Source organism: Corallincola platygyrae, assembly GCF_039544265.1.
In the GTDB taxonomy this organism is placed as follows: domain Bacteria; phylum Pseudomonadota; class Gammaproteobacteria; order Enterobacterales; family Neiellaceae; genus Corallincola; species Corallincola platygyrae.
In genome coordinates, this window is record NZ_BAABLI010000005.1 from 1 (window position 1) to 114447 (window position 114447).

General features: G+C 49.7%; 117 protein-coding genes (1 of these 117 only partly in view). 60 read left to right on the forward strand and 57 right to left on the reverse strand.

The features are described 5' to 3' along the window. The first annotated feature begins 287 nt into the window (after window positions 1-287). From ABEA14_RS02570 to ABEA14_RS02580, 3 genes are all read left to right on the forward strand, one after another. Entirely contained in the window at window positions 288-623 is a 336-nt protein-coding gene (locus tag ABEA14_RS02570; RefSeq protein WP_345338268.1) for a hypothetical protein, read from the forward strand. A gap of 60 nt (window positions 624-683) precedes the next feature. Next, window positions 684-911: a hypothetical protein gene (locus tag ABEA14_RS02575; RefSeq protein WP_345338269.1), complete on the forward strand. Its 228-nt coding sequence runs from the start codon at window positions 684-686 to the stop codon at window positions 909-911. 64 nt (window positions 912-975) lie between these two features. Beyond that, window positions 976-1308: a hypothetical protein gene (locus tag ABEA14_RS02580; RefSeq protein ID WP_345338270.1), complete on the forward strand. Its 333-nt coding sequence runs from the start codon at window positions 976-978 to the stop codon at window positions 1306-1308. Window positions 1309-1521: 213 nt separating this feature from the next. On the opposite strand, the gene ABEA14_RS02585 is transcribed toward ABEA14_RS02580, so the two are convergent. Together ABEA14_RS02585 and ABEA14_RS02590 are read right to left on the reverse strand one after the other, a co-directional pair. Continuing rightward, entirely contained in the window at window positions 1522-2247 is a 726-nt protein-coding gene (locus ABEA14_RS02585; protein ID WP_345338271.1) for a hypothetical protein, read from the reverse strand. A 128-nt stretch (window positions 2248-2375) separates the two neighbouring features. Continuing rightward, on the reverse strand, window positions 2376-3917 hold the full coding sequence (locus ABEA14_RS02590) for an AbgT family transporter (protein ID WP_345338272.1): 1542 nt from the start codon (window positions 3915-3917) through the stop codon (window positions 2376-2378). Window positions 3918-4284: 367 nt separating this feature from the next. Between ABEA14_RS02590 and ABEA14_RS02595 the strand changes: the two genes are divergently transcribed. Genes ABEA14_RS02595 through ABEA14_RS02610 form a run of 4 tightly spaced genes read left to right on the forward strand, consistent with a single transcriptional unit; the run spans window position 4285 to window position 6300 of the window. Continuing rightward, complete coding sequence (locus tag ABEA14_RS02595) at window positions 4285-4980, forward strand: YIP1 family protein (RefSeq protein WP_345338273.1); 696 nt, start codon at window positions 4285-4287, stop codon at window positions 4978-4980. A 25-nt stretch (window positions 4981-5005) separates the two neighbouring features. Further along, window positions 5006-5530 (forward strand): RDD family protein, encoded by a 525-nt coding sequence (locus ABEA14_RS02600; RefSeq protein WP_345338275.1) that lies wholly within the window; start codon window positions 5006-5008, stop codon window positions 5528-5530. Between the two features lie 26 nt (window positions 5531-5556). Beyond that, on the forward strand, window positions 5557-5967 hold the full coding sequence (locus tag ABEA14_RS02605) for a hypothetical protein (protein ID WP_345338276.1): 411 nt from the start codon (window positions 5557-5559) through the stop codon (window positions 5965-5967). Beyond that, window positions 5968-6300, forward strand: a complete 333-nt coding sequence (locus ABEA14_RS02610) for a hypothetical protein (protein WP_345338277.1) — start codon at window positions 5968-5970, stop codon at window positions 6298-6300. Between the two features lie 32 nt (window positions 6301-6332). On the opposite strand, the gene ABEA14_RS02615 is transcribed toward ABEA14_RS02610, so the two are convergent. After that, a protein-coding gene (locus ABEA14_RS02615; protein ID WP_377776180.1) for an IS3 family transposase occupies window positions 6333-7513 on the reverse strand; the annotation gives its coding sequence in 2 pieces (ribosomal slippage) (window positions 6333-7217 and window positions 7220-7513; 1179 coding nt in all). A 150-nt stretch (window positions 7514-7663) separates the two neighbouring features. Here ABEA14_RS02615 and ABEA14_RS02620 point away from each other — a divergent pair. After that, window positions 7664-8005 carry a hypothetical protein gene (locus ABEA14_RS02620; RefSeq protein ID WP_345338279.1) on the forward strand — a complete coding sequence of 114 codons (342 nt, stop codon included), beginning with the start codon at window positions 7664-7666 and terminating at the stop codon, window positions 8003-8005. Window positions 8006-8085: 80 nt separating this feature from the next. On the opposite strand, the gene ABEA14_RS02625 is transcribed toward ABEA14_RS02620, so the two are convergent. Then, a complete protein-coding gene (locus ABEA14_RS02625; RefSeq protein WP_345338280.1) occupies window positions 8086-9252 on the reverse strand; it encodes a PepSY-associated TM helix domain-containing protein in 1167 nt (388 codons plus the stop codon). Between the two features lie 144 nt (window positions 9253-9396). Next, window positions 9397-11526, reverse strand: a complete 2130-nt coding sequence (locus tag ABEA14_RS02630; protein ID WP_345338281.1) for a TonB-dependent siderophore receptor — start codon at window positions 11524-11526, stop codon at window positions 9397-9399. Between the two features lie 252 nt (window positions 11527-11778). Between ABEA14_RS02630 and ABEA14_RS02635 the strand changes: the two genes are divergently transcribed. The 9 genes from ABEA14_RS02635 to ABEA14_RS02675 all read left to right on the forward strand — a co-directional run bounded on the left by ABEA14_RS02635 (window position 11779) and on the right by ABEA14_RS02675 (window position 17902). Next, a complete protein-coding gene (locus ABEA14_RS02635) occupies window positions 11779-12081 on the forward strand; it encodes a hypothetical protein (RefSeq protein ID WP_345338282.1) in 303 nt (100 codons plus the stop codon). Next, a complete protein-coding gene (locus ABEA14_RS02640; RefSeq protein ID WP_345338283.1) occupies window positions 12074-12577 on the forward strand; it encodes a L,D-transpeptidase family protein in 504 nt (167 codons plus the stop codon). The genes ABEA14_RS02635 and ABEA14_RS02640 overlap by 8 nt, the downstream gene beginning before the upstream one ends. 169 nt (window positions 12578-12746) lie before the next feature. After that, on the forward strand, window positions 12747-13073 hold the full coding sequence (locus ABEA14_RS02645; protein WP_345338284.1) for a hypothetical protein: 327 nt from the start codon (window positions 12747-12749) through the stop codon (window positions 13071-13073). A gap of 4 nt (window positions 13074-13077) precedes the next feature. Then, window positions 13078-13569: a GNAT family N-acetyltransferase gene (locus ABEA14_RS02650; RefSeq protein WP_377776181.1), complete on the forward strand. Its 492-nt coding sequence runs from the start codon at window positions 13078-13080 to the stop codon at window positions 13567-13569. 37 nt (window positions 13570-13606) lie between these two features. Continuing rightward, entirely contained in the window at window positions 13607-13945 is a 339-nt protein-coding gene (locus ABEA14_RS02655) for a hypothetical protein (protein ID WP_345338286.1), read from the forward strand. A gap of 49 nt (window positions 13946-13994) precedes the next feature. Then, on the forward strand, window positions 13995-14612 hold the full coding sequence (locus tag ABEA14_RS02660) for a DUF1993 family protein (protein ID WP_345338287.1): 618 nt from the start codon (window positions 13995-13997) through the stop codon (window positions 14610-14612). A gap of 250 nt (window positions 14613-14862) precedes the next feature. Further along, a complete protein-coding gene (locus ABEA14_RS02665) occupies window positions 14863-15360 on the forward strand; it encodes a GNAT family N-acetyltransferase (protein ID WP_345338288.1) in 498 nt (165 codons plus the stop codon). A 920-nt stretch (window positions 15361-16280) separates the two neighbouring features. Further along, window positions 16281-17072: a hypothetical protein gene (locus tag ABEA14_RS02670; protein WP_345338289.1), complete on the forward strand. Its 792-nt coding sequence runs from the start codon at window positions 16281-16283 to the stop codon at window positions 17070-17072. Between the two features lie 101 nt (window positions 17073-17173). Then, window positions 17174-17902, forward strand: coding sequence for a DUF3800 domain-containing protein (locus tag ABEA14_RS02675; RefSeq protein WP_345338290.1), 729 nt, complete (start codon window positions 17174-17176; stop codon window positions 17900-17902). Window positions 17903-18132: 230 nt separating this feature from the next. On the opposite strand, the gene hutW is transcribed toward ABEA14_RS02675, so the two are convergent. The 4 genes from hutW to ABEA14_RS02695 form a co-directional block, all read right to left on the reverse strand. Beyond that, window positions 18133-19596 carry a heme anaerobic degradation radical SAM methyltransferase ChuW/HutW gene (hutW, locus tag ABEA14_RS02680; RefSeq protein WP_345338291.1) on the reverse strand — a complete coding sequence of 488 codons (1464 nt, stop codon included), beginning with the start codon at window positions 19594-19596 and terminating at the stop codon, window positions 18133-18135. 138 nt (window positions 19597-19734) lie between these two features. Further along, entirely contained in the window at window positions 19735-20274 is a 540-nt protein-coding gene (locus ABEA14_RS02685; protein ID WP_345338292.1) for a pyridoxamine 5'-phosphate oxidase family protein, read from the reverse strand. 79 nt (window positions 20275-20353) lie between these two features. Next, the gene (hutX, locus tag ABEA14_RS02690) at window positions 20354-20821 is read right to left on the reverse strand and encodes a heme utilization cystosolic carrier protein HutX (RefSeq protein WP_345338293.1); all 468 of its coding nucleotides are present in this window, start codon (window positions 20819-20821) and stop codon (window positions 20354-20356) included. A gap of 16 nt (window positions 20822-20837) precedes the next feature. Further along, complete coding sequence (locus ABEA14_RS02695) at window positions 20838-22871, reverse strand: TonB-dependent hemoglobin/transferrin/lactoferrin family receptor (protein ID WP_345338294.1); 2034 nt, start codon at window positions 22869-22871, stop codon at window positions 20838-20840. Between the two features lie 218 nt (window positions 22872-23089). Between ABEA14_RS02695 and ABEA14_RS02700 the strand changes: the two genes are divergently transcribed. The 6 genes from ABEA14_RS02700 to ABEA14_RS02725 all read left to right on the forward strand — a co-directional run bounded on the left by ABEA14_RS02700 (window position 23090) and on the right by ABEA14_RS02725 (window position 27801). Then, window positions 23090-23941, forward strand: a complete 852-nt coding sequence (locus ABEA14_RS02700) for an energy transducer TonB (RefSeq protein WP_345338295.1) — start codon at window positions 23090-23092, stop codon at window positions 23939-23941. Window positions 23942-24025: 84 nt separating this feature from the next. Then, a complete protein-coding gene (locus ABEA14_RS02705) occupies window positions 24026-24577 on the forward strand; it encodes a MotA/TolQ/ExbB proton channel family protein (RefSeq protein WP_345338296.1) in 552 nt (183 codons plus the stop codon). Next, a complete protein-coding gene (locus tag ABEA14_RS02710; protein WP_345338297.1) occupies window positions 24574-24990 on the forward strand; it encodes an ExbD/TolR family protein in 417 nt (138 codons plus the stop codon). The genes ABEA14_RS02705 and ABEA14_RS02710 overlap by 4 nt, the downstream gene beginning before the upstream one ends. Next, complete coding sequence (locus ABEA14_RS02715; RefSeq protein WP_345338298.1) at window positions 24987-25979, forward strand: heme/hemin ABC transporter substrate-binding protein; 993 nt, start codon at window positions 24987-24989, stop codon at window positions 25977-25979. Before ABEA14_RS02710 ends, ABEA14_RS02715 begins: the two co-directional genes overlap by 4 nt. Further along, window positions 25976-27013, forward strand: a complete 1038-nt coding sequence (locus tag ABEA14_RS02720; RefSeq protein WP_345338299.1) for a FecCD family ABC transporter permease — start codon at window positions 25976-25978, stop codon at window positions 27011-27013. Before ABEA14_RS02715 ends, ABEA14_RS02720 begins: the two co-directional genes overlap by 4 nt. Window positions 27014-27042: 29 nt before the next feature. Beyond that, a complete protein-coding gene (locus tag ABEA14_RS02725) occupies window positions 27043-27801 on the forward strand; it encodes a heme ABC transporter ATP-binding protein (protein WP_345338300.1) in 759 nt (252 codons plus the stop codon). 91 nt (window positions 27802-27892) lie between these two features. Here the strand turns inward: ABEA14_RS02725 and ABEA14_RS02730 are convergent, their stop codons facing one another. Continuing rightward, window positions 27893-28519: a hypothetical protein gene (locus ABEA14_RS02730; RefSeq protein ID WP_345338301.1), complete on the reverse strand. Its 627-nt coding sequence runs from the start codon at window positions 28517-28519 to the stop codon at window positions 27893-27895. A 520-nt stretch (window positions 28520-29039) separates the two neighbouring features. Here ABEA14_RS02730 and ABEA14_RS02735 point away from each other — a divergent pair. Both ABEA14_RS02735 and ABEA14_RS02740 read left to right on the forward strand, forming a co-directional pair. Then, entirely contained in the window at window positions 29040-29867 is an 828-nt protein-coding gene (locus ABEA14_RS02735; RefSeq protein WP_345338303.1) for an MORN repeat-containing protein, read from the forward strand. 351 nt (window positions 29868-30218) lie between these two features. After that, on the forward strand, window positions 30219-30605 hold the full coding sequence (locus ABEA14_RS02740; protein ID WP_345338304.1) for a hypothetical protein: 387 nt from the start codon (window positions 30219-30221) through the stop codon (window positions 30603-30605). A 39-nt stretch (window positions 30606-30644) separates the two neighbouring features. Here ABEA14_RS02740 and ABEA14_RS02745 read toward each other — a convergent pair whose 3' ends face one another. Then, entirely contained in the window at window positions 30645-31265 is a 621-nt protein-coding gene (locus tag ABEA14_RS02745) for a class I SAM-dependent methyltransferase (RefSeq protein WP_345338305.1), read from the reverse strand. Between the two features lie 204 nt (window positions 31266-31469). Between ABEA14_RS02745 and ABEA14_RS02750 the strand changes: the two genes are divergently transcribed. Continuing rightward, window positions 31470-32363, forward strand: a complete 894-nt coding sequence (locus tag ABEA14_RS02750; protein WP_345338306.1) for a LysR family transcriptional regulator — start codon at window positions 31470-31472, stop codon at window positions 32361-32363. Window positions 32364-32472: 109 nt separating this feature from the next. On the opposite strand, the gene ABEA14_RS02755 is transcribed toward ABEA14_RS02750, so the two are convergent. Further along, window positions 32473-35544, reverse strand: coding sequence for an efflux RND transporter permease subunit (locus tag ABEA14_RS02755; protein WP_345338308.1), 3072 nt, complete (start codon window positions 35542-35544; stop codon window positions 32473-32475). After that, complete coding sequence (locus tag ABEA14_RS02760; protein WP_345338310.1) at window positions 35545-36660, reverse strand: efflux RND transporter periplasmic adaptor subunit; 1116 nt, start codon at window positions 36658-36660, stop codon at window positions 35545-35547. A 189-nt stretch (window positions 36661-36849) separates the two neighbouring features. Here ABEA14_RS02760 and ABEA14_RS02765 point away from each other — a divergent pair, with 189 nt between their 5' ends. After that, a complete protein-coding gene (locus tag ABEA14_RS02765; protein ID WP_345338312.1) occupies window positions 36850-37446 on the forward strand; it encodes a TetR/AcrR family transcriptional regulator in 597 nt (198 codons plus the stop codon). Between the two features lie 102 nt (window positions 37447-37548). On the opposite strand, the gene ABEA14_RS02770 is transcribed toward ABEA14_RS02765, so the two are convergent. The 6 genes from ABEA14_RS02770 to ABEA14_RS02795 form a co-directional block, all read right to left on the reverse strand. Further along, on the reverse strand, window positions 37549-38016 hold the full coding sequence (locus ABEA14_RS02770) for a c-type cytochrome (protein ID WP_345338313.1): 468 nt from the start codon (window positions 38014-38016) through the stop codon (window positions 37549-37551). Between the two features lie 62 nt (window positions 38017-38078). Further along, entirely contained in the window at window positions 38079-38786 is a 708-nt protein-coding gene (locus ABEA14_RS02775) for a DUF2982 domain-containing protein (RefSeq protein ID WP_345338314.1), read from the reverse strand. Window positions 38787-38852: 66 nt separating this feature from the next. After that, window positions 38853-40913 (reverse strand): glycogen debranching protein GlgX, encoded by a 2061-nt coding sequence (glgX, locus tag ABEA14_RS02780; RefSeq protein WP_345338315.1) that lies wholly within the window; start codon window positions 40911-40913, stop codon window positions 38853-38855. A gap of 116 nt (window positions 40914-41029) precedes the next feature. Continuing rightward, the gene (locus tag ABEA14_RS02785) at window positions 41030-41359 is read right to left on the reverse strand and encodes a hypothetical protein (protein ID WP_345338317.1); all 330 of its coding nucleotides are present in this window, start codon (window positions 41357-41359) and stop codon (window positions 41030-41032) included. A 144-nt stretch (window positions 41360-41503) separates the two neighbouring features. Beyond that, the gene (locus ABEA14_RS02790; RefSeq protein WP_345338318.1) at window positions 41504-42121 is read right to left on the reverse strand and encodes a helix-turn-helix transcriptional regulator; all 618 of its coding nucleotides are present in this window, start codon (window positions 42119-42121) and stop codon (window positions 41504-41506) included. 123 nt (window positions 42122-42244) lie between these two features. Further along, complete coding sequence (locus ABEA14_RS02795; protein ID WP_345338319.1) at window positions 42245-43999, reverse strand: SGNH/GDSL hydrolase family protein; 1755 nt, start codon at window positions 43997-43999, stop codon at window positions 42245-42247. A gap of 209 nt (window positions 44000-44208) precedes the next feature. Between ABEA14_RS02795 and ABEA14_RS02800 the strand changes: the two genes are divergently transcribed. The 3 genes from ABEA14_RS02800 to ABEA14_RS02810 are packed head-to-tail and all read left to right on the forward strand — an operon-like array spanning window position 44209 to window position 46624. Beyond that, window positions 44209-46047: a carbamoyltransferase family protein gene (locus tag ABEA14_RS02800; RefSeq protein ID WP_345338321.1), complete on the forward strand. Its 1839-nt coding sequence runs from the start codon at window positions 44209-44211 to the stop codon at window positions 46045-46047. Continuing rightward, window positions 46047-46472 carry an SxtJ family membrane protein gene (locus ABEA14_RS02805; protein WP_345338322.1) on the forward strand — a complete coding sequence of 142 codons (426 nt, stop codon included), beginning with the start codon at window positions 46047-46049 and terminating at the stop codon, window positions 46470-46472. Before ABEA14_RS02800 ends, ABEA14_RS02805 begins: the two co-directional genes overlap by 1 nt. Beyond that, complete coding sequence (locus ABEA14_RS02810) at window positions 46472-46624, forward strand: DUF5989 family protein (protein WP_345338323.1); 153 nt, start codon at window positions 46472-46474, stop codon at window positions 46622-46624. The genes ABEA14_RS02805 and ABEA14_RS02810 overlap by 1 nt, the downstream gene beginning before the upstream one ends. A gap of 33 nt (window positions 46625-46657) precedes the next feature. Here the strand turns inward: ABEA14_RS02810 and ABEA14_RS02815 are convergent, their stop codons facing one another. Beyond that, window positions 46658-47635 (reverse strand): hypothetical protein, encoded by a 978-nt coding sequence (locus tag ABEA14_RS02815; RefSeq protein ID WP_345338324.1) that lies wholly within the window; start codon window positions 47633-47635, stop codon window positions 46658-46660. Window positions 47636-47797: 162 nt separating this feature from the next. Here ABEA14_RS02815 and pdxH point away from each other — a divergent pair, with 162 nt between their 5' ends. Continuing rightward, window positions 47798-48445, forward strand: coding sequence for a pyridoxamine 5'-phosphate oxidase (gene pdxH, locus ABEA14_RS02820; protein WP_345338325.1), 648 nt, complete (start codon window positions 47798-47800; stop codon window positions 48443-48445). A gap of 38 nt (window positions 48446-48483) precedes the next feature. On the opposite strand, the gene ABEA14_RS02825 is transcribed toward pdxH, so the two are convergent. The 7 genes from ABEA14_RS02825 to ABEA14_RS02855 form a co-directional block, all read right to left on the reverse strand. Further along, window positions 48484-49170 (reverse strand): START domain-containing protein, encoded by a 687-nt coding sequence (locus ABEA14_RS02825; RefSeq protein WP_345338326.1) that lies wholly within the window; start codon window positions 49168-49170, stop codon window positions 48484-48486. Between the two features lie 11 nt (window positions 49171-49181). Continuing rightward, complete coding sequence (locus ABEA14_RS02830; protein ID WP_345338327.1) at window positions 49182-49442, reverse strand: hypothetical protein; 261 nt, start codon at window positions 49440-49442, stop codon at window positions 49182-49184. Window positions 49443-49461: 19 nt separating this feature from the next. Continuing rightward, window positions 49462-50286 carry an SDR family NAD(P)-dependent oxidoreductase gene (locus ABEA14_RS02835; RefSeq protein ID WP_345338328.1) on the reverse strand — a complete coding sequence of 275 codons (825 nt, stop codon included), beginning with the start codon at window positions 50284-50286 and terminating at the stop codon, window positions 49462-49464. 108 nt (window positions 50287-50394) lie between these two features. Next, window positions 50395-51219, reverse strand: coding sequence for an HDOD domain-containing protein (locus tag ABEA14_RS02840; protein WP_345338329.1), 825 nt, complete (start codon window positions 51217-51219; stop codon window positions 50395-50397). 199 nt (window positions 51220-51418) lie between these two features. Next, a complete protein-coding gene (locus tag ABEA14_RS02845; RefSeq protein ID WP_345338330.1) occupies window positions 51419-52006 on the reverse strand; it encodes a hypothetical protein in 588 nt (195 codons plus the stop codon). A 181-nt stretch (window positions 52007-52187) separates the two neighbouring features. Beyond that, window positions 52188-52934, reverse strand: coding sequence for an SDR family oxidoreductase (locus ABEA14_RS02850; RefSeq protein WP_345338331.1), 747 nt, complete (start codon window positions 52932-52934; stop codon window positions 52188-52190). After that, the gene (locus ABEA14_RS02855; protein WP_345338332.1) at window positions 52931-53092 is read right to left on the reverse strand and encodes a hypothetical protein; all 162 of its coding nucleotides are present in this window, start codon (window positions 53090-53092) and stop codon (window positions 52931-52933) included. The genes ABEA14_RS02850 and ABEA14_RS02855 overlap by 4 nt, the downstream gene beginning before the upstream one ends. 538 nt (window positions 53093-53630) lie before the next feature. On the opposite strand from ABEA14_RS02855, the gene gntR reads away from it, so the two are divergent. Further along, the gene (gene gntR, locus ABEA14_RS02860; RefSeq protein WP_345338333.1) at window positions 53631-54650 is read left to right on the forward strand and encodes an HTH-type transcriptional regulator GntR; all 1020 of its coding nucleotides are present in this window, start codon (window positions 53631-53633) and stop codon (window positions 54648-54650) included. Between the two features lie 43 nt (window positions 54651-54693). On the opposite strand, the gene ABEA14_RS02865 is transcribed toward gntR, so the two are convergent. The 7 genes from ABEA14_RS02865 to ABEA14_RS02895 form a co-directional block, all read right to left on the reverse strand. Beyond that, on the reverse strand, window positions 54694-55215 hold the full coding sequence (locus tag ABEA14_RS02865) for a gluconokinase (RefSeq protein ID WP_345338334.1): 522 nt from the start codon (window positions 55213-55215) through the stop codon (window positions 54694-54696). Between the two features lie 113 nt (window positions 55216-55328). Then, window positions 55329-56744 (reverse strand): alkaline phosphatase family protein, encoded by a 1416-nt coding sequence (locus tag ABEA14_RS02870; RefSeq protein WP_345338335.1) that lies wholly within the window; start codon window positions 56742-56744, stop codon window positions 55329-55331. Next, window positions 56741-57988 carry a metabolite traffic protein EboE gene (eboE, locus tag ABEA14_RS02875; RefSeq protein ID WP_345338336.1) on the reverse strand — a complete coding sequence of 416 codons (1248 nt, stop codon included), beginning with the start codon at window positions 57986-57988 and terminating at the stop codon, window positions 56741-56743. The genes ABEA14_RS02870 and eboE overlap by 4 nt, the downstream gene beginning before the upstream one ends. Window positions 57989-57990: 2 nt before the next feature. Then, window positions 57991-58899, reverse strand: a complete 909-nt coding sequence (locus ABEA14_RS02880; protein ID WP_345338338.1) for a TatD family hydrolase — start codon at window positions 58897-58899, stop codon at window positions 57991-57993. Window positions 58900-59013: 114 nt separating this feature from the next. Further along, window positions 59014-59907, reverse strand: coding sequence for an EboA domain-containing protein (locus tag ABEA14_RS02885; protein ID WP_345338339.1), 894 nt, complete (start codon window positions 59905-59907; stop codon window positions 59014-59016). After that, window positions 59904-60770, reverse strand: coding sequence for a UbiA family prenyltransferase (locus tag ABEA14_RS02890; protein ID WP_345338340.1), 867 nt, complete (start codon window positions 60768-60770; stop codon window positions 59904-59906). The genes ABEA14_RS02885 and ABEA14_RS02890 overlap by 4 nt, the downstream gene beginning before the upstream one ends. Window positions 60771-60780: 10 nt before the next feature. Then, window positions 60781-62013 carry a 3-dehydroquinate synthase gene (locus tag ABEA14_RS02895; RefSeq protein WP_345338341.1) on the reverse strand — a complete coding sequence of 411 codons (1233 nt, stop codon included), beginning with the start codon at window positions 62011-62013 and terminating at the stop codon, window positions 60781-60783. Window positions 62014-62895: 882 nt separating this feature from the next. On the opposite strand from ABEA14_RS02895, the gene ABEA14_RS02900 reads away from it, so the two are divergent. From ABEA14_RS02900 to ABEA14_RS02940, 9 genes are all read left to right on the forward strand, one after another. Beyond that, window positions 62896-71376: a starch-binding protein gene (locus ABEA14_RS02900; protein WP_345338342.1), complete on the forward strand. Its 8481-nt coding sequence runs from the start codon at window positions 62896-62898 to the stop codon at window positions 71374-71376. 14 nt (window positions 71377-71390) lie between these two features. Continuing rightward, entirely contained in the window at window positions 71391-72713 is a 1323-nt protein-coding gene (locus ABEA14_RS02905) for a DUF1552 domain-containing protein (protein WP_345338343.1), read from the forward strand. A gap of 274 nt (window positions 72714-72987) precedes the next feature. Continuing rightward, a complete protein-coding gene (locus ABEA14_RS02910; RefSeq protein ID WP_345338344.1) occupies window positions 72988-73383 on the forward strand; it encodes a transmembrane 220 family protein in 396 nt (131 codons plus the stop codon). Window positions 73384-73968: 585 nt separating this feature from the next. Further along, on the forward strand, window positions 73969-74241 hold the full coding sequence (locus ABEA14_RS02915) for a hypothetical protein (protein ID WP_345338346.1): 273 nt from the start codon (window positions 73969-73971) through the stop codon (window positions 74239-74241). 676 nt (window positions 74242-74917) lie between these two features. Continuing rightward, on the forward strand, window positions 74918-75418 hold the full coding sequence (locus tag ABEA14_RS02920) for a P-loop nucleotide/nucleoside kinase family protein (protein ID WP_345338347.1): 501 nt from the start codon (window positions 74918-74920) through the stop codon (window positions 75416-75418). 214 nt (window positions 75419-75632) lie between these two features. Then, window positions 75633-76214 carry a hypothetical protein gene (locus ABEA14_RS02925; RefSeq protein WP_345338348.1) on the forward strand — a complete coding sequence of 194 codons (582 nt, stop codon included), beginning with the start codon at window positions 75633-75635 and terminating at the stop codon, window positions 76212-76214. Window positions 76215-76355: 141 nt separating this feature from the next. After that, a complete protein-coding gene (locus tag ABEA14_RS02930) occupies window positions 76356-77546 on the forward strand; it encodes an HD-GYP domain-containing protein (RefSeq protein WP_345338349.1) in 1191 nt (396 codons plus the stop codon). Further along, window positions 77546-78295: a glycerophosphodiester phosphodiesterase family protein gene (locus ABEA14_RS02935; protein WP_345338350.1), complete on the forward strand. Its 750-nt coding sequence runs from the start codon at window positions 77546-77548 to the stop codon at window positions 78293-78295. Before ABEA14_RS02930 ends, ABEA14_RS02935 begins: the two co-directional genes overlap by 1 nt. A 312-nt stretch (window positions 78296-78607) precedes the next feature. Continuing rightward, window positions 78608-79783: a glycerol-3-phosphate dehydrogenase/oxidase gene (locus ABEA14_RS02940; RefSeq protein ID WP_345338351.1), complete on the forward strand. Its 1176-nt coding sequence runs from the start codon at window positions 78608-78610 to the stop codon at window positions 79781-79783. Here the strand turns inward: ABEA14_RS02940 and ABEA14_RS02945 are convergent. Continuing rightward, entirely contained in the window at window positions 79692-81206 is a 1515-nt protein-coding gene (locus ABEA14_RS02945) for an FGGY family carbohydrate kinase (RefSeq protein WP_345338352.1), read from the reverse strand. The genes ABEA14_RS02940 and ABEA14_RS02945 overlap by 92 nt on opposite strands. A gap of 185 nt (window positions 81207-81391) precedes the next feature. On the opposite strand from ABEA14_RS02945, the gene yciA reads away from it, so the two are divergent. From yciA to ABEA14_RS02960, 3 genes are read left to right on the forward strand one after another with little or no spacing between them, the layout of a single operon-like run. Continuing rightward, window positions 81392-81826 carry an acyl-CoA thioester hydrolase YciA gene (gene yciA / locus ABEA14_RS02950; protein ID WP_345338353.1) on the forward strand — a complete coding sequence of 145 codons (435 nt, stop codon included), beginning with the start codon at window positions 81392-81394 and terminating at the stop codon, window positions 81824-81826. A 52-nt stretch (window positions 81827-81878) separates the two neighbouring features. Further along, entirely contained in the window at window positions 81879-83156 is a 1278-nt protein-coding gene (locus ABEA14_RS02955; RefSeq protein WP_345338354.1) for an N-acetylmuramidase domain-containing protein, read from the forward strand. A gap of 29 nt (window positions 83157-83185) precedes the next feature. Continuing rightward, complete coding sequence (locus tag ABEA14_RS02960; protein WP_345338355.1) at window positions 83186-83608, forward strand: 3TM-type holin; 423 nt, start codon at window positions 83186-83188, stop codon at window positions 83606-83608. On the opposite strand, the gene ABEA14_RS02965 is transcribed toward ABEA14_RS02960, so the two are convergent. After that, window positions 83591-84439, reverse strand: a complete 849-nt coding sequence (locus ABEA14_RS02965; protein WP_345338356.1) for a BUD32 family EKC/KEOPS complex subunit — start codon at window positions 84437-84439, stop codon at window positions 83591-83593. The genes ABEA14_RS02960 and ABEA14_RS02965 overlap by 18 nt on opposite strands. A 133-nt stretch (window positions 84440-84572) precedes the next feature. Here ABEA14_RS02965 and ABEA14_RS02970 point away from each other — a divergent pair, with 133 nt between their 5' ends. From ABEA14_RS02970 to ABEA14_RS02995, 6 genes are all read left to right on the forward strand, one after another. After that, a complete protein-coding gene (locus ABEA14_RS02970) occupies window positions 84573-85610 on the forward strand; it encodes a DUF2157 domain-containing protein (RefSeq protein ID WP_345338357.1) in 1038 nt (345 codons plus the stop codon). A gap of 135 nt (window positions 85611-85745) precedes the next feature. Continuing rightward, window positions 85746-86090: a DUF2956 domain-containing protein gene (locus ABEA14_RS02975; protein ID WP_345338358.1), complete on the forward strand. Its 345-nt coding sequence runs from the start codon at window positions 85746-85748 to the stop codon at window positions 86088-86090. After that, window positions 86087-86458 (forward strand): hypothetical protein, encoded by a 372-nt coding sequence (locus ABEA14_RS02980; protein ID WP_345338359.1) that lies wholly within the window; start codon window positions 86087-86089, stop codon window positions 86456-86458. Before ABEA14_RS02975 ends, ABEA14_RS02980 begins: the two co-directional genes overlap by 4 nt. After that, window positions 86439-87017, forward strand: a complete 579-nt coding sequence (locus tag ABEA14_RS02985; RefSeq protein ID WP_345338360.1) for a DUF1415 domain-containing protein — start codon at window positions 86439-86441, stop codon at window positions 87015-87017. The genes ABEA14_RS02980 and ABEA14_RS02985 overlap by 20 nt, the downstream gene beginning before the upstream one ends. Window positions 87018-87161: 144 nt before the next feature. Further along, complete coding sequence (locus tag ABEA14_RS02990) at window positions 87162-87422, forward strand: DUF5062 family protein (RefSeq protein ID WP_345338361.1); 261 nt, start codon at window positions 87162-87164, stop codon at window positions 87420-87422. Window positions 87423-87461: 39 nt separating this feature from the next. Next, on the forward strand, window positions 87462-88265 hold the full coding sequence (locus ABEA14_RS02995; RefSeq protein WP_345338362.1) for a DUF4037 domain-containing protein: 804 nt from the start codon (window positions 87462-87464) through the stop codon (window positions 88263-88265). Between the two features lie 7 nt (window positions 88266-88272). Here ABEA14_RS02995 and ABEA14_RS03000 read toward each other — a convergent pair whose 3' ends face one another. Next, the gene (locus ABEA14_RS03000) at window positions 88273-88617 is read right to left on the reverse strand and encodes a cupin domain-containing protein (protein ID WP_345338363.1); all 345 of its coding nucleotides are present in this window, start codon (window positions 88615-88617) and stop codon (window positions 88273-88275) included. Beyond that, window positions 88614-89414 (reverse strand): class D beta-lactamase, encoded by an 801-nt coding sequence (gene blaOXA, locus ABEA14_RS03005; protein ID WP_345338364.1) that lies wholly within the window; start codon window positions 89412-89414, stop codon window positions 88614-88616. Before blaOXA ends, ABEA14_RS03000 begins: the two co-directional genes overlap by 4 nt. A gap of 192 nt (window positions 89415-89606) precedes the next feature. Between blaOXA and ABEA14_RS03010 the strand changes: the two genes are divergently transcribed. The 4 genes from ABEA14_RS03010 (at window position 89607) to ABEA14_RS03025 (ending at window position 91485) form a co-directional block, all read left to right on the forward strand. Then, window positions 89607-90038: a GFA family protein gene (locus ABEA14_RS03010; protein ID WP_345338365.1), complete on the forward strand. Its 432-nt coding sequence runs from the start codon at window positions 89607-89609 to the stop codon at window positions 90036-90038. A 149-nt stretch (window positions 90039-90187) separates the two neighbouring features. Then, complete coding sequence (locus ABEA14_RS03015; RefSeq protein WP_345338366.1) at window positions 90188-90505, forward strand: CPCC family cysteine-rich protein; 318 nt, start codon at window positions 90188-90190, stop codon at window positions 90503-90505. 126 nt (window positions 90506-90631) lie between these two features. Then, on the forward strand, window positions 90632-91045 hold the full coding sequence (locus tag ABEA14_RS03020; protein WP_345338367.1) for a DUF3192 domain-containing protein: 414 nt from the start codon (window positions 90632-90634) through the stop codon (window positions 91043-91045). A 47-nt stretch (window positions 91046-91092) separates the two neighbouring features. Further along, the gene (locus tag ABEA14_RS03025) at window positions 91093-91485 is read left to right on the forward strand and encodes an MmcQ/YjbR family DNA-binding protein (protein WP_345338368.1); all 393 of its coding nucleotides are present in this window, start codon (window positions 91093-91095) and stop codon (window positions 91483-91485) included. Between the two features lie 407 nt (window positions 91486-91892). On the opposite strand, the gene ABEA14_RS03030 is transcribed toward ABEA14_RS03025, so the two are convergent. Continuing rightward, complete coding sequence (locus tag ABEA14_RS03030; RefSeq protein ID WP_345338369.1) at window positions 91893-93761, reverse strand: EAL domain-containing protein; 1869 nt, start codon at window positions 93759-93761, stop codon at window positions 91893-91895. A 478-nt stretch (window positions 93762-94239) separates the two neighbouring features. Between ABEA14_RS03030 and ABEA14_RS03035 the strand changes: the two genes are divergently transcribed. Further along, window positions 94240-95523, forward strand: coding sequence for a glycerophosphodiester phosphodiesterase family protein (locus ABEA14_RS03035; RefSeq protein ID WP_345338370.1), 1284 nt, complete (start codon window positions 94240-94242; stop codon window positions 95521-95523). 86 nt (window positions 95524-95609) lie between these two features. Here the strand turns inward: ABEA14_RS03035 and ABEA14_RS03040 are convergent, their stop codons facing one another. The 3 genes from ABEA14_RS03040 to ABEA14_RS03050 form a co-directional block, all read right to left on the reverse strand. Then, complete coding sequence (locus tag ABEA14_RS03040) at window positions 95610-95804, reverse strand: DUF4250 domain-containing protein (protein WP_345338371.1); 195 nt, start codon at window positions 95802-95804, stop codon at window positions 95610-95612. A 24-nt stretch (window positions 95805-95828) separates the two neighbouring features. Then, complete coding sequence (locus ABEA14_RS03045) at window positions 95829-96038, reverse strand: DUF2061 domain-containing protein (protein ID WP_345338372.1); 210 nt, start codon at window positions 96036-96038, stop codon at window positions 95829-95831. 132 nt (window positions 96039-96170) lie between these two features. After that, window positions 96171-96608 (reverse strand): DUF2141 domain-containing protein, encoded by a 438-nt coding sequence (locus ABEA14_RS03050; protein ID WP_345338373.1) that lies wholly within the window; start codon window positions 96606-96608, stop codon window positions 96171-96173. A gap of 284 nt (window positions 96609-96892) precedes the next feature. Here ABEA14_RS03050 and ABEA14_RS03055 point away from each other — a divergent pair, with 284 nt between their 5' ends. The 4 genes from ABEA14_RS03055 (at window position 96893) to ABEA14_RS03070 (ending at window position 99330) form a co-directional block, all read left to right on the forward strand. After that, entirely contained in the window at window positions 96893-98143 is a 1251-nt protein-coding gene (locus ABEA14_RS03055; protein WP_345338374.1) for a DUF819 family protein, read from the forward strand. Window positions 98144-98206: 63 nt separating this feature from the next. Then, the gene (locus tag ABEA14_RS03060; RefSeq protein ID WP_345338375.1) at window positions 98207-98593 is read left to right on the forward strand and encodes a hypothetical protein; all 387 of its coding nucleotides are present in this window, start codon (window positions 98207-98209) and stop codon (window positions 98591-98593) included. A gap of 10 nt (window positions 98594-98603) precedes the next feature. Further along, window positions 98604-98993: a hypothetical protein gene (locus tag ABEA14_RS03065; protein ID WP_345338376.1), complete on the forward strand. Its 390-nt coding sequence runs from the start codon at window positions 98604-98606 to the stop codon at window positions 98991-98993. 1 nt (window position 98994) lies between these two features. After that, complete coding sequence (locus tag ABEA14_RS03070) at window positions 98995-99330, forward strand: hypothetical protein (RefSeq protein WP_345338377.1); 336 nt, start codon at window positions 98995-98997, stop codon at window positions 99328-99330. Window positions 99331-99335: 5 nt separating this feature from the next. Here the strand turns inward: ABEA14_RS03070 and ABEA14_RS03075 are convergent, their stop codons facing one another. The 13 genes from ABEA14_RS03075 to ABEA14_RS03135 all read right to left on the reverse strand — a co-directional run bounded on the left by ABEA14_RS03075 (window position 99336) and on the right by ABEA14_RS03135 (window position 111707). Then, a complete protein-coding gene (locus ABEA14_RS03075) occupies window positions 99336-99923 on the reverse strand; it encodes a DJ-1 family glyoxalase III (RefSeq protein ID WP_345338378.1) in 588 nt (195 codons plus the stop codon). A 65-nt stretch (window positions 99924-99988) separates the two neighbouring features. Beyond that, window positions 99989-100900 (reverse strand): ketopantoate reductase family protein, encoded by a 912-nt coding sequence (locus tag ABEA14_RS03080; RefSeq protein WP_345338379.1) that lies wholly within the window; start codon window positions 100898-100900, stop codon window positions 99989-99991. Then, window positions 100890-101279, reverse strand: coding sequence for a VanZ family protein (locus ABEA14_RS03085; RefSeq protein WP_345338380.1), 390 nt, complete (start codon window positions 101277-101279; stop codon window positions 100890-100892). Before ABEA14_RS03085 ends, ABEA14_RS03080 begins: the two co-directional genes overlap by 11 nt. 145 nt (window positions 101280-101424) lie before the next feature. Continuing rightward, on the reverse strand, window positions 101425-102567 hold the full coding sequence (locus tag ABEA14_RS03090; RefSeq protein WP_345338381.1) for a trypsin-like serine protease: 1143 nt from the start codon (window positions 102565-102567) through the stop codon (window positions 101425-101427). Between the two features lie 192 nt (window positions 102568-102759). Then, window positions 102760-103263 (reverse strand): 3'-5' exonuclease, encoded by a 504-nt coding sequence (locus ABEA14_RS03095; protein WP_345338382.1) that lies wholly within the window; start codon window positions 103261-103263, stop codon window positions 102760-102762. 95 nt (window positions 103264-103358) lie between these two features. Continuing rightward, entirely contained in the window at window positions 103359-104837 is a 1479-nt protein-coding gene (locus tag ABEA14_RS03100; RefSeq protein WP_345338383.1) for an AmpG family muropeptide MFS transporter, read from the reverse strand. A 2-nt stretch (window positions 104838-104839) separates the two neighbouring features. Next, window positions 104840-105427: a peptidylprolyl isomerase gene (locus ABEA14_RS03105; RefSeq protein ID WP_377776183.1), complete on the reverse strand. Its 588-nt coding sequence runs from the start codon at window positions 105425-105427 to the stop codon at window positions 104840-104842. 2 nt (window positions 105428-105429) lie between these two features. Beyond that, a complete protein-coding gene (locus tag ABEA14_RS03110) occupies window positions 105430-106023 on the reverse strand; it encodes a YajG family lipoprotein (RefSeq protein WP_345338384.1) in 594 nt (197 codons plus the stop codon). Window positions 106024-106053: 30 nt separating this feature from the next. After that, window positions 106054-107208, reverse strand: a complete 1155-nt coding sequence (locus ABEA14_RS03115) for a methyltransferase (protein ID WP_345338385.1) — start codon at window positions 107206-107208, stop codon at window positions 106054-106056. A 162-nt stretch (window positions 107209-107370) separates the two neighbouring features. Then, entirely contained in the window at window positions 107371-108516 is a 1146-nt protein-coding gene (locus tag ABEA14_RS03120) for an ABC transporter ATP-binding protein (protein ID WP_345338386.1), read from the reverse strand. Window positions 108517-108560: 44 nt separating this feature from the next. Next, the gene (locus ABEA14_RS03125; protein WP_345338387.1) at window positions 108561-109451 is read right to left on the reverse strand and encodes a carbohydrate ABC transporter permease; all 891 of its coding nucleotides are present in this window, start codon (window positions 109449-109451) and stop codon (window positions 108561-108563) included. Further along, on the reverse strand, window positions 109444-110376 hold the full coding sequence (locus ABEA14_RS03130) for a carbohydrate ABC transporter permease (protein ID WP_345338388.1): 933 nt from the start codon (window positions 110374-110376) through the stop codon (window positions 109444-109446). The genes ABEA14_RS03125 and ABEA14_RS03130 overlap by 8 nt, the downstream gene beginning before the upstream one ends. Before the next feature lie 65 nt (window positions 110377-110441). Then, window positions 110442-111707, reverse strand: a complete 1266-nt coding sequence (locus ABEA14_RS03135) for an ABC transporter substrate-binding protein (protein ID WP_345338389.1) — start codon at window positions 111705-111707, stop codon at window positions 110442-110444. 356 nt (window positions 111708-112063) lie between these two features. On the opposite strand from ABEA14_RS03135, the gene ABEA14_RS03140 reads away from it, so the two are divergent. Further along, window positions 112064-112315, forward strand: coding sequence for a hypothetical protein (locus ABEA14_RS03140; RefSeq protein WP_345338390.1), 252 nt, complete (start codon window positions 112064-112066; stop codon window positions 112313-112315). A 49-nt stretch (window positions 112316-112364) separates the two neighbouring features. Here the strand turns inward: ABEA14_RS03140 and ABEA14_RS03145 are convergent, their stop codons facing one another. Both ABEA14_RS03145 and ABEA14_RS03150 read right to left on the reverse strand, forming a co-directional pair. Further along, complete coding sequence (locus ABEA14_RS03145) at window positions 112365-113831, reverse strand: ATP-binding protein (protein ID WP_345338391.1); 1467 nt, start codon at window positions 113829-113831, stop codon at window positions 112365-112367. Beyond that, window positions 113821-114447 carry the 3' portion of a response regulator gene (locus ABEA14_RS03150; RefSeq protein ID WP_425557240.1) on the reverse strand. It continues 111 nt past the right edge of the window, so 627 of the gene's 738 nt are visible here — the last part of the coding sequence; its start codon lies off the right edge, out of view — the gene reads right to left on this strand; its stop codon occupies window positions 113821-113823. The genes ABEA14_RS03145 and ABEA14_RS03150 overlap by 11 nt, the downstream gene beginning before the upstream one ends.

Below are 114447 nucleotides of genomic sequence, written 5' to 3' on the forward strand. Positions count from 1 at the left end.
TAGGAGTTAGTTAAAGCAGAAAAGCACCCTTATAGGGTGCCCAAAAGCAAAGCCACCTGCTATGCAGGTGGATTATTTACTTTCTGTTAGTGAGTCAAATTGGTTGGTTAGGAGTCGTTTTAACGCCATGTGATCACCCGCTCAGATGTGATTAATACCATAGATTAGTATCGGTTTTTGTTCGAATAATCCTGCAGTAACGCATGGAAGAGTGAGGTTTAAGCTTGGTCTATTTAAAGCTGTTGGGATTGATATTGCTGCTCTTCACCACGAGTGCGAATGCAATAATGCCGAGGTCATTCGACATTGATGACTTCTTCCACGATGGCAAATTAATTGCCACGGGCGTTGTTATTGATGGTGAAGCTATCTTTGCCGATGATGCATTTGCTCCTTGCGGTGTCACCTTTACTGTTCGGATAGAGGAGCAGATATTGGGGGCAAAAAAGGGAGAGCTAGTTAAGGTTCATCACCTTCCGGAATCACGTTACCCGTCACTGGCTGTGGGCAGTCGCTACTTCTTCTATGCTGAAGACCGCTCTACACATCAGTTTATGGTTATGGGCGATGAGATAGATATTCCACTTGAAGATAATCGTCCGGAAAAGTGTCACGCCAAATAAACTCAGCTTTATATCTATCGAGAGTTTACCCAGAAGATCGAAAGTGACGGAAACTATTCATTGATTGGGAATATGTTGCTCAATGGTCACTCCAGCCTTCATCAGATCAAGCAGACCTCCGATTTACCTCATATCTACATAGGTTGGAATGAGGGACAGTTTGGTTACTACCTGGAAAGCAGGGAGCATCGTATCCAAGCGCTAAAACAGGGGCGGGACACTCGAGGTGGCGCTCTGCTACTAGAACCAGTTATTGAGCTTTTTAGACTGGCATCAGCGAAAGAATAGTCAAGCTACCAATAGAGCGAAACGTACCTAATAAATTTTCCAATAAGAAAAACGAGTGTTGATTATGAAAAAAGTAGTTTGGTTCTCTTTATTGTTACTTCTGTTATCCGGCTGTGCGACTAAGCCTTCTGTAGATATTCAGGGCAAGACGCTTGCTAATGGAACTCTGGTTAACGATACCGTAAACATGCTGTCTTTATATAGCAGTGCGATGGGGTGTGACAGCATTGAAAATATCACCTCTAAAGTCGTAAACGAGCCTTCGGGTGAAATAGGTAACATGTCTTGGAGAGAGCAGTGGGATGTCACCGGGTGTGGGCAAACCAGCCTTTACTCGATCTTGTATCAGGAAGATGGTGCTGGCGGTACTTTCTTTTCTGTAAGCAAAGATTCATAGCGGCATCTTTAAACGTCTGTTGGACTCAAAAAAACAATTCAGTTTGCATGCCTCTGGGCGGAGACCGATACTTGGTCTCTGCCATTTAACCCATGCTATCTATTTCAACAATGGATAGCCGTGAAGATGTGATAGGCCGCATGAGCGGCAGCAAATAGCTATCGATAAAAAAGTGATCAGAAATAAATTTAGAACTTCATAAAACTTTGACTGTTAGCCCTTCTTCATCAACTCTGCAAAACGCGTGGAGGCGAAGTTCAGCCCTGAACTACCACCACCTAACAACCCCCCTGTTATCAGCACATCGGCAAAGCGAAGAAATATTTCCTGGGTATTGTTCAGGCCCTGAATATCAGCCAGTACATCCCCCAGAATACTTAAGCCTAAAAACGCCAGAACAATACCGGAGATAAACACAAAGAAGGTGATATCTCGGTTACACAGAGACTGATGCCTAGCCTTGGCAAACTCGTAGCTGTGTTTCAGGCACAGTAATACTGCGCGGTACTCTTCAGCTGAGGCGCCATCTTTGACTTTGGGTAATAGGTCCAGCATCTGACTATCCAGCACACCTCTGGCAACGCGGATCTCACGGCCATAAACCATGCTCAGTACATCGACTGGCTGTTCGGCGTTATCCAACGTCTCCTTGATGCGGGAGATGCGAAGTGACCAGTCAACGGCCTTACGGTTGCGATAATTACTGACAAACACGGCTGCTGCACGTTCGATCGCCAGCGCTAAAAACAGGTACTTAAGGAAGATATCGCCGCCACTTTCTACCAGGTGCTCATTGACGACCAGTAGTTTGAGATCGCCAAATCCCCAAACACCAGCCGCAACAAAGCCGATGAAAATCAGGCCGCCTGCGAGATAAAGTCGCCAGGCATTATCTGAACTGCCGCTAGGTAAGCTGTTTTTGTTTGTATCGTCTGACATAGGTTTGCCTCCTACGCCTTAAAAGGGGATGCCTGTTTCAGATGTTCACAGGCTGATAGTAAGTTTAGAAGCTGGCGCCAGGATTTGCCTGACGCCATTGTTTTTTGGAGGGTTTATCCGGCAATAGTTTATCCAGCAGGTGTGTACAAGTAACTGGATTGAATGCCGAGTGGAATGCCCAGACCCCAGTAGATCAACAGGAAGATACTCCACAGCACAATAATGCTGATACTGAATGGCAGCATCAGCGACAGCACCGTACCGATACCGGTAGATTTCACATAGCGCTGGCAATAGACCACCACTAATGGAAAGTAGGGCATCAGCGGGGTAATGATGTTGGTAGATGAGTCACCGATACGGTAAGCGATCTGGGTCAGGTCGGGCGAGATATCCAGCTGCATCAGCATGGGGACAAAGATGGGACCCAGCAGCGCCCACTTAGCCGAACTGGAGCCAACAAACAGATTTACAAAACCTGTCAGCAGAATAATGCCAATCACAGTGACCATGGTCGGCAGTGAAAGGGCTTTCAGCACTTCAGCCCCCTCAATTGCCATCAATGCACCCAGGTTAGATTTACCAAAGGCGTCAATAAACAGCGCACAGAAGAATGCCATCACGATGTAGTAGCTCATGCCATGCATCGCTTTGGTCATGCTGTTAATCATATCCTTGGTGCTTTGATAGGTGCCGGACAAGTAGCCGTAAACCGCACCGGGCAACAAGAACAGCAGAAAGATCAAAGGCACGATCGATTGCATAATTGGCGCTTTGAACGATGTTAGTTTGCCTTGCACATCACGCAGCGGGCTGGATTCTGGTACCAATATCGCCACCAGAATAATCACGCCTATCAGCATGGTCAGGCTGGCCCAGCGCAAAGCGCGGCTCTGCTCGGCAGTCAGTTCGGCAAATTTGGGGATATCGTTCGGATCGCCATCCACTTCAACATCTTTCAATCTGGGTTCAATCACTTTGTCTGTCAGATACCAGGCGATAGCTATAATCAGTAGCGAGGACGCCGAGTTAAAGAACCAGTTGTTCAGTGGGTTTACTTGAATCTCAGGGTCAATGATCTGCGCGGCAGTTTGGGTAAAACTCTGCAGTAAGGGGTCGATGGCAGAGGGAATAAAGTTGGCGCAGAAGCCGCCACTGACCCCAGCAAATGCCGCGGCAATACCGGCTAATGGATGTCGCCCCATGGCGTAGAAGATCACCCCAGCCAGAGGTATCACCAGTACATATCCTGCATCAGTGGCTGTATGGGAAACAATGGCCACCAGCACCACCATGGGGGTCAGCAAGCTATTGGGCGTTGAATCCAACATTCGCTTTAAGCCGGCACTGATAAAACCAGAGTGTTCGGCGACACCGACACCCAACATGGCCACCAATACCACACCCAGCGGTGCAAAACCGGTAAAGATAGTTACCATGCGGCTTAAGAAGCTTGCCAGTGAATCTCCCGTCAGCAGATTGTTCACCACGATCGCGTCACCCGTACGGGGATCGATCGCTTCAAAACTGACTTGGGAGAAAATGGCCGACGCCACCCATACGATCGCCAGACAGACTAAAAAGATAATGGCCGGATCAGGCAGCTTATTTCCAACTACCTCGATCTTATCTAACGCCCGGGTAGTCCAGGTACTTGAAGCGTTATCCATGCATATAGCTCCGAGACAAAGAGTAAATATCAACTGACACAGCTACTAAGTGTAGAAGCTAAATCTATTAGTTATGAGTGAGTTAGGCATGGATGTGCGAAAGTGAGTGATTGGCCCAGTTCATAAAACTAATCTAAATCAGTATCTGTTGATGGTTAAGCGGGGTATATTTATTGCTCATCGCCGAAAGGAAGTGGCGAGCATTCCAAGAGACTCTCATTCCTTTCTCGTCTGACTAATTGTCAGCGCAGTACGAGACTGTGCCTTTTGCTGCTAGCTCCGGTCTTGCATGATTTTAAACACAGTCATCAAGTAGGTCTCAGCAGGATGGCCTGGGTTATCTGTGCGCTTAAAAAAGGAGTTTGTAATGAGCGAAAACACCACTGAGGTCATAGCGAGCGAAGAGGTCGAGGCATCGACAGGTTTTGCTTACCTGTTTCAGAATATTCACAGACTATTCTTCCAACCAAGTAAGTTCTTCAGCGATATTCAGCGGCTGCAGAGCACTGGTCTGATTTACGTTTCTCTGCTGTTTTTCGGCATGTCAAACATCATCAGTAGAGTCGATTCACAGCTGATCAAATCCGACCTTGGAGCAGCAAGCAACTCTAATGATTTCATGCTTTCAATAGCCTCTGAAGGTTGGTTTAAGTTTTGGGCTTTGGTCACTGTGCTCGGTGCTATATCGGGTTTCTTCACATGGTTAATCGGTGGTTGGTTTTTTAACCTTCGATTGTCATGGAGCGGCGCGAAGGAGTTCGAAAAAGAGGATGGCAGAACGGTTTTCCTATTTTCGAACATGGTCGAGTTTCTACCTCATATTATTTCTGTCGTCATATTTACTCTTGTCTATTCAGACTATTTCACTTATTTCAAAGCCGATGAGCTTTGGTCAGCAATACTTTTCATCTTTCCGTTTTGGTCTGTTGTTGTGTGCTACAAGGGGATACGAGCCAACTTCGATGTGGTGCGCTGGCGGGCTATGATTTGGTTTGTTGTGTTGCCGTTGGTTATCTATCTATTGATCTACGCTGGCCTCGTACTGGCTTACCTGTTCAGTTAGTCAACGCGGATAGGAGTAAATCAGTATGGCGCGAACGGAACCAACATTGCAGCTTGAACAGGTAGGACAGGTAGATCCCCCATCAAAGCCAGAAGAGCCATTATCTGAACAGCAGCCTGAGAACTCAGTGACCTGGGTTTTTGCCAGCGCGACGGCTCGGATCTGGGGTCATACCATAGATGGCCTGTTGACTATGCTGCTGTTTATCACACTGTTATCCCTGTCCAAGTTGGTTGAAGGTGGCTCAGACTATGCCGACTGGGTCGTTATCGGCATACCTATGGCCTACTACCTATTTTGTGACGCCTTGCCACAAGGACAGAGTTTGGGAAAGAAAGTGTTCAACATCTCAGTGGTGAGTGAGAACGGTGGACACTACTGCTCGCTAACACAGTCATTTCTGAGAAACCTTATCGTGCCATTTCTCGGCGTATTTGATGCCGTCTTTATCTTATCTAAAAAGCGTAAACGCCTGGGTGATTACCTGGCACAGACGGTGGTGATCAAGAAAGCAGCTAAAGGGAAAATTGGAGTTAACTCTTCACGATAGGAATTATTGAATAAGGGATGATTAAAATGATTCGCGTCGCTTTGTTTTATATATGTCTCTCGCTGGTGGTTGGGTGCGCCTCTAGGTCGGTCTATGTCCCCCCTGAATCCAGCCAACACCCTCTGACATCGCTGGATCCTGAGTATGGCCTGACGCCACAAAAGCCAGTAAAGCTGGGTGGTTTTATGTTGGGAACCGAGTATGAAGGGCGTCACAAAGAGTATTTTGAAGGTTTATTGGGGCCAAACGGTGAACGTGTGCAATGGCGTAGATTAGGCAGCTGTTGTGCATTTAAGGATAGTTCGCTCGCTTTTGGAGGTGGTTTACTGGATGTCTATGAGCTGAGTTATGAAGGCTTGGCTGAGCCTATTCATCTCTATGTGAACCTTTATTATTTCGAAAAGCCGATGGCACCCGTTGGGTTTACGTTGGAGTAAATGGCAGCTGTGAGTAGGGCGTTGAGGAATAAACAGTACATATCAGCTGAGCGAGTAGGCAACGGCACAGCCCTATTTGTGGGGCTATCGATAGTGGGTCTATTTCTGATACTGATTATCTATCATGTGACTTTCAGTATTCTTGGCGCAGAGCCCGGCACCAACGTGTCACGTTGGTGGATGGGTGTCTTTATCGTGTTGTTATCGTTTTGGCTGCACTGCGACAAGCGGGGCCAATACCGTTTTCCAACAGCGGGGTCGGTTTTGCTTTGGATGTGGCCATATACCTTGCCAGTTTATTTGTTCAGAACGCGTGGTGCGAAAGGCATCTGATGTTCACCCGATAAAATAGACACCCTTCTCATCTACCGCGTCACTGCTTCGTATTCGATTGGACTCATGTAATTTAAGCTCGAGTGCAATCTTATTCTGTTATAAAAATGCTGGATGTAGCCAGCGACTTTGTCACGTAAATCACACTCACTTTTAAACAGTACACCTTTAACCAGTTCACCTTTGAGCGAGTGGAAGAATGACTCCATTTCTGCATTATCCGTACAGTATCCCGGCCTGTTCATGCTAGGCCGTATTCCGTGCTTCTTCAGTTCTTGTTGGATCTCTGCTGCACCGTATTCAGAGCCTCGGTCAGTATGGAAGATTAAACCCGCCTCTGGCCTTCGGTTGCGTATCGCCATTCGCAACGATGACAGTGTCAGTGCAGCGGATTTCTCAGCCCCAAGTGACCAACCCACCACTCGCCTGGAGTAAAGGTCGATAACAACAGCCAGGTAAAGCCAGCGTTGCCCCTGCCTGACGTAAGTCAGATCCGCCGCCCAATGCTCATTACTCTTTGTCGGCTTTGGCAGCTCTCTGCGTATATTTGGATGTCGAAGAAAGAAGCGGTGTAATCCAGCAAAGCGTCGGTATACCCTTGCACAACGCGCCCTAAGCCCATTTTCACGCATCAATCGGGCTACTCGCTTGCGGCTGGTAGAAATACCCTCTCGCTTAAGCGCCGCATGTATTCTCGGGCTTCCGTAAACTCCTCGGTTAGTTTCAAAGAGCTGCTTGATTCGGTGCTCCAGTACGCGGTCAACTAGGTAACGATGACTGACATCTCGTTGCTTCCATGCGTAATAGCCCGCGCGCGATACATTGAGAAAGCGACACATAAGGGCGATTGGATACCGCCTCCGATAGGTGTCTATGAATCGGAACCTCGTCGGTTTTCTTCCGCTTCGAATCGTTGCCACTTTTTTAGCAGGTCGTTCTCCAGCCTGAGTCTGGCATTCTCTTTTTCGAGTGCAGCGATACGTTCGTTTTCACTGACTGAAGCTGGCTTCTTGATAAGCTTTTTACGACGATCGGACATGATTTTCCCTTCCCGATATTCCTTTCTCCAGCGGGACAACATGAAAGGATGAATACCCAATGACTCAGCAACTCCCTTCACTGTAGCGCCTTTATAGTGAGTCAGTTTGACTGCTGTCGCTTTAAATTCTGTCGTGTATTGCTTCGTCTTCTTTGCGTTCTTGTAGGCTGGCATAAACACCTCCGTCTTGTTTGACTTTGGTGTCTACTGAATCGGATCAACTACAATCGCCCTCTATGTTGGATTGTTATTGCTGATGATCATGCCAGCTATTACAGGGGATACCACAGCGCTTTGGCTCAACCAATAGGACGCTCGAAGGACATGGAAAAGAAGTTAACAGGGAACCAGACGACCGATTATTTTATCTTTATGAGTGTCGCCGTTCTTTTTACGGGTTATGCCTTAGTCGGCGCTTTGGATGGCGCGTTCTTACTCTATTTTTGTGGCAGATTCGAATGTGTCAGCGGTAGAGCGGAAGGAATATTTGCCTGGGCATTGTTTGTCGTGTCCCTGTTGCCATCGGCATACCTGACCTTGGTTTGGAGCGGGCTGAAATTTCGAAATCGATTGGCAGAGCTTAGAAAGTATCAAACAGATGTCATTATCTGGAGCGTGATAAGTTTCGGTGTGCCTTTGGCCGCGGTTGTTCTGCAGAACAGATAAGTATCGAGTGCCAGTGTTTCTTGCTAGTAACTGTATTCAGTTTTAAGAAAAGCCGCCCAAGGGCGGCTTTTTCGTTTCTATCAAACTGACTCCAATACTGCTTTTTTCTTTTCTCTGACGCGCTTTGGTTTTGCGCGCTTTTCTTTCACGCGTTTAGGCTTCACGCGCTTTGGTTTTGCCGTATAGCGCCTGCGCATCAGGTACAACGTGAGTCCGGTAATGGCCAGTATCACAGGTGCCAGCCCCAACACGCACCAAAGGACTCGGGTGATTAGTCCGCCAAAGTAGCCGAAATGCAGTTTGCGAAAACTATCAACAAACACATGTAAGTTACTAGCTTCACGTATGTCGGTTTTGCTAAGAAGCTCGCCACTGTTCTTATCGAACGCCACGGTGCTGCCATATTCGCTGTTAAAGGGGTTAGTACTGTCGACTTTGCCGTAGAAGGTGATATCTCGATCGGGTTCGTGTGGCATGGCCAGGTAACCCGCTTTGTAGCTTGGGATCTCCTGCTCAGCCCGCAGCATCAAAGCTTCAAATGAGATGTCCGGGCTATGCAGCGGCGCTTGAATATAGACGTGTTCATCACCCCCATGCTCAGTGACTTCGTGGATGATGCCCATCAGGGTCCAGTAGCCGCCGGTAAAGGCGATGATGATCATCACAGGTGAGCTCAGGATACCGATAAATTTATGAATATCGCTGTAGAGAATGCGCTTTGCTGCTTTGAACCTGAGAGTAAACAACTTCGCCCAAAATCGCCGATAGAGAATGATGCCGCTGATCCCGAGAAACAGCATAATCACTGAAGCGATAAGGGCGACTGTTGCTCCTTTCAGGTGGAGCAGGAAGGTGTAATGCAGTTCCAGTAACCAGTCTGTCAGGTAATGGTCCATGGGTTGTGGCTGGGATAGCAGGTGACCACGGTATTGGTCGATATAAACCTTGAACCACTCATCTGTGTTTCGTTTGATCAGATACCCCGCATCGGAACGCTGTTTGTCATCGAAGATCTCCCAGCCACCCAATTCGTAGTCAGGGTTAGCGTTGAGCGTGGTTTGCATCAGCGCATCCAGGCTGACGCGTGGTGTGTCTGGTGCGGTATCGACCCGCATATGCTCAGGTCTGAGTAAAGAGTCTATTTCGACCTTAAACACCAGAATACTGCCGGTTACCGAGATAACAATAATCGGTAGCAGGGCGATCAGGGCTGCATAGGAGTGCCATTTAAACAGGGTCTTTCTCATGGTGCTATCTCGGATTGTTAGTGCTGTTTTTACCTATCGGACCCACCTCGGGTGGTCCAGATACGACTAAGGCACTGACCCGCTCACGCCTGTCAGTGCCATTGTTTATTGCTTTTCTTTCCGGTTAGAACGCCCAGCCAAGTACTAGAACGCCCAACTCAGTGTTGCGCTGTAGTTTGCCGGGGCACCGTAGTAGCCCTGTGCCCAGTAAAGGCTGGTCAGATATTTTTCATCGGTGACGTTGTAGGCGTTAACACTCAGACTGACGTCTTCGTTGAACTCATATCTCGCCATAAGATCGACAATGGCGTAGGCATCTTGCTCAGTGACAATCTCTTCTCCGGCATTATCAAAGTCATCGCCAACAACGCCCTGTACCCGCGAAATATCATCTTGCCAGCGCATATTCATGCCCGTAGTCAGGCCTTCCAAGAATGGAACCTCATACACGGCAGACAGCTTCAACATACGGCTGGGGGTGTAGGCGGCTACCTGGTCATCCCCATTGATATCGAAATCTGTGTAGCCGATGCTGACGTTCAGGCCTTCGTAGATCTCGCCCGCGATATCCAGCTCATAACCATCACTGCTGATACCGTCAGCCCCTATGTAACGCTGTTGATCCGGCGGCAGGTTTTCAGTGCTTGGGTCGAGGATCGCCAGGTTTTTCTGCTGCACATCAAAGTAGGCCACGCTGGCGAGTAATCGACCATCAAACAGCTCGGCTTTTAGGCCGATTTCAGCACTTTCGCCGGTGACCGGATCCAGTGTTTCGTTGTCGATGTTCAGCTCAGTTTGTGACTGGAAGGTCTCGGTATAGCTGGCGTAGGCAACAACTTCTGGTACAACCCGATAAACCACACCTAAATACGGAATAAACTCGGCATCGCCAGTATCGCGGACCACGCCGTAAGACTCGCCATCCACATCCCAGTCGTTGTAGCGGCCGCCGACAATGGCGTGGAAGCCATCAAACAGGTTAAAGCGCCCGGTGACGTACGCAGCCTTCTGCTCCTGGGTGACGTCTCCGCCTGTTTCACCATCCGCAAATACCGGTTTAGGCGTGTTGCCATCCCATTCATGTAGATCTGGCATCGGAGGGAATCCCGCACCTGTGGTGTAGTCGTATAGTGACCTGTCTGTGTAATCCAGTTTGGCGTAGTTCACCCCGGCGACCAGTTGGTGGTCGCGACCGAACATCTCGATATCACCCCTTAGGTAAAGGTCGAACAGGTGGTGCTCATCGTCATGCACATATTGGCTGCCATACCCTGTCAGGCCTAGGCCAGTCTCTCTATCTGGTGTACCAAACACATAGAAAAGTTCGCTGTCCTCATCGGTGTCTTTGTATGAGTAGGTGGAACGGATCTGCCAGTTTTCACTAAGCTGATGATCCAACTCGACAACCGTGTTGTTGCGAATGACCTGCCAGTTAGACCAGTCCGCAGAAGTGCTGGTTGAACGGCCGTAGTCAGTGGGGGAACCGTCGGTGTAGTAGAGGGGCAGGGCGCCCCAGAGATTACCTTCAGCATCGTTATTGCTATAGCTATGGCTGAGTGTCACCGTGGTGTACTCGGTTAGATGGCCTTCCAAAAAGATGTAAACCACCTGTTTGTCGGTTTCATAGCGGTCGAGATAACTCTCCTTGCTTTCGGTCAGAACCACAGCGCGGGCGGCAAAGTTTTCGTTGAAGTGTTTGGTGCCATCCAATTCCAGGCGGCCACTGTTCCTGCTGCCATAGGTGCCATTGACGACCAACTGGTCATCAGCGGTAGGGCGCTTACGAATAAAGTTGATGGTGGCGGACGGGTTACCGACGCCCGTCATCAAACCATTGGCACCGCGGATAACTTCGATACGGTCATAGATGGCGGTGTCTTCGCCAGCGTGCGCGTTACCTGAGGCCAGCGGTAATCCGACGCCGTCGATCTGGAAGTTAGTGACGTCAAACCCGCGTGCGGTGTAGTAGGTGCGGTCGGTTTCGATGCGCTCAACATTGATACCCGTGGCCGTGTCTAATGCGGCATTAATGTCGGTCAGTTGGAAGTCTTGCAGTTGCTGGTTCGTGATCACCGAAACTGACTGCGGGATCTCCGCAATCGGCAGCTCCAGCTTAGAAGCACCGCTGGCAGAGTGCGCGTTGTAGCCCTGGATATAACTGCCTTTGACTTCAATGCGTTCAACATCTGCCTCATCAACGGCATCTTCTGCGTGTGTGAGCGGTGTAAAGCCTATCGCCACAGAAATAGCGATGGCCAAGGAGTGCTTCTTCATGATCAAAATCCCTTAATGCGAGAGCCAAAACCGCGGGTGCTGATAGCGATCAGAAAAGGGCTTTCTGTCCCGTGGTTAAATGTGTGTTGTTATTTTCGGCGGCAATACTATGATCATGTAATGCGAATGTAAATGAGATCCATTCGTATTAACGTATTTTCTTCATCAAGATTTCCTAATCGCCGTGATGGCGTGCAATTCGTGACAAAGCAGGTTAGCTTTTAATGATTAAATGTCGCGGAGGAAAGAAGGATGCCTGAAAACGCTGAATCAAAAAGAAAACAGGCAGTGCAGGTGGTGGCAAAGGTCGTTCTTAATGCGACTATTTTAGCAACCTTACTCGCCGCTATTCCGACCTTTATCGACTGGAAAACAAACCCCGGCGGTATCTTTCAAACGGAAATAGGCACCCAATGGACGCCGGTGTTTGAAACCTGGTTTAGCTGGGCCTGGCCGTTCTTCTTTGCATTCTTGCCTATCACACTATTTATGCTGGACTGGCGTACTGAAAAACCAAATAAAGACCATGGCATGGGGCCGGATGAGTATGAGTAAAAAACTACTCTGGCCGCTGCTTGCTTTGGCAGTGGTGACCACTTTACTCACCTTTGATGTCTTGGCCGCTAAAGCTGACCACGTTGTGGTGGTTAAATCTAAGCGCGAGATGACTCTCTACCAGGGGGATAACCCGCTAAAAACCTACCATATTGCGCTGGGTGGAAACCCCAAGGGACATAAACAGCAGGAAGGCGACCAACGCACGCCTGAAGGTACTTACACGCTGGATTACGTTAAGGAAGATTCCGCGTTCTATCGGTCCATGCATGTGAGCTACCCCAACGCAGAAGACAAGGCCAACGCAAAAGCTAAAGGCGTCTCGCCGGGCGGCTTTATCATGGTGCATGGTCAGCGTAACTGGTTGGGATGGTTAGCCCCCATTGCGCAGCGCTTTAACTGGACCAATGGCTGTGTTGCTATTACCAACGACGAGATGGATGAATTCCTGTCGCTGGTACCCGTAGGCACACCGATTACGATCCGTTGGCAGTAATCTGGCAGCGCAGATTTGTCGCGGTCAGAATCCATTTGTTTATTAGCGCAAAGTGTAATAGCGTCTGGATAATGTAACCGTCTCCCCGTGAGGGCATGACCAGCTTGGTGGCTAGACCCTAGGGTCTCAGGGTATCAGGGAATCAGCTAAGACAAAAAGAGGGCAGTGGATGCCAGTTTCTAAGTTCATCACCGTCGGTGCGTTGTTTATAGGTACCTTGGTTGCGTTGGTAGGAAAGCTTTGGATCTTTCTTCCATTCTACGTATTGGCTGTCTTTGCAGCCTGGGGGCAGAGTTACTTCTGGTCTGCGATGGGAGGCGTGGTTACCGTCAGTAGTTTCAGTTACTTCTACTACTTCAACGATCACCCCTTTTTCCTTTTTACTGCTTTAATTGGCGCAGTCTTGACGGGCTTTTACGACCTGTTTTATGGCTCTGGGGTAATTTTCGATTTCATTCGATTCTGGTCTAAAACCGATAGGGATCCCTTCTTCTAGCCTTATGAAAGATATGATTATTCGTGCCGCCGAACCCTCGGATGCTCAAGCAGTGCAGGCCATTTATGCCCAGCCTCATGCATATGCAGGGACATTGCAGCTCCCTTATCCCAGCCAACAGATGTGGCAATGCCGCATGGATAAACCTGCTGAGGGCTATCACAACCTGGTCGCCATAGTCGACGGTAAGCTAGTGGGCCAGTTGGGCTTAAGTACTATCGCCAACCCTCGCCGAAAACATACCGCGAACTTTGGCATGGGTGTGTGCCAGACTGTTTTGCGTCAGGGAGTCGGTTCAGCCCTGTTAAAAGCGGCGCTGGATATGTGTGATAACTGGCTCGCGGTGACGCGAGTTGAGCTGGAGGTTTATACCGACAACGATGCAGCGATCGCGCTGTATAAAAAACATGGCTTTGTGGTTGAGGGCGAGCATAAACAGTCAGCTTTCCGTGACGGCGGTTATGTGGATGTATTTAGTATGGCGCGGGTGAGATAGAAAATGAAAAACACGGTGATTTAGAAGGAGCAGTATCATGATCACAACGGCACTGGCAGTAAGTATTCTGTTTGTTATCTATCGTTTTTTGAAAGCGGACAATGGCTATGAGGTGGATTGGTGGATGGCGTTGGTTTTTGTTTTGGTTCCGGCATTCATTAATTTCTTCTTGTCGATGGGCATCGCCATGTTAGAGCTACCGGCAATGCTGGGATTTATCGGGCTGGTACTCTATTTCCTGGTGCCTTATCTATTCCTAAAAATCGGCTTAGAGTTTCGCTCGGGCGTTGCAGTCAAGTTCGCGCTGTTTGTTCCGGTGGTGGTTATTTCTGTCGATCTTGCTTTCTATGCGCTGGTAAGCTCGCAATTAACTTAGGCTTGGTTGGCCAGCATCCATTGAGGCGGCCAATGCAAGGAAGAATGGCATGTCTACAAACCTTTTGATTGATCCTCTCTCTGCCGCACAACCAACCGTTATCTGCGACCACTTTCTGCAGCAGCTGAATCAGCTGCTGGACAAAGCGCATAAGTCAGTTGATAACGACCAGTCTCTTGATAATGACCAGTCTCTTGATAATGACCAGTCCGTTGATAACAACAAGCATGCAGAAACACAGTTACTAAGCTCTGCACTGCAGCCGGATATGTTTGCCCTGGCTCAGCAAGTCGCTACCTGTAGCCGGTTCGCTTTGAGGATCTGCTTTCCTATGGCGAATAAGAAAGTACCTGAGGTCGACATTGATGAATCGTCTATCACGGGATTGCAGGCCGGTATTGCTGACGTTCGTAAGTTGATAGCCGAGTTGCCGCCAACTGCATTGGATGAGTTATCTCAGCAAACCCTGTCTGAGCAAGCGGGTGTTGCCGATGTTGATCTGCCCGGTGACCAGTTCTGCTATCTGTATGGGTTACCCAACTTCTTTTTCCACCTCAATATGGTCTACGCCATCCTGCGGCTAAAAGACGTGCCAGTAAGCAAAGCCGACTACGATGGTTTTCACTCCTATCCTGAAGGATTTAGTTTTGAATACCAATCCGAATAAACATATGGTCAACCAGGAAGCCTGGGCAAGTTCAATTCAAGGCGCAGTCATGCAGCAATGGTTGTTCCCTTGCAAATGGCAGCAACGTAGAAGTGGGCTTGCCCAGACTTCCCCGTAGGGCGGGCTTTAAATCACTTTATGCAGCGTTAGCTGATTTCGGCGTAGAACAACTATGCCTTCAATCACCTGCCTTGCCTAAAGTGATTTAAACTACCCGCTGGTAGACCATATTCTTATTTGGATTGGTATTATGATTCATATCCGCGAAGCTAGGGCAGAGGACTTTGAGCTGATATGGCCGCTGTTTCAGCAGGTGGCAGCCGCAGGCGAGACTTACGGTTACGATAGAGACATGAGTAAACAGGAGGCATTTCGGGTTTGGATGGCGCTCCCCCGGAAAACCTACCTATGCGAGCAAGATGGCCAGTTCCTTGGGACCTATTATCTGAAGACGAATCAGGCCGGCCCCGGCAGCCATGTTTGCAACTGTGGCTATATGGTGGCAGAAGCCGCCAGAGGTCGTGGTGTCGCCTCAGCCATGTGTGAGCACTCTCAACAGCAGGCTGTGGCGTTGGGTTACAAAGCAATGCAATTTAACTTTGTTGCTGCCAGTAATGAAGGTGCAGTCAGGCTCTGGAGCAAGCTAGGCTACGATACCGTCGGTCGATTGCCGAAAGCGTTCAACCACCCAACGCTGGGCTTGGTCGATGCATTGGTGATGTATAAGTGGTTGGAGTTACCAGTTTAGCCTCAGAGGCAAAGCCGCAACCTATTCTGCCAAGTCGGCGACTCCCACTGAAACATCCCTCGAAACCTAGTGAAGGGGTGAGCTCGCAATATAGAAAAAAACTGCCAGTCCGATGACTATGGTTATGGTCGAACTGCCAAGGCCCAGTTTGGTCGTTCGGTTCCATGGTATGTTCGAAGCTCTTGAACGTCGTTTTTCTCGCACAATTAGCGCTATCAAGGGAATGCAAGCCACGATTAGGCAAGCCGTCATCACCCATAGAAAAAAGAGACCAATAAGAGGTTGGACACCGAGGTAGTAAAAGATCGCAACCGTCCATCCGATCAGGGTTGAGATAGATAGTGCTTTACAGTAAACGGTTATGTTTTCCATTGATTCCTTTCTTCTTTGCCTTTGCCTTTCTCTTGCATTGCCAGGCGCTCACTCACAGCGCGAGTGGTTTAAATTCCATTTAGTTTGATGTGTTCTCAAGTTTCATGCGGATCAGCCACAACTTGATTTGACAGTCTACATCAATCGAAAGAGGCGAAAGCTGACCGGCCGCGTGGCGCGAAAAACCGTCAAACCAAATCTATCGCATCTCTGCAGCAATATGTTGAAGTTGTCATCCCCGTAGCAGAAAAACTTGATTCAGGTTCATAAAGTGTGGCTAAAACAGTGTCTTAAGATGTTTTGGCAGGCTATATTGAATCCAATCGCCGAAAGGAAGTGGCGCTCTCCGTTAGTAAGTCTCTTGCCCCTTCCGTTTCGGATACGAATTTAAGTCTTGTGGTGCTGTTCGCTGATGCCCGCATCAAGTGGTGCGGTAGCCTGCGCTAAAGAGTGGGTGCATAACAAGAAAAGCCATTGGGATAAGTTGAACAGCTCGGCTTCGCCGCAAACTTACTCCTTGTTTTGGTGATTAGAAGAAAAGGAAGATCATGCCATCTGAGCTAAAAAAACTGGAAAGAAGGAAGAAAGCTCAAAAGCACTTAGATGAGATATCTGGGCGTGAAGAGCATGTATTGGTTGTTCACTACTCGTGCGAAAGTTTTTATGACCGGCCAGAAGGTCAAACTCCAAGGGTTACGTCAATTGCGGCAAGAAATTACGCAAGTGGTCAAACAGCTTCCTTCTCTATTCATAAAATTGCCGAGTTAAAGGGAGTCCCTTTCGCCGATATAGATAGTGAATATGACAAGCTAGAAAAAGATATGCTCAAAGAGTTCTATGAGTTTATGGATAAACACAAGAGCTATGATTGGGTTCATTGGAATATGCGTGATATCAATTACGGCTTTCCTGCGCTTGAGCATCGTTGTCGAGTATTGAAAGGCAAGCCTGTTGAGCTTGATGAGTCACGGAAGTTCGATCTATCTCGAGCATTGGTTTCTATTTTTGGAAACAAATACATCGGTCACCCTAGACTTGTACAGTTAATGGAAGCTAATCATATAACTGCACGAGATTTGCTCGATGGTCCAGGTGAAGCCGCAGCATTTGAAAATAAAGAGTTTGTTAAGCTGCATCAATCAACCTTAAGAAAGGTCGATGTGCTTGCTAACATTCTTGGAAGAGTTATTGATGGAAGCATAAAAACTAATGCAACGTGGCGAGATAAGCATGGAATTCATCCCAAAATTATATTGGAGTTCATCGCTAAGCATTGGGCGCTTTCACTTTTGGCTAGTGTCGTTGGGATAGGCTCTGGTATCTACAGTGTATTCTTCTAACAAGGCAAGGAGCGCTTATTCCACCCCGTAGGTGCTCCCTTCGGACACCCAAAGCTGCGTTTTGTGTGCACGGTGATTTTGGCGTTAGGCATGACTGAATAATGAATGAACTCATTTTTGAAACCGAAAAGGGGCAATTTCCGCTTAGCGAACAAACTTTCGTGGTTGTGCTCGATGATACTGGGCACGAGCAGTTTCAAGACCCCAATTACCGAGTATTCGGTTTGGGGGGATGTGCCTTTTTGGCAAAAGACTATCTGAGGCTTATAGAGAAGCCGTGGAACTACATGTGCGAACATTACTTTGCTGAGGAGGAACGACCATTACATGCGACAGATATTCGATTCAGTAGTGAGCAGATGGGGGCTCTAAAACACTTCTTTGAGAAATTCGAATTTTTCAGGATTGCAACGACCACTAGTTACAAGGTGGATAGTGAAGTTGATGAAAGACTCATCGATATAGTCGGGGCCAGTTTACTTCAAAGAATAGTTGATGTAGCAAAATGGGCTGACTTTGACCGCATGTTCATTATCTTTGAATCATCGGATCGCATAGAAAGTAAAGTAATGAGAAGCTTATCGGGTAAGAAAGTGACAAAGGGCGCACGGGAGATTGAAATAGAGCTCGCTGTGATGCCCAAGTCAACAAGCTTTCCAGCTCTTGAGGTTGCAGATTTCATTGCCCACACAGCAGGTACTCAAACACGTTCGAGAAACGAAGGCGAAGCCAAAATCAGGGCTGATTTTGACATCATTTTTCGAAGTATTGATGGGCGGTTGGTTAGCTTTATGGAGATAACCAAGGCTTGCGAGGCTGGAAATGCCTAACAAACAAAACAATCAAGCATTGGTCGCTGTCCAGCCCGGGGGGCAACTGCCACTGCGCGACGGCGCTGCACTTGCAGTTTATCGGGGTGTTAAACGCCCTGAAGTACCTCGACTTTAACCCCCAAGGCGCGTTCTTAAAAAAGCACTTTGGGCTATACCCATTTTTCCGCTGAACAACATTGCCACTGAACCTATGACCACATCCTATTAAGCCTCACTAAGACGTCACATCACACTGCTATTGGATTCTCATTTAGATAAGCCAATAACCCATTGGCCATATTCACTGACCAAAACTGTCCTGCCAGTGTGAGGGTCACTTTATCGCTTTCCAGCGTGGCCAGGCCGTTCTCCTGCCAGGCAGCAAACAGCGGGATTGCATGTTCGAACTTCTTATTACCCAGCAATTCTGACGAGATAATACCGCGGTCACATGCACCAACAATGGCGGCGTCCTGAAGGTGACTTGGGCTCTTTGCCATCATCATGCCGATTGGCCATTCACCCGCTTCAAGCCTTTGCTGCCAAGGCTCAATATCTCGGGGCTGCATATAACCAAAACCACCAATATTGCCGCCGGCACCCGCGCCAACGGCAAGGATCTCTGCGCCGGATTTGGCCAGGCTGTTGTAGCGACTGCGCTCTTTATCTGAGCTCGCCCAGTGGCAGTAGCTTAAACGATGAAAACCGGCAGTGTTTAGAAACTCTGCGCCCTGACGGTAGAGCAGGGCACGTTCTGGCGATTCCATCAGTGGTGCCAGGCGGCCCGCTTCCAGGTCTCGTTGGATCGCCGTACCTTGAAAGCCAATCAGTTGATAAAGGTCGACCCCATCAACGCCACTTGCCACGGTATCTTCCAGGTCTTGTTGCCAGCTTTGTGTCGTTTGGTGCGGCAGGCCGTACATCAGGTCGATGGCAATGGTGGAGCTTGGCTCGCTGGTGAGGTCTTTAAGTTGTGCCAGCAAGGTTTCACGGTTGTCGAGGCGTTTAGCGGCTTTGCGTACATGGGTATCAAAGCTCTGCACACCAAATGAAAAGCGGTTAAAGCCACCGTCCAGTGCGCGTTGAAACTTGTGGGCGTTGAATTTATTCAGGCGACCTTCGAGGGTGATCTCGCAATCCTCTCTCAGAGGCAGTTGGCTGCGCAGTGCCTGACCTAACTCAAAAATCTGGTCGGCCGTCAGATCCGTGGGCGTACCGCCACCAATATAGATGGCATCAAATGGCTGGCTTTGGGTCCAGGGTTGTTTGGCTTTAAGGCTTAGCTCCTGCAGCAACTGCTCGAAGTAGGACGCCATCATTTTGGGGGAGGACGCGTACTGGAAGAAGTTACAGAAACTGCATCTGACTCGGCAAAATGGGATGTGCAGATAAAGTGCTCTAGGCAGTGCTTGCTCGCTTTGTTCAACTTGAGCTGCTGGTTGTTGCAATAACTCAGTCAGCTTTTGTTGTGCTTGGGCCGGTGGCAAAGGTGGCTGACCGCCACGGCCTGCGTGCGGGCCGGTCTTGGTTTTAAAGGCGTACTGCAGGGGAGATGGCGAGCTGATGCCTGTCATCGCCTCGGTGAGCACCAAAGCTGATGTTGATTGCGATTGGGCTGATTGAGATTGGGCTGAGTGAGTTCGGGCTGATTGAGATTGTGCCGCTTGAAGTTCAGTCAGCGCGAGTTGCGAGGAGGATTGCTGGTTGGTCATGGTGTTTACGAATGCCGATAGTTAAAGCTAAATGAGATAGCGGCCGCTTGGTTTATTGCTAGCTGCAATACGCTGCAAGCTGACCGCTGCTATAACAGCCTTAACTTCCTTGGCTAGTTTGACGTGAAGGGCAGCCGATTAGGCTGCCGTTTCGTCTGCTTCCGTGCGCTTTTTATGGCCATCACGCATATGGGCGATGGTCTCTCCCGTGAGTGTTTGTCCCTCAAATGCGAACGCTCTGCCAAAGCCTTTGACGTAGCGACCACCCAGAGGAACCAACTTGAACAACTTGAAGTCGCCCAACTGGCTCAATTGAACGATACGTTCGCCGTGGCGGTTACTGAGCACGTCTCGTCCGGCGTGCCAGGCTTCTGAGTCATACTCAAGCAGTTCGGCGTTCACCTGATAAGTGACGCGCAATCGAGCGAACAGCTCTGCGGCGCTATCTTCGTCCTCAATAATCAGCACGCTGGCTCTAGGGTTAGCCTGCAGGTTGACCGCATGCACGGCGATCTCGCTGAGCAACACGTAAATGCAGTCTTCGCTGGTCGCAAACGGTGCGTAGGACGCATAGGTCTCACCGTCTTTGGTCAGAGAAGAGAGAAACAGGCTCTTTCTGCTCTCCAGCAGGGAGAGGATCTCTGGGCCTATGCGGCCGGCGATACGTTCACTTGACATAAATTCTCCTTTGCCGTCAGGGAGTGTCTCCCATCAGGGGGTAGTCTTTGCGGGCGCTCTTTCGGGCGTTATTCCGGTTTTAGTACGGGAGCTCGCCGCTTTGTTTTATTTGTTGAAACTGTTCAAGTTGTTCTGGGTGGATGACATGTTTGTCATCGCGTCCCAGGTACACCTTAAAGATGGGGTGGCCTTTGCGGTCTTCGAATAAAAACGCAAAGCTGTCCATCCCTCTATGTTGTTTTTCCATCAGAGTGATCTGCTGAACCGCTTGCAACTTCAAGTGGCCGTGCAGCCCCGGCAGGTCGCCATTAAGGTTGTAATAGCCATGCCCTAGCTCTCCAGGCGGAAACACACCTTTAAACTCGAACACACAACCTGCCACTATGATGATGGTGGTGGTGTTACGCCAGGTGCTAAGCAGGGTCAGCAGGTCCTGAGCCTGTTCACCGGGTAACACCCGAGGACTGCCGTTGGCAGTCGGTTGTTCGGGTGTACCGTTTTCCGGTGATGACGTTGCTGCAACTGTATTGGTTTGAATATCGCTCATATGCTCAATCTAGGGTCTAGAAACTGTATTTAGTGGAAAGAATGACTTCACGACCTGCTTCATCCAACTCGTTCCATGCCTGACGGTAATCTTTGTCAGTGACGTTGTTGATAGTCAGGTCAACCTTCCATGCATCCCAACGTTTTGGCTGCCAGCTGGCATAGATATCGCCAACTGTGTAACCGTCGTAAGTAGTACCGTCAGTGTTGTATTCGTAGTTGGTGTTGTCCTGATCTTTGGCATGGATCAGGCGACCACCCACCGTGATTTGGTCCGCAAGGAAACCGTAGCTCAGATCTGCGGTGAGTGTATCTGCCGGGATATTGGTGAGGTCATCACCTGTGTTGTCGTCTTCACCTCGGGTAATGCCATATGACAGTACCGCTTTGAAGCTGTTGATGCGGTAGTCGGCACTGATCTCGAAGCCTTCGATGGTGGCTTCATCCACATTGGTCCAGAAGGTCTTACCTGGATCCATTACGGGGCCAAAGCTTGGATCCGTGACGATCTGTTCGATGAAGTCATCCACCTTGTTTTGGAAAACAGAGGTGGTGATAAACAAGCTGTCGCCTTCACCCAACACATTGGCAAAGTTCAGTTTTGCCATTAGCTCGGTGTTGGCGGCTTTTTCTGGTGCCAGATCTGGGTTTGGTTCGAAGGTGTTACAGAAGCCGGGGAACATGCAGAAGTGAGTTCCGGTGGAGTACAGTTCTTCAGAACTCGGCGCGCGGAATGCTCGGTCGTGACGCAGGGTCAGTTCCAGCCATTCGGTGGTTTGCCAGATCAAGGCGGCAGATGGGCTGAACTCGTAATCTGAACGGTCCTGGTCCAGGTTCTTTGCTTCAGTTGAGAAGTAGTCGTAACGGCCACCCACTTCCAACTGCCAGCTGTTGGCGAATGGAATATTGGCTTGAACAAAGCCACCCCATACGTCGGTATCCGCTTCTGGCGGTGTTGGACGATCATCGCCTTCGCGATCCGCGCTGAACTCTTCACGGTAACCGTCGATGCCATAGAGCACTGCTATTTCGCCAAAGCCTTCAACATCAAACAGCGACACGTTGTTGATGTTCAGGCCGTAGACGTCCAGCTCTGTGCTGTCACTGCGGCCATCGCTGACACGGCTTTCATCCATCTCAACACTGTTCCAATACGTCATGATCTGAGCGTTCAGCAGCGGAGAGTCGGTATCTATACGATAATCAACCGATGCGTTAAGGGTGTCCTGATCGCGGTCGATCAAGAAGTTACTAGTGCCGTTAAAGTCTGCGGAACCGTTAGATGGCACGTTGCCTGATACATTGGCTGCGCGCAGATTAAAACCAACTGACTGAGCATCGTCGATCTGCCATTCGGTTTTGGCCATGACACCCTGATCGCGAGAGCCAGAGCCTGCCAGCGACTCGCCACTGCCCAGCTCTATATCGTTGCTGTCGCGGTAGTAACCACTCAGCAACCAATCCAGACTATCAGTGCGACCGGCCAGAGCGCCCGTGGTAGTGGACTGGTCATTGTTCCAGTTAAAGCCTTGTTTGATAAAGCCGCCCAGGTCCTGGTCGGCATCTAGTAGATCGGCCGCATTTACTGTGTTCTGTGCAACAACACCACCAACAGCGCCTGAGCCCCAAAGGCTACTGGAAGGGCCTTTTACTGCTTCTACACTTTGCAGTAGTTCGGGATCGAGGAAGTAAGAGGGGCGGTGTCCTGATTCAAATACCTGACGCACACCATCCACCGTTTGCAGGATCTTATTACCACTTAAACCACGAATATTCACGCTCTGGTTGTTTGGGCGTGGGCCGCCTGAAACAACGATGTTGGGTTCGCCCTTAAGTACCTGGGCAACGGATTGAGGCTGGATCTGATCGATCTGTTCTTTCTCTACCACGGCGATAGGGCGCGAAACCTCTTCTACTTTCTGTTCCATACGTGTGGCTGTGACGACGACGGGTTTTACTTCAAACACTTCACCGTCTGACTTGGCTTGGTCTGCATACACGGACGTGCTGAACATGGCACTGATAAGCACGGCTAAGGATGTTGGTTTCATACTGCTCCCTAAAGTAACTGGTTGATAAGCCAGGTTTAGTTTGTTGTTGGTTTAATAAATTGGATGGTGATTCTGACGGCCTTTCTGAGACCGCCAGGGGCTTACGGGAGGGCAATCTAGCATTTATTAATCGCAATGCAAATAAAAATCGATCTCATTTACATCTAGGTGTTTTGGTTTTAGTATGTGCTCATCAATTGGTATTCATCAGCTAAACCATGACGCGATATATACGAAAAAACTGGCACCTGATGACCATGCGCTGCGGCGTGATGGTCGTGTTGCTATTGTCATTGTGGTTAATCGCGCCTGACGTTTTACCTAAGCAGATGGCCAGTGCGCCAGCCGGTCAGCAAGGGGCTATTGCTATGCAGGTGAGTTTTGTGGCGCCTGCTTCGGCAAAACCTGTTTCGGCTAAACCGGCAAAGCCAGAATCTGAACCAGAATCAGTGCCAAACCCAACACGAAAGCCAAAGACGGAACAGCCACTCGCTGAAACAAAAGCGGTTTCACAGCCTAAGCCTGTTTCTAAATCTAAGCCTGTCTCCAAACCAAAGCCCACGCCCAAGGCAGACAGGGAAGCAATAAAGCCGGAACCCATAGTAGAAAGTGAGGTGGCCGAGACTGTCCCCGCTCCAGCTCCAGCACCAACCCCTGCGCCGACTCCTGAGCCAGTAGAAGAGGTGGCTGATGCGACAGCATCGGATTTACCTGAGAGTGCGACAGCATCGGATTTGCCTGAGAGTGCGCCGGCACAGCAGGTGAGTCAGGGAGCCGGGGCACACCAGGCTGAGCAGTTCAGCGAACCCTTGTTTGCAGCGCCGCCTAAACCGCCAAGGTATCCAAGGCTCGCTCGTAAGCGTGGTCGCGAAGGTACTGTTTGGGTGGATATCTGGCTGGATGCCGACGGAAAACAATCGCGTTTGGAGATATCTCGCAGCTCGGGTTGGGACAGCTTGGATAAGTCTGCGTTGGCAGCAGTAACAGATTGGCAGTTTCTACCCCACAAGAAAAATGGCATTGGGCATCCGTCGCGTCTGCGTATCCCGGTCGCTTTTTCACTGAATTAACACGCGCGCTATTCGCCAGAAAAGAAAGCTACAAGAGAATGCCACAAGAGAAATTCAGAAGAGACTTTAGAAGAGAAACATAGAATGAGCACCTTCTCCACGTTACAACAAGCCCTTGGCCCGGTGGCAATGCCACTTATGGGTTGTGCGCTGCTGGCAGCGATGATCCTGATAGAGCGCCTTTTGGTGTTGGGGTATCACACGGGTAAACGCACGCTGTCCCACGGTGGGTTGGCGTTACTTCAATCTCATAGCAAGCAGCCCAAAGCCCTCCGAGAGGAGATTCTGGCACTGTGGCTGGTGGGTAAAAAACAGAAGCTCGCCAGTGGAATTCGGCTACTGCAGATTGTTGCTTTAGTGGCGCCTTTACTGGGGCTGCTAGGGACCGTCATGGGCCTGATTCAGGTATTCGACACCATTGGTGTGCACCAGGGGCCGATTGAGCCTTCGATGCTGGCGGGTGGTTTGGGGATCGCCATGAAAACCACTGCGGCGGGTCTGATCATTGCGGTGCCCGCGGTTCTGGGCGTGCATGGGTATCAGCTATGGGTTGATAAGTTGGTGGCAATCGCTGAGCACCAGATCAACGTGAATAACCTCAAGATTGACGGTGTCGGCACCGAGGTGTGGGCATGATCCAGACCCAAGAGCGCGCATCGCTTTCTACCTCGATTGAGCTAACGCCGCTAATCGATATCGTTTTTATTGTTGTGGTGTTTTTATTGCTCACGGCCAACAGCCGGTTGTTGTCGCTGCCGGTGGATATCCCGAGTAGTGATTCGGTGATAAGTGAGAGTGTGGTACCCAGCAAACCCTTAACCATCACATTGAAAGAAACCGCGCCGTTCTTCGCGATAGACCAACAAACCTACGAGCATTGGGATGCGTTTAAGCTGGCGCTTGTTCAGCGGCTCAAAGACAAAGAGCAGCCTATCAATATTGCGGCAGACCGCGAAAGCCAGGTTGAGCCGTTATTGAAGTTGATGGCCCTGCTCAACCAACACCAAGTTCAAAACACTCACATTTTAATGGAAGAGAGTCGTCCATGAGTTTGCTTATCCACTCGCTATTAGCTTCATGCACTTATTTGCGCAGATCAGCCGCCGTATTCATCACCCTTCTCGCGGTCACCGCCAGTCTAGGTGCGCATGCCAATGATGATGCAAGTGCTGCCCACCGCTTGGTAAGCACAGACGCCAGCGCCACAGAGTTGTTGCTTGCATTGGGGATGCAAGAGCAGCTTGTCGCCATTGATGTCACCAGCAAACTACCTTCTGGCAGCAAAAAGTTGCCCAGTGTGGGTTATCACCGTGCGCTGTCGGCCGAGGGGTTACTGGGCTTAAAACCAACCATGGTGGTGGGTAGCGAGCATATGGGACCTGTTGCTGTGGTGGATGCACTTAACAAGGCTGAAGTCACACTGGTACAACTGCCCATTGCAGATAGTGCGGCGGACCTGAAGCGCAATATAGATCAGTTGGCGTCTGCTTTGGCCTTAGAGTCAAAAGGGCAGAATCTGATCGCCAAGCTAGACGCCAAGCTTGCAGAACTGGCAGCAAAGCCATTGAGCCAAGAGCGCATCGCTTTTCTATTAGCGATGGACCCAAGCAAGCTTCGACTCGCCGGAGCAGGGACGGCAGGCAATGCACTGATTGATATGTTGGACGCGACCAACGTGGCGGATTACAACAACTACCGCAATGTGTCTGCCGAGTCGTTATTGAGCATGCAGCCCACAATGATCCTGGTGGTTGGCCGTGACAGTGATGCTGCTGTTGCGGAATTGGTGAAAGCCAATCCTTTGCTGAAACATACTCCTGCTGGCCAGAATGATCGCATCATGGCGGTAGAGGGTGGCAGCTTGGTGGCAGGCCTGAGTGTGTCGGCGGTGGACGAAGCGTTAAGAATTAATCAGACGATGCACACCGGTCAGGCTATGCACATCAGTCAGGCTGTCCGAATCAGCCATGCAACTAACACTCACGACCAAGCGACTAGCGCTCACGATGGAGTGGCTGGCAGTGGAGCAGCGCGTTGAATCGTTGGCCAGTTACGTTTACTGCAGGCTCACTGTCTGGGTTAATCCTACTTGCGGCTGTGTTTTCCTTAGTTAGCGGCGCCATGTCGCTCCCTGCTATGGAAAGCCTGAAAACACTGTTTGATGCAAGCGTCGGGCAATTGTTTGGATCACAACATAGCCAGCTTGAAGCCTATGAAAAAGTCGTTGTTCTTGAACTGCGCTTGCCGCGATTGATGTTGGCGATTTTTGTCGGGGCGATTTTGGCGCAGTGTGGCGCGGTGATGCAGGGAGTGTTTCGAAACCCGTTGGCTGATCCCGGCATTATCGGTGTGTCATCTGGCGCTGCCGTCGGTGCTATTCTGGCGATTGTTCTGTTTCCTGATGCATGGGGCGCGTGGACCGTGCCGATTTCAGCTTTTGCAATGGGCTTGGCGACCACGGCTTTGGTTTATGGCCTGGCGCAATCCAGTCAGGGCACCTCTGTATTGATACTACTGTTAGCTGGTGTCGCGGTGGCGGCGTTTTCTGGCGCAGCCATTGGGTTTCTTAGTTACTTCGCCGACGACCAAAGTCTTCGCGAGCTGAGTGTGTGGCAGATGGGCAGCCTCGCGGGCGCAGGGCAGGCCAACCTTTGGTTAGCCTTTGTGACGATGCTGGCGTTGGCATTTGCATTTCAACGCCGCGCTTCTGCTCTGAATGCGTTATTGCTGGGGGAATCGGAAGCCCGCCATTTGGGGATCCCCGTTGAGCATATGAAGCTGGAGTTAATCATCCTGACAGCGGTTGGTGTAGGCGTCACGGTGGCGTGTGCCGGCATCATTGGTTTTATCGGTCTGGTGGTGCCGCATTTGGTGAGACTCACCACGGGCCCGAACCACAAATACCTGTTGCCTTTATCTGCGCTACTCGGCGCGCTGTTGCTCATGGTCGCCGACCTTATCGCTCGAACGCTGGTGCAGCCCGCGGAGCTTCCGGTCGGGCTTCTAACAGCATTACTCGGTGCGCCTTTCTTCCTGGTGTTACTGATCCAGCAGCGTAAGCAGTGGCGTTAAGCGCAGACATAGAGCGAGGAAAACAACGGATGCTGACATTAAAAACCGTGCAATGTGAGGTTGCTGGTAAGCGTTTGCTCAACCTGGACGCGCTTGAACTGAAAGCAGGTGAGTTTCTGGCCTTGCTTGGGCCAAATGGTGCAGGTAAGTCGACGTTGCTGAAGTCTATTAGCGGCGATATGCCTGCTACGGGAAAGATCAGCTTTTATGGCCGTGCGCTGGGAGAATGGCCTAGCCTGGCCCGCGCGCGCCATCTGGGCGTGTTACCCCAAGCCAGCCAATTGAGCTTTCCGTTTACCGCCAGAGAAGTGGTTGCGCTGGGACTGACGCCCCTTAGCCTGAGCCGAAAACAGGCGGATATCACTGTTCGTGACAAGATGGAGCTCACCGACTGCTGGAGTTTTGCCGATCGTGCCTATCCAACACTTTCCGGTGGTGAGCGGCAGCGGGTGCAATTGGCGCGGGTGTTATTGCAACTAAGTCAGGCAGAGCATTCACCCCTGTTGCTGCTGGATGAACCAACATCGGCGCAGGACCTTGGCCAGCAACACGCGATTCTGGCGCTGGCAAAGTCGCTGGCTCATGACCATGGCTTTGGTGTTATTGCCGTACTGCATGACCTGAATCAGGTACTGCAATATTGCGACCGTGCCTGTGTGCTGACAGATGGTCAGTTACATCAGCAGGGCAATCCTGAACAGATACTGACTCAGGATATGATCCACGACTATTGGCATTATCGCCCAGAGCGAGTACACCTTGCGGATGGCCGAATTGCGGTGATCTAAGGAGTGTGGCCGCCAAACTATTTGAGTTCGGCGGCTGGTAGAGAGCACTTGCTACTAGGAGGCGATAGACAAATTGGCCCTTGATTAGTTATTACACAAGCTTAAATAGATTGTTCTCTTGTTCCGCTGAACTTTTGAGCATGCGATTGAGAATTGAGCTGTGTTCATCAGCCGTCAGCACTTCCTCTGCAAGTAGGAAATCCAGGTGTTTCGCGTAAATTTCCTGTTTTTGCTGAGGGGTCAGAGAATCGGGGTAGTGAATCGATTCAATGCGTTTACTTAGTTCGGCGATAAAGCTCTCTACCGCATTTTTACCACCGCCACGTTTATTTAGAGAAAAGGCTTGGCCACCCGTTGCCTTGTTTAAAAACACATAAAGGCTTTGGTAGCTTCTGACGATGCCAATAACACAATAAACCCCTATTAAACCAATGAAAAATGTTAAGGCAGCGTGGGCGCCACTGTTTGTTCCACCTTGAGATTGCAACCAAAGGAAATAGCCCGAACCACTGAAAGAGAGAATCGCAAAAATCAAAGCCAGCCAGCTAAAGTTTGTGTATTCAACGGGTTTTGAGTTTAAGGCTGATAAGGGGTACGAAGCTCGATGGGAGCGACCAAGATTCTTGTGGGTAATAATGACTTCTTGGTTACTGTTGAGTTCAGCGATCCTTTTGCTGAACAGGCTGATTCGTTGCTCCAAAAGTAAGTCTGTGTACATATCCAATCCATGTTTATTCAAATGACTGCTGCATCCAAGCTCTAAATATAGCTTTGAGCACGTTTGATTTAACCCGAATATAATCAGATGGCGAATTTTTAAGCAAGCATTTACCTCACAATACCAAAAAAATACTTAGAATAGACAGGTGAATCATCCGTGAATTTTGTTCGATACGATTTTCTAGAAACTTACAATGCCACACCAGCTTCTTACTTGCATTTGAGTTTCAACAAAGGAGAGCTCTTTTAGCCGCTTGTGTTTTCCATATGCAGCATACAAGAAAATTGGTTTGAGAAAGTGTTAAGATTTGCCATACAATTCAACCAATAAGTTGCTTACCGTTAGGCTAAATTGTTGCTAGAAGAGAGCCTGTGAGGTTTTTGGTAATGGCCGATAAATCTCTAGTTTTGAATGAGAGAGTAGAAGCTGTAGAGTCAACTAGTATTGGTGAAATGATCGGTGTTCGCCTAACTAAAGACGGAAAAATTAGAAGTTACAATGAGGTTCGTAAAAGCCTATGAAATGGCGATTTAATTTATTCTTCAAAGCTGCCATAGTAGTTTTATTTGGCTGCTCTAGTAATTTAGCGCTGGGGAAGGAAAAATGCGTACTCACCGTCGCTGAGGTCGGGCTATCTCACCCTGATTTAAATGGGATCACCACTGCTGGGATTTATGAAGGAGAAACATGCAATGGAAGTCCAGCCGGGCAAGGAGTATTTTCAAACAATTCTGGTCTAATCTTCAGAGGTTTCTTTGAAGATGCTCTGTTGACTGGAAATGCCGAAGTTATTGATGAAAATACTGATACAAAGTATTTAGGTGATTTCATCAATGGAAAGCCACACGGTAGAGTTGAGATTGTTTATGGGGGGTATAAGAGTTATCAATATTATCGAGATGGTAAAAAGATTGGTAAACCATTCCGCTCACAGTCTATTGATGGATACGAAGGAGAGGTTAATGACATAGGTATGCCTCACGGAAATGGAAGAATAAAATATCTCTCGAGCAATATTTCTTATGTAGGTGAATGGTACGAGGGTTTTCCTCATGGAAAAGGCATTATGTCGTGGGAAAGTGGCAAGGCTATTTATGAGGGTGAGTTCAAAAAAGGTGTTCAAAACGGTGAAGGATACTTTTTAATAAAAGGTTTATATGAATATAGAGGAAGCTGGGCCGAGGGTAAAAAAGAAGGTTTAGGTACTATTGTATGGTTTGATGATAGTTATTCTTACACCGGTCCTTTTTATAAAGGATTTCCTCACGGTGAAGGTGTGTGTAAAAGCGAAAATGATAATAAAAATAAAAAATGTGAATTTAGAATGGGAAAGGAGCAGTATTAATAAAAAATAGGGAAGACAAAGGCTACTTTACTTTGACTGGTGTTGACTTGCTTTCTTCCTTTGTGAGTAATTAACAAGCAAGGGTACCCATCTTAGGCTGATTAAACAGGGTTATCTATCGAGCCGTGGGCTGAGGCTCAGGTGGCAGCGCGGGGGAAGCACATCGTTGAGAGGCTCTCTCTGCGAGTACAGAATTGCTGTTCGGGAGCGAACGCGTCTTAACTCCCTGACTTGCCCCCGGAATCATTCTCAAAACATAAAATAAGAGTTACTTTCGTAACTATGGCTAAGTGGTGGGCCCAGCCCTATCTCATTACGTATCAAGAGTACTTAATCGGCTTGGAATTTTAGATGAAAGAGCATGGTCGCTATCAAATCGAACTGCAGGATCGTGTTGTAATCGTTCGCTTCTTCGATGCCTGGAACGAGGAAACCTCCAGGCGTATGTGTGCTGAGTTTTTGCAAGTGGCATCTACAATCGCTGATAAACCATGGGCTTGTCTGGTGGATTTAGTGCATTGGGGCCTAGGCGGGCCGGAAGTGATGGCACCGATTATAGAAGTAAATAATTGGTGCACTGAAAACAATCAGGCAATGGAAGCTGTGGTGTGTACGGTAAAGCTTCAGGAAGTACTTCTGCGAGAGTTACAAAAAGCTCTTCCGAAAACTGAATCTCAGTTTTTTGAAACCGAATCTGAAGCCAGAGCCTGGTTAAGAGATGCAGGCTATCGCGTTTAGGCTGCCCCTCTATCAGTCGATCAATATACGTCTTTTATGTCACTCTTTTCTGGCCACAATAAATGCCGTTCGTCCGTCATTAGGACGCCAAAGGTGCTCAATAGTGAATCCGGCATCTATGACAGACTGCGTTAGCTGTTCGGGAGTGAAGTGTTTTAATGTTGGGGGAAACAAACCAAGTGCTCTTCCCAGTGGCCAGATTAGCTTTAACCAGCGCATTGATGTGCCCAGACACACGGTGCTGGAGACAAACAGCCCACCACTTTTCAGACGTTGAGCGATCTTTTTGATGACAGCGTCTTTGTCATCCATTAAGTGTAAAACGCTAAGAGTCAGCACCATATCAAACTGTTGCTGCGTTTCGAATTGGTCGATAGATGCTTGTTCGAAACTGACATTTTCAATGCCTTGCTGCTGGGCTTTTTGCTTTGCAATGGCGAGCATCTCAGAGGAGATATCGACAGCGCGAATATGTTTAACATAGGGGGCATGCAGCAACGCGGTGCTTCCGGTGCCACAACCCAACTCCAGCAACTGCATATGCGGTTCGAAGTACTGCCGGGTGATCTCCAGCTTTTTCTCGTAGGCAGCTTCATCACCGATTGGCTTCTTCGCGTAACGTGCAGCGATACCATTCCAAAACTTTGCTGTGGTATTCATCCTTTCTCCTTTTGCCAATGAGCGATTTTTTGCCAATGAGCAACTTTTTGCGACAGAGACCAGCATTAGTCACACGCCAGCCTTACTCATGCCGTTGTCCGCAATCCCCTGATGAGGTCAGAAAGCATGATATCAATGCAAAAATGCAGATAATATGGGGATAAAGGCATCTTAAGTATGCGTATTTGTATAAGTGGGTGACCGATGCAATTTGACTGGAATCGGGCCAGGGCATTCCTGGTAACCGCGGAAGAGGGGTCGCTTTCCGCGGCAGCAAAAGTACTGAATATGACGCAACCTACGTTAAGCAGACAGGTCGCTGCGCTTGAGCAGGAGCTTGGTATTTCTTTGTTTGAACGGGTCGGGCGAGGTTTGGAGCTAACCCCAAGTGGTGAGCAATTGCTCGAGCACGTTCAAGCCATGGGAGAGGCGGCGAGTGCATTGTCTTTGGGTGCAAGAGGCCGCACCCAAACGCTGGAAGGGGATATCTGCATTTCTGCGACGGAGACGATGGCGGCATTTGTGCTCCCCACTGTGATTCAAACGCTAAGAGAGAAAGCGCCCGCAGTTAACATCAAAATAGTAGCGTCGAATATGGCCAGCGACCTTAGACGGCGAGAAGCGGATATCGCCATACGAGGGTTTCGTCCCACAGAGCCCAACCTGATTGCAAAGAAGCTGGGTCAGATTCAGGTTAACTTTTATGCCACTGCTGAGTACCTGGAGAAGCTGGGTAATCCTCAGAAGCCCGAGTTGTTTCATGATGCCGACTTTATTGGCTTCGACCAAAATGCGCCTTACGTCGAGCGGTTAAATGAACTTGGATTTCGTCTGACTGATGCTAATTTCCCCGTCACCACTGAAAACCACCTGGTACATTGGCAGCTTGCTAAACAAGGGATTGGTATTGGGGCGATGGAGCAAACCATAGGTGACGCTGAACCCAGAGTTGTCAGGGTGCTGCCAGATTTGGTGCCTTTTGTTGGCGAGATCTGGTTGGTGGTACATGATGAGCTGAGAAGTAATCGTCGTGTCAGTATGGTGTATGAGTTGTTGGCCAATGAACTTAAAACCACGGGCTTTTTAAAGAATGACTAGGCGCTGTCGCTAGCAGCTGTGGACCCGGTTCTCGAACAAAAAAGCGCGAACCGAGATGAACAAGGTATCGCGCTCCTTCTGACTTTAAATATGTCTGGCTGTGGCTACTTTAGCCCGGCGTTTTCACCCGAAAGATCATCGAGTAGAACAGGGGGATCACCACCAACGTCAGCACAGTTGCAAACAGCAAGCCAAACATAATGGTCACCGCCATGCTCTTGAAGAAGGGATCAACCAGCAGTGGCGCAACACCCAAAATGGTTGTACACGCACCCAGCGCGACGGGTCTGGCGCGGCTAGTCGCCGCTTTGATGACCGCTGCGTACGGCATTACGCCTGCACGGATCTCCTGGTCAGCCTGGTCTACCAACACAATCGCGTTTTTCACCATCATGCCTACCAAGCTTAAAAAGCCCAGGGTCGCCATAAACTCAAATGGCGTTTGGAACAAAATCAGGCCAATGGCAACACCTATCACAGCCAAGGGAACGGTCAGCCAGATAACCAACGCCTGACGAATGCCGTTAAACATCAGCACCACAATCAGCACCATGGCGGCAAAACCGTAAGGAGCAGATATCGCAATCGCTTCGTCCGCTTCCTGCGCATCCTTGTATTCACCATGCCATGCAAGCGAGTAGCCTGGCGGTAGTGGCATCGCCTCAATGGTGGTGCGGATGCTGGCTAAGGCCTCTGCGGTCAGTAATCCAGGCGCAGGATCTGCCTGTGCTTTGATTGTCGGCACGCGGTCAAAACGTCTCAGCATATCGTCCTGCCAGACTACATCGACTGACTCGACTAACTGGCTTACCTGAACAAAGCGTCCGGTTTTGGCACTGTACACCTGCGTATTCTCAATTGCCTGCTGGCGATTGCGCTCATGATCGGGCGCACGGGCAATAATGGGGATCAGGTCTCGGCCTTCACGATACACACCGACGTTTCTGCCCGTCAGGGTTTGCGCAATGGCCTGATTTACATCCTGAGAAGTCAGACCAAAGCGTTGTAACTGATCCGCTGCGTAAACGGGCTGCAGCACTGGTACTTGCTGACGCCAATCATCCTGCACTGCGATCAGATGAGGGTCGGCATCCATTTTAGCTTTTGCCTGTTCGGCCAGTTGACGCAATACGTCACTGTCTGGCCCCCTGAAAGCCGCTTCAATTTTCTTACCACCACCAGGGCCCAACACAAATTTCCACACCATGATGGCAGCATCTTGGTATCGCTCGCTCAGTTCGTTTTGAAGCTCTGCCAGTAGCGGAGTGATGCGGTGGAAATCATCTACGTCTACCAGCAACTGGCCATAGCTCGGATTGGGTGATTCGGGTGAATAGGTCAACATAAAGCGCAGTCCGCCACCGCCAATAAAGCTGGTGATGTTGGTCACGCCGGCTTTATTCATCACATCCTTTTCAATATCCGCGACCACCTGTGCTGTGCGCTGGATGTCAGAGCCCTGAGGCAGATATACATCCACAACAAATTGTGGGCGTTGTGAATCAGGCATAAAGCCTGGAGGGACAAACCGAAGTGAGTAGATAGCGGTGAAAAGTACACCCAAAATTACGGTCAGGGTCAGTTTGCGGTGGTGCAACACCCACTCTAGCAACGCCTGGTAGCGCGCCATTAATGCGCTGGGTTTGTTCGCTTCACCACCACCTGAATTTGCCTGGGATTTTTTGTCGCCTGCCTTAAGAAAATCGTGACAAAGCATGGGCGTAATGGTGATAGCAAACACCCAGCTCAACATCATTGAATAAAGGATCACCCAGAACAGCGAGCCTGCGTATTCTCCCATGTTTGATGGTGACAGGCCGATGGCGCTGAAGGCCAGAATGCCCACCAGGGTTCCGCCGAGCAGCGGCCACTGGGTTGCACTAACAACATCTTTCACCGCTTGCTTGCGGTCGAGATTTGGATTTTCACGCAATTGCACCTGAATGCCGTCAGTAATAACAATGGCATTGTCTACCAGCATGCCCAGCGCGATGATCAATGCTCCCAGTGAAATACGCTGCATAGCGATACTGTCAAACAGCATGATGCAAAGTGTGCCTGCGACGGTGAGCAGCAGAACAAAGCCAATGATCACGCCGGAACGTGCGCCCATAAACAGCAGCAGTACACCAAAAACAATGGCCACTGCCATAATCAGGTTGGTGATAAAGTCTGAAACCGATTCACGTACAGAGTCGGATTGCAGCGAAACTTCATGCAGCTCAATACCCAGAGGGCGCTGCTCTTCCTGCTCGGCAATACGGGCTTTAACTGCGTCACCCATGGTAACCACATTACCGCCCGCGATGTTTGAAATGCCCAGACCCACAGCTCGCTCGCCGTTGTATCGCATCAGCTGGTTGAAAGGCTCCTGGTAACCGCGGGTCACTGTAGCAATATCCCCCAAACGTATTACCGTATTGTCTGACCCGAGTGTCAGGTGCAGGTTTGCCAGTTCGTCCGTTGACTGGAAGTTACTGGCGGGGATAACGGGCACACGCATGTTTTTGGTCGTAATGGCGCCAGCCACCGTGACACGATTTTGCTGTTCCAGTACCTCGAACACCTGTTCCATCGAGATGCCCGATTGCGCCAGCCGCTCTTGTGCGAATTCAACAAAAATGGCTTCCTGTTTTTCGGCCAGGGTGGTGGTTCTGGCTACGCCTTGCACCAACGCCAGTTCTCGGCGCAGCGAGTCAACGTAGTCCTGCAGTTGTTTGTCTGTAAATCCTTCACCGGTAATGGCATAAAACTGAGCGTAAACATCGCCAAAATCATCATTAACGACTGACGGGCCTGCACCAGGAGGCAGCTGGTTTTGCACGTCGCTGATCTTGCGACGCAGCTTGTCCCAGATCTGCTGAAGGTCGTCATCGGTTTTGGCAAAAGACAGGTCCATTTCAACCGTTACTTCAGACACACCCGGACGTGAAACAGACTCGACCTCTTTTAGCTCTTGCAATGATTGCACGGCGCCTTCGATAAGGTCGGTGACTTCATCTGCCACTTCTTGCGCTGTTGCGCCTTGGTATGGGGTAACAATCACAGCCTGCCGAATAACAAACTCTGGGTCCTCAAAGCGTCCTAACTTCTGATAGCTGAGGTAGCCACCCAGCAAAGTCAGCAGTACCAGCACCCAAACGCTGGTGCGCTTGGCAATGGAGTATTGGGTAATGTTCATTTACTGCTCCTGCTGGGTGTTGACTAAGGTCGGGCGAACGTCCATCTCACTGCTCAGGCTGGAAACGCCTGCGATGGCGATCCTTTCCCCTGGCACCAGATTTTGTATGACCGCAATACGATCGCCATGCAGTTCGCCGGTCTCTACAAAACGTTGTTCAATACGGTTATCGTCGCGAATGATCCAGACATACTGTTGACCCAGGTTGTTTGGAGACACGGCTGTAAGGGGGATATAGACGTGGGAATTGTGCGTATCTTCAGCATCACCAGCATTTGCCATCACACGCGCCGTCATGCCGGGTAGCACGGTATGGCCGTCCAAATCGTCGAAACTTAGTGTGACTGTGTATGTTTGGGTGGCCGGATCAGCTTGTGTTGAGTAGGACTTTACGCTCAGTGCAAACTGCTTGTTTGGTATCACCGACAGCTCAGCGAATACATTACCGCTTTCGCTATTGGCGTTCATAAGGTGATCAGGTACCTGGATCGCTATCTCTAACTCATTCAAATCATGCACCATCATCACGGGTTCGTTTGCTTGCAGTTGAATATGTTTGTCGACCATGCGCTGGCCGACAATACCGTCAAAAGGGGCAACCAAACGGGTGTACGCCAGTTGTTGTGTGGCTTCGTTTACTCGATTTTCAGCAAGCTGAAATCGGGTTGTGAGCTGGTCCATATCGCTGCGAGAAATTGCTTGGCTCTGCTCAAACAGGACTTTGGCGCGTTCATATTCGATACGTGAGTTGTTCAGTTCAATCTGTGCTGCTTTAAGTGCAATTTCAGCATCGCTGGATTCCAGTGATGCCAGTAGCTGGCCGGCTTTCACCAGATCACCTTCTTTTAGCAATAGCTCTGTCAGGTGGCCGCTAACACGAAAAGAGAGCTCTGCACGGTTTGCTGCCTGCACTACGCCGGTAAAATTCAGGTCACCCATACTGCCGGCTTGAACGACCTCAGTGAGGACAGGGCGAATGACAGGGGCTGCGGTTTGTTCTGGCTCTGAATTGCAGCCTGTCAGCATGGCGCTCGCCAATATGATGAAAGATAAAGCAAACAAGATCGAAATGGGTTGTTGCTTATCCGTGTGTTTGACTGCTGTTACCTTATTCACGTTGCTCTCTCTGTTTAGCTGTGCCGTTTTAGTGAGCCGCCTAAGTTTTTAATTGAAAGTAAACTGCGCGGTGTACATTGCGTGCATTAAACCACTGTTTGCGCTCAAAGTAAACTGTTGGGTATACATTGTCTTGGCGAGCTGCTAACCTCTGTATCAATGAGCTGATAGATAGAGGTCGAGATCGAAATGAAACTGACGGAGTTAAAGCGGCAATCGATAGTCGCTGCTGCAAAACAGGAGTTTATTGAGAAGGGTTTTGTTGCTGCGAATATGAATCGGATCTGCGAGATAGCAGAGGTATCTAAGCGCACCTTATATCGCCACTTTGAAAGCAAGGAGCTGCTGTTTGAAGCGGTTTTGACGTTGGAACAAAATGCGTTCCAAGCGCAGTCCAACTACCGTTACGAATCCGAAAAGTCCCTCCATGAACAACTGACAGCCATTACCGAAATTGAGGTGGCAAAGCTGTATCGACCTAACGGGATCGCGTTAGCGAGAACCGTGGTGATGGAGCTATTCAGGCAGCCAGAAACCGCTAAATTGCTATCGGAACGTCTGTATAAAACCCACGCGATTAGCCAGTGGTTTAGTGAAGCGATGGAAGCTGGAGTGATTAAATCCATGGACGTTAGCCTGATAGCCAGTAGTTATGAGGCGTTGTTCAACGGCATGTTTTTATGGGCTCAGGTGCTGCATGTGGCGGAGCCGGTCAGCGGCGATGAGTTGTCGACCAAAGTGCAGGCAGTGGTTGAGCCCATCGTGAAAACCTATGGACTGGCGTAGGCTGCGAATCTTTGCTGTGGGTTGATCTGAGCTGACTGGATCAAGAGCTATGATGCCAATAAAAAAGGGCCATTCAGGCCCTTTTTTTAACAAAACAGTGGATTACTTGTTTTTGTAATCGTCGTGGCAGGCTTTACAGGTTTTGCCTGTCGCAGCGATCGCTTTTTTCAGGTCGCCCATATCACCGTTGCCAGCAACTTTCGCCAGATCAGCACTGGCTGTTTGCAGGTCGCCCATTTTCTTTTCAAAGTCGGCCCAGTTATCCCAGATCTCTGGTTTGGCTTTGGTGTCACCTTTGTCGCTACCTTTCACGGCGAACGCTTCCAACGGCAGATGAGCCAGCGCCGCTACCGCGTCAGCACGTTTTTGTGCTGTTTCTGCGTTGTACTCTTTTTTGCCTTTGAGCATCGCAACCAGGTCACCGAAGTTAGCGGCGATAAGTGAAAACGATTTTTGGCGGTACTCGATGGCGGGGGCAGGATCAGCGTACGGGCTTTCTTTCGCTACAGCGGTAACTGACGTCGCCAGGATAGCAGCGGTGGTCGCTGCCATCAGTGTCTGTTTGAACATGGTGAATCTCCCTGAATAACTTTATTTTTATTAGCCCGAATGTTCGGGTTATCGCTGCCTATTTAAGCATCCTGTTGTTGCACTTGCGAGTGGTAACGCCTTAAAAGTGTGACAAATTCTTCCAGCGGACGGTCTAACGCGGTTGCTGGCAGGTAGAGATCAAACCCCAGCATCTGCCTTAAGTGCGCCATGCGATGGCCAAGCATGGCCAGCAAGCCGTTGTAATGCTCGCCCTGTTCATCTGTAAACTCATCAGCTTCAAATAGCAGGTCGGTAGGGCAGGTGCCGTCAGGGCAATCACTCTTGATCGCCTGCATCAGTACCGGGCGCTGTTCCAACAGAATGCTTCGAGCCAGCCGGAGTGAAATATTGCTGAGGATCAGATGGTGACTGCTTAACTTCAGGCCGACATAGTTCAGTGCTTCATAGTTTTCGCTGATGCCCAGCTTAGGCACGTCAATACGCTGGATATCCTCCCATTTGAGCGTCCATTGGCCATGTTTGTGAAAAAACTGCAGGTAGTTGGGGCAGAGACGCAGGCTGACTTTTGGCTCATTACATTTGAGTATACCCAATAGCAGGGTAAACAGAGCGCCACCTAGCATGACATAAAAGGGAAGCTTGGGCAGTCCATCAACCAGGCTGAGCGCGAGTATAACCAGCAGTGCGGCGCTGCCACCAAGCAGTGTCAGTGTGGGCCCGAACCGATTTACAACCGGTTGGATCTCTATGGTATCGAGAGAGTCGAGGCTCTCTAAGCTCTGTTCCATTGTTACAAATCTCACCTGCAAAAAGGGCCCATGACGGGCCCTTTAACGTTAGATCAATAATCAGCCTTAATCTTCATATGCTGCCAGCAGCACAATGGATCGCCCTGGCACGTTATAAACCAGGCAGCTGAGCGCTTCGGCACATTCAGGATCTTCGACGATATCGTTTGGCGAAGGTTGACTGGTATCGACGATCTTATGCCAGCGACCATACTCTGGTGGTGGCAGCTCAAACATCAGGTCTTGGTGCCAGGCGTTGATCGCCAGGTAAAGCAGTTCACCCGTGTTTGGGTCTCTGATTGTCAGTGCCAGAGAGCGGGAGTTTTCCGACCAGTCTGGCGAGTTAGGGTAAACCCCATGCCATTGGATCTTGGTTTTATCCAGTACGTCAGCCAAGGTGTAGTGACGTTGTTGATCCAGAGCTGGGTCCTGTTGGCGCCAGCGCAGCATCTTCTGAGTAAAACGTAACAGGTCGGAATTTTTGTCGACCAATGACCAGTCAAACCAGCTGATCTCATTGTCCTGGCAGTAAGCGTTGTTATTACCGTGCTGGGTTCGGCCTACTTCGTCACCCATGGTGAGCATGGGCGTGCCCAAAGAGGTTAGCAGCACGGTCATGAAGTTTTTCACCTGGCGTTGACGCAAGGCGATGATGTCCGGGTTGTCGGTAGGACCTTCTTCACCACAGTTCCAGCTGCGGTTGTGGTTATCACCGTCGCGGTTACCTTCGTTGTTCGCTTCATTGTGTTTATCGTTGTAACTCACCAGATCGTTCAAAGTGAAACCATCGTGAGCGGTGACGAAGTTAATGGAGCGATGCGGACTACGGTGCTGGTCGTAGTAAAGGTCCGGGCTGCCGATCAGGCGGTCAGCAAAGCGGCTGACATAGCCCTTTTCGCCGCGCAGGAAGCTGCGCACGTGGTCGCGGTATTTACCGTTCCACTCCTGCCAACGACCACCGATAAAGTTACCCACCTGGTACAGGCCCGCAGCATCCCAGGCTTCAGCAATAATCTTGGTACCTGCCAATACAGGGTCTGTGTCGATCGACCAGAGTACCGGTGGATCCTTCAGCACTTCGCCTTTAGGGCCACGAGACATCACTGATGCCAGGTCAAAGCGGAAACCATCAATGTGCATGGTTTGTACCCAGAACTTCAGGCAGTCCCTGATCATGCGGCGCATGATGGAGTTGTGGGCATTGATCGTATTGCCACAACCTGAGTAGTTGGTGAACTCTTTGTTTTCGCCGCTCAGGATGTAATAGGTGTTGTTCTGCAAACCCTTGTAGCTGAGAGTGGGTCCTCGGGCATCCCCCTCGGCAGTATGGTTGAACACCACGTCGAGATAGACCTCGATACCTGCTTTGTGAAGCTCTTTGACCATGTCTCGGAACTCACGGAAAGCACCGGTTGGTGTTTTGTCTGAGCTGTACTCAGAGTGAGGCGCAAAGAAGTTAATCGGTGCATAACCCCAGTAGTTTGAAACGCCTTCAGGGCAATCCTGTGGATCAAACTGCTGCACTGGCAGTAATTCAACGGCAGTGACACCAAGGCTCTTCAGGTATGGGATTTTTTCGATAACACCAGCATAGGTTCCGCGCTTCTCAGGGCTTACACCTGAGTTCGGGTTCGCGGTAAAGCCCTTTACATGCATCTCATAGATGACGGTTTCAGCCAGCGGGCGATTTACCGGGCCAGTGTCTTCCCAGTCGTAGCCACGATGCTCAACAACAACGCCCTTCATACAGTGGGCGACGTTGTCTCCCGGCGCAGCAGCTTTGGCTCGGCTGTAGTTGTCACCCATGGCAACGGCCTGAGCATAGGGATCCAAAAGTACTTTTTGTGGGTCAAACAGTAGTCCACGCGCTGGGTCATAAGGACCATAGACGCGATAGCCATATAGCTGGCCTTCGCCCAGACCTTTAACAAAAATGTGCCAGTAGTCCCCGGTGCGATTAACGTCCGGCTTGAGAGTAATGACTTTGGGGCGTGTATCACTGGTTGACTTGAATAAAAGAAGTTCTACCGCAGTCGCGTTGCGGCTATACAGGCTGAAGTTGACGCCACCATCAATGATGGTAGGGCCGAGAGGAAAGCTTCTGCCGTGATCATGAATCGGACTCATATGACGGGTAGTTCCTGACCTGAACAAAATTACGCGTCAGTGTATGCAAAATAGCTTATAAGCACCATAAAAAGCGGTGACATTTGACGGATTGTCGATTCCCGTCAGCCGTTTAGCTAAGCCTTGTTGGCCCAACTACACAATTGTTGGTCAATCAAACTCAGACTTAGCCACTCTCTAAGCATCGGAGCAATGGAAAGCAGAAGCTGACTTGCTTTGGGGCTGAGCTTGTCTTGGTATGGCCCTTTGGATTTAAACCACGTCGCTTGCCAATAACCTGGTTTTTTGGCGCTTCGCGTGACCAAAATCAGGTGTCCCTGCCGGTCTCGGAAGCCAGCAGCCCCCAGACTATCCATCGCCTTTTCGACCTGAGGTATCCAGTCAGCACGATGACAAAAGTGGATGGCTGTCGGTTTGTTACTGCTTTGTCTCGAGGCGTATTTCATGTCGCCCCCCTGCACCTTTCGGTGTCAACTAACTGACTACTTGGTTATCGGCATGCAAAAAGCTTTCCTCACTGCTTTTTACGAATAAAAAGAAAGAAAAGGATCTTATTACTTTGGGGATATTTGTTACTTTGGGGATATTTGTTACTTTGGGGATATTTGATAGGCGCAGCGGCGAGCGCCTTCCAACAGGTACTCAGTACGTTTTACTGTGGCGTCAGGTCCAATGCAGGTTTGAAACAGGTTGAGTTCTGCGCGACAAAAGCCCTGACATTCAGTCGCGGCGGCGCAGATGGGGCAATGGTCTTCAATCAGCAGCCAGCCGTCTTCGTTTTCAATCACAGATGCCATATAACCTTCGCTGGCACGGTTCTGAGCTAAGACTCGAACACGTTCAGGTAAGGACAAACCTGCCATCGCTTGTTGATAGGTTTGGGTAAGTACATTTTCGCGCTTGTCGATCAGTTGCTGCAGACCTTCGTCACCAAACACGCTCTTTACTGAATCAATTAGCTGCAGAGTGAGGTCAGAGTGGCGATCTGGGAAGCGTTGATGGCCTTTCTCGGTTAAAAACCAGAAACGGTTGGGTCGGCCCTTTTTACTGGCGATATCTTCACTATCAACAAGGCCGTTGCTCTCCAGTTGCTGTAAGTGTTTGCGGGCACCCATCGAGGTCATCTGCAACTGCTCGCCACAGGCTTGTGCAGTCAGCTTGCCCTGAGTTTTCAGAAGGTAGAGGACTTTGTCAGCGGCTGCGTTCATTTAATACTTTAACTTCCTGTGGCAATCGTTCGGCCCGGGGCCAAACAAAAAGGCTGCTTCACGTTAATGATGCAGCCTTCTGAATAAATAAACAACTTAGTTTATCTGTGGAGATAGCCTTGACTATGGCTTCTGTGCAGCTCTTACAGCACGCTCTAAGCCTTGAATTGAAGGGTCGTTACCCAGCTGCTGTTTCAGCATGGTTAACTGCTGTTCAGCAGGGGCGATCTTTTTCAACGCGACTAAGGCATAAACCAGTCCCTTGCGCGCTTCGGTATTCTTTGGCTCTAACTCTAACGCTTTGTTCAGGTACTTGACGGCTCTTGGATACTCCTTCACGCCTAAAAACAGCATACCCGTGGCAAATTGGGGCCCATGTTGTGTAGGAAATGCCTGCGCCAGCATCCGCGCCACAATCAACGCCTGACCGTGGTTCTGCTGCTGACGATAGTGGCCCAACAGGCTCTGCATATTGGCGATCCAATTCTGTTTGCCAGATTGGCGAGCAAGCGCCAATTGAGTCACGGTATCTGTTGGCGTAGGGAAGGGCACCTTATATGGTGTATCTGTGAATGGAAAATCCGCTTTCAGGGTATCGATTTTGTATTTGGCGAGAATTTCATCCACTTCAGTTATAGATACTTCACGCCATGCGATCGCGCTGGGTTGGGCACGAGACCAGTCCGCCATCAAGCCGATGGTGCGCAGGGTGTTGAAGTATGATTCGGTAAGTAGGAAATACCCCCGCTTGTTTGGGTGCAGATGCTCCAGCATCAGGCGGTCACCAATGACACCGTCTTTGGAGTATTGACGCATGTAATTCTGCACATCGGCAACTGGTGTATTAAATTCAGTGGCTAGGTTTCGAATGATGTCATTAAACGCTTCAGGTGCACGGAATCTTAGCTGGTCTCTGTCTTTTGCTTTCAGGTAGGCTTCGCGAGCTTTGTCCTGTTCGCCTTTCAAAATCAAAGCATTACCCAGCGTAAACCAAGCATTGGCGGTATCGAACTGCTCTGCCATTTCGGTCAGACCTTGGATCGCGAGTTTGTCCTCACCCGCTTCAAGTGCAGTTCGGTATGCCTCCCACTTGGTTTGCCATTCGTCACCTTGCGGTTGCGCGCTGACAAAAGGCTTTTGGTCCTTTTCATTGCTGGCCAGGGTCCCCATCACAACGGGGATTCCAGCCTGCTGATACTTACTGAGTATCAGGCGCATATTGCCTTCGAACTGGGTTTTGCCCTGCTCATACAACTCGGAGCCAAAGGGGATCTCTCTGTTGGCTGCGGCTTTTGCCATTAAAGTACCACGCTCGGCCCCCCCCTTGGCGGCAGGAGGTGCAGGGGAGAACCAACTGACTACGCGCTGCATCAGCTGATACAGGCGCAGCTCTTTTAGTTTAAGAAAAAGTAACTTGGCACCATGGCTTTGCGCTGATGTAAGCGCAGATCCTGCGCCCATCACACCAATAAACTCGTTGTGTCCTGCGTATATCAGCACTGCGTCGGGTTGGACTTCAATGATTTCGTCAACCAGATCTAGCAAGGTGTAGCTGTTCACGGCACTCATCGCCGTGGTAATCACTTCAATGTTCTTATCTGGAAAAGTCGCTTCGAGGCGGTCATTGAGCATGCCTGCCAGGCCACCCCAACGCCCGTAAGGGAAACCTGCGGCGCTAGAGCCACCCTGAACAACAATTCGCAATGTGTCGTCTGGCTTCTGCTTTTGGAAATAGATGGTATCAATACTGACATTAGGAGCCTGCTTCGGGTCATTGAAGTAGCGCTTAATGACTTGGTCACTGGGCTGGTAGTAGCCCGGCATACCTTTGGCATCGACAAACAGCGGGTAGGTGTGGCCAAAACCGCTGAGGCGCAATACCAACTCCAACAGCACAAAGAAAACGACTGGAGTGGCAAGGGTAATAAGAAGGAACCATTTTGAGCGAGAATTTGTGGTTTTTTTGCTCATCTCTGACATAGATATAGGTAAGTGTTTTAGGCGCCTCACACTAGCTAAAACTGCCCATTGCTTCAATCTGTGGGCGGCTCTAGACTGCCCGCAATCTCAGAATTGTGAAGCAGCACATGACCCGTATTCTTGGTATTTCTGCGCTCTATCATGACAGTGCTGCCGCACTGGTGGAAGATGGACGCATTATCGCTGCCGCTCAGGAAGAACGGTTTACGCGAAGAAAACATGATCCCAGCTTTCCTGCTCAGGCGATCAACTACTGTCTTGAAACCGCTGGCTGCCAGCTGACGGATCTCGACCATATTGTTTTTTATGACAAGCCGTTGCTGAAGTTTGAGCGCTTGCTTGAAACCTATATGGCATCGGCGCCCCGTGGATTTGCGTCCTTTGTCAGGGCAATGCCTATCTGGCTGAAAGAGAAGCTGTATCTTAAAAGCTTGTTGCGTCGAGAATTGAGTCAGCTTGCAGGCGTCAGTAAACAAGAGTTGCCGAAACTTTTGTTTGCCGAGCACCATCAGTCTCATGCCGCATCCGCATTTTTCCCCAGCCCATTCGACAAAGCCGCGGTGCTCTGTCTCGACGGTGTCGGAGAGTGGGCGACCAGCAGTGCATGGCTGGGAGAAGGCAACTCTCTGCAACCCTTGTGGGAGATTAGCTTTCCCCACTCGCTGGGTTTGCTTTATTCCGCCTTTACCTATTACTGCGGTTTTAAGGTGAATTCGGGCGAATACAAATTGATGGGGTTGGCCCCTTATGGTGAGCCTAAATATGTCGACCTGATTAAAGAGCACCTCATCGATATCAAGCCAGACGGGAGCTTCCGTCTTGATCTGAGTTATTTTAACTACGTGACCGGCAGTACCATGACGTCGGAGAAGTTCCACCAATTGTTTGGTGGTGCGCCTCGGACTGAAGCGGATGAGTTGACCCAGCGTGAAATGGATCTGGCTCGCTCTATTCAGGTGGTGACCGAAGAGGTGGTACTGAAGTTGGCAACCAGCCTGAAAAAGGAAACGGGTGCTGACTACCTATGTTTGGCCGGTGGTGTTGCGTTGAACTGCGTGGCTAATGGCAAGCTGCTGGAAGAGAAAGTCTTTAAACAGATTTGGATCCAACCCGCTGCGGGTGATGCTGGCGGTGCCCTGGGATGTGCACTGTCTGCCTTGTATCAGCATTGCGGTGTTGATCGTAATACAGGAACTTTGGACAGCCAGCAGGGCAGTTATCTGGGACCTGATTACAACGATGAGCAGATCGGTGAAGTGCTGAAAACCCGAGGTTTGCCCGGCGAATTGATGGAAGAAGATGCCTTGTTCAGCAAGGTGGCTGATGAGCTTGCCAGTGAGCATGTGGTTGGCTGGTTCCAGGGGCGGATGGAATTTGGTCCCCGCGCGTTGGGTAACCGCTCTATTCTTGGTGACCCCCGCAGCCGGGAAATGCAGTCGGTTATGAATCTGAAAATCAAATATCGTGAGTCATTCCGACCTTTCGCACCTTCGGTATTGGCAGAGCACGTAAGTGATTACTTCACCATGTCTGATGACAGCCCATACATGCTGTTGGTTGCCAATGTTGCAGACGCTCATCGACTGCCGGAAGGCGAGGATATGCCAGCATTTGGTATTGAGCGACTTAAATATCCTCGCTCTTTGCTGCCAGCCATTACCCATGTCGATTATTCAGCACGAGTACAGACGGTGCACAAAGAAACCAACCCAAGATATCACCGATTGATCAGCGAGTTTTCTCAGCGCAGTGATGTTCCTATGGTGATTAACACCTCGTTTAATGTGCGCGGCGAACCGCCCGTATGTAGTCCGGATGATGCCATTGACTGCTTCCTAGGCACAGAGATGGACACGCTGGTTTTGGGTAACTGGCGACTGGAGAAATCCGCGATGCCCGAAGAAGCGATCGCGAAAGCGAAACAACGGGAGTTTGAACTCGACTAATGACTGACTCAACCCTAAAGCCCCCGATGATCGCCGCCAGTGATAAAGGCGAATTACGTAAATTTGGACTTGGTTTTGCTGCGTTGCTGGCCCTGTTTTTTTGGGCGCTGTTGCCCTGGTGGATTGGCTATGAACGTAGCCTATGGCCTATTTATGCCGGTGGTGTGATTGCAGCGTTGGCCTTCGTGCTGCCGATAACAATCTATCCATTGTTCAGAGTTTGGATCGTGATCGCCCTTATTCTGGGGTGGATTAATACCCGGCTGATTTTGGGCGTGGTATTCTTCCTGCTCATTATGCCGCTGGGCGGCTGGCTCTATTGGCGCGGTAAGCTGCACTTTAAGCAGGGCTTTGACCCGAAGCGTGAATCGTACAAAGAGCGTCGCAAGGCGCTGGATGAAAAACAGATGGAGAACCCTTTCTAATGGTGGAGTTTCTTGGTGATTTATGGCGCTTTATGCGCGTTAGAAAGAAGATGTGGCTGCTGCCCATCGTGGTGATCCTGGCCCTGCTTGGCTCACTGGTAGTAGTGACGCAACAGAGTGCACTGGCAACCTTTATCTATACCTTGTTCTGATAATCAGTGAACAGTTGATGTCAAAGAGGCACCCTAGGGTGCCTCTTTGGGTTCCTGTCCAAACTCTTCAATTTTTCCGCCCAGCTCTTCAACCTCTTCATAAGTATCGATATCTTTCGCCAGTTCCAACGCATCAACCACAGGGAAGAATACTGTCGGCCCCCTGTGGGTAACACGGTGGCGGGCCTTTACTACGATTTTACGGATACGCCTTTCCAACTTGCGCTGCGAAACCGTCCCTGAGGCTAATTCACGCGCGCCAGCAATAGCATTGCTAATAACGGTGGCGGTCAGGTGCGGTAGTTTAAATTTCGTCAGTTGCTTGAAATCTTCCTTGATTAAGAACCAGAGCGCGCCTCGGATCATGGCGCTTTTACGGTACTCAATGCCGCGATTTCGGGTCTGATAGGCCAGCCGGGTCAGAGTGAAAATCAACCTTAACCTCAGGCTGTTGGGGCGAATAATCAGTAGATGACCTGGCAGTACTTGTGTTGGTTGCTCTTCACCGGCTGGGATCACCTGGTACCGGGGCTTCCAATCAGATGAGCCTAACTGCTCTGGTGTTGGTGGAACGCGTACCAGAGGAAAGAAAATATCACTTCGGCCAGTTTCACGATAAAGCTTCACCAGCTCTACCAGGTTTTCCGGAGTAGGCAGCACATCACATGCAAAAAAGGCGATGGCGCGGTCTGGGTGAAAAAGCGCCATCGTCTGCAGGGCATTGTCGACGTTTTCATCTAACTGGCCATCGGTATCAATGATATGGGCTAGGTCTGAGACTGGCTGGTAGATATCACTTGGGCCTGCAATATAGATAGGCCCAAACGCTTTGCTTGCTCTCAACCGCTGGATGATAAGCGAGATAATGGGCTGGCCGTCAATGCGGATCGCCATGCCCTTGTAGGCAGACAGGGCACGTTTGTCCTCGACTTCGTCGGGAAGCTTGGCTGGTCGCTGGTCTTTTCCTCCGAGGATGACCACGGGTATAGGTTGGTATTTTTCTATACTCATATTCGGCAATATGACAAAAATCCGATAACGTCGACTGGTTGATATTGCACCTTGCTGACGATTTCAACAAGTTAGCTCATCAATTAGACGCATTTTTTGTTGGTCTATTCCCTAAAACAGGCCGTAAACTATGGGCAACAGATGTGATTGGAAAACGAGTAAATGGGTGATTTAAGCGATTTGCGTAGAGAATATACGCACGGTGGATTAACTGAGGCTGATTTGCCTGAATCGCCATGGCCGCTGTTTGAAAAGTGGATGGAGCAGGCTTGCGAGGCAAAGCTTGAAGATCCTACTGCTATGGTCGTGGCAACGGTCGACGAGACAGGCCAACCTTACCAACGTATCGTGTTGCTCAAGCGGTTCGATGAAAAGGGCTTTGTTTTCTACACCAACCTTGGCAGTCGCAAAGCCAAGCATTTAGAAACAAATCCCAAAATCAGTTTGTTGTTTCCCTGGCATACGTTAGATCGCCAGGTCGCTGTCGTCGGACGTGTTGAACAGCTCACCAACACAGAGGTATTGAAGTACTTCGTCACCCGCCCCTGGGAAAGCCAAATCGCGGCGTGGGTTTCCAAACAGAGTAGTCGTATCAGTGCCCGTCAGGTTTTGGAATCTAAGTTTATGGAGATTAAAAGTAAATTCTCCAAAGGCGAGGTACCTCTGCCGAGCTTCTGGGGAGGCTATCGAATCGTGCCCGAGTCTATTGAATATTGGCAGGGAGGAGAGCATCGGCTGCATGATCGATTTCTCTATACTCGCGAACAGCCATTCTCAGGTGACTGGCAAGTCGAGCGGTTGGCTCCTTAATCTGTGAGCAGTATCAGGCAGCGATTCCCAATGAAGTGTTAGGGTTCATTGGCCAGTAGTGAATCACATGGCTTTGACTGACGCTCGCGAGTTTTGGGAATCTCAGGGCGAGCGTATCTGTACTCCGGACGCTGCAACTGCTTTCTCAATTTCTTGAAGGTTTCATGCAGCGCTTCTATCCCTACTTGGTTGGTAACGAAATAGGGCAAGTGACTGCCGGGATCGGTGAACCCTTCATACCTCACACGAATAGCATTCGGTTTCAGCGGTGATATCTGCCAGCATGCTTCTGCCTTCAGTAGACGAATGTAGTCTTCCTGTGCCGGGAAAGCGTTAGGGCGGGATTCCGCTGCCAAATAGAGGTTGCCGGACACTGGCTCTTCCCAGTAACGGGAAACCGTTACGAGATCTCTCCGATTGACGGGCCAGGGCGGGTTAAACCGGGTGTGCACCAAATGCCTGTTTGGCGGTTGAAATATAATGACATCGGCACCTTCAGCATGCTCAACCCAGTCTCTGGTCGATTCAGTATGAAGAAGTAAGGTAAGAAATGAACCTCTGGTAGCCTCTAGTTGTAGTTCTGCCCTGAGACGCATATAGGGTGGCTTATCCATAGTCTGGCTATAGATGTTGATACCGTTTTCAGACAGTTGAAGCTGCCACTCTTTTGCCAAAAGAGGAGACGACAGGATCAGAAGCGTCAGTAACAGCAGAGACGTTTTCAAACGCTATATACCTAGGGAGGAGAAACTTTCTGCATTTGGCTGTTTTCATCCGGTTCTTTATAACCAAGCACCTGTGGATGACTGCATGCATTACAGGCATTAGAAAAGGACTTCCACTCTCCAGTGTCCAGGTAACCATCAACAGGGTTGTAATCCATGGTACAGATTTGGGGGCGTGGATCACTGCAGGCTTGCTGATAGGGAGCTTCTTCTGCTTTCTCGCCGCATCCCGCCAGTGCGAGGCCGACAAATGAGGCCAATATTAATCTCATCATTCTCTCCTAAAGACTGTTAACACAGTCCAAAAGTCTTCGACAGAATTCGTTGCCGCAGGCGACGTGGTACTAGCAAGCTCATTAAGGGCAGCAACCTGGCGCCGTATCCAAATCGTATTATTGCGGGCGGATTCTCTGTTTTTAGTAACCGTGTGACCACGTAATCAGCCAAATGTTTAGCCGGAGTGGCATTTCTCTGAGACATTCCTGCCCGTTTTGCGATCCCGGCTCTATATCGATTGTAAAGTGAACCTGCTGGAGCCAGGTGTTGATCTGCCGCTTTGGTAAAACTGGATTGAATGGCTCCGGGTTGCACCGTAACCACTTTGACATTAAAAGGGGCTAATTCCATTCGTAGCGCATCGTCTAAAGCGTGAAAAGCGGCTTTACTGGCGCAATAAGCGCCTGCAAATGGTGTCACAGTAATGCCGGAAACACTGCCTATATTTACCAGCAGCCCGCTGCCTTGTTCTGTCATCCTAAGAGCCGCCAACCGACATAGCCTTAAAGGTGCAACGCAGTTAACAGCAAATTGGTTATGCAACTGCTCATCCGAAAGGTCTAATAAGGCCCCAATCTGCCCGTAGCCTGCATTGTTTACCAGTACATCGATACGTCCGAATTTTTCAATACAGTGCTCAATGGCATGGTGGCAGGCGGCGGTGTCGGTGACATCCAGACTGAGTGGGTAAGCGCCGGATTGCTCCAGGTTTTCAAGGGATTTGATATTACGAGCGGTGGCGACGACGAGACATCCAGCAGCCAGAAAACTATTGGCGAGGGCATGACCTATGCCGCTACTGGCTCCTGTGATCAGAACGACTCGTGGTTGCTGGCGCATAAGCTTCTGCATATCAAAGAATTAGACCCAGCGTATCAATCGGCATTGCCGTCAACAAGTGGGCCTTGAGGAATATGAGAGATTGCTGCGAATTCCAGCCGTCAGCGTTCAGGCTACGCGCGCAGTATCGAGCATACGTAGATCTGTGAGTCGTGCTTTCCAAGCCTCTTGTTGATCCATTGTGAAGCCCATCTGAATGGCTATTTCACTCTGGTTAAGCAGTGCTAAACGGAGGAAGTCATTACGACACATGCCTTGTTCTACAGGGAGGTCTGCCAAGCCTTTGGCGAAGTCTGCTCCCATGCCCCACATGGACAATACTGAACGCAACATGCCGCGGTTATAGAGCAGAGCTGTACGTTCGAGTGGCAGCTCAGAGTTCTGCTCCAATAGCTCCCGCTCATTTGCAGCGATAGTCAGGATCGCAAGAGCACCTGAAAAATACAGCACGCTGGCAGTTAAAACATCCGCAATCGCTACCGGGAAGTGATGTTCCGGTAGTTTGCCGCGACGCTTCCAATAAGCTTCAGATGCGTCTTTTACCAGCTTCCAACTACGTTGCCAGTTCGCCTGCAGCAAGGGCTTGAGAGACGCTGGTACGTGTTGGTCTTGGTGTAACTGGCGGCTAGCATAAAGTAGTGATGTTTTAGATACACGGCGTAGACCAAGGCGCTTAATTGCATCCTCAATACGTGTGCATTCGTTCCAACCAAAACCATACATGGCCGAGTTAGCCATCTGCAGAAGGTAGCCGGCAAAAGCTGGATCCTGCACAACAGCTTGAGATACCTGAGCAATGGACGTGTCGTCATCATTACAAAGGCGACGCACCTCAAGTACGTTCTGTGGCAGAGCCAATAATGAGCCCCCCTGAGGGGCTAATTGACGCTTCAAAGAGGGCAGTAATGCCCTGATAAGATTGTTGGGAGTCATGGTTCGCCTACCGCTTTCATGGCACAGCTCGCAACGGAGTGTAAAATTATCTGACACTTATTGTAGTGCAATTGTCATCCAATGCCCAAGATCAAAACTGTGATCTCTGCTGCCAAAGTCGAATTAAGGTCTTCAAATAGAGAATAAGCCGCTTATGCGGCTTATTCAATTTAGGGGGCTTTAGTTGTGCGCTAGAGAGCTATGCTCTTCTTCGCCAACCGCTCCAGATTAGCATTACAGATGCCAATATCAGCGCAGTAGGAGCCGGGGTATTCACTTGAGGAATAGCGTCAACTACATCGAGCATCAAGTTGTCGAAATAAGCATCTGAACCGTCGGAGCCGTTGATAAAGTTGCCGAAGGAACCAAACTCGGCGACATACATTTCATCAAAACGCCGATTTTGAAGTGCATCATCAGGACCCTCAAGCTCGATGTCTAGATAGATATCAAATAGTTCGTCGGGGTTATTTGCGCCCTCAGTAAACCCTTCTATCACCAACACGAAAGAGCCAAGGAAATCGTCATATTCGAAAAATGGTAAATCCCAGCTTCCTCTAACCATAGGATTGCTGCGAAGCCAGAAATAGTCGGTGTCACCGGAATTAGAAAAAACTGCTTCTACCTCTTCCTGTTCTGAGTCCACAATAATCCAACCTGAAAAATCTGGACCATGATTTGGGAGGCCATCGGCGAGAATACCGTCGAAGCTGAACTGCAATAAAGCAGATTGAGCATGTGCTAAAGGGAAAAGCGTTAGCATTAATACTACAAATGCGCGGATCACGGGAAAGCTCCTTCTAAAAAATAATTTCCAATTGTGTGGCTAGGACTCAGGGTGGACGTTTTCTAACCTATTCCCAATGTAGCAGGAATACCAAAACCCGCCATATAGAAATAAGAATATTTACTCTTTTGATCACACTCTAGCGTTATCAATGAGTTAGCTAATGCTTAAGTAATATCTGTTACCAAGGAATCATTTGACCATCCCAAGCAAACAGCTTCCCGCTGTCTCGAATGGTTAACTTACTGATCACTTTGATCAGGTGGGATGCAGCCTTGTCAGGGCTGAATAATTGACCCTCTGGCACATTTGCTTGAAAGGGCTCTGATAGCGGAGAGTCGGTCGTTCCAGGGTGTAAACCCACACAGACTGTATTGAGGCGTTTTCTTTGCCACTCAATAGAAAGGTTTTTGATGCCCATGTTTAATGCCGCTTTCGACATTCGATAACCGTACCAGCCTCCTAGCCGGTTATCGCTGATACTGCTTACTCTCGCCGATAATACGGCAAATACACTGAGCTGCTGTGACCGCTTAAGCATTGTTTCTGCATGTTTGGCAACTAGCAAAGGCCCAACTGCATTGATTTGCCAGCTGTGCGCCAGGTGGGCACTAGTTAACTGTGATAGGGATTTCTCCGGCTTCAGCAATGCGTTGTGTAGCATCCCTGAGGTAACAAACAGTTGGTCTATCTGCGGCCAAGTATCATTGATATAGGCAAAAGCGCTTTCTATGGTGGACTCATCTTCGAGATCCAGCCGAATGACCTCGGTACCTTCTGGTATCTCGTGAGGGATCTCTCCGGCGTCTTTTGCTCGGGTTGTCAGCATCAGTTTGTTGGTTGGCACCTGCCTGTGAGCGCACCTTAACAAAGCGCATCCTATCGCCCCACTGCCGACAACAAGTGTGTGTGTTTGCGTGTTATTCACTTGGCTTGTTCGTCGATGTCAGAGGAATCAGGTGTTTCACTCATAGGATCTTTGAGCGATCCCTGTCGTTGCTTTTGGCGCTCGCCTTTGACTGCTTGCCGCATTTCGATCATCTCAAACTCGAACTGCTCTTCGCTGGTTTCTTTCGGTATCTTCATGACCCACTCCCACATGTCGGCATCTCTGCGATACAACAAGCAGAACTGATAATCTGGATACGACGCTTGAAGGCGAGAAGATCGCAATACTTATGAGCGAGTAAAGGAGCTGCCGATATCCAACCGGTTACATCCAGTCAGATGAAAGAACTGTGCCATGACAATTGTTCCATCCTTCGAGTGGTCGTTTAGTTGTATCGCAACCAGAGGAAAAAGCATCGTAAGATCAAGGGGATATTAAGCAACAGAGCGCGTTAAATCATTTAGTGACTATTCGCCAACCGCTATGGGGCTTATTTGGTGATTTAGCTCTCAATATGAGCAAATTGAGAAATAATCTGACACTCTATTGGCGCGAAATGCAAGTTGCTTTAAGCTAGAGCTTGCTATGGCAACCCGCTGATTAGAATGGTTTATAAGTAAAAGCTTAGGTAAAAGCTCGGTAAAAGTGGTACGCTTGCATAATATGCATTCTTTATTACTGTTATTGGTCAAATTTAGAGCATTAAGCTGAATCTAGAGAGGAAGAAAGGAATCCATGAGTAGTCAGCGTCGTCGAAAGGGATCTGGGCGCGTAACCCTAGCTGATATCGCCGCCAAAGTTGGGGTCAGCAAAATAACTGTTTCTCGGGCAATCAGAACGCCTGATAAAGTTTCAGAAGCACTACGTTTAAAAATCCAACGCTGTATTGACGAGAACGGCTACATTCCCAACCGTGCCGCCGGAGCATTAGCTTCTTCGCAATCCAAAACTGTCGCATTATTGGTGCCATCTTTCAGCAACGCAGTGTTTACCGAAGTGGTAAAAGGTGTTGATGAGGTAATGCTATCCGAAGGCTACCAAGTGCTTATTGGGCATAGTGGTTATTCCACACTGGAAGAAGAACGCCTGATTGAAACTTTCCTGCAATTTGCCGTCGATGGGGTGATCTTATCGGGCAGCCAACATACAGAGCGTGCTCGCCGCATGTTAGGACAAGCCAATGTCCCGGTGGTAGAGATGATGGAACTGGCTGATAACCCGCTGGGTATCTGTGTCGGTTTTGATCAGGTTGAAGCTGGTCGCTCGGTAACCGAATATTTGATTGAAAAAGGCCATAAACGTATCGGCTTTGCAGGCGCTCGTATGGATCATCGTGCTCAGCAGCGATTACGCGGTTGGCGTGAAGCGATGTGGAAAGCCGGTTTAAGCGATGAATATCTGATCACATCTCAGGCTGCTTCCAGCTACGATATGGGCGCGAATCTACTGGCAGAGTTTGTTCAGCGCTGGCCTGATCTGGATGCCATTTTCTTCTGTAATGATGATTTGGCTGCCGGCGCTATTTTCGAGTGTCAACGCCGAAATATTCGTGTCCCACATGAGTTGTCGGTGATCGGTTTTAATAACTTGCCGATTGCTGCGTCTACCTCACCCTCTCTGACAACAGTGGCTACGCCACGGTATGAAGTGGGGCGAAGATCCGCACAGGAGCTTCTGAAGTTACTACAGGGCGAAGAAGCCGAAGAGTTGAGAATTGATTTGGGCTTTGAGGTCAAGGGCCGAGAAAGCGCCTAGCTTGAGTCTTGAGTCATAGTGCCAAGGTGAGAAGCCAGCGAACCTAGCTGGCTTTTTTGAATTCCCTGACAGCGTCGAGGCAGTCTTCAGTGACCTGTTCAGCTGTTTTGTCGATATCGATGGCAATCGCTTCATTGGCACTGGGCTCTTCCAATACTTCGAACTGGTTGTGAAGCAGTGTCTCGTCAGTAAAGAAGTGACCTTTCCTATTTTTAAATCTGGGTAGAATGGTGGCGTAATCGCCTTTAAGAAACAGTAATCGTAGTTCTGGATTGTTGGAACATAGCAACTTTCGGTATTCGCGCTTTAGTGTTGAGCAGCTAATGATAGCGTTATCTCCACTCTGAATTTTATCGTGAATAAGCTGCCTAAGTGTTTCCAGCCAACCGGCGCGATCATGGTCGGTCAGCGCTTCGCCACGACGCATTTTGGCGATGTTGGTGGGAGAATGAAACACGTCACCGTCGTAGTAGCGCCAACCCAGCTTTTCACTGAGCATTCTTCCTATGGTTGTTTTGCCACAACCGGACACACCCATTAACAGTACAACCTGTCCCTTCTTCAAACGATCACCCTCCTGGCCATTTGATGTTAAAACTAGAGAAGAAAGATATCGCTAACATGGTAAGGTCGCAAGTTAGCAAAGAAACCTTAGTGTAATAGTGTGACTTTTGCCCGTTAGGCTAATACAGGCGATGGTGATGCAGTGGCAATCTTTCCTACCATTGTCAGTTGCTCAATCAGTTCGCGAACCTGAGTCATCTGATAATGGTCTGCTGCAATTGTTTTTGGACCAATCAAAATCGCGCCATGCTCTGAGGAACTGGCCAGCCTGCCATGACTGCCTTTCACCAAGGTGGCATCTGTGGGGATCACGTCCATCAGCATCCGGAAACCCAGTTTCTTCTGGATCAGACGTGACACCACTTTAAGCATGGGCATCTTGATGCTGGGATCGACAAACAGTTCGCACGGGTCGTAGCCCGGCTTGCGGTGAATATCTACGGTATTGGCGAAATCTGGCGCCTTGGCCTCATCCAGCCAGTAGTAATAGGTAAACCATGCGTCTGGCGCGGCAATGGCGATCAACTCTCCTGAGCGCTCATGATCGATATGCAGCGCGGCTTGTTGCTCTCTGTTGAGCACCTGTGCGATGCCCGGTTGTTTTTCTAGTAAACGCTGCAGTTCGTTGAGTTTGCTCGGATCTTTGATATAGATGTGGGCAACCTGATGATCCGCCACGGCGAAGGCGGCTGACGCACCTGGGTCCAAAAGCTCCCAAGATAGGGAGTCTCTGACTTCCAGATAACCGTGTTCACGCAACACTCGATTAATGTGCACAGGTTGGCTCACGGGGTTAATACCGTATTCAGATACCACCAACACCTCGGCACCGCGAGCCTTCAGATGGTCGATAAGATCGCCTGCAACTTGGTCTATGGCTGCGACATCCTGCCAAATATCCGGATGGTCTGGCCCAAGCTTTTGCATGTTGTAATCCAGGTGAGGCAGATAAACGGTCTGCAGATTAGGTTGATGCATATCGAACTCTAATTTTGCTGCCTGCGCGATCCACTCACTGGATTTAATATCCGATTTTGGTCCCCAGAAACTGAAAAAGGGGAACGCGCCCAGTTTCTCTTCGATCTGCTGATGAAGGCCTTTGGGTGAGGAGTAGAGATCTGGGATTTTCCTGCCGTCAGCCGGGTAGTGAGGGCGGGGTGTGATGCTAAAGTCCACATCGGCATACATGTTGTACCACCAGAACAGCTGACTGACCTTGGCGGTTGGGTCTTCGCGTTTTAGCGTGTCCCAGACTTTATCCCCCTGAACCAATCGGTTGCACTGCTTCCAGAATGCCACTTCTGCGATGTCTCGCAAGTACCATCCATTACCGACAATGCCGTGCTGATTGGGTTGCCTACCGGTAAGCATGCTGGCTTGGGCGGTGGTGGTTACCGCTGGGAACACCTCCCCAAGCGGGCAGCAAAAACCTTCGTTTATCAGTCTATTGAGGTTAGGCGTATGTTTGCCAAGCAAGGCGGGCGTTAGACCAACGATGTTGATGATTACCAGTGACTTAGTGGTGGTCATGACGCTTCCTCGGTCTGGTTAGACTCTTCTAATAATTGATGTTCAGCAAACAGTGATTCAAGCCATGCCAGTTCGCTACAGATACCCTCAACCAGCGCTCTATCATTGTTAGGGCGTTCTGACGTCGGCAATACCTGCCAGGTATAGGTTTCAACCTCAATATGCGGGCTTACCTCTGGGTGATTGGCGAGAAATTCACAGAGTTGGGAAATCGTGCCACTGGTGGTATCCAGCAGAGGCGTGAATCCATTCACGGCTTCCGGCTGCCACTGTAGAGGTACATGGAAATGAATGCGCCAGGGCTTTTCTGCATCCAGTTGCTGCTTGCCCTCAAGCAGGTCTGCCAAGTCATCTATTCGCTGTGTTTGCTTGCCACATTCGGTCTTTATTTGCGTAGCGACTTGATGCAGGTATCTTGGCTCTGCAAAGTCAGCTAGGGCGGCCCTGCCTGCTTCAGTGTTTGGTTTGTTTGCTATCAAGGCGCTGGAAACCTGCACTTTACCAATGGCGATACCAGCACGATGGATAGCCTCTAATGACGCAGTTACATCTTCGTGCATGACAGCCTGATGGCAGATGTCATAACAGCATCCCAAATAGCGTCGAATTAAGGTGGTTGGATGTCCGTTGGCACTGCACGCGTCTGCCAGTGGGCCATTAAAGAATGTCACCAGTTGTTCTGTTCGTTCGAGAACGCAGGCCGGCTCCATCTCTATGCAGAACTGTATGTGTTTGCCCGTCAGATGTTCCAGTGTAGCCAGAAACAGGGCGAGTTTTACAAGTTGCTCTGCGGCCGCTTTAGTGTCTGATTCCGTCCAGTTTTGGGCATATCCCAGCGGCAAAGTAGATATGGTGCCATGACGGGTAGCGTCTGGTAGTGAATGCGCCAATACCCAGGCGAGATCCTCACTGTATTTGAGTCGGGCCGCCTCGCACCAGTCGGGCTTGTAGGCTAGCTCTTTCACCCGGCGTTGGTGAAAGTCGCCTGCCGGAAAGCCATTCATGGAGGTCAACTGGATCCCGGTTGTCCGAAGTACCTGTTTCCAGTGCTCAAAGCTGGATTCGCTTTGTCGAAGTTCTGCTGCGGCTTTGGCACTTAGCCAGAGCCCCATCGCCATCTCTGGCAAGCCTCGCTGCTTTTTGACAGCAGCAACGACTGTCTCGATGTTCTTCAACACATCGGGCAGAGCCTCGCCGGGGTGTACATTAGAGCAATAACCCAGTTGTTGGCGGGTGTAGACCATGGTTAGCTGTTCTCTGTGTCTGCTTCTGGTGCCGCCTCTACAATTGGCTCTTGTCCCCTGAGTGCGGAGTTATCCATCCACAGCTGGGTTTGATCGATGGCTGGCTTGGCCACCTGATCAATGCTGATACGACCGCTCTGAGCAAAGAAGTTAATCGGATTTTCAAAAGCCACCAGAGAAATGTCCTGCTCGCTGAAGCCAGCTTCGCGCATTGCCTGTGCTGTTTTTGGAACCTTCAAAGGATCACTGACGCCCCAATCTGCGGCACTGTTAATCACCATCTTTTCCGTGCCGTACTGTTGCAGCAGTTTTACCATGCGAGGTTCCGACATCTTGGTATTGGGGTAGATGGAGTGGCCACGCCAGCATTCGGTTTCCAGTACCAGCGGCAAAGTCTGTTCATTCAGGTGATCGATTAATACCAGGTTTTCATCTATGCCTATCTCTTTGATCAGGGCAATGGTGCGTTCGGTACCCGCCAGTTTGTCTCGGTGTGGGGTATGGATCAGCACTGGCAGATTCATCGATTTGGCGATCTCCATCTGCTCGGCCATAAAGCGTTCTTCGTTTGGCGTAATATCGTCATAGCCGATCTCTCCGACGCCAACCACGCCCTCTTTGGACAGATAGCCTGGCAATAGCTTCATCACCTCTTCGGCAATAGACAGGTCGTTCGACTCCTTCGGATTTAGGCCAATGGTGCAGTAGTGCAGGATCCCAAATTGCTTGGCACGAAAGCGTTCCCAGCCGATCAACATATCGTAATAGTCCACAAAACTACCGACAGATGTGCGTGGTTGACCTTGCCAAAACGCCGGCTCAATAACGCCGATAATGCCCGCATTGGCCATATTCTGATAGTCGTCGGTGGTGCGTGACACCATATGAATGTGAGGGTCGAAGTAGTGCATACAGATAACCTTTGCTGAAACCGAGTCTGGGATAATTGTTATTGTTGTTTTTGGCTTAAGAGAGTTGCTCAGAACACCTTTGTAACCGATTTATATCTGATTTTTCTGCCAATATCAGTGAGGCGCTTCAAACGCCGCTATGCTGATGCCTGACCGTGATACCGCACTTAGGACCACCTTATGCGCCGGGTGATTTGGCTGTGCCAGTAATTCGGTCAGTAGGGCTTTGCAACGCTCAGTTAGCGAGTTGACATCGATCACTCGCCAGATAGAGTCAGGAACCGATCGGCCTGCGTCCTGCCGCTCTTCAACATAACGCTGAGCCATCACAGAAAGATCATCATTAAGGCGTTCTTCCAGCCCCCAGATGTAGCCGATATCTACCCCCTGAAACAGCGACTTAAGTACCAGTTGATTAAATGCGGCATCATCAAAAAACAGTGCAGGGTAGGGGTTAAAAAGCGCGATCGAAATAAACAGTGTCAGACTGTTTACCCGGCAGGCATTCACGGCGAACTCAAGGCTGTCACCTTTGGGATCAAGCATTACTAAGGCCTTTAATAATGCACCTCGCTCACTTTCATCTCCCCGCTTGTATAGCTGCTCTAAGGTATTTTGGCATCGATTTTCCGGCCTGTTTTCAAGGCAGTCTGATTCTTTGGCAAAAAGATTGGGCTCAACACATGCAGACTGCAGTAATACACGGCCAGCATCGGAGAGGGTCCAATGTTGAGGCTGCCACGGCAACACGCTGCTCTCTGACGCAAGCTTGATATGGGTCTGCCATTGCAAAGGAGCTGGGCCCAGCTGGTGGCCTGCTTCGTCCAGTATTGGGATTAGCATACAACTGACTTTTTTAGGGGAATCTGCGGCGCACTTCAGCTTTGTTTGGACATGTGCCAGTGAGCTCGTAAGCCAGTCTTTCTGCGCCGGAGCTAACTGCTGTTTGGTTGCGTCTTGAAGCGATTCGAGTAACGAATGTGCGTCCAACTCTATCTTAGCTGTCATGTCATATAGATCCGCTTAGCCAGAAAGCCTCCTGGTAGCATCAAAAGTAACAAGGCTAATGCCGCCAGAGGTAACCCGGCCGCTATCAGCAACAATGCGTCAAACGGCACTATCCCTTTTAATAGCATGATGACCTGCTGTTTGACGGATTTCGGCGTGAAGTTTTGATACAGATATCGCAGTTTTAGCATCAACATTAGCCAGGCTGACAGGCTCATCAGCAGGAACAGATAGCCGTGAACGGTTTGTCCAAACCAAAGAGCCACCAGAAGGATTTGCGAGACGCTCAATGCCAGCGCGACTTGCCAGAGCTTGTTGGGTGAGCTGGCTTTGGTCTCCTGCTGGCTGAGCAAGGTCACTGCCACAATATAGGCCAACAGAGGCAGAGGCAGCAGCGCCCAGAGCGGGCTAAGTTCGATAACCGACAACCCTAACAGCCAGTTGAGGTAACGACAGCCCCCCATCAACAAGGCAGCGAGCCAGCCCTGGTGCCTGATGGCATCGTAAAGCACAATGTTGATGGCCAGTGCCAGCCCGATGTAAAAGCTCTGTTTGCCGAGCAGGTAACAAAGTCCTAATCCACAGACTAACAATCCAAACCCTACTTTCCACGCATTGGTTTGCTTGATGGCGCCGGAGGGTAATGGACGACTGGGACGCTCGCGACTGTCTTCTTTAAAGTCGAAACAATCGTTGAGTACCATGCCCCCATGAAAAAAACAGAGGCTGGCGCAAACTAGGATAAACAGTTGACCGATGTCGCCATTTGCCTGTGTGGCGATCAGGAAGGCGGCCACGACATTGCTGATAGCGCTGAATCCATTAGGCAGTCGGATCAGCTGCAGCCAGGGTTTGAATTTCATATTTACTACCCTAGTCGTAGGTCGCGTCTTTTGGCTGTTGGCGATGTGGCAACTGTTCTTGTGTCAGCCATTGTGCGCAAGTCTGCATCAGGTCTGCGTCAATCTCCGAAACCTCTTCAGCCTGCGCCAACCCGGTTGGCAAGGTAATGCAAAGCCGTCCGCCAAGATGCTCTCTGAACTCATCGAGTGCGTCAGTCATCTGCATCTCGCCAAGCTCGGGGCAATGAAGCGCGAACCCCAGGGTTTCGATACAGGTCAGAATACGACAACACAATGCTCTATCGATACGGTTGGTTTGCCAGGCATACAGCGAATCCAGCGCGATGCCGATGGCGACTGCTTCACCATGGCGCAAGCGGTGACCGGACAGTGCTTCCAATTTGTGTGCTGACCAATGGCCAAAATCCAGTGGTCGTGCTGAGCCCATCTCAAACGGGTCACCGTTGCCAGTAATATGGGCTAAATGTAATTCGGCGCAGCGTTTTATCATGTGCTGCATCGCATGGGTTTCAAAACTGGCCAGTGGCTCTCGCTGCTGATAGAGGAAGTCAAAGAACTCGGCATCTTTGAGAATGGCGACTTTCAGCGCCTCGGCAATACCTGCCCGCTTATCTCTATCAGACAGGGTAGTGAGGTAATCAAAGTCATTGATAACAGCAAACGGTGGCGCAAAGGTGCCCAGATAGTTCTTACGTTGTTGATGATTGACGGCGTTTTTAACACCAACCCCCGCATCGTTTTGCGCCAGGGTTGTGGTGGGCATTCGGATCAATCGCACGCCTCGGTGCGCGGTAGCTGCCGCATAACCTACCGCATCGAGCACTGCCCCTCCACCAATCACCAAGATATAGCTGTGCCTGTCGATCTGTTCATCAGCGATACGACGATAAAGTGCCTGCAGCATAGCGTCTGGCTCTTGTTTGCAGATCTCACCGCCTCTGACCACTTCAAAAGGCTGCATTTCGAGCTGGTGGCGTTTACCGTAAGTCACCAGTTGTTGAGTCAATTGAGGGTGATGATGCATCACTTCGCTGTCGATAACTGGCAGCAGTTTAGGTGCGTGGGGTTGGCAATGTTCTGTTTTTACCAGATTAGCTTTGACCAGATTAGCGAGCAGGGGATTACGTGGGTTGAGTGCATCACGGGTAAAGCAAACTGGATAATCAAAACGCACCTGAAAGCTGGCTTGCACGGTTTGGGTGTGCGCCTCGAAATGCAGCGGCGTAATCGGTTGATAGGGCATGGGAGACCTCAGCTTCAGCTTTTTAGTTATTGTTATTATGTTTTTGTTGTTTCTGTTTCTGTTTCTGTTTCTGTTTCTGTTTCTTTCGCTCGCGAATCTTGCGGGCCTCTTTTATCTCTTTCAGCGCGCGTTTTTCGAAAATGTACTTCTGACGATTTGAGGCAATTCTGCATAAAAAATCAACGGTAATCTTTTGCAAATAGCCAGTGTCGAGATTTTGACGGTAGCTGGATTTTTGTGAGATGCAAAGGTGTTTTTTGCACTCATTCAAGTGCTCCAATCGGCTTGCTCAATCTAACTTATTGATTTCAAAAACAGTGCATTCATCAGTGAATGTTAAAATTACAATGATATCGGTAACAGATTTGTGAAAATGCTCACAAACTATGCAATGCCCCGTCAAAAGTTGTACAAATATGCCCCTAATTTGTGCACTAATAGTACCGCTAATGTTCGATTTATATTCATTTTTGGATCATAAATCGCGGGCGAAACGGCAAGAAATGATACCAGGGTCTGGCGACCTTTGGTGTAAAGGTTTTGTTCGAATGAAACGCGCTTTGAGCAAGAAGTGAGCCGCGAAGCATAGACATCTATGTGAGTGGCGAATGACGCAGCGCAAAGGGCGTTTCAACGAACCCTTCGGGACGCATTTGTAGACGCTTTATCCGTCGTTGTCGGTCATTTGTTGATGTTCAATCAACTACATGACCTCCGCCTCGGCTAAATCAGCAACAAATTGCGTGAAAACCATGCAGCAAAGGCCAACAGACCCTAGAAGATATCGTTAACATAAGCCGGGCCCGACCAATCTGAGACCCTACAACGCTTGGCCTCTGGGGACCGCTTCCTGGCCGGGCGACCAATGGCGAGGAGGCCGCCGTGTTAAAAAAGACCATAAGGCATAGCCTGGTGGGCGTGGTTGCTGCGGGCGCTTTGGGCATATCAGCCCAAGTCAGTGCAGAGCCGCGAACTGCATTTGTGCATCTGTTTGAATGGCAATGGAGCGATATTGCCATCGAGTGTGAGGAGCAGCTGGGACCAAAAGGGTTCTCTGCGGTTCAAGTCTCACCCCCCAACGAGCATATTCAGGGCGATGCCTGGTGGACTCGATATCAACCTGTCAGTTACAGCATCGATAACAGTCGCAGCGGTACCCGCGCCGAATTTATCGATATGGTAAATCGCTGTAACGCAGTGGACGTTGAGATCTACGTCGACGCGGTGGTTAACCATATGGCCGGTGGCAGTGGCACTGGCACATCGGGTAGCAGCTACTCATTCGGTAGCAACTATCCGGAATACAACTCCCAGCATTTTCACAACAACAACTGTGATGTCACCCAAGAGGACTATGGCACCAATGCCTGGCGGGTGCGTAACTGTAACATTCCCGGATTGCCGGATTTGGCAACCGGACGCGATGATGTGCGAAATACCATCGCCGCCTACATGAATGAGATGATTGGCCTTGGGGTCACCGGCTTCCGTATTGATGCTGCCAAACATATGGAGCCCGCCGATGTGCAGGCGATCCAGAACAAACTCTCAGCCCCTGTTTATATCTTCCAGGAAGTGATCGACCTCGGTGGCGAAGCGATCAGCCGTGATGAATATACCGATATTGCTGATGTGACTGAGTTTCAGTACTCAGCCAAAATTGGCGATACCTTCAAGAATGGGCAACTCAGCTGGCTGAATAACTTCGGCACTGGCTGGGGCTTTATGGCCGATGACAAAGCGGTCGTATTTACTGATAACCACGATAACCAGCGTGGTCATGGTGCCGGTGGCGCTAACGTACTGACCTTCAAAGATGGCGCTCTCTACGATCTGGCCAACGTCTATATGCTGGCCTGGCCATACGGCTATCCCAAAGTCATGTCCAGTTACCAGTTCGGTGACGTTAACAGCAAGGTTGAAACCGACAGAGGGCCGCCGGGAATTCGAGTACATGATGGCAATACCCTGAACTGTTTTGCCGACGACTGGAAGTGTGAGCACCGCTGGCGTCCTATCGCGAACATGGTCTCTTTCCGCAACTTCACCAGTGGTTCTGCAGTGAGCAACTGGTGGGATAATGGCAATAACCGCATCGCATTTGGCCGCAGTGGCAATGGCTTTGTGGTCATTAACCGTGAAGATGGCGTGTTGAGCCAAAGCTTTGCCACCGGCATGGCGGCAGGCACTTATTGTGATGTAGTCAACAGTGACTACGACACCGCAAACGGCAGCTGTGACGGCACAGAGATTGTTGTCGACAGCGCAGGTAACGCGACATTCACAGTCGCGGCCTACAGCTCGGCGGCGATCCACGTTGGCGCCGAAGTCACGGGCGAGTGCACCACTAACTGTGGTGGTGGCTTCAACTGGGACAACGCTTACCTGCGTGGAACCTCTAATGGCTGGGCTACCACAGCCATGACCCAAAACAGTGAAACCGGATTGTGGGAGCTTACAGCGACTTTCGGCGCTGATAACCCACGCTTTAAGATCACTCGATACACAGACTGGACTGAAGCTTATCCGGCAGAAGATTTCCTAATCACCGAAGGGGCGGGGGATTACCTGATCACCTTCAATGACGGTAACCAGGATATTACGGCCACCAAACAAACCGTGATTATTCCAGTTGACCCGATTGAGATTGAAGCAACCAGCATCTGTTACGACAATGCCGCGGGTTTTGCTAATCCAACTATTTATTACTGGGCAGCGTCACCCGCAGGCGTACTGACAGAGGTGAATTGGCCAGGCGTTGCGATGACTGCCAAGGGTGACTACTACTGTCATAACCTTGGTGCTGAATTGCAAAGCCTCAACATTATCTTTAATGACAACGGTGCCAACCAAACCGGTGATCTGGCGTCAGATGGGCAGGGTTGTTACAAAGACGGTGCCTGGGCAACACTGGAATCCTGTGGATTCGAAATCATCGTGCCTCAGGTGGCTCCGGTTGCGAACGCCGGTGCAGATATTCAGGCCACAGTCGGTCAAACAGTGACATTTGATGGCTCCGCCTCCTACGACAGCGATGGCTCCATTGTTTCCTGGTCCTGGAGCAACATGCTCACTGGTGAAACGGCGAACCGTACTTATGACACCGCGGGCAGTTACGTAGTCACTCTGACCGTGACAGACGACAGTGGCTTGGTGGCGACCGACCAAGTGACAGTAACCGTGTCTGCGCCGCAGGAAAACTCTGTTCTCTATTTCAAAAACAGCGCTGGCTTCGCTTCACCAACGGCACACTTCTTTGACTCCGTGCCTGCGGGGGCGGTGGCGACGACCACATGGCCAGGTGCAACGCTGACTAACATCGACGGCACTTGGTATCGCTATGACTTTGGCGTCCATGTTGACTCTCTGGGTGTGGTGTTTAATGACAGTGGTGCGAACCAAACCCCGGACCAGACCTTTACTCACGAAACCCCTTGTTATGAAGACGGTGCCTGGGTCGATATGGCCACTTGTAGCTACGGCCAGGGTAAGGATTACAACCATCCTGCGGGTCGTGCCATCTTCTACTACAACGGGAACGGTTGGGCGACACCAACGGCTTACACCTGGAACGAAGCGCCAGCAGGCTCAGTTGTTTCCAACGGTTGGCCTGGCAAAGCACTGACCGAATATGGCGATAACCTGTTCTATCTCGATATCGGCGACAACGCGGTGTCTACCAGCGTTATCTTTAGCGATGCGGGTAATAATCAGACTCAGGATCTGACCTTCAGTGGCAACAATAACTGTTACAAGGACGGCCAGTGGATCACCGCTGCAGCCTGCGGTGTCACGTCGCCGATTACCGCTGTCAGCGGGGGTGACCGCACGGTCAATATCAATAGCAGTGTGACACTTACAGCTGAGGGTTCGGAAGGCGATATCACTAGCTATGAATGGACGTCGTCTGAGTGGGGCACGCTAGAAGGTTTCTCTGTGACGACTCCAGTGCTTGCAACAGAGGGCGATATTGCGGTGACGCTCACTGTGACGGCCAGTGATGGCAGCACAGCAACAGACAGCTTTACCATTGCTGTGGTGGATAGCGGCTATGGCTATGCTTCTCGCCCACAACTGGCGCAGCCGTTGAACTTCCCAACCACAGGCCAGGTGTCTAGCGGCAACTACGGCTTCGAAAATGCGTTTCCAAATCTTGAAGGCGTGTTTGGTGCGGCCGTTCTGGTACTGCACGATGGCTTCAACGACCTGCTCTATGTGGTAGATAAACCGGGTCGTATCTACGCCTTCCCAAATCGTGGTGATGTCACACAACTAGAAGTCACTACCGTGCTGGATATCCGCAACGTGGTACGCGACTACCATGAGCAGGGGCTGATCGGCATGGCGTTCGATCCTGACTTTGCTAACAACGGCTATTTCTATATCTATTACATCCATGGTCTTAACGACAATGAGAGTGATGGCGGTAACTATGGTGACGCTATCCTTGAGCGTTGGACCATGGCGGACCCAGCAAACCCCGCTGGCGTGGTGGCAGATTCCAAGGTGGAAATACTGCGTGTGCCTCAGTTTGGCCCTGACCACAAAGGTGGCATGCTGCAGTTCCATCCGACCGAGGGTTATCTGTATCTGAGTATCGGTGATGGTGCTTATGGTCATAGTGCGACCCAATCCTTCCCTGAAGATCCGCGCACTAACAACAGCCCGCAGGAAACAGACAACCTGCGCGGCAGCATGATCCGTATCGAAGTGCTGGATTCGCCGGTCGACGGTAAGTACTACGCAATTCCTTCCGACAACCCGTTTGTAGGTGATCCTAATGTACTGGATGAGATCTGGAGTTACGGCCACCGTAACCCATGGCGCTGGGCGTTTGATACCGTAGCACCTTACACTTTGTGGGAAACCGAAGTGGGTCAGCAGGGCTACGAAGAGGTCAATATCATTGAGCCAGGTAAAAACTACGGTTGGCCGATCTGTGAAGGTCCAATTAACCGTGGTGAGCTGGGTGGTGATAACACCAGTAACCTGAGCTGTGAAATCGACTTCGTACCGCCTGTCGGTGGCTTCTACCATACCGGTAGCTCTTCGATCATCGGTGGTTTTGTTTACCGAGGAAACCAGCTGCCGGGCTTGAACGGCCGCTTTATCTTCGGTGATTACAACTCGAAGAAGATCTGGTCTATTGCCCAGGGCGAAGAGAAAGTCACATTATCTGACGCCTTCCCTGAGAACATCGCTTCGTTTGGCACTGGCTTGGACGGCTCTGACATCTTCATTACCACTTACGGTATTGAATTTGGTGATGGCAGCTCCCGCATCTATCGTGTGGTCGATCAAGATGCTCAGCAGGCCATTGTGCCCGCTAAGCTTTCCGACACCGGAATATTCAGTGACGTGGCCCAGCGTATTCCAGCAAGCGGTTTGATCCCTTACGAGTTGAACTCTGATGCCTGGTTTGATGGCGCCATCGCAACTCACTACATGGCGATCCCAAATGATCAGGTGCTCACCTTTGCCGAAGACGGCAACTGGACCTTCCCAGTTGGCTCAGTGTTGATTAAGCACCTTGAAGTGACCACCGATGCTGACGGCAACACACGCCCGGTAAACACGGCGGTACTGTTTAAGCAGGTCAGCGGTTGGGAAGCAGCCAACTATAAGTGGAACGCCAGCCTGACTGACGCCGACCTGGTCACCGAGTTTGAAACCATCAACGTCAATGAGTGGGTGGATGGTGCACTGGTCAGCCGCGAGCGTGTGATCCGCACGGGTAACGAATGTGCCAGCTGTCACGTCGGCAACGGTAGTAAGGATCCACTGTCGATGTTTACCCGCCAGCTCAACGGTGATGCGCAGTACCCAAGCATGGTTGATAACCAGCTGCGTACTTTAGACTTTATCGGCATGTTTGATCAGCCTCTTGGCAATGCCAGCAGCTACCCGGCGTTTGTCGATCCGGCAGACACCACGGCGGATGTCAATGAACGTGCTTATACCTACATGGACACTAACTGTGCCCACTGTCACCAGAGCGAAAGCTTTATGGACCTGCGTTATGAAACGCCTATCGGTGACAAGCAGATTGTGGGTGTCGGCACCAGTGGCGACCTCTACCGTGTCGATCCATTCCACCCTGAAAACAGTGTGGTGTATGTATTCCAGACCACCGATGGCAACCGTATGCCGAAGGGCTCCAAGTACACCAATCCATTGGCTGTGAGCCTGTTTGATCAGTGGATCAGTGCGCAGAATGCCATTGTGACTGGGGTTGAACTTGCGGTTTCTAATCAGGCGCCAGAGCTTAACGAAACGGTGACGCTATCGGTCGCAGATCTTTATGACAATGGCTTTACTGCACCGGTGACAGAAACGGTGATCTGGAACTCCAGTGACCCGGCCATTCTGGATCTGAGTAGCGCAACAGGCAGCTCTGTTCAGGTGGTGGCGCGTGCCGCAGGCGAAGTGACCATCATGGCGACTGTGAACGGCGCATCTGACAGCATGACGTTGCTAGTAGGCTCTGGCCCGGCCAAGCCAACTAACTTCTCAGCACAGGCGTTGTCATCAACAGCGATCAGCCTGAGTTGGACAGACAATGCCGAGGACGAAACCGGCTATCAGCTCTACCGTCGTTTGCAGCCAAATGATAACTGGGAGCTGTTGGTCGACTTAGCTGCAAACAGTGTTAGCCATGTCGATTCGGGCCTGAGTGCCGGTACGGCTTACTACTACCAGCTGGTTGCCAACAACGCTGAAGGCAGTTCGCCAGCGGTATTCAGCAGCGTATCGACACAATCAGGTAACAGTGGTTCATATGACAGCATCGCAGTCGTGCCGGGTGATATCACCTTGTTAGCCGGCGGGACTCAGCAGTTAGTGGCTGTCGGAAATCATGTGGATGGCCGTGACGGCATCACCTATGACGTGACCTGGAGTGTGGATGACACCAGCATTGCAACGGTAGATGCGTCGGGTCTGGTGACTGGCGGTACCACCGCGGGTGTTACCACGCTTCGCATTGTGACTGGTGAAGGTCAGGAAGCGCAGATCCAGATAGAAAACCTGGGTGAGGGTTTCTATGTCTACTTCCAGCAACCGGGCAACTGGGCACAAGCCAGCATGTATACCTGGTACGGTCCACAAGGCAACGAAACTCAGGGCTTGGGCATCTGGCCGGGCACAGAGATGGAAGCCTCACCTGAATACGGTGGCCTCTGGAAACGTATGCTGATCAAAGAGGAGTTCTTTGGTGGTACCAACAGCGTCAACCTTATCTTTAACTGTGGCAGTGATGAGTGTCAGACCGACGACTTGATCCTGACCCGCGGCTCAACCAATGTCTGGTTTGCTGACAACGCTTGGTTGGCGCAGGCGCCAGAGGTAGATGGTGCACCTGCTGGTACCCAGGTACAGGTGCAGAATGGTCGCATCAGTCTGCCAGGCAGCACTGCGAACCTTACCAGTAAGCTGTTTGTTGCGGGCACCGTTGCCGACGTAGTCGCAGACGAAGCTGGCCCGGGACAGCGCTTCGCTGGCTGGGAAGGCACTGGTACCGCCCTGCTACTGGATCCCAACAGCCCATCCACCAAGCTGGTGATCGAAGATGCGCTGTCATTAACCCTGCTCGCGGTGTTCGAAAGCATTGAAGACACCCATAAAGCAGGCCGTGAACAGTACCAGCAGATGTGTGCCGGTTGTCATGGCTCCGAAGGCGGTGGATCACCAAGTCTGATGGATATTGCCAGCCGAATGACGCTGGCAGATCTGACCGATTACATTGAAGTAAGCATGCCGAAAGGTAATGTAGGTGCCTGTGTCGGCGACTGTGCGGCAGACGTGGCCGCTATGGTCTACGAAGAAGCGTACACAGTGCCGGATGAGTTATGTGATGCCACCAGCCTGGCCGATATGGTTCCGCCGGATCGTGGTTTCCGCCTGCTGACCGCTTACGAGTACAACAACTCTGTGCGCGATCTGCTTGGCTTGCAGAACGACGTTAACGTCACTGACTCGGTACCGCAGGATATTGCCGTCAACGGCTTTAAGACTGACGCCAATGCCATCTTCACCAACGAGCACGTGTCTGGTTACATGGATGCGGCGGAGCTGGTGGTCGGCATGGTGGGTAGCCTGAACGACCTAGCGCCGGAATGTAGTGGTAACACTGACTGTATTATCAACAGCTTCGGTAAGCGTGCGTTCCGTCGTCCGCTAAGCGCCACTGAGTTCAACCAGCTTAAATCGCTGCACTCCGCCGAAGGCGACAGTGGTCTGCTGGTGGGTATCTTCTCCTCGCCGCTGATGCTGTATCGCAGTGAAGTGGGACAGGAGATCACGACCGGTGATCGCGCCGGTTACTTTGAGCTGACCGATTACGAAGTGGCGTCTCTGCTTAGTTACACTTACTGGGCGACCACGCCGGACGCTGAACTGATGAGTGCTGCGGACAGCGGCCAGCTCAGCAGCACAGGTCAGATTAAAACTCAGGTAGAGCGCCTGCTGGCAGATGACCGAGCCAAAGTTGCCTTTGACCGCTTTATTGAAGGCTGGCTCAGCACTAACCGCCATATCGATGGCCAGGTCAGTGATGAGATGAAGGTGTTGATGCGCGAAGAAACGCATTATTTTGTCCGCGAGATCGTGTTCGGTGGTGGCACCTATGATGAGCTGATGACAGCAAACTACAGCTACATGAACCAGGAGCTAGCGTCGCACTACGGTCTGCCGTGGCCGGGTGGTGCAGGTTGGCAACAGGTTAACTACAGTGGTAACAATGCTGACCGTGCCGGTCTGTTGGGACATGCCTTTATCCTGGCGGCATCAGCTAACGGTGAGAGCACACACCCTGTAAAACGTGGCTTGTTTGTTCGTCGCAATCTGATGTGTCAGGACTTCCCGCCACCGCCTGTGGGGGCTGAACTGAAACCGATTACTGACCCATCGAAGACCGTTCGTGAGCGTTTTGAAACTCATATTCAGGAACCATGTGCGGCGTGTCACCAGTACATCGACGGCATCGGGTTCGGTCTGGAAAGCTATGATAATCGTGGCTTGTTCCGCACCACCGAAACCACGCCAGACGGCACGGTGAAAGCAGTAGATGCCAGTGGTTACATCGGCAGTCTGTTGTCCGCGGAGACCTTCCTGACGGCATCGGATCCTATCCATAACTTCAGCACCATGACTGAGCTGGCGGACCTCATCGCCACCAGCCGTCACGGTAAAGCCTGTTTCGCTCGTCAGTGGTATCGCGCCACCCGAGGGCAGCGAGAGGAAGTGGAAGACAGCTGTACGCTGCAGGTGTTCGGCGACCAGTTCAAGCAGGACGGCAGTCAGCGCTCCATCCTGGAACTGATGGTTGATATGACCCAAACCCAAAACTACATCCTGCGTAAGTAAGGGAGGAGAGCAAGATGAAAGTATTAAAGAACAAAATGCAGCGTCGTGAATTCCTCCGCTCTCTGGCGATGGCAGGCATGGCCGTGCCTTTCGCCAGCCAGTTTCTGGTGGCAGGTAAGGCCCATGCGGCGGGTAACTCAGCGAAACGCCTGATAGTGGTGTTTTATCCTAACGGTTGTAAGCGGGACAGCTGGCACAGCTACGGTAACGAGCTGAGTCAGGCCAGCATGGCTAATAGCCCGCTACTGCCACTGGCACCCTATGCCGACCGCATGGTGGCATTTAAGAACCTCTCCTTTATTGGACATGGCGGCAGCTCCGGTCACCCGGAAGCTTGCCGTGGCATCTTCTCCGGTGGCCATGACTACTCGCCCACCATTGATGTCGCCATTGGTGAGGCGCTTAACGCTGGCACCCTGAACAACAATATCCATATGGGGCTCTGGTCATCGATGAAGACCGACAAGGAGTACCACCCATTCACGGATAAAAACGGCAATAAGATCATTCCTAATGATGATCCCCAGTCTATCTACGACAAATACTTCGCCGCCCTTGGCGGTGGAGGTGGCGGCGGTACCGATCCGGCAACGGAGACCCGTAAGCGGGTGCTGGATACTCTGCATGAGAACCTAGACCTGCTGCAGGCGTATCCGCTGAACGCCAGACAGACTGCCAAACTGCAGACTCACGAGGAGTCTCTTGCTTATCTGCAAAGCGTACTGAACAGTAACCTCGACCTCAGTGGTCTCAATCGTCCGGCCGTATCCATGACGGGCATCAATGAGGAAGCAGAGTTGGTGACCCAGGCTCAGATGCGCAATATCGCCTATGCGATGGAGTACGATCTGACCCGTGTTGCTACCTTCCAGTTTATGTCGGCGCAGGACGAGTCGCTGAAGATTAACTTTGAAAGCATTCACCCTTACATGGGCGACTTCGCTTTCCCTCCGAAGTTGACTTACAACGAGACTAAGAGCCACGTCAGCTCACATAACGAGAACGATCTGTTTGATGCACAGACCCGTTGGTACAACATGATGGTGAAGTACCTGTGTGATGAACTGGCGGCACGTCAGGATCCGACTGGCGGCGGTACCCTGCTTGATACCACCATGATTTTGATGATGTCAGAGATGGGCGGTGGTAACCACCAGCAGGAGAATGCCGGCGTTTACGTCATTGGTGGTGGTAATGGTGCCATCAATCAGGGCGTGGTCGTCGATGCCGGAAACCGTGGCAGCTCAAACCTGTTCTTAGATCTGGCAAATGCCATGGGACTGGGCTGGGGTAGCTACGGCAACAGTAACGGCGGTATCCCAGGTTTCCTTGCATAGAGAAAAGCGGCATGTAAGGCATGGCGGCCGCTATAGGCCGCCAATTTTTACCTACAGGACGTAGGGTATGTCGCGGGTGCATGGATGCACAGGAGCGACGATGTACAGGACGTACGGTCGAAAATTGCTCCATGCATTTTCGACATTTCCGCCGTCCATGGCGGTCGTATGCCGCGGGCACATGGTACCCAAAACACTGCGTGGGGCATGTTAATGTGCAGGAGCTACGATGCTCTGGAACGATGAAACAGTTTGAAAACGAAAGGGAGTACAAATGATGCGATGGTATGGAGCAATTTGCGCCGCAGTGTTTGCAGCCTTTGCTTTTGTGCAACTGAATGACCCCGATAGCTTGCCTTGGGTGATAGGGTATGGCGCATTGGCATTGCACTTTTTAGCGATGACTTTTGGTTATGCCAAGCGCCCATTGTTCTGGGCCGGTGCCATGCTGTCGCTTGTTATCTGCGCTTGGTACTCCCCAAGTATTGTCGAATTTCTTTTTAACAGCGACGGCATGGGGTTCTCAAACAGCATGAGCTTCAGCTACCCCTATATTGAAGAAACCCGTGAAGCACTGGGCCTGTTTATCGCTGCCATTATGCAGCTGATAGCGATTCGCCTACTGCCCCATGAAAAGATTGACGACAGTGAGTTACACATCCCGGTTTAAACAGCCAGACCGTTGGACCTTTCGCCGCCCAAATGGGCGGCTTTTTTATGTACAGGAAGTACGGTATGCCGCGGGCACATGGATGTGCAGGAGCGGCGATGTTCAGGACGAACGGTATGCCGCGGGCACATGGACGTGCAGGAGCGGCGATACCCACTACGTTCCGCGGGGCACGCTGTGTACAGGAAGTACGGTCGAAAACTGCTCCTGCGTTTTCGACATTTCCGCCATCCATGGCAGTCATATGCCTGGCGCGGGCACATGGTACCAAAAACACTTCGTGGGGCATGCTCTTTCTTGGATCCCTCTCCAGATGGAGAGGGTAGGGTGAGGGGAGCTTTTTGTGGGCAGACAACGTCCTCACCTTCGACATTCCCTGTATTCATGGCAAACAATTCAAATAGTGGTCAAATATACTAACGCACTGGCAAAATTGACCAAGATCAATTTTTAATGGGGAGCAGCTCCAATCAACTAAAATCCAATAAAATTCAACCAAAACATATAGATATGATTTCTTATCTAACTTGGCACACACCTTGTAATAGTCAAAGTGTCTTTTGATTAACTAACTTTGGAATCATCATGAATACTCTGACAACCGGCATCGCAACTGTACTTCTGATTGGCTCAACTTCAGCTATGGCTAACCCAACGGATACCAGTATTTCTGAGTACCTGGCAGGCCAACTTGAACAGCAAGCTGAGACTGTCGTTATCGAACTTGGTGAAGAACTTAGTCGCAGCGCTAGCGAACTACTGGACGAATCTTTAAACGCCATCATGGGAGAAGAGGTAGCTCGTCAGGAAAACCAGGAAAGTGCCGAAGATGGCACAGTATTAATCGCTGGTCGCTAGCGTCTCCTAGCTCAGCAAAAGGAGAAACAAGTACGCGTCTAATAGTCGGTTGTCATACGTAAATGTTTTTCTCTCTGGATGCCCGGTTGGCGAATGCCTCCGGGCTTTTTTATGTTCAGGACGAACGGTATGCCGCGGGCACACGGATGTGCAGGAGCGGCGATGTACAGGACGAACGGTCGAAAACTGCTCCTGCGTTTTCGACATTTCCGCCATCCATGGCGGTCGTACACCCACTACGTTTCACGGGGTGAGCTTTGCCGTGGGCACATGGTACCCAAAACACTTCGTGGGGCATGCTAATGTGCAGGAGCGGCGATACCCACTACGCTTCGCGGGGCTCGTATTCGCTAATCCCTATCCCCATTTAAGAAGGCGTTGTGCGAGCTTAATGGATGGCCCAGATTTAAGAGTGTTTTGTGACCTGAGGAATAAAACTAATAAGATCAGTAGATTAAGATGCAAAGTGCGAACTAACTAAAAGTAACTGAATGGTCGTTTTGGTAAGTACACTAGTATTGGCAACCAAATTTATCAATTTGGTGAATGACTAGAGGTACGGCTTATCTTTCGAGCTGCTTCAGGCGCTTTAAGGCGGTCTTTTTGAATAGTTTCGGTATATCTAACCAATCAGTATTAATCGATTGTTTCTAGAGAACCACTGCAGGGAACCGGCATGGAACAACTTGGCAAACTCACTTTCTTCTGTGGCAAGATGGGCGCAGGAAAATCGACGCTGTCGAAAAAACTGGCTGTCGAGCATCAGGCTGTGCTTATTTCTGAAGATGAGTGGTTGGCCGCACACTACTCTGAGCAGCTTCAGTCCTTTGATGACTACCGAAAATACTCTCACATAATCAAACCCTTCATTAAAGAGCATGTGCAACAGATTCTTCGCGCAGGTACCAGTGTGGTGATGGACTTTCCTGCAAACATGGTCCGGCAAAGGGCTTGGTTTAAGCTGTTATGCGATGAGGTTGGTTGTGAGCATGAGTTGGTCTATCTGAATGTATCCCACGAGCAGTGCCTTGAGCAGATAGCTAAACGGCGTATTGAACAGCCAGAACGGGCTCAGTTTGATACTGAAGAGATTTTTATGCTTGTTACACAGTACTTTGAACCACCGAGTGAAGATGAAGAGTTGAACGTTTCAATTGTGTCAGAACTAAAAGACTAACCCGGTTTAGGGTGATTGAGTTCTCCGCTAATGGTGCCGAAGATGCTCCCAAAACATAGCTTCATTTCAAAAAATATCATCGTGTTCATGGCGCTGGCTTGTATTGTCGGCTACCAGTTATGTGAAGTTTGATGACAGTTAACTATTCGGTTTCAAGCCGAAACCTAGTATGGTTTCGGCCTGTGAGTTCAACCAAGTAAATCTAGATTAGCCGATGAAGTGCTCATCCTGCGGCGGAGACTTTCCCTCCAACCAAATCCAGGTGATTGAAACCAGCCGCTATTGCAAAACCTGTACAGAAAAGCTGTTTGCGCCTCGCAAGGCCTCTTTGGGGCGCAAGGTGTCTAAGTCGATTCAATCGAGCCGTAAGAAGTCAGCACAAACGCCCAGAGCTGGACGGGTGAGTTTTATTATCAATTCGTTTGTTGCCTGGATAGCTGCGCCGTTACTGCTCTCAAAAGTATTGCCCATGTATACAAACAAAGTTTCGCACGTAAATTTTGGATGGATCGCGGGTTATGAACTTACGCTAGATCGCCTGTTAATGGGCTTGATCGCTTTGATCATGAGTTGGTTTTTCACCGTGGCGCGCGTGAAAGATGTCGGATGGCCGATTCTTCTTTCTGCAATCTACTGCCTGCCGGGGCCGAATGCTGCGTTGTTCTTCTGGCCTGGAAACCGCAAGGAAAATGGTTATGGTGGGGTGCCCGCCGAACCATCTAAACTTAAGAAAGCTTTTGCTCTTTTTCTTATTTGCAGTTTAGTTGCATTCGTTATCGTAAAAATGCTGGGGTAATACGGCTCAAGCTTTTCCTTTCTGTTTCTCATATTTGCATTGTTCTTTTTCCGGCGCTTAATTTCTTGATCTCCCGCGCTGATCTTTTCCTGCCTTTGCAACTACGCTTATACCCATGTCGAACATTCGGGAATCTAACTGATGGGTGATAACTCATTGAAGCGTATCGGTATTGAAGAGCTTGAACTGGGTATGTTTGTGGTCAATGTGTTGGCTCAGAAAGGCGGCGTGTCGGTAAAAACTCAGGGGTTAGTAAGAACCCTGTCTTCTGTGGAAAACCTAAAGCGGGCAGGCGTAACCGAGCTGATGGTCGATTTGGCACGCAGTGAAATGGAAACGGATGAAGATCCGACTACCGAAGACACAACAACAGTAGAGTTCGACAATGTGCCGCTGGAAGAAGAAGCGGCGAGAGCGAGCAAACTTTATGAAAAAGCGAAGACCTATCAAAAAGACCTATTGAAAGAGATCGCTGAGGGAAAATCGGTTGATATCGAAAAAGCGGAAGAGATGGCTGATGGCCTGATTGATTCAGTTTTTCGTAATCAGAATGCACTGTCGTTTATGGTGCAGATGAAGGACAAGGATGAATACCTTTACCAGCATGCGGTCAATTGCGCGACGCTGATGACATTGTTTGCTCGTCATATGGACTTCGGCCGGGAGACCATTCAACACCTGGCTGTCGGCATGATGTTTCACGATGTCGGTAAAATTCACATTCCGCGTGAACTGATCGATAAGGCCGGAGAACTTACCGAAAAAGAGTTTGAAATTGCCAAACAGCATGTGGATTTTAGTTGGGAAATTGCCTCATCGATTCCCCATGTCGCTAGTGAAACTCTGGATGTAATTAAGCAGCACCATGAGCGCATGGATGGTTCAGGCTACCCAGATGGCTTAGCGGGAGAGGAGATCTCCATCTATGGTCGCATGGCGGCAATTGTAGATACCTTCAACGCGCTGACATCTGATCGACCATATAAGGACTCCGTAACAGCACTGACCGCTTTTAACATCATGAAGAACGGAACGCCTGGGGAGTATGACCAGGATTTGCTTAACCAGTTTATTCGCTGTGTAGGGGTTTATCCGGTCGGGACTCTGGTGAAGCTGAAAAGCGGTAAGTTAGGCCTGGTGATGCAGGGTAACTTCTCTAATCCACTCAAGCCAATGGTTACAGTGTTCTACAGTACCCGTCAGCGCCACCATATCGAGCCCAAACTGATTAATCTGGCCGATAAGCACTGTACTGAGGAGATTGAAAGCTCAGTCAGGCCACAGCAATTTGACCTCAACCTGATGAAGTTCTTTAAGCAGGTACTGCTTTAATGCTGGCGGATGAGCTTGCCATCATCGCCCATCGTGGTGAATGCAGTGAAGCGCCAGAGAATAGTTTGGCTAGCGTCAAAGAGGCGCTGGCTGGCGCTTGTACTGCCATCGAAATAGATGTGCAGCTAACCCAGGATGGTATTCCCGTGCTTTTTCATGACAGGGATTGTCAGCGCATGTTCCACCCTCCCATGTCAGGCGCTATTGCTGATTATCACTGGGAACAGTTACAAAATCTGGAATTGGAGGAGCATGAAAGACTGCCTGGTGTCAGGGCGCCTTTCACGCAATTGTCCGATGTTGTTACTCTGCTAATAAACCGGCCCGATGTCACTTTGTTTATCGAAGTTAAGCGGGCCGCTCTCGAGCGTTTTAGTTACGCTAAAGTGCATGAGCAAATATCTTTGGCTATTCGCCCGATCCAACTGCAGTGTGTATTGATTAGTTTCTCTTTGCCGTTCCTATCTTTTGCACGTAGCCATAATGGCCATCGTCTTGGTGTGGTATTGGGTGAGTGGGATTGGTTGGAGCGGCCTGAAATCGGGGCCATTTCTCCCGAATATATCTTTTGCAACCTGAAGCGTTTGCCAGAAGGGTTCCTGTTTAACACCGGCAGCCCCACTTGGGTGGTTTATGAGGTGGATACCCCGGAGTTGGCTGCCAGATTGTTTTCTCAGGGGCTGCGGCAATGTGAGAGTTTTTCTCCCAGGCAGCTCAAAGCTGCGATTGCAGGTAAAGGTGCTAATTAGGGTCTGTTGACCTTTACTGTTTGTTTTTGCAGCAATATGTTGGTGATTTAGGCGAGGCAGAGGCTGTGAAGTTGAGTGGCCCTCAATGAATAGTCGATAACGAAGCATAAATCACCAACAAATGCTGCCCCTTCTTTTGAAGGAAATGGGGTTCGTTGAAACACGTTCTGCGCTGCGTCGTTCACTACTTACTTAGAGCGCTAAGCTACGTAGCTCACTTCTTGCTCAAAACGTGTTTCATTCGAACAAAATCCATACACGAAAGGTCAACAGACCCTAGTTAAAGGCGAATATCAGTTGAAGGTGTAGCCTATGAGCAGCAACAGTTACGATCTCGCAATAATCGGTGCCGGTATCAATGGCGTCGGTATTGCTGAGTGTGCTGCCGCCGCAGGATACCGAGTGCTGGTAATAGAGCGTAAAGGTGTAGGCTCCGAAACGTCTTGTCGTTCCAGTAAGCTGATTCACGGTGGATTACGTTATCTTGAATCGGGTCAAATTGGTTTAGTAAAAAAAGCTCTTCGTGCCCGTCGTACGCTTCTCAAAATTGCGCCAGACCTGGTGCATCCTGTTCCTTTCGTTTTTCCCGTTTATCAGCATAGTAAGCGTGCACCCTGGATTTTGGGTACCGGGTTGGCTTTGTATGGCGTGTTGGCTGGGTTGGACCCACTCGCTAAGTTCCGCCGTGTTGCCGAAACAGAGTGGGATCAACTCGATGGCCTGATGTTTGATGATTTGGCGGCAGTGTTTCAATACTGGGATGCGCAGACTGACGATCAACTGCTGACCCGATCGGTGATGGAGAGTGCTCAACGGTGTGGTGCGGAGCTATTGTGTCCCGTGGCGGTTGAGAAGGTGACCTTTAAGCAAAATAGATATCAGATAACGATGGACAGTGGTGAGCAGCTAGAAACATCAGTAGTCGTTAACAGTGCGGGGCCCTGGGTAAACGAAGTGCTTGCCTGCGTGGTGCCAGAAGTGAAGCCTGTACCTATTCATTGGGTACAGGGCGCCCATATCGAGTTGACTGGCCCAGTTCCTAAACAGATCTACTATCTGGAGTCGCCAGGGGATGGTCGTGTTGTATTTGTTATGCCCTGGCAAGATCGCATTATGGTGGGAACGACCGAAACGCAATATGAACAGCTTCCCGAGCATATTGAAGCCACGCCCCAAGAAGTGGACTACCTTCTGAACGTTTATCGTCACTATTTTCCGCTGCACAAAGTGAGTTTAGTAAGTAGTTGGGCAGGATTAAGAGTCCTGCCTGCCATGAATGACAACCCATTCAGCAGGCCTCGGGATACCTGGTTGCAGTCCTCCCCAAATCACCCAAACATGCTCAATGTTTACGGCGGTAAACTCACCACCTATAGAGATACAGCCATCCGAGCCGTTAAATGGTGCCGTAGCCGTTTAGGCCTACGCCCTGAAGTGGCTGACTATCAAACACTGAAGCTTGTTCCGCCGGAAGACGCAATTTCATAGCCTGTTGCCAGGCTTTAAATCTATTCTGCAACGAGGGCATCTCGGAGGGGATAAATCGGGTGAAGGCATCATTGGTGCGCCACTGTTCCGGGCAGCCCGCTAACCACCAAGCACACCCCAGGGCTGACCCTTCATTTTCCTGTTGTCTGACGACCTCTATTCCCGACAGATTCGCGATGGCCTGGCAAAGGTAGTTAACTCGGCTCAGGCCGCCATTAATATCTATGCGGGCCACTTTGGGGCCTACGCCATCTAATCGTTGGACAATCATCTGGATAAGAAAGGCGATGCTTTCGGTGACGGCCGTCAGTTCATTTACTGGATCAGGTTGCAAAGGCTTATCATCGACAGCAACAAACTCGGAGGTAAAGTCTGGTTGCCAAAATGGCGCGCCTAGCCCTCCTACACCGTTGATAAATAATGGGATATCAGGCGATGTTCCGTCTATCTGCTGTAACGTGCTGGCGGGGTTAGATTTCCCATTTTGATGTTTGCTCATCACCTGTTGCAGGGCGCTGGCAGCACCGTTCACCGTCCCTTCCAGCGCTGAAATTGAGTGCTCTGCAACATGTATCAAGCTTCTCAGCAACTTATTGTCATCAGCGTCGGTGAGGCGAGATACAAAAGCGCCAGTGCCGAGGTTTATTGTGATGGTATCTTGCGCGGGTAGCCCTCTGCTGAATAGCGCGCCAGCCTGATCTCCACTGACGTAACTGAGTGGTAATTCAGGTTTGAGGCAGCCAGCAAGCTTAATCGATCCAAAATCACCCTGGTTACTGGTCAGCTCGGGTAGCCATTTGCGGTCGATTTTAAAGGCATCACATAACAGGGAGCTCCATTGCGCGGTTTGTCGCTGCATTAGCAGGGTGCGCGAGCCATTAATAGGATCACAAAGGTAACGGTCACTGTCGGTAAGTTGATTTACCAAATAACTGACGATAGGGGTAAAAACTAACTGGTCTGAGCTTGCCGCAGCCTTTACTTGAGTATGATGTTTAAGGCACCAACGCATTTTTGCGACGCCGTAATGAGGGCTCAAGCGCAAGCCCGTCTCTTCTCGTATCTGTTGAGTGCTCAAACCTGAGTTACGGATCAGTGCGCCTCCGCGCCTGTCCTGCCAACTGTATAGCGGGGTGAGCGGTTTGCCAGAACTGCGATGGGTGGCGAGCAAGCTTGCACGCTGGGTGACCAAACCGGCGGATTTTAGCTGCTGCTGTTGCACCACTGACAGGGCTTGGGTTGCACGTCTGGCGCACTGTTTAATATGTTGAGCAATACTTGAAGGGTCTTGCTCTGTTTCGCCTTTGTCGCCGTAATGGGTGGCGATAGCATGCTGCGCTCTGGCTAGCACCTGACCCTGTTGATCGATAATGAGCGCTCGGACGCTCTGACCTCCCTGGTCGAGAATAAGAAATAGCGGCATTTTTAGATAACTGTTTTTTATTTTAACCAAACAAGCGTAGCGCTTGTTTCAGGGTTTGTGAGGGAGGGAAATGGGCTGTTTACTACATAAGCTCATTAGTGTGTACTTACTTGGTGCGTCAGGTCTGGCTTGCAGCGCGATTTGTTTTTTGAAATTTTTTACAACTTTTTTTGTGGAGTCTTGTTATGAGTGAGCATTGTCCTGTTCCACATGGTGATTTGATATTGCGTACGTTAGCGATGCCAGCAGATACCAACGTAAATGGCGATATTTTTGGTGGCTGGATAATGTCGCAAATGGATATTGCTGGTGGGATCCTGGCAAAAGAGATCGCCCGCTGCCGAACTGTCACAGTTGCAGTGAATTCGATTAAGTTTATTCAGCCGGTAAAAGTAGGGGATATCGTCGGCTGTTACGGTTCTATCGTGAAGATCGGTAATACATCGTTGACTCTCAATCTGGAAGTTTGGATTGAGCCGATACTTCGTGATACCGGAGAAAAGTGTGCGCATATCAAAGTAACGGAAGCCGATTTTACTTATGTCGCCATCGACAATGACGGTAAAAAGAAACTTATCGACAAAACTAACCTGGAAGGTCGGGCAACTTTCGCTAATTGATTAAAAAATAGACTAAACTCAAGCCAATCACGCCAGACACAGGGAGTAAGTGATGATTGGCATCGTCAATACCGCCCGTTTAAACGTTAGAGACAGGCCCAGCTCGCAAGGCCGTAAGCTCGGCATCGTCAAGCAAAACGCCGTGTTGCCCGTGTTGGGAAAACGCGACGGCTGGATCGAAATCACCTATCAACAGCACCCCGGTTTTGTTTCCGGGGAGTACCTCAACCTTATTGAATCTGTGCCCAAGCAAACCGGGCAAGTCACCGCTAGTCGTTTAAATATTCGCTCTCGGCCAGAAGCGCAGGCTCCCGTACTTGGTACCTTGGTAAGGGACGCCGTGATCGAAATTGAGGGAGTACACGGCGACTGGTTGGAGATAGTGTTTAACCAGCAGGCGGGTTATGTCGCTTCTGCCTATATTGAACAGCGGTTGGCTTCGCCAGACACAAAGGCGCGAGTTAATACTAGTGCGTTGAATGTTCGTGCCAACCCCAATGGTAGCGCCAGCTTGCTTGGCCAGTTGCCTCAAGGCCAGATCGTGTCCGTTACTGCCCAACTCAATGGTTGGAGTGAAATTCTATTCGGTCAGGGACGAGGTTACGTTGCCAGCAAGTATCTGTCCCCGATTGCGGATGACAACGCGACTTCTGAACCTAGTGCGGCAATTGTCAGGGCTGATGACAAAACCAAGTTAGCGGTTCGTGCTGCATGGCAAAGTTTTGGCCCGTCGCTGAATGAGTTAGCAACCGAAAATAGCCTGGATGTTGCCACTGTGGTGGCGGTTATCTGTGTTGAGAGTGGTGGTCGAGGGTTTGAGCCCAGCAACCAGGACCGGATGATCATCCGCTTCGAGAACCACAAGTTCTGGAAGTATTGGGGCAAAACCAATGCCGATATCTTTCATGCGCATTTTCAATATGCATCGGGTCAGGTTTGGAAAGGACATAAATGGCGGCCGTCCCGTCACGATGATTGGCGAGGCTTTCACGGTAATCAGGCAAAAGAGTGGCAGGTGTTGGATTTTGCCCGCAGCCTGGACGACAGCGCAGCCCTGATGTCTATCAGCATGGGGGCGCCACAGATTATGGGCTTTAATTTCGCCTCTATGGCCTATCCCTCAGTACAAGCCATGTTCGAGGCGTTTAATACCGATATGAATGCCCAGATCGATGGCATGTTCAGTTTTATGTCGGCCGCGATGCTGGATAGCCTCAGAAGACTCGATTTTGAGCGATTTGCGGGCTACTACAACGGTAGTGGTCAGAAGGCCTTTTATGGCGGAGCCATCCGCCGTCACTACCAAGCTTTTAAGCAGTTAAATCTATAAATCGAACTTTTAATTTTGGGAGTGTGAAAATGAGCATCTTGAGTTTTATCAGCAGTATCTTTGAACCTGCCGTCAAACTGGTGGATGAGCTTCACACCAGTGATGAAGAAAAACTGGCGTTGCGAAAGCAGATCCGTCAGGCCGAAAACGAGTTTTTAAGCAAAGTATTGGATTATGAGACTCAGTTGCTTAATAACCAGGCTGACATAGTTAAAGCCGAAGCGACGGGCCAAAGCTGGTTGCAGCGTAATTGGCGGCCTATCACCATGCTGACATTCTTGGTGCTGGTGGTATTAGATAGCTTTGATCTGTTGGCTTTTAGATTAAGCGAAGAAGCTTGGGTGCTACTGCAGATTGGCTTGGGCGGTTATGTGGCGGGACGATCTGCTGAGAAAATCACCCAGCAGGTGGTCGCTAATCGTAACCGTAAGGATTCAGAAGCCAAAGGGTAGTGCACAGCGATTTAAGCTTTGTTGCACGGGAGAGCGGGTAAGCTGTGCTAACGAGTCGAGTGCGCGACTTAGCCGCTGTCGTCGAGGCTTTTTGCTGGTGCATGCCATAAGATTGGCAGGCCAGACTAGCAAGCGGATGAGCCAGCGCGCACAGCATTCCGTGGCATGCCAGGCTTGTCTTCGGGTGTGTTTTCGCCAAGCACTGAAGGCCGCATGGACATGCTCGCGACGGATATCATCTATGCGGTAACACTCGTTAAGCAGAATGATGGCGTCTCGCGCCATCAGCTGTGGCGAGGCTCGAGGAGGGCTCTCCTCAAAATCCATAAAGGTCACCTTGCCCCAGTTATCGACCGCGATATCCCGCAGTGCTGGCCGCCCATGGACAACCCCTGCTCGATGAAGCTTGGCCAGTGCTTTAAAAATGTCGCGTAGCAGGGCGCGTTTATTGTCGCTTTGTTGCAGTGCTTGTTTTGCGTTTATGCCTGCGTCTCGGGTGACAAAACCGGTCGCATTAAAGCTAGTGATTTTGATAACAGGTAGGTTCTGCATCGATAACGATAGTAATTGTCGTACTTCCTGCTGCAGACGCTGTTCTGGCGCCATCCAGGCATGGCTATTGGCCCAACTCAAAAGTCTTGGTTTGGACAACCACCTCAACAGGTGATGTATCCAACGGCTTTTCTCTTCGCCTGCGTGTTTTAACCAAAACTTTCTCCCATCCACCTCAAATTGACACACAAAGCTATCCGGTAGAGCCGTATTTGCCAGGCGCTGCCTGTAATCCTTGAACCAGGGCAAGTTTTTGATTTGATTGGTGTGATACTTCATTAGATTGAAAAAGCGTTGAGCATAAACATCTGGATACTGCGGTAAGACTCGTGAACTAGCGTCTGGTTCATAAGATCCGCATTGGCTTTGATCCAGATCGATTGAGTTAGGAGTTGATGGGCAGGGGGCTCAGATGAAGTTGACCAAGCAGGTTTTGCAACAGGCGGCGGATAAAGGGGTGATCGACAACAGCCAGGTCGATCCTTTGTGGTCTTTTCTCTCTGCGCAGGCAGATCTGACCCCCAGCTTTAAGATGACCCACCTGTTCTATTATCTCGGCGGTCTTCTTGCCATCGGCTCCATGACCCTGTTTATGACACTTGGGTGGGAGGCGTTTGGTGGCTGGGGTATCTTTTTTATCAGTTTGGTATATATGGCTGCCGGGTTAGCCATGCTGCATGGGCTTTCGAAGCGCCAATATCTTTTGCCTGCTGGAATATGTGGGACCTTTGTTGTGGCGGTGACACCTCTGGCGCTCTATGGATTGCAACAGGCCATAGGATTTTGGCCCGATGATACTGTCTACAGGGACTATCACAGGTTAATTAGTTGGCATTGGTTCTATCTTGAGATGGGAACGTTGGCAGTGGGGGCAGTTATACTCTGGCGTTATCGTTACCCGTTTATGGTCATGCCGATCGCGGTAACGGCCTGGTATCTGTCGATGGACCTGGCTGAGATGTTGATGCAGCGCAGCACGGATTGGGAGTTTCGAGCCTTTGTCTCTATCTGGAGTGGCATCGCCATGGTGCTGATTGCGTTTTGGATCGATTGTCGCCGTGATTTGACCCAACCCAAAGATTTCTCATTCTGGCTCTATCTGTTTGGTGTTATCGCATTCTGGGGGGGCCTCACCAGCCAGCATAGTGACAGTGAACTGAGTAAGTTTCTCTATTGTATGACCAATCTGGGTCTGATCTTTACCGGCGTTTTGATTTTTCGACGCGTGTTTGTTGTGTTTGGCGCTCTTGGCGTGAGTTTCTATATCGGCCACCTTGCCTACGATACGTTTAAAGACAGTTGGCTTTTCCCTATGGCGTTAACTGTTTTGGGCGCGCTGGTGGCTTACCTTGGAATACTATGGCAAAAGCATGAGTTGGCGATAACTAACGCTGCACGGCGCATTTTTCCAGAGTCCTGGTTAAAACGACTGCCACAGCATCAGCTTTAGTTAGGGTCTGTTGACCTTTCGTGTATGGATTTTGTTCTACACCGAAGTTTTTGCATATCGGGATTTACTGTTGGCTGAGAGTAGTTACAGTAGCGGACAGTTTTCATTTCAACCGAGTCTTTAAATCCGTTTTTTATGGCGAAGTACAAGAAAAGCGCACCCTCACCTGAAACAGTGAATGAAGCTGAGTCTATAGCCAAAGCAACCCAGCGTCCGGGCCAGACTAAGGAGCAGACCAAACTTATTGCTCAGGGGATCCAAAAAGGGATCGAGCAATACAAAAAGCAGCATAAGGCTAAACAGCGGGAACGAGACAAACAACAGAAACGCCAAAAAAGAGCTGCTGAGACTGCGAGCTCAGAGGTTGATGAAGTCACCGTATCTAACGGCTCTGCCACCTCTAAGTTACCCTGGCTACTGCTGATCGCTTCCTGGCTGGGATTTGCCGCCTACCTATTGTTCGTTGGAAATCTATCATGAAGAAGAGCACCCGCGCTTTATTTGTTTCAGCCTTTGTGATGCCTGGCCTGGCCCAAGTCCAGATGGGGCACAAGATACGCGGTCTTATTTTTATGTTTGCCACCGCGGGCTTGCTGATCTCTATTTGTATCAATGCGGTGACAATCGCTTTGGAAAAATTGATGCCTATTGCCAGCCGAGGCGTGATGCCTGACCCGGTGTTTATCTACAAGACAGTGCAGGAATCTCTGTATAGTTCTGGTTCACCATGGGTGACCTGGGCACTTTGGGGGCTGTTAGGTTTTTGGCTGATATCTATTGTTGATGCGGCAATACTGGGCCATAAGCTGGATAAGGCAATGAGTGAGAGTGAAAGTGTTACCTCCTGAATCTGGTCAATCGGCAATTGAAGAGGTGCGAAAAGCCACTGAGAGCTGGCTGAAGCAAGTCGTTATTGGTCTCAACCTATGTCCGTTTGCTGCGGCTCCTACACGGCGGGGAGCTGTGCACATTGCTGTTTCTCAGGCAAAGACCGAAGCAGAAATCACAGATGCGCTGTTAGATGAGATGATCAGGCTGGATGAGACCGACCCCTCTGAGCTGGAAACCACACTATTGGTGCTTCCAAATGGCTTGGCAGAGTTTGATGCTTACAATCAATATCTAGATATCGCTGAAGCTTTGTTAACCCAATTTGACCGTGACGGCATCTACCAGATCGCCAGCTTTCATCCGGACTACTGCTTTGCTGGCACCGAGCCGGAGGATGCCGAAAACCTGACCAACCGCAGCCCCTATCCTATACTGCACCTGATCCGAGAGGAGCAGATGGAAAAGGTATTACGCTACTACCCCGATCCCGAGGGGATCCCTGAGCGAAATATCGAAACAGTGTCTTCGCTGTCTGATGAACAAAAACGGAAGCTGTTTGGTTATTTGTTTCGTTAAATTCTCGAACTGTGATCCCGCCCGTCCTGTTTTTTTGACCTGAACACGCCACATCTCTTCAGCTGTTCGCTATGCTGATTAGCCAATTGACTATGGCTATCTGCATGGCCTTAACGACAGGCCAAGGCGTGCAAGGGAACAGCGATGAAAAAACTAAAAAATGAACAACAGCTCCTCAAGCTGGCGTTAAAAGTTGGCGAAAACTACGCTGTGAATCGCGGTTATGCGGAGTTCTCTCCGACCGCTCATGCCAAAGAGAAAGTGGAATGCATTTATCGTCTGCTTGTAGCTGATGGCCTTATACAACCCTTGCCTGAAGATAAGGAAGATGCCCAGTCGTTGCGTCATCGTCTGGCTGTTTGGGTGATGAACAAACTACCCGCCGATCACGCCTTGCTTCAGTAGCCTCATTTATTAACCTCTTTTATTTTGGAACGGAACTCTATGACCTATTCCGACTGTTTTAACGCCCTGATTGCCGACCTTTCTGAACTGCCGCAAATTGATGCGATCCTGCTGGCTGGGTCTCGTGGTGCTGACCGTGCCGATCCCAGCTCAGACTACGATGTTTACGTTTATCTCAATGCTGCCGTGGACGTTGAAACGCGCAAAACCATCACCGACCGTCACTGCAAATATATGGAGCTGAACAACCAGTTCTGGGAAACCGAAGATGACGGCGTGCTCAATGATGGTGTCGAAGTTGAGTTGATTTACCGCGGGTTAGACTGGATTGAGGGCGAGTTGTCTCGTGTCGTTGAGCAGTGTCAGGCAGGAGTGGGTTACACCACATGTTTCTGGGCAAACCTGTTGGACTCAAAAATCCTGTTTGATCGCGATGGCAAAGCCGAAGAGCTACAAAAGCGCTTTACCGTGCCATATCCTGCAGCGCTTAAGCAGGCTATTGTCAGCAAATGTTTTCCACTAATGAAGGCCCAGATCCCAGCGTATTACCATCAATTGGAAAAAGCGCTGAAACGCGGCGATAAAGTGAGCGTGAATCATCGCACTGCAGAGATGTTTGCGGCGTATTTTGACATGCTGTTTGCTGTAAATGAGATCCCCCATCCGGGCGAAAAGCGCATGGTGGCTCTCGCTGGACAAGGCAACCATCTGCCTGAACAGTGGGAGCACGATATTGACCTGTTGTTGAGCCAGGCTGGCTCCATGGATATGGGATTACTCGATACGCTAGGCAATCTGACTGAGCGCTTGGCTGAGGTGCTTAGAGCGCAGAACCTGATCTAAAAGATATTCACTCGTCCAAATGCTCCACTCGGTCGCCATGACTGGGTGGCGTAGAAACCACCAGAAAATTGAGTGGTTCCGTACCAAGGTTGCTGAGTTGATGCGGCGTATTGGCAGGTACATGCTTTCCCTGCTGCGCCTGTAACTCAAATAGTGTGCTGGACACCTCCAGTGTTGCCGTCCCGCTGAGTACAAAAAAGAACTGCTCTGCTTGGCGATGGTAATGGCGGGTTTCAGCCTTGCCGGGTGGAACCAGCTCCTGGATCACGCTCAGTCGCTCAGTTTTGGCCAGGTGCCAACCATCACATTGATCTCCCCATTGATAGTGCTGTGCGTTCTCTTTTGAAATCATGGGCTGCTCTTTGTGATTGAGTTGGGAGAAATAATGCTTTTCAAGGCTAGTGCTTCCATCACTATCTGTTTGCGATAAGGCGCCATCTTTCGCTCTGGCATATCGATGTTCATGGCAAACAGCCAAGTCTGGTTTTGGTTTTCAACGTAACCTACATACCAGCCGTGAGGGTGCTCTATGTTTGCTGCCCACCCGGTTTTTCCATAAACGCGATAATCTTTGCCTTCTGTCACCAGCAACAAGCGTTTGACTGCCTGTATGTGAGTTTTGGAGTAGGGCAGTGTCTCGTTGTAGAAGCTGCGTAGAAAGGTGATTTGTTCGTTTGCTGAGATTGCCAGATCGCCTGTCAGCCAGAAGGTGGTTAACTCAGGCTTCGGCGTTTGGTTGCCGTAGTCGAGTTGCTTCAGGTGGGCCTGGTACTTAGTCATACCGATCCGTGTTGCCAGCTCTTGATAACACCAAACGCATGAAACTGGTAGCGCTGATGCCATGGTATGGTTCTGATTCCAGGGAGCCCAGCCCTTATCCTTGCCATCCCACTTAAGCACTTCGTCGGTGCCTGTGACTGCGCCTTCATCCAATGCAATCAAGCTATTGGGGATCTTAAACGTGGAGGCGGGAAGCAAACGTTGAATGGCCCGCTCCAGATTGTGAGTATGGGTTTGGTCACCATCAAGAGATTGAAGCACCAGCGTACCCGTCACTGCTTTTGAAACAAATAGTTGAGCTAACTCAGCGTCCTCTGCGGTTGCGTTGGTTGCTAACAGATAGCCGAATATAAATAGTAGATAGCGCATGTTTGGCGTGGTTCTCTGTGTTTTTTTAGTAACCAGAGTAAACAGTTGGAGATGAATAGGCGAGATGAATAAGGAAGTTTGTAAAAGGAGACAACATTAGGACTATTCAGTGGCCAATATTTCGTCTAACTTAGAAGCATCTCAAACAGTGACACCACATGGGCTGCATTAGGTGGCCAGCGGAGAGCTAACATGTATGGTCAATGTCTTTGTGGCGCTATCGCTTTTGAAGTAAAGCCTCCCACTAAGTGGAGCGCCCACTGTCACTGTCACCTCTGCCGTCAGGCGCATGGCGCGGCCTTCGTTACCTGGTTTGGCGTCGAATCTCAGCAAGTAAAACTGATGCATGATGACAATATGCTGCATTGGTACGCCTCTTCTGATGCTGGCGAGCGAGGTTTTTGCCGCAACTGTGGCAGCACAATTTTCTTCCGTTCTGAGCGTTGGCCTGGAGAGTTGCATATCGTGTTGGCCAATATGTGTGATCCTATCGACCGGGAAGTGAGCGCCCATGTTTATTTCGATCGCCATGTTTCCTGGATCCGTAACTTCGATAAGTTGAACCAACTTGGCGGAGAGAATGGCACCACGCCCTTGAAATCCATAGACCCGGATCTCAACTAGTTGAAACCCCAGTAAAAGGAGGAGATGAGTCGTTAATTTCAGTGCTCGTAGCTAACTGCACGCACTGTTTAGCATCTATTGGGCTTTTCTCGAATGACCCGCCCATACAGATAGCATCTAACAACACTGTCATATTAAGGAGGCGTAACATGACCGATAAAACCCATGAGGCAACTTGCCAACCGCTCCTATACCAATGTCCCTGTTGTGATCACTTCACCCTTGAGCAGCGTGGCCGCTATGAGATATGTCCTGTTTGCTTCTGGGAAGATGAGCCCCTGCTGGATGATGATGAGGGCTCTGCTGCCAATCACGGCGTATCGCTGACCGATGCCCGAATAAACTTTCTTACCCTGGGAGCCAGTTATCCAGAGATGAAAAAACATGTGATTCCGGAAAACAAACGCCTGCAATATGACCATAAACAGCGACCCGTGATTGTGCCTAAGGCCCGTCTTGCCAGTTAGCCAGCTCGGTTCTATTGAGAGGGCGCTTCGGCGCCCTTTTTAGTTTGAAACACTTTTACTGGCTATTTGCCGATGCAATTGCTGGCGGATTATGTAAGCCTAGGCAATAAATAGGGAGGAGTTACATTGCATAGCGAAGATAAACCCGTGAGCGCGGATAACAAAAAGCTGGGAAAGATAGTCATTATTGGCCTGCTGGTTTACGGTTTGGGTGTTTACACTTGGAATCAGGTGATGAGTAGTTACCCAGAAAACATGGAGTGGGAAGACCGTCAGGAGTTTAACCGCAGCTATATAAACAGCCTCAGTCTGGACAAACCGATCCGTCAGTCAACCATTATTGAAGCGCTGGGCTCGCCTGATATTGCAGAAGCCATCAAGTTTGAAGACTACACCTACCAAGTAGTTTTTTATCGCACCCAACGAGTGACATCTGACGACAAAACTACTAAAGATGAGTGTACGCCGCTGTTATTCAAAGACGGTGAGCTGGTGGCGTTTGGCGAAGGTGCTTACGAACGCTTTACCGAGGCTTTGTAAGAGGCTTATGTGATTCCATTGACCAGGCAAACTTCTCCGAGATTGTTATGCTGAAACTTGATCAACCGGATTGGTTAAGAGCGTTTCTTCTATCCTTGCCTGACTCAGAGGAAAGCTACCCGTTTGGTGCAGATGTCGCGGTATTCAAGGTAAGAAACAAGATGTTTGCGTTGTTTGGCACCGAAAGTATTGAGCTTGAAAATGGCGGCTCAATCGCCAGAGCCCGTTTGAATATAAAGTGTGACCCTGATGAAGCCGCTGCGCTGCGAGATATCTATAAGGCCGTAATCCCGGGTTACCACATGAACAAAAAACACTGGAATACAGTGATATGTGATGGCTCCATCTCCAAGGGCGAGATAGAGCGGATGATTGAAAACTCATTTCGTCTGGTTGTTGCGACTCTGCCTAAAAAGCAGCAGGTTGGTGTGTTGATTTGATGAGAGAGCATGGGGGACTTCCGCATTGAGTTGGACGGCAATATGGTTCATGTCTATCCGGCGGGGGGCTTTAACGAATTAGGGGTAAACGCGCTACACAAAGAGGTTTTAAGGCTAGCTCCCACCGACTGAAGTTGGGTGTTAATTGAACATCCCAGTACGATTGCGGCGATAACCCCTGAAGCGTTAGATGCTTTATGTCAGAACTATGTTCGTTTGAGTGAGAGTGGTTGTGTTGCTGTCAGGTTGGAGGTGAGCGGCATTTGGGAGCATGTGATTAAAAACGCCGTCAAGCACACAGTGCCCATACCGGTTTACTTCAGTAATTCCTCTGATTCGCTCGAGCACGCTGTGTGCACCCACCTATGACTAGTCTAGGCAATGCTGTTCTACCCCGAAGTGTTTTCTCACTCCGCTTTTTCCATGGGCAGAGGCTGGCTGTAGCCGTAGTAGTGTTCAAACTCGGCGGGCTTGCCGAAAAAGTAACCCTGAATGATGAGTTGGGTATGGCGATGAGTTGAATGGTGTGCCTGACATTGCGCCATTAATTCGACCAGGCACTCAACTTGCTCCTGAGTCTCGACTCCTTCACAAACCAGATCCATACCGTGGGTCATCGCCATCAGGATAATTGATTCACAGGTGCCCCGAGCTCGTCTGGAGTTAGTGATATCGTTAATCAGTGAGCGGTCGATTTTTAGTTTATTAAAAGCAACTTGGTTGAGAATGTTCAGGGATGTGTAGCCAGTGCCATAGTCGTCCAGCGAGACACCCAATCCTTTGCGTTTTAGGGTTTCAACGGCATAGCTTAAGTAATCGATAGCCTGTGCTTCCAAACGCTCTGTCAGCTCCAGTTCAATATGTGTCAGTGGTACCTGATGCTTCTCTACCATCTGCTCGAGAAAACGCTCATAGTTATGTCGAGTGAAGAAATAGTGCGACACATTGATAGCTACTTTAATGGTCGCTCGTTCATGGGTGGGCAATTTTGCCAGGTGGCCAAGGATTTGATCGATGGCATAACAATCCAGTGTTTGGGATAGGTTTGGTGAAGCTTCCACGTAGTCCAAAAAGAAATTGGGTGTCAGCAATCCTCTGCTTTTGTGTTGCCAGCGTATCAGGGCTTCATAACTTTCAATATGTCCATCGGCGTCGCATAGTGGCTGGAAGTAAAAGATGAACTCTTTATTGTTTATCGCTTCACGGATCCTCAAACCCATCAGCGTACTGGTAAGTGCTCGCGTCACAACTTTTCGCATAGTGAACAGGAACAGTAAGGTGGCTACGGAAACTGCCGCAACGACCCAGAACATGACAACCAGCCAACTTTGGCGGTTTTCTGATATCTGTTCAGCAAGTCGCTCCCGGGTCCAAATATAATCGGAAAGTTCGATCTCTGTGTTTGGCATAAGCCCGCTTTTCTTGAGCACATCAACCATCAACTGCCAGCGACGCATGCTTTGATTACCAATGTCTATGTAGCCGGGGGCCACCGACTCGGCCATTAACGCCAGCTCATGTTGACTCTGCTCATGAGAGAAGTGTTCAAGAATGGTGGGATAGCGTTTGTAGATGGTTTTCAGTGTCTCTTCCGGGTTGTCTATCGCGTAACGCCAACCCTGATTTATAGCTGTCACCATTTTTAGTGCGCGCTGTGGGTGTGCCGTTGCTTCCTCGCGGGAGGTCACCAGAATGTCGCTATAAGAACCAACTTCTCTTTCGCTATTGCCAACACGTTCTGTGCCGACGATCGTTGGATCATGTACTTTGGCATCTGGGTATCGCTGTTTGAAAAAATACTCTTCGTTACTGCGGTAACCAAGCACGCCGGCGATTTCGTCGTAGGCCAATAACCGCTGGAATTCTTCATTGTCTTTAAACAGGACGTGCTCACTTTTGTCCAAACCCATACTATCGAACATCTGTCTGGCCAATGTTTCATCGACGAAGGAAGCAAGTGCAATGGGCTTGCCATTAAGTGCTTCGAGAGAGGGGACGTCCGGATGGTAGGTTAGTGACCAAAGAGAGCGTTGGGCATAAGCCGCGATAACGACAAAATCCAAGCCGTTGTCGATCTCGGTAAATACCACAGTGTCATGGATGTAGTAATCAGCCATAGCAGCGGCCATGGCGTCGTTTACATTCACCGACGGATCATAATCCAGAATGGTGACATTCAGGTCTTGGGCGGCGAAGAAACCTTTCTCCTTGGCCATATAGATCCCAGCAAACTGCGCTTTGTGTAGCCACTTGGGATAGATACTGACCTGTTCCATTGCCATTGCGTGACAATGAAATAGCGCCAAGAAAACCACAATCCAATAGAGGGGATTGAGGCGTTTAGGCCAAAACGAGTTGGACCCCTTGGCTTGTGAGAAATCCAAGTGGTGCCTCGTTGAACGTGTCTTACTCTGGTGGTTTACAAAGAACACGTTTTAAACGGTCTACATGGGGTGCCATACATTCCTCCATTCTTATGTTATCGCTTTCAATTATCAATTCTTATCAACAGATTGCATTAAATTAGTGAGCTTGGTCTTACTATTAGATCAACCAATAATCGGTATTTTAAAGATATCTTTATTATTGATTTTGCTAATATTTTGGTTAACCAGTTCGACATCATCCTGTCATTGTTATGAAGCATATATGCCACCGCTCTGCCATTTGTCTGTCATTCCTGCTCGTTAGCTTTCTTCAAGTCTCTGCAGTGTGGTTTCTCTGCAACTAACAAAAAGATGAGAAGGAGGAGTTATGCGGTTTATCAAGTGGGCATCTATTGCAACGGTGGGTGTAGCAGTCAATCTTCTTAGTTTATGGGCATGTGCGATTACGCAAGAGCCTAAGTTGACGTCACCAAATGGCACATTTGAACGCTTGGTTCAGAAAGTGCACTTAGGACCTCGTCCATTTTATTTGGTTGATGATATGGATGAGGGGTGGTTGAAGAACAAACTGAAGAAGTGCAGTCGGGGTCCGTACCGCAAGTCTTCGTTTTCCATTGGCCATCGCGGTGCACCCATGCAGTTTCCAGAGCATACCAAAGAGAGTTACATCGCAGCGGCACGCATGGGCGCAGGCATTCTGGAGTGCGATGTAACCTTTACTAAGGACCGTGAGCTGGTTTGTCGTCATGCCCAGTGTGACCTGCACACAACGACCAATATCCTGGCAACGGAACTGGCGCATAAATGTGCTGTTCCACCCCTGTTTGATGCTGAAGGCAAGCTTACCAACGGTGCTGAGATCCGCTGCTGTGCCAGCGACATTACGTTGGCTGAATTTAAAACCCTTCATGGCAAAATGGATGCGGCTAATCCGGCGGCAACCTCGATTGAAGAGTATATGAGTGCCACAGCAAGTTGGCGCACTGATCTCTACTCCGGTCGCGGCACCTTGATGACACATGCAGAGAGCATTGCACTGTTCGATGAGTTGGGCGTGGATTTTACTCCTGAGCTGAAATCTCCTCAGGTGGTTATGCCATTCGAAGGAGAGTACACCCAGCAGCAATATGCCAGCCAGATGATTCAGGAGTATCTGACTGCGGGTGTTGACCCTAAGCGAGTATGGCCACAGTCGTTTAACTATGAAGATGTGATCTATTGGATTAACCAGCATTCCGACTTTGCGGAACAAGCTGTATACCTTGACGGCGTTTATGACACCAGCGTTACCCAGGCACAGATGCAGCAATGGGTAGATGATGGTGTGCGGGTACTAGCGCCCCCAATGTGGATGTTGCTTGATGTGGATGCGGAAGGAAAGGTCGTTCCCTCTCAATATGCGCTTAATGCTAAGGCTGTGGGGCTAAAACTGATTACCTGGACGCTGGAGCGCTCAGGTTTATTGAAGGATAACGGCGGATGGTATTACCAATCTATTAATGGTGGTGATGGCGGCGAAGACGTGATCAGCAAGGATGGCGACATGATGGAGGTGCTGCATGTGCTTGCAAATGACGTGGGTGTGATTGGGGTATTCTCTGATTGGCCAGCGACAACAACCTTCTATGCCAATTGTATGGGTATTAAGTAGTTGATGAGTCGCCTGCATTTTGTGGGCGATCTTTCGAAGCGTAGTACTTGGCTTAAGCAGAATTGTAACTTCAAATAACAGTTGCACTACCCTGCGCGAAATTGGTTTTGCTTCGCGTCATAATGATAGCCAATAGTTGCTAGCTTCTGCACCAAAACCTCTTGATCAACGACCAGCGCAGCGCAAAGCCTGTTTAGTGACCCAAAGTCATTCCTTAGCTTCATATTGACCAGGCTGTAAAGGAGGTTTGGGTCCATGGCCTCAATCTGTTTTAACTCCATGATTTTGTTTCCTCCAACTTTTATCTAGTGAGAGGGGGCGGCGTTAGCTTCTATCGAAGGTTTGGCTGATTTGATACGCAACCAAACCTTTTCGTGGAAGTAATAAGCGACAGTGTTCACCGCTGGTTCAACCAAGGCAACAGCCCCACCAATCACAATGTCGCCAGTTAACAGGTATGCCACAGCAAAGGCGACGCTGAAGTGCATGATGGCAAATGAGATAGTTTTAATCATAATTTATTTCTCTTTTTAATTTATGCAAATGATAATCATTATCACTTGGTGTGTCCAGTTGTTTATATCTATTTCTGTGAAAGGCTGAAGCTATTAAAAAACCGAACGGCGGAAGAGTAGGTCTTAGAATGACTAGTCAAGTACTAACTCAATGTTGCTAAGATTGTCCGTGAGCTCAAACTGAGTGTCTTCAAATTTAGGTGCTCCCCAGCTTGCATCTGCCGGTTTATAGATAGCCCATGGTTCTTTGGGGCCGAACATGCCCACATCCAGTTCACCATTGCCATTTCTATCCTGAAAGGCTTTGATCGCATATGAACCTTTTACAATGCCCTCAAAGCTGAATGCTATTGTCCCTGAGTTTGCATGTGATTCTGTTGGGTTGAGAATGATTGAGTAATGAGACTTGCTTGGGGTGTTGAAGTGGATTTTGTCGACGAGCGCCAGGTAGATTGTTCCCTCATCTTTGAAAAAGATCTCTCCGGAAATGGATAGCGTTTGCTCTGCCCATAGGCCGTGAGGTATGCACAAGAGAGCTATCGCGCTCATATAGCGAAGTCCGGAGGTCATGTTTGGTCCTGCATCTCTTCTTTACCAAAACAAGCTTATGCGTGGATATCGGTGTTATCCAAGCTTTACTGCAAAATTTCATGCTACTGCAGCAGGTTAGCTTGCTTTTTACTGGGAGCAGACCAGCAAATAGTGTGGTTCTTGCGGCAAAGGTTTTCTAGAAGATTTTTATGTGGGATGCAGATGTGGCAAGCTTGGCGCCAAATTCCAGAGACCATGCCAAATTTAGGGGTAATTTGCTCCTGCTTGGCGTGATATAAACACTAATAAAAGTAGATCTTTCCATGCTTGCAGAAACCGCATTGATAACCAATGACGCCACGGTTCTAGGGATCCTGGCTGTCATGCTTGGTGGTATTTTTTATACCGCTTACTCACCCCACCCGTTTTGGCGTAAATTCTATAAGTATGTACCAGCTATTTTGCTTTGTTACTTCCTGCCTTCATTTTTGAATACCTTCGGTATCGTTGATGGCCATGGCTCAAAGCTCTATTTTGTTGCATCCCGCTACCTGCTTCCGGCTTGTCTGGTGTTGCTTATTCTGAGTGTGGACTTAAAGGCAATAGCAAGATTAGGCAACAAAGCCGTCATACTCTTTTTAACTGGAACCGTAGGTATCGTATTGGGCGGCCCTATTGCCATCTTGTTGGTGTCGCTAGTCGCACCAGAGGTATTAGGGGGAAGTGGTCCCGACGCTGTTTGGCGCGGTATGACGACCATAGCGGGTAGCTGGATTGGTGGCGGTGCTAACCAAGCGGCAATGAAGGAAGTGTATGAAGTAGGTGGTCATATTTTCTCTGTTATGGCGACAGTTGATGTGGTTATGGCGAACATCTGGATGGCGATATTGTTGTTGATGGCAGGCAATGCCAAACAGATTGACGCCAAAACCGGGGCCGATACTTCTGCGATTGAAGAGCTCAAAGATAAGGTGGAAAGGTTCCATGCTGAGCATGGACGGATCCCACACCTTAGAGACCTGATGGTGATGTTGGCCATTGGCTTTGGTATCACTGGGATTGGTCACGCTCTGGCGGATGTTCTGGCACCATGGTTTGCCGAAAATGTTAGCTTTGCGAATCGTTTAAGCCTGAACAAACACTTCTTCTGGTTGATTATTATTGCCACTACGCTAGGGCTGGTTCTGTCGTTTACCAGAGCGCGAAGGCTCGAAGCGGTTGGGGCTTCAAAAGTTGGCTCCGCGATGCTCTATATTCTGATCGCAACCATCGGCTTGCACATGGATATTTCTGCCATTGTTGATACGCCTATCTATTTCTTAATAGGTGCATTCTGGATGCTGATACACGCATCACTGATGTTGCTGGTGGCCAAGTTGATCAAAGCTCCTCTGTTTTATATGGCGGTAGGTAGCCAGGCAAACGTGGGCGGCGCAGCATCTGCCCCTGTTGTTGCCTCAGCATTTCACCCTGCATTGGCACCTGTCGGCGTGCTACTGGCGGTATTTGGCTACGTGCTCGGTACATACGGCGCTTGGATTTGTGGATTTCTGCTGCAAATCGTTGCTCTATAATTGGGTTGATCAGAAAGGGGCTGCAACAGCCCCGCGAGCAATTGACTGTGCTGGAGATTCTGTTTGAAAGCCCATGGCGAGATAACGATTGAATGGCGCGGTGCCAGGTTGGTTGTGAAGGCCTTCGGTGCATTTAACCCTGAAGGAGTTATCGTTGCGGGTACAATAATAAATGAAGAGATTAATAGCGCGCCTTTTGCGCGCTTTACCCGGTTTGAGCAGCTAAGCGATGAAACCATGAGTTCGGCTGATGGTTTTGCGCATGTGAAGCAGAATTATTTGAACAGCTTTAAGTGTGGTTGTGCCGCAATTGCGGTTGTTTCAGAGCGACACAGTGGTATGTTGAGCCATATGTTTGCTGAGCTTTGTATGCGGGACGATTTCCAGGTTTTCTCCTCTGTTACAAGTGCTGAGCAATGGTTGTCAGAGTTTGAGGAAAGCGAGTCCTAAGATGTCCAGCATGAATACCACCCCAGCCAATAGGCAGTTAACCATGACTCACTATCTTCGTTTGGCACTACTGGTCGCGTTGTTGATTGCGGGTGTGATTTGGCTGTTGTTGGATCTGCGCCCCAGAGTTGAAGTCGTCAATGAAGGGGAGAAGGCTCTCACCAGGATTAACTTCTCATTGCCAGATAGTAAGCTTTCCTTCGATAGTGTCGAAGCTAACTCGCAGCAGCGCATATTTCATATGCCCTCAAAGGCTAAAGGTGCAGCTAGGTTTCACCTGGTATTTTCTGATGGTGAGGAACGATACGGGCGTTGTGGCACATTGAAAGAGGGGGAATGGGCGACGGTCACCAGACTCAAGGTCGATGCGCTAGGTTCCGTTGCCTGTGAGGTGTTATAGAATGCGTGCTGCCGGAATATGGACATTGATCGTTGTTGCGGTGTGGTCTGGCAATGTGGCCGCCGAAGCTGGTTGGCTACCCGCAGCTCAGATTAAAAGCTTGACTGTCTCTCATCACGGACGATACATGGTTGAGTTGGACTCAAGTAAGACGCTGAAGGGATGTAGTCAGCCAAATATGTACTTTATTGATTTTGATGCGTTAGGTGCGGAACAGTCCTATCAAATGTTGCTGGAAGCAAGTATAGCTAAACGACCCGTCCAGCTATACATTACGGGGCGTTGTGCCCTTAAAGGGATATCAGAAGTCTCTTCTGTTAGGCTCCCGGCACCTTAAAAGACTTAGCTGAGTTGTTCGTATCTGCCCGCAACGTTGATGCACATAGGCCCAGCAACCTCTTCTGCTTTTGATTTCCCCAATAACACTTCGATAATTGCCAGGCTGAATGCCAGAGCTGTGCCCGGGCCTTGGCTGGTAAGGGTTTTGTTGCCATGGTCAATGACCACAGCCTCCGCCGTTCTTTTTTTTGTCTCGGGGAGTATACGCTGAAAGGCTGGATGGCAGGTTGCGGGGCCTGAGAGCCAGTTGTGATAGGTGAGTATCACGGCAGGAGAGGCGCAAATAGCCGCTAACCAGCGCTGATTGGTTAAGTGAGGAAGGATTATCGCTTTTAAAGGCTGACAGTCTCTTAAATGTTCTGCCCCCGGCATACCACCAGGCAGTGCTATCAAATCGAATTGTCTTTCGATGAGATCGGTTATCTGCTCATCAGCAACCAGCCGCACACCTCTGGAACAAGTAATCTCTTTGCTGCCTTCGGCACAGCTGGCTACTGTCACCTCAATGTCTGCGCGGCGCAGGGTATCAATAATGGTGACCGCTTCAATCTCTTCTGTTCCATTTGCTATTGGCACGAGTGCTGTAGCCATTTTGCGCTTCCTTTTTGAGTGTCAGGTCCTTGTTTCTGGAGAGTGTAGCGATTCTCTCAGCAGATTCACGGAAGTATATTTCCGTTTTGACGACGCTCCAGTCTGCAAAGAGTTTCGAACAGTTTACTGTGTGTGGGAACGGCAACGCCAAAATGAGCGGCGCGAGAGACGACGTAGCCGCTTATCTGATCATTTTCTGTTGTGCGACTCGCTGAGATATCTCTGTTCATAGAGGAGTGGTTCTCTGCGGTATTCTTAATCACCTGGTATACGGTCGATTCGATAAGCTCGGGGCTTAAATCCAGCCCTTCAGCTATCGCCAGCAGAGAAAACTCATCACAAAGCGCTTTAATCTCGTTGTTAAATCTGGGGGCGCTTAATTCACCATTTTTGCATTGGTGCAGCGCTGTCAGCGGATTGATAACCGAGTTGATAGCGAGTTTGAGCCAAAGTTTGCTAAGTATCTCTGAGGTGAATTTGGCTGGTGGCAGAGCATGATTGAGAGCTTCTGTGGCCCAGGCCTCTTTTTCGCTGTCGCGGTCTCCATAGGCAAATCCGAGCCAGGTCTCTCCTTTACCCGTATGCCGGAGCACGCCGTGTTCCGCTAGCGCGCCATGGCTACTGGTACCCAGCCAGAAGCTGCTGTCTGGAAAGCGCTTCTTAAGAGGGGCTAACGTACCCATACCATTGTGAAGCAATAAAATCGTTGTTTTAGGCCCTATATGGCGGGCGTAGTTTTTGACAGCTCTGACAGCCTGGTAAGCTTTTGTTGTCACAATCAGAAGGTCAAACTGCTCAGGTAAGTTGGTGGTAAGGGTATGTTTTTGAATCCCTTGGGGCGTCATCAAGCTGACTCTGGGGACCGCCCCCCTGCTATTGATTCCGCACACGTCATAGCCTGTTTTGCTCAGCGAAGCGGCATACAACTGACCTAAGGACCCCATACCCAAGATGGTGATGTTGAATTTATGGGGCATCAGTTGTTCTCCGTAATTTAAACCAGTTAGCAAGCAGGGTGATTAACCATGCTAAGGCAAAGTAAGTCAGCGCACCGGCCATATCAGCAGCAAAATCGAGAATGCTGGCGGTGCGGTGGGGCAAGTGGCTTTGAACCCATTCAATAAGTAGACCGTAGCAACCCAACAACACAAGTTTGTATCTGAGTTTCAGCAATAACCCGTGAGAGCATAAGAATGCCAGAACAAAGAAAGCTAAGAAGTGATTGTATTTGTCATTGCCCAATGATGCTTGTTTGGGTGGGTCCGTAAAGGCAAGCACAGATATGACGATCACGCAGACAATTAACGTTGCAAGGTAAAGCCAACGGTTTTTTAAAAGATTTACAATTGCTTGCATTTTGTGCTGCTAGTACGTGGTATTGGCGTAATGGTATCAGAGCGTTGTTCTTATCTCACATACTCTTAGCATTTAAACAGACTAAAAAAGAGTTGAATGGGTAAAAAAAAGGCGCCTCAAGGCGCCTGTTTCGATACTTCTGAATTTAGGCTTTTCTGCGCTGAAGCATCAGGCCAACCAGACCCAAGCCTAGCAGAGCCAGTGGCGCTGGAGCAGGTACTTTAGCAGCCTTCAAATAGTCATTAATCCAATCCTGGTAAGCGTAGTAAAGGTTACCACCAAATACGTCGCCGAATGCACCATCAAAGAATGGGATACCGAAGGTATTGTTTGCAGCCAGAAGGTACTTGCCGGTCGCTTCGTCATAGATGAATGAAGGACCGCCAGAGTCACCGCCTCCGATGTTGGCTTCACCCCAGATAGAGTTTACCCAGTCATTAGCGTTTGGCAGGATTGGGCTACAGGCAATGCCAAGGTCGCAGAGCATGTCTTCGTCACCTGTGATTGCGCCATCGTTGTTACGATCACCGTCAAAATCTGCATACCATACTTCTGCACCGCCGGCGCTGTTGTCGGTGGTAAACAGATAATCACCTTCATCATCGGTGTCAAACACGTCAACAATGTTTGCACCCACACGCTTAATAGCGAAATCAGGAGATACATTGTAACCGTCTACGCCGTTGCCTGATGTGCCGTAGCCAACCATGACAAACTCGTCACCTGCTTGTACTGGGCGATCCAGGAATTCATAGATTGGGATATCATCACCCACAGGTTTTGTTAGTTCGATCAGCGCGATATCGTCGTTTACACAACCTGATGAACCATCTGGGCAGATATTGAAACCAGCGTAATCAGGGTGAATAGTTGCGCTTGCAGCAGCAATGATGCTGCCTGCGCGGTCATCACGATATGAACCATCGTTATTGAAAATAACCTGAAGATCGTTATCTGGATTAGTCAAATCGAGAACAACGCCTGTGTCAGTTTCATCAACACAGTGAGCGGCAGTTGCTACGTGCCACTTGTCAATCATGGCACCACTACAAATGTAGCCGCCGCCACCATATTGGATGTATATACTTACAACACCCGCAAATGGAGAGCTTGGAACGTTGGCGTCGATACGATCATCTGAACTATCAGGATTAATCGGATCTAACGGGTTACCTGCAACAACACGCTTCTCAACATCGGCTGAGTAGGTTTGTGCTAGGCCTGCGTATGCTTGACTGGAGATAGCAAGTGTCGTGGTCGCAACAGCGAGCGCGATTAGCTTTTTCATCTGGATTCCACCTATTTTTTTTATATCAACAACTTCCGTGAATGATTGCTGCGTCTAGCGCAACGCAAATCAACAGCAAAAAACGAACCAAATATTAAGTTGCTGATATAAAAGAAAGTTTTTTCTTAGACTTTATTGTTGTGTAAATTTCTGTGACACAGGTCAATAGGTGGTTGCTTTGTTTAGGGGTTTCTATATTTGATGGGTGATTTTTAGGTAAGTGAGTTGCAACACATGTGCATCAGCACTAGCCCGATGGCGTGTGATAGCAAGCTCGTTGGTTATTTGTTGGCGTGTTAGATCCCAGGCTTTCAGCTGCTCTTCGTTCAACAACTTTCGCAGTGTTTCAACTCTGAATCGCGGGGTCATCGCGGCTTCATCAAACAGTTTATAGATCCAACTACTGTCATAACTCCATGCATCAGAGTAAACCACCTTTCCTGCCAAATAGTGATTCAGCTGCATGGCTACTTCGGGAATTGCGTGCCCATGTTTAAGCAGCGCGGATCGGCTTATTCCGTGTATTTTCTCCGCTTCTTCTGCCCAATGAGACCAGCTTTCTGCGGGGCGGATCAGGTAGCAGTGACGCTCATGGTCGGGCAGTGCGAAGCCTATTTCGATAGGGTAACTGCCTGTGCCGAAGCCGGATGCTTCGACATCAATGATAATTGGCACGAATGAGTTGTCAGAGGTCAAAATGGATCCGCGATTTGCTTATTATTAAGAACTAAAGTTTAGACGAATCATCTTATTAGTGCGTGTTTCGACCTTTTTTTGGGAGCTATGTTTAACTAATCCAGTAGAACATTAGTTTTTGTTGCTTCCGAATCAGTTACCGCGTTTCTAGTTATCCAGATGAGTATCAATACTGGTAGCCCAACGGCAGACGCAAGGGTGAAGAACCACACATATCCCATGTTATCGACCATTACGCCCGAAAATCCTGCTAAAAACTTAGGAAACAGAACCATCAGAGAGCTGAATAGCGCATATTGAGTGGCTGAATAGGCGACATTGGTCAGGGCTGAGAGAAAAGCAATAAATGCGGCGGTAGCAATACCTGCGCTGATATTATCTGCAGAGATAACAGCAGTCAGCCAATAAAGTGAAGGCGCTTCACAGGCCTGGTTCAGGCATTCAGGGCTAAGGCTTGAAGCAAAAAATGCCATCACGGCAAACAACTGGTTTGTTACCACAACCAAAATGGCGCCAAGGGTCAGTACTGGGCGCCAGCCATAACGTGTCACAAGTATTCCGCCAATGCCGGTTCCCAGTAGCGTCATGATGACTCCAAATACTTTTGCGACGGAGGCAACCTGTTCCTTGCTATAACCTAAGTCGACATAGAAGGGGTTGGCCATGACACCCATAAAAATATCAGAGATACGATAAGTACCTATGAGCATAAGTAGCCATAAGGCTTGCCAACGATAGCGTCTAAAGAAGTCGATAAATGGACAGAGCAGGGCGTCATAGCACCAGGCTAGGCCCTTTTGAATGGAAACTGGAAGCGCACTGTTTTTATTGGCTTCAAACAGGACACTATCAGAGTGAGATGTTTTGGGGATGGTTGGCTCTTTGGCGAATATTGTATTAGCCAGACAGATAGCCATCACACAGGCCATAACAATGTAGGCATTGGACCAGCCGGCCGGATCGTAGCCTTCTACATCGGAAAACCATGCCGCGAGATAGAGTGCGCCAGCACCACTGAGGATCATCGCCAGACGATATCCCAGCATGTAAGCCGCAGCCAATGAACCTTGCTCATCCTGCGGCGCAATTTCTATACGGTAGGCATCGACAGCAATATCCTGGGTGGCAGAAAACCAAGCTACTAGCAGTGCACAAAGGGCAAAACTCTCCAGCGAGGTGGCTGGGTCCAGCCACGCAAGCCCTAGCAGAGATGCTGTAATTGCCGCTTGTGCCAAACCTATCCATGAGCGTCGACGGCCTAAAAGATTGCAAAGTATTGGAAGTCTGAGGCGATCCACCAGAGGTGCCCAGGCCCATTTCATGCCGTATACGATTAAGATCCAACTGAAATAGCCAATTGCAGAACGACTGACCTCTGCTTCACGTAACCAGAATGATAACGTCGCAAACACCAACATGTAGGGCAGGCCACAGCTGAAGCCAAACAGCAGCATGTGCAACATATGGCGCTGGCCGTAAACAGCCAATGCTTTGATCCAAGCTGACATTTGAGTTTTCAGTGCTGTGGAAGCAGATTGACCGCTGGCCTGAGCGTTGGTGTTAGCTGAGGGCATGATTACTCTTCTGGTAGCAGCTTGGCTTTTTCAAGGATGACTGGAGCAACCGGTACATCCGGCCATGCCAGTTTGTCATTAAACTCTGTTTGTACCGCGTTAAGCTTCATCAGCACTTCGTGACCTTCAACGACCGCACCGAAAACGGTATAGCCCCAACGCCGCGGGGAAGGGTTTAAAGAGTCATTATCTGCCAGGTTAAAATAGAATTGCCGGGTGGCAGAATGTGGCGCATTTTGGCGAGCCATTGCGATGGTGCCCTCATCATTCCTGAGGCCATTTCCTGACTCGTTAAATACCTTCTTACCTTCTTCTTTCGGCGCGTATTTGGTGTCTATTCCGCCCCCTTGAGCCACAAAACCAGGAACAACGCGATGGAAAAGTGTTTGGTCATACTCACCGTCTACCACGTAGCTCAAAAAGGCATCGACTGTCACTGGCGCGCGCGTTCGGTCAAGCTCAACAATCAGGGTGCCAAGATTCGTTTTCAACGAAACTTTTGGGAAAGGGTTGGATGGTTGCAGTTGGCCTTTATGCGCCGCTTGGGCAGAACCTACCATCAACGCTAGAACTAGCCATAGAAATCGCATAATTACTCCTGAACAGCCGTATCCGTTGTCTCTGTTACCGCAATGAATTGCTGCACCTCTTTATCATCTGCCAGGTCTTTCAGCACTCTCGCCAGCAAGGCGTTTAACTCCTGTTCAAGTGCCGCAGTATCGGGCTTGATATTTGTCATAGTGCTGCGCTTACCACGGAACATCTTTGAAAAAGTGGTATCGGTTTTTTCCACTTTAACTCTGATCTTTACGTGGGTATCCATCTTGTAATCGAAATGACCGGGTTTGGTTACATCGACGAGCGCGCTGTGCAGCTCAATGGTTGTTTTTATTGCCGCTTCACTGTTCAGTTCTATACCGTGCTGCTGATATGCGGTGCGAATTTTTTCTTCGACTACGGCGGTAATACTATTGCTAGCCGGAACGAGCGTGACTTTCTCACTGCTGCCATCAATTTTGGCAAGGTACTGCGCCGGACGCATATCTTGTACCTGAAGGGATACAGGCTGGCTTTGTTGCCAGGTTTGACCCGAGTACTTAATAACGGGATTCACTATCATTGGTGCATATTGTGTGCTGCATGCAGACAGCAACAATGCAAACGATGCTAATACTAGGGATTTCAAAGAAATTGTCCTTGCAATAGTTGTTTGAGATTAGTTTTTACTGGCTTCGAGGATCACAAACTTTTTGTTGCCAGCCACTGTTTTGCAATGGCCAAACAGCCGCTTGAGCTTGATATGGTATCCCAAGTGTCGATTGCCCACGATACGTAATTTGCCACCCGGTGTCAGAACACGTTTCGCATCTTTAAACATTTGCCATGCGATATCATCCATCACAGCGTTGTTCTGGTGAAAGGGGGGATTGCAGACGATCAAATCTGCCGTATTGGCTTTGAACCCGTCCAGGCAGTTATTGGTGACAAACTGGCAGTGCTTATGTTTCTCTGGCAGGTTCTCCATCACGCTGGAATCGGCTGAGCTCACGGCCATATAAGACTCATCGATGGCGATCATCTCTTCAACATCATTATTTGCCAGTAAGCAAAGCGTTAAAACACCGTTGCCGCAACCCAGGTCGATGACTTGTTTGAACGCCTCATTTTTCGGGAGTTGCTCCAGTAGAAAACGAGCGCCTATATCGAGCTGCTGACGGGCAAAAACGTTAGCATGATTGACCATGGTAAAAGACGAGTTTTCTAACTTCCATCGGAGTGGTTCAGGTAGACTCAGACGGTTTGCCTGCTCGGGCTGGCAATGGATAACACGGCACTTCTTCCAGGCGAGTGAGGGTTGTGACGAACCAAGCCGGTTAAACTGTTCTACGACGCTTCGTGGTAACAGGTTTGCTTTGGCAGAGGCCAGCACGGTTGGCATAGATCTATATTGGGAAATCTGTGCCAATTGATGAGTTAGAAGGCCATGGTTTTTCGGTACCTTCATCAGTACCAAGTCAGCGTCTCGCTCTATCGCATCCATGCTTGAAAGGAATGTCACGTCAGCATCCGTCGGTGAGTTTTGCTGCAAATTCGTTTTACATGCCTGCTGGGCTAAAAAACTGTCGCTGATGTTAACCAGTTTGAACGCGAGGTTACTGCTTGTGGCTCTTGCTGCAAGGGCACAGGTGAGGGCGCCAAAACCATCATTGTAGATATGAATTGTTTGCTCAGAGTCCAGTAAGCCAAGTTCCTCTATCTGTTTTATCAGGTACTCGTCGGCAGCATCCCAAGCTTGCAGATTAGGGTCTTTGGATAGGGGAAAGCGGTCCAGTGTTAAGGCATGGCCGGCAAGGGTTACATTGCGATTCATGTTGCTTCATTACAAGAAGTTTGGCTGGATTGTACGTGAGCCAACAAAAAAAGGCACCGCTATTGCGATGCCAAATCGGCCAGTTTAGGAAAGGACTGATGCAGGGGGCCGAGCCTGCGTCGGGGAACTGATTTGCCGTTTCGTCGGGTGTCAGGCTTCGACCTAAGCGGCTGACGCCTGACTAGGAGAGTTTTCGGGCTGAATGCGTTGTTCAGAATGTGGGTCAAAATAGACCGCTTTATTGCAGTCAAACATCAGCTCAACACTCTCTCCTACTGTGGGGGTATATTCAGGATCTACCCGGCAGCTTATCTCCTGCTTGTTGGCCATAACCTGCACGATGACATCGGGGCCGGTTGGTTCGGTAACCAACACGTCGTAATGACCTTTAGCGATCATCTGGTCTTCTGCTTTGTGCGGGATATAGTGAGTGATTTGTTCCGGTCTAAGGCCCAGTATCACCTGTTCTCCTAAGTAGCGGTTTAAATAGGCGGGCGCGGGCAGACGCGTTGCTTTTCCGTCCAGATTAGTCAGCTCCGTATAGAGACCGCTATCGTCTTTTTTCACCTGGCAGGAGATGAAGTTCATCGCTGGAGAGCCAATAAAACCGGCGACAAATGTGTTGGCGGGTGTTTCGTAAACTTCTTTGGGTGTACCCAGTTGCAGCAACTCCCCATCTTTCATCACTGCAATGCGGTCAGCCAGAGTCATCGCTTCGATCTGGTCGTGTGTGACATAAACGATGGTGGTACCCAGACGTTGATGAAGCTTTTTCACTTCGGTACGCATTTCGACGCGCAGTTTGGCATCCAGGTTAGATAGTGGCTCGTCAAACAGGTAGATCTTCGGACGACGCGAGAGCGCTCGCCCCATTGCGACTCGTTGTTGCTGACCGCCAGAGAGCTGTGATGGTTTGCGATCAAGCAGGTGGTCTATTTGTAACAGGTTAGCAACTCGTTCGACTTCCGCATCGATCTCCTGCTGTGGCATCTTGCGGATCTCAAGACCAAACTGGATGTTCTGACGAACCGTCATGTTGGGGTAGAGGGCGTAAGACTGGAATACCATGGCGATATCCCTGTCTTTTGGCGCAACGTGCGTGACATCCTGATTATCAATCAGTATCTGCCCGGCGCTGACCTCCTCCAGTCCAGCGATCATATTCATCAGGGTCGATTTGCCACAACCTGAAGGCCCAACCAGAATGAGGAACTCGCCATCATCAATACTGATATCTATCCCCTTGAGCGTCTCAAGTTCGGCTTTGCCATAGGTCTTTCTTACTTGGTTAATCTGAAGATTTGCCATTGTTATTCCCGAATAATTCTTATCAGTGCTTTATTCACTATGCTTTAGCCTTTGACGACGCCAGCGGTCAGACCTCGTACGAAATATTTCCCTGCCAGCACATACACCACGAGGGTTGGTAGGGCGGCCATAATTGCGGCTGCCATATCTACGTTGTACTCCTTGACACCTGTCGAGGTGTTCACCAGGTTATTCAGTGCAACTGTCATTGGCTGGGTATCACCCGCGGAGTACACCACGCCAAACAGGAAGTCGTTCCAAATAGCGGTGAATTGCCAGATCACACAGACCATAAAAATAGGTTTGGAAATAGGCAGTAAGATGCGAAAGAAGATGGTGAAAAATCCCGCGCCATCGAGTTTCGCGGCTTTAACTAATTCATCAGGAATGCTGACGTAGTAGTTACGGAAGAACATGGTGGTAAAAGCGATACCGTATATGACGTGCACAGTCACCAGTCCCGCCGTGGTATTAGCCAGACCCAGGTAACCCAAGCTTTGTGCCATGGGCAGCAGAATGACCTGAAAAGGAATAAAGCAGCCAAACAGCATCAAGCTGAAAAAAAGATCAGAGCCCCGGAACTTCCACTTCGCCAGCACATAGCCGTTAAATGCGCCAATCATGGTGGAGATGAGCACCGCAGGCACTACCATCTGAATAGAGTTACAAAAGTAGCCTTTGATGCCTTCGCAGTTCACTCCAGTACAGGCTGAACCCCAGGCTTTGCTCCATCCATCAAATACCCATTCAGTGGGTAATGACATCAGATTGCCGCCACGAATATCGGCGCTGGTCTTAAAGGATGTGAGCAGCATGACTACCAAGGGCATCAGATAAATAAGCGCAAATAGCAACAGAGTGGCGTAGATTAACCAGCGACCCGGTTGCAGCGGCTTTTTACTGATATTGCTGTTTTCTATTGCCGTATTATTCATGGTGTTTACCCCGTAGTTCTGAGTAGAGGTAGGGCACCAGAATGGCCAGTACACCTGCTAACATCATCATCGCCGACGCGGCCCCCAGGCCCATCTGACCGCGGGTAAATGCGTGGGAGTACATGAACAGTGCGGGCAGGTCTGAGCTATAACCAGGACCGCCTGCCGTGAGGGCAGTAACCAGATCGAAACTCTTAATCGCAGTATGAGAGAGTACGATAATGGAAGAGAAGAATACCGGGCGCAGGCAGGGCAGGATAATGCGTCGGTAGATAGTAGGCTTGCTGGCACCATCTATTTGGGCGGCTTTGATAATGGCAGGATCTATACCTCGTAAACCTGCGAGAAACAGAGCCATAACAAAGCCTGAGCTTTGCCATACGGCTGCAATGACCAGGGTATAAATAGACATTTCGGAGTTAACCAGCCAGTCAAACTCGAAGCTACTCCACCCCCAATCCCGCATAAGTTTCTCCAAACCCAGCCCGGGGTTCAGGATCCATTTCCATGCCGTACCTGTGACGATAAAACTGATCGCCATGGGATAAAGGAAAATCGTGCGAATCGCCCCCTCTGTACGGATTTGCTGGTCCAGCAAAATAGCCAGGAAAATCCCCAGCACCAAACATATCGCAATAAATAGCACGCCAAATATCAGCAGGTTAGTGGAGGACACCAGCCACCTGTCGTTATCCATCAGTTTTGCGTACTGCTTCAAACCTGCCCATTTAAAGCTGGGTAGGAAGCTGGAATTAGTGAAGGAGATAAGCGCGGTCCAGCCCATATAGCCATATATACACACCAGGGTAATGACCATGGTCGGTGCCAGAACCAGTTTGGGCAGCCATTGCTGAAGCTTGTCTAAAGGCATGCGCTTTCCTCCTGCGCGTGAAAGCGGCGCAGATATCGCTTGAGAAGTCGACATGGGTAAACCATTTTCATTGGGTCAGAATATGAAAAGGGCGGACTTAAACAGTCCGCCCACGTCCACTACATGGCCGCTTTTACCGCGCGAACCAACTTGTCCACAGTGGCGTCTGCGGTGACTTTGTCATCATTGAAGTAATTGGTCACCACGTCATAGATGGCTCCTTGGATCTGGCTTGTGGTTGCCAGGCCATGACTCCAGCTAGGTACCAGATCACCGCTCTTATTAGCCGACTTGAACGTAGCCATCGAGTCCAAAGCGCACTGGTCAAATGGGCTCATATCCTGGTCCAAGCGCACCGGAATAGATCCTTTGTTGAGGTTAAACACTTCCTGGAATTTAGGGCTGAGGATAGTTTTTGCCAGAGTCTTTTGCGCTGCTGCGTCATTAGCGTCATTCAGCTTAAAGAATGCGAAGCTATCGATATTGAAGGTGAACATCCCTGCGGTGCCTGGTGCAGGCGCACAGATGTAGTCGACACCGGGAGTTTTGCCTGCAGCGGCAAATTCACCCTTGGCCCAGTCCCCCATGATCTGCATTGCGGCCTTGCCCTCGATCACCATGTTGGTCGCGATGTTCCAGTCGCGGCCGGGACTATCTTTGTCTATGTACTGTTTCAGCTGACGGAACTTTTCAAACGTTTTCACCATTTCTGGCGAGCCAAGCGCGTCAGGATCATGCTGCTTAAACGCTTTGAGGTACAACTCTGTGCCCATGGTTTCCAGGGCAACGGCTTCAAATACCGTTGCGTCCTGCCATGCCTGACCACCATGTGCGAGTGGAATATAGCCCGCAGCTTTGATTTTTTCGGCGGCGGCGATGAATTCATCCCAGGTAGTGGGGACTTTAGCGCCCGCTTTTTCGAAGACGGCTGGATTCGCCCATAACCAGTTCACTCTATGAACGTTGACTGGTACGGCAACATAGTTACCTTCGTACTTCATAACGTTAGTGACGACTTTAGGCAGCACTTTCTCCCAGTTTTCTGAACTGGCTGTATCATCCAGCGTTGTCAGGAAACCTAAATCGGCCCATTCCTGAATGTCATGTCCTTTGATTTGAGCCGCTGCTGGCGGGTTACCTGAAACCGCTCGGGTTTTCAGTACCGTCATGGCACTTTCACCACCTCCACCGGCAACAGCAAAGTCTTTCCAACCGTATCCCTGCTGTTCCAGCATTACTTTTAAAACGGCTGCAGATTTTGCTTCACCACCAGATGTCCACCAGTGGAGTACTTCTACTTCACCTTTATTTTCGGCGTGTGCAAGTCCTGCGCTGGTAACCAGCGCGACGGCTGATAGGGCAGAGATCAGCGTTTTACGTTTCATTAGCCTTTCCTTAGTTTGTTATTGATTTATATGGCCAACCCAGCTCCCCATCTATGAATTGGGTCAGCCTAATAAAGTTTACGCAGAGCACTGTAAGGCAGCGGTAACAAAGGGATAGTGAATGTAACAAGCGTGTTACAAAGCTTATGTGTAGCGGTTTTGGGGCTTGTTCAGAGGCTGAAAAAAAGCCAGTTGAGTAAGTTTGAATGTGTAAAATGTGATCTCTGTATGTGCTTGTGTCACATGGGTTTGTGCTAGATCATAGATGCCTTTCCAAATTTTTGTCTGTCGATCTGCTCGCGCTATGGAGTCAGTAGGCTAGCCTCAATAATGGTGACACTAGTTGCGAGGTGCCTATGTCTCATTGGCGTTTCTATCAGATACTGCTTTCCAGCATGTTGCTGGATCTAGTTGGTGACAGAGCAGTGGTCAACCTGAGCCCCAAACAACAGAGGCTGTTGGCTCACAAGCGCGCTCTGATCAGAAGGGTGTGGTTTGCCTCCATGGGGGTTGTGATGCTGCATCCTGCACTTTATATGTTGTTGGCTGTTGGATTATTTGCGACCTTCCTTTCGTTTGCAATCATCGACGAATTGCCCTGGAAATAGGGTCGTTCAGGTGGCGTAAGGTTCCTATAACTCACTGACAGAGGGGACACTACTGGCGCGGCAGAGTGAGTTTAACGAGAAGTCCGCCTTGAGGATGATTCATCAGGTCGAGGTTACCACCGTGGGCCCGGACGATATTGCGGGCGATCCCCATGCCCAGGCCACTGCCACTGGCATTCCTGTTGCGCGTGTTATCAAGACGTACATAGGGTTCGAAAATCTTCTTCTGGTCGTAGAGCGAGATGCCGGGACCATAGTCTCTGAATAAGACATAAAGCCTTTGTTCGTAATCCAGTAAAGTTACCTTCACCCTGTCGCCATATTTGATCGCGTTATCGATGAGGTTGGTAAGACACCGTTTCAAGGCCAGTGGTTTACCTCTGAAAGGCGCGCGGACTGAACCACTGATGCTCATGGTTTCAGGATCAGCAAGCTCTTCTTGAATCGACTGGAGCAGACCCATCATGTCAACGGATTCAATGTTTTCATGAATATCAGTGTCTTTAACGCACTGCAGCGCGCCTTTGACCATTAACTCAAGTTCGTCCAGATTCTTGATGAACTTTTCACTGTGTTCATCATCATCCAGTAGCTCTGCCCGCAGCCTAAGCCGGGTTATCGGAGTTTTAAGATCGTGACTGATGGCAGAAAACAGTTCTTCGCGATCATCCAGATAGCGTTTAAGTTGCTCCTGCATCGCATTCATTGCTTTGGCTGCCTCTGCGATTTCTGCTGGCCCGGAAACTTCCAATGGCGGTCGGTGAATATCCTGCCCCAGTTGTTTTGCTGCGGTTGAAAACCGCTTTAATGGTGCACTGAGCCATTTGACAACAACCATAATGGAGATCAGCAACATAGCCGTGACGATCACGAGAAACACCAGTTGGCTGCGGGGCAGATACTCTGTTTCCAGATTCATTAATGGCTCAGGTAATAGGGCGGCCATGTAGATCCATTCACCGTCTTCCAGTGGGAATTGCATTACCAGGATCGGTGGGTTGTAGGGTTCTAGGACCAACGTATGCTGCGCCCAACTGGGAGGTAGATCAGTTAACAGTGTTTCGTTGTTCAGGACATGTAGGGTCTCAGGCGCGCTGAACTCGACTTTCACGTCAATTTCTTCCCCAAACTGGCGCTTCATAATACGAGACACTTCGTCAACCACCATGGACTTACGTCGAGAGTCAGTTAGGGGAACAACATCAATCAGTTCGTAGTTTAAAGACACAAAAAACCGAGTGCCGCCCATGTTTCTCAATTGGTTGAGAACGATATGGCGGTACTCAAATGGAAGTGAACGGAAAAAGCGCACCGTGGATGCCATAGACAGCGCGAGAGAGTTAGATACGTCTATGAGCGACTCTTCATCCCTGTGCTCAAACTGGGTTATCCAGATCACTGATACAACGCTTTGAGACAAAAGAATTGCGGCCAGTAGCATAATCACCATGCGTGACAGCATGGTTTTTGGCACCAGCTTTTGTGGCAGCAACGAGTTGCGCCAGTTACCCTTCATTAGATACTTCTGCAGCGAGCAAATAACCAGAACCGCGAATGGTTTTGATCAATTTGGGTTGTTTACCGCTATCTCTTAAGCGCTGACGCAATCGACTGATTTGAACATCAATACTACGGTCAAAAGGCGAGGCTTCACGGCCACGGATTGTGTCTGAAATAGTATCTCTATCCAGCACTTCATTTGGGTGATTGAGAAACAGCGACAACAGGTTGAAGTCTGCTCCGGACAGTTCAAGCACTTCACCATCGTGATGTGTTAACTGACGGGTAGTGATATCCAGCTGCCAGTCAGCGAAATTCAGGAATCTGGGCTGTTGACGTTGGTTGTATCTGACCCGTCGCAACAGTGCTTTGATGCGAGCCAGCAGCTCCCTTGGGCTGAATGGCTTGGCTATATAGTCATCGGCACCAATTTCGAGACCGATGACGCGGTCTGTCTCGTCAGATGAGGCGGTCAGCATGATCACTGGCACATCTGACTTCTTTCGTAATCGCTGGCATAGGGTAAAACCATCATCGCCAGGCAGCATCACGTCCAGAATCACCAGGTTATGCTGACCTTCCTGGTAAATAGCAAACATCTGTTCGCCATCGCCTGCCGTATCTACATCGTA

Coding starts and splice junctions, on each gene's coding strand:
- ABEA14_RS02800 (WP_345338321.1), top strand. CDS start 44,209: ATGACCCGTATTCTTGGTATTTCTGCGCTCTATCATGACAGTGCTGCC.
- ABEA14_RS03090 (WP_345338381.1), bottom strand. CDS start 102,567: ATGAAAAAGCTAATCGCGCTCGCTGTTGCGACCACGACACTTGCTATC.
- ABEA14_RS02915 (WP_345338346.1), top strand. CDS start 73,969: ATGAATACTCTGACAACCGGCATCGCAACTGTACTTCTGATTGGCTCA.
- ABEA14_RS03145 (WP_345338391.1), bottom strand. CDS start 113,831: ATGAAGGGTAACTGGCGCAACTCGTTGCTGCCACAAAAGCTGGTGCCA.
- ABEA14_RS02710 (WP_345338297.1), top strand. CDS start 24,574: ATGATCCAGACCCAAGAGCGCGCATCGCTTTCTACCTCGATTGAGCTA.
- ABEA14_RS02835 (WP_345338328.1), bottom strand. CDS start 50,286: ATGCGCCAGCAACCACGAGTCGTTCTGATCACAGGAGCCAGTAGCGGC.
- ABEA14_RS02750 (WP_345338306.1), top strand. CDS start 31,470: ATGCAATTTGACTGGAATCGGGCCAGGGCATTCCTGGTAACCGCGGAA.
- ABEA14_RS02895 (WP_345338341.1), bottom strand. CDS start 62,013: ATGCCCTATCAACCGATTACGCCGCTGCATTTCGAGGCGCACACCCAA.
- ABEA14_RS03055 (WP_345338374.1), top strand. CDS start 96,893: ATGCTTGCAGAAACCGCATTGATAACCAATGACGCCACGGTTCTAGGG.
- ABEA14_RS02600 (WP_345338275.1), top strand. CDS start 5,006: ATGGCGCGAACGGAACCAACATTGCAGCTTGAACAGGTAGGACAGGTA.
- ABEA14_RS02765 (WP_345338312.1), top strand. CDS start 36,850: ATGAAACTGACGGAGTTAAAGCGGCAATCGATAGTCGCTGCTGCAAAA.
- ABEA14_RS02995 (WP_345338362.1), top strand. CDS start 87,462: ATGACCTATTCCGACTGTTTTAACGCCCTGATTGCCGACCTTTCTGAA.
- ABEA14_RS02930 (WP_345338349.1), top strand. CDS start 76,356: ATGGGTGATAACTCATTGAAGCGTATCGGTATTGAAGAGCTTGAACTG.
- ABEA14_RS02665 (WP_345338288.1), top strand. CDS start 14,863: ATGATTCATATCCGCGAAGCTAGGGCAGAGGACTTTGAGCTGATATGG.
- ABEA14_RS02700 (WP_345338295.1), top strand. CDS start 23,090: ATGACGCGATATATACGAAAAAACTGGCACCTGATGACCATGCGCTGC.
- ABEA14_RS02980 (WP_345338359.1), top strand. CDS start 86,087: ATGAAGAAGAGCACCCGCGCTTTATTTGTTTCAGCCTTTGTGATGCCT.
- ABEA14_RS03140 (WP_345338390.1), top strand. CDS start 112,064: ATGTCTCATTGGCGTTTCTATCAGATACTGCTTTCCAGCATGTTGCTG.
- ABEA14_RS02790 (WP_345338318.1), bottom strand. CDS start 42,121: ATGAACGCAGCCGCTGACAAAGTCCTCTACCTTCTGAAAACTCAGGGC.
- ABEA14_RS03000 (WP_345338363.1), bottom strand. CDS start 88,617: ATGATTTCAAAAGAGAACGCACAGCACTATCAATGGGGAGATCAATGT.
- ABEA14_RS03035 (WP_345338370.1), top strand. CDS start 94,240: ATGCGGTTTATCAAGTGGGCATCTATTGCAACGGTGGGTGTAGCAGTC.
- ABEA14_RS02605 (WP_345338276.1), top strand. CDS start 5,557: ATGATTCGCGTCGCTTTGTTTTATATATGTCTCTCGCTGGTGGTTGGG.
- ABEA14_RS02910 (WP_345338344.1), top strand. CDS start 72,988: ATGATGCGATGGTATGGAGCAATTTGCGCCGCAGTGTTTGCAGCCTTT.
- ABEA14_RS02650 (WP_377776181.1), top strand. CDS start 13,078: ATGAAAGATATGATTATTCGTGCCGCCGAACCCTCGGATGCTCAAGCA.
- ABEA14_RS02805 (WP_345338322.1), top strand. CDS start 46,047: ATGACTGACTCAACCCTAAAGCCCCCGATGATCGCCGCCAGTGATAAA.
- ABEA14_RS03085 (WP_345338380.1), bottom strand. CDS start 101,279: ATGCAAGCAATTGTAAATCTTTTAAAAAACCGTTGGCTTTACCTTGCA.
- ABEA14_RS02645 (WP_345338284.1), top strand. CDS start 12,747: ATGCCAGTTTCTAAGTTCATCACCGTCGGTGCGTTGTTTATAGGTACC.
- ABEA14_RS02975 (WP_345338358.1), top strand. CDS start 85,746: ATGGCGAAGTACAAGAAAAGCGCACCCTCACCTGAAACAGTGAATGAA.
- ABEA14_RS02775 (WP_345338314.1), bottom strand. CDS start 38,786: ATGGAACAGAGCTTAGAGAGCCTCGACTCTCTCGATACCATAGAGATC.
- ABEA14_RS02960 (WP_345338355.1), top strand. CDS start 83,186: ATGAGCATCTTGAGTTTTATCAGCAGTATCTTTGAACCTGCCGTCAAA.
- ABEA14_RS03010 (WP_345338365.1), top strand. CDS start 89,607: ATGTATGGTCAATGTCTTTGTGGCGCTATCGCTTTTGAAGTAAAGCCT.
- ABEA14_RS02630 (WP_345338281.1), bottom strand. CDS start 11,526: ATGAAGAAGCACTCCTTGGCCATCGCTATTTCTGTGGCGATAGGCTTT.
- ABEA14_RS02685 (WP_345338292.1), bottom strand. CDS start 20,274: ATGTCAAGTGAACGTATCGCCGGCCGCATAGGCCCAGAGATCCTCTCC.
- ABEA14_RS03080 (WP_345338379.1), bottom strand. CDS start 100,900: ATGCCCCATAAATTCAACATCACCATCTTGGGTATGGGGTCCTTAGGT.
- ABEA14_RS03065 (WP_345338376.1), top strand. CDS start 98,604: ATGAATACCACCCCAGCCAATAGGCAGTTAACCATGACTCACTATCTT.
- ABEA14_RS02770 (WP_345338313.1), bottom strand. CDS start 38,016: ATGTTCAAACAGACACTGATGGCAGCGACCACCGCTGCTATCCTGGCG.
- ABEA14_RS02810 (WP_345338323.1), top strand. CDS start 46,472: ATGGTGGAGTTTCTTGGTGATTTATGGCGCTTTATGCGCGTTAGAAAG.
- ABEA14_RS02705 (WP_345338296.1), top strand. CDS start 24,026: ATGAGCACCTTCTCCACGTTACAACAAGCCCTTGGCCCGGTGGCAATG.
- ABEA14_RS02925 (WP_345338348.1), top strand. CDS start 75,633: ATGAAGTGCTCATCCTGCGGCGGAGACTTTCCCTCCAACCAAATCCAG.
- glgX (WP_345338315.1), bottom strand. CDS start 40,913: ATGAGTCCGATTCATGATCACGGCAGAAGCTTTCCTCTCGGCCCTACC.
- ABEA14_RS02945 (WP_345338352.1), bottom strand. CDS start 81,206: ATGCCGCTATTTCTTATTCTCGACCAGGGAGGTCAGAGCGTCCGAGCG.
- ABEA14_RS02715 (WP_345338298.1), top strand. CDS start 24,987: ATGAGTTTGCTTATCCACTCGCTATTAGCTTCATGCACTTATTTGCGC.
- ABEA14_RS02660 (WP_345338287.1), top strand. CDS start 13,995: ATGTCTACAAACCTTTTGATTGATCCTCTCTCTGCCGCACAACCAACC.
- ABEA14_RS02905 (WP_345338343.1), top strand. CDS start 71,391: ATGAAAGTATTAAAGAACAAAATGCAGCGTCGTGAATTCCTCCGCTCT.
- ABEA14_RS03015 (WP_345338366.1), top strand. CDS start 90,188: ATGACCGATAAAACCCATGAGGCAACTTGCCAACCGCTCCTATACCAA.
- ABEA14_RS02655 (WP_345338286.1), top strand. CDS start 13,607: ATGATCACAACGGCACTGGCAGTAAGTATTCTGTTTGTTATCTATCGT.
- blaOXA (WP_345338364.1), bottom strand. CDS start 89,414: ATGCGCTATCTACTATTTATATTCGGCTATCTGTTAGCAACCAACGCA.
- ABEA14_RS03070 (WP_345338377.1), top strand. CDS start 98,995: ATGCGTGCTGCCGGAATATGGACATTGATCGTTGTTGCGGTGTGGTCT.
- ABEA14_RS03135 (WP_345338389.1), bottom strand. CDS start 111,707: ATGAAACGTAAAACGCTGATCTCTGCCCTATCAGCCGTCGCGCTGGTT.
- ABEA14_RS02965 (WP_345338356.1), bottom strand. CDS start 84,439: ATGAAGTATCACACCAATCAAATCAAAAACTTGCCCTGGTTCAAGGAT.
- ABEA14_RS02670 (WP_345338289.1), top strand. CDS start 16,281: ATGCCATCTGAGCTAAAAAAACTGGAAAGAAGGAAGAAAGCTCAAAAG.
- ABEA14_RS02955 (WP_345338354.1), top strand. CDS start 81,879: ATGATTGGCATCGTCAATACCGCCCGTTTAAACGTTAGAGACAGGCCC.
- ABEA14_RS02830 (WP_345338327.1), bottom strand. CDS start 49,442: ATGAGATTAATATTGGCCTCATTTGTCGGCCTCGCACTGGCGGGATGC.
- ABEA14_RS02745 (WP_345338305.1), bottom strand. CDS start 31,265: ATGAATACCACAGCAAAGTTTTGGAATGGTATCGCTGCACGTTACGCG.
- ABEA14_RS03040 (WP_345338371.1), bottom strand. CDS start 95,804: ATGGAGTTAAAACAGATTGAGGCCATGGACCCAAACCTCCTTTACAGC.
- ABEA14_RS02620 (WP_345338279.1), top strand. CDS start 7,664: ATGGAAAAGAAGTTAACAGGGAACCAGACGACCGATTATTTTATCTTT.
- ABEA14_RS03125 (WP_345338387.1), bottom strand. CDS start 109,451: ATGAATAATACGGCAATAGAAAACAGCAATATCAGTAAAAAGCCGCTG.
- ABEA14_RS02570 (WP_345338268.1), top strand. CDS start 288: ATGCCGAGGTCATTCGACATTGATGACTTCTTCCACGATGGCAAATTA.
- ABEA14_RS03050 (WP_345338373.1), bottom strand. CDS start 96,608: ATGACCTCCGGACTTCGCTATATGAGCGCGATAGCTCTCTTGTGCATA.
- ABEA14_RS02885 (WP_345338339.1), bottom strand. CDS start 59,907: ATGACAGCTAAGATAGAGTTGGACGCACATTCGTTACTCGAATCGCTT.
- ABEA14_RS02580 (WP_345338270.1), top strand. CDS start 976: ATGAAAAAAGTAGTTTGGTTCTCTTTATTGTTACTTCTGTTATCCGGC.
- ABEA14_RS02625 (WP_345338280.1), bottom strand. CDS start 9,252: ATGAGAAAGACCCTGTTTAAATGGCACTCCTATGCAGCCCTGATCGCC.
- ABEA14_RS02695 (WP_345338294.1), bottom strand. CDS start 22,871: ATGAAACCAACATCCTTAGCCGTGCTTATCAGTGCCATGTTCAGCACG.
- gntR (WP_345338333.1), top strand. CDS start 53,631: ATGAGTAGTCAGCGTCGTCGAAAGGGATCTGGGCGCGTAACCCTAGCT.
- ABEA14_RS02855 (WP_345338332.1), bottom strand. CDS start 53,092: ATGAAGATACCGAAAGAAACCAGCGAAGAGCAGTTCGAGTTTGAGATG.
- pdxH (WP_345338325.1), top strand. CDS start 47,798: ATGGGTGATTTAAGCGATTTGCGTAGAGAATATACGCACGGTGGATTA.
- eboE (WP_345338336.1), bottom strand. CDS start 57,988: ATGGTCTACACCCGCCAACAACTGGGTTATTGCTCTAATGTACACCCC.
- ABEA14_RS03100 (WP_345338383.1), bottom strand. CDS start 104,837: ATGCCCTCAGCTAACACCAACGCTCAGGCCAGCGGTCAATCTGCTTCC.
- ABEA14_RS02585 (WP_345338271.1), bottom strand. CDS start 2,247: ATGTCAGACGATACAAACAAAAACAGCTTACCTAGCGGCAGTTCAGAT.
- ABEA14_RS02935 (WP_345338350.1), top strand. CDS start 77,546: ATGCTGGCGGATGAGCTTGCCATCATCGCCCATCGTGGTGAATGCAGT.
- ABEA14_RS02990 (WP_345338361.1), top strand. CDS start 87,162: ATGAAAAAACTAAAAAATGAACAACAGCTCCTCAAGCTGGCGTTAAAA.
- ABEA14_RS02785 (WP_345338317.1), bottom strand. CDS start 41,359: ATGAAATACGCCTCGAGACAAAGCAGTAACAAACCGACAGCCATCCAC.
- ABEA14_RS02635 (WP_345338282.1), top strand. CDS start 11,779: ATGCCTGAAAACGCTGAATCAAAAAGAAAACAGGCAGTGCAGGTGGTG.
- ABEA14_RS02730 (WP_345338301.1), bottom strand. CDS start 28,519: ATGTACACAGACTTACTTTTGGAGCAACGAATCAGCCTGTTCAGCAAA.
- ABEA14_RS02755 (WP_345338308.1), bottom strand. CDS start 35,544: ATGAACATTACCCAATACTCCATTGCCAAGCGCACCAGCGTTTGGGTG.
- ABEA14_RS03075 (WP_345338378.1), bottom strand. CDS start 99,923: ATGGCTACAGCACTCGTGCCAATAGCAAATGGAACAGAAGAGATTGAA.
- ABEA14_RS02940 (WP_345338351.1), top strand. CDS start 78,608: ATGAGCAGCAACAGTTACGATCTCGCAATAATCGGTGCCGGTATCAAT.
- ABEA14_RS02640 (WP_345338283.1), top strand. CDS start 12,074: ATGAGTAAAAAACTACTCTGGCCGCTGCTTGCTTTGGCAGTGGTGACC.
- ABEA14_RS02735 (WP_345338303.1), top strand. CDS start 29,040: ATGAAATGGCGATTTAATTTATTCTTCAAAGCTGCCATAGTAGTTTTA.
- ABEA14_RS02970 (WP_345338357.1), top strand. CDS start 84,573: ATGAAGTTGACCAAGCAGGTTTTGCAACAGGCGGCGGATAAAGGGGTG.
- ABEA14_RS02890 (WP_345338340.1), bottom strand. CDS start 60,770: ATGAAATTCAAACCCTGGCTGCAGCTGATCCGACTGCCTAATGGATTC.
- ABEA14_RS03030 (WP_345338369.1), bottom strand. CDS start 93,761: ATGGAACAGGTCAGTATCTATCCCAAGTGGCTACACAAAGCGCAGTTT.
- ABEA14_RS02725 (WP_345338300.1), top strand. CDS start 27,043: ATGCTGACATTAAAAACCGTGCAATGTGAGGTTGCTGGTAAGCGTTTG.
- ABEA14_RS02920 (WP_345338347.1), top strand. CDS start 74,918: ATGGAACAACTTGGCAAACTCACTTTCTTCTGTGGCAAGATGGGCGCA.
- yciA (WP_345338353.1), top strand. CDS start 81,392: ATGAGTGAGCATTGTCCTGTTCCACATGGTGATTTGATATTGCGTACG.
- ABEA14_RS03105 (WP_377776183.1), bottom strand. CDS start 105,427: ATGCGATTTCTATGGCTAGTTCTAGCGTTGATGGTAGGTTCTGCCCAA.
- ABEA14_RS02610 (WP_345338277.1), top strand. CDS start 5,968: ATGGCAGCTGTGAGTAGGGCGTTGAGGAATAAACAGTACATATCAGCT.
- hutX (WP_345338293.1), bottom strand. CDS start 20,821: ATGAGCGATATTCAAACCAATACAGTTGCAGCAACGTCATCACCGGAA.
- ABEA14_RS03115 (WP_345338385.1), bottom strand. CDS start 107,208: ATGAATCGCAATGTAACCCTTGCCGGCCATGCCTTAACACTGGACCGC.
- ABEA14_RS02815 (WP_345338324.1), bottom strand. CDS start 47,635: ATGAGTATAGAAAAATACCAACCTATACCCGTGGTCATCCTCGGAGGA.
- ABEA14_RS03045 (WP_345338372.1), bottom strand. CDS start 96,038: ATGATTAAAACTATCTCATTTGCCATCATGCACTTCAGCGTCGCCTTT.
- ABEA14_RS02840 (WP_345338329.1), bottom strand. CDS start 51,219: ATGACTCCCAACAATCTTATCAGGGCATTACTGCCCTCTTTGAAGCGT.
- ABEA14_RS02740 (WP_345338304.1), top strand. CDS start 30,219: ATGAAAGAGCATGGTCGCTATCAAATCGAACTGCAGGATCGTGTTGTA.
- hutW (WP_345338291.1), bottom strand. CDS start 19,596: ATGACCAACCAGCAATCCTCCTCGCAACTCGCGCTGACTGAACTTCAA.
- ABEA14_RS02595 (WP_345338273.1), top strand. CDS start 4,285: ATGAGCGAAAACACCACTGAGGTCATAGCGAGCGAAGAGGTCGAGGCA.
- ABEA14_RS02870 (WP_345338335.1), bottom strand. CDS start 56,744: ATGACCACCACTAAGTCACTGGTAATCATCAACATCGTTGGTCTAACG.
- ABEA14_RS02675 (WP_345338290.1), top strand. CDS start 17,174: ATGAATGAACTCATTTTTGAAACCGAAAAGGGGCAATTTCCGCTTAGC.
- ABEA14_RS02590 (WP_345338272.1), bottom strand. CDS start 3,917: ATGGATAACGCTTCAAGTACCTGGACTACCCGGGCGTTAGATAAGATC.
- ABEA14_RS03120 (WP_345338386.1), bottom strand. CDS start 108,516: ATGGCAAATCTTCAGATTAACCAAGTAAGAAAGACCTATGGCAAAGCC.
- ABEA14_RS03025 (WP_345338368.1), top strand. CDS start 91,093: ATGCTGAAACTTGATCAACCGGATTGGTTAAGAGCGTTTCTTCTATCC.
- ABEA14_RS02880 (WP_345338338.1), bottom strand. CDS start 58,899: ATGCACTACTTCGACCCTCACATTCATATGGTGTCACGCACCACCGAC.
- ABEA14_RS03130 (WP_345338388.1), bottom strand. CDS start 110,376: ATGTCGACTTCTCAAGCGATATCTGCGCCGCTTTCACGCGCAGGAGGA.